The organism is Echinicola arenosa (genome assembly GCF_014841125.1).
Taxonomy (GTDB): Bacteria; Bacteroidota; Bacteroidia; order Cytophagales; family Cyclobacteriaceae; genus Echinicola; species Echinicola arenosa.
In genome coordinates this window covers 865,072-980,414 of sequence record NZ_JACYTQ010000001.1, presented here as the reverse complement: position 1 = coordinate 980,414, position 115,343 = coordinate 865,072, and the positions used below count along the sequence as shown (strand labels likewise).

At 39.6% G+C, this 115,343-nt stretch carries 68 protein-coding genes (2 of these 68 only partly in view); 55 read left to right on the top strand and 13 right to left on the bottom strand.

The genetic code is table 11. The features are described from left to right. Positions 1-88 carry the end of a hypothetical protein gene (locus tag IFO69_RS03670; protein ID WP_225443967.1) on the top strand. It extends 3,353 nt beyond the left edge of the window, so 88 of the gene's 3,441 nt are visible here — the last part of the coding sequence; the start codon falls outside the window, past its left edge; its stop codon occupies positions 86-88. A gap of 313 nt (positions 89-401) precedes the next feature. Here the strand turns inward: IFO69_RS03670 and IFO69_RS03665 are convergent, their stop codons facing one another. Beyond that, on the bottom strand, positions 402-857 hold the full coding sequence (locus IFO69_RS03665) for a DUF4488 domain-containing protein (RefSeq protein WP_225443966.1): 456 nt from the start codon (positions 855-857) through the stop codon (positions 402-404). Between the two features lie 663 nt (positions 858-1,520). Between IFO69_RS03665 and IFO69_RS03660 the strand changes: the two genes are divergently transcribed. The 6 genes from IFO69_RS03660 (at position 1,521) to IFO69_RS03635 (ending at position 7,570) form a co-directional block, all read left to right on the top strand. Beyond that, on the top strand, positions 1,521-2,657 hold the full coding sequence (locus IFO69_RS03660) for a glycoside hydrolase family 10 protein (protein ID WP_192008386.1): 1,137 nt from the start codon (positions 1,521-1,523) through the stop codon (positions 2,655-2,657). Between the two features lie 604 nt (positions 2,658-3,261). Next, complete coding sequence (locus tag IFO69_RS03655) at positions 3,262-3,966, top strand: SDR family oxidoreductase (RefSeq protein WP_192008384.1); 705 nt, start codon at positions 3,262-3,264, stop codon at positions 3,964-3,966. 11 nt (positions 3,967-3,977) lie between these two features. Beyond that, positions 3,978-5,963 carry a (E)-4-hydroxy-3-methylbut-2-enyl-diphosphate synthase gene (gene ispG / locus IFO69_RS03650; RefSeq protein WP_192008967.1) on the top strand — a complete coding sequence of 662 codons (1,986 nt, stop codon included), beginning with the start codon at positions 3,978-3,980 and terminating at the stop codon, positions 5,961-5,963. Between the two features lie 46 nt (positions 5,964-6,009). Next, on the top strand, positions 6,010-6,201 hold the full coding sequence (locus IFO69_RS03645; protein WP_192008382.1) for a DUF6728 family protein: 192 nt from the start codon (positions 6,010-6,012) through the stop codon (positions 6,199-6,201). A 59-nt stretch (positions 6,202-6,260) separates the two neighbouring features. Further along, entirely contained in the window at positions 6,261-6,611 is a 351-nt protein-coding gene (locus tag IFO69_RS03640) for an MmcQ/YjbR family DNA-binding protein (protein ID WP_192008380.1), read from the top strand. Then, positions 6,608-7,570, top strand: a complete 963-nt coding sequence (locus IFO69_RS03635) for an ABC transporter ATP-binding protein (RefSeq protein WP_192008378.1) — start codon at positions 6,608-6,610, stop codon at positions 7,568-7,570. The genes IFO69_RS03640 and IFO69_RS03635 overlap by 4 nt, the downstream gene beginning before the upstream one ends. Positions 7,571-7,663: 93 nt before the next feature. Here the strand turns inward: IFO69_RS03635 and IFO69_RS03630 are convergent, their stop codons facing one another. The 4 genes from IFO69_RS03630 to IFO69_RS03615 form a co-directional block, all read right to left on the bottom strand. Next, positions 7,664-8,182: an FKBP-type peptidyl-prolyl cis-trans isomerase gene (locus IFO69_RS03630; RefSeq protein ID WP_192008376.1), complete on the bottom strand. Its 519-nt coding sequence runs from the start codon at positions 8,180-8,182 to the stop codon at positions 7,664-7,666. A gap of 169 nt (positions 8,183-8,351) precedes the next feature. Further along, positions 8,352-11,126, bottom strand: a complete 2,775-nt coding sequence (leuS, locus tag IFO69_RS03625; protein ID WP_192008374.1) for a leucine--tRNA ligase — start codon at positions 11,124-11,126, stop codon at positions 8,352-8,354. Between the two features lie 247 nt (positions 11,127-11,373). Continuing rightward, complete coding sequence (locus IFO69_RS03620; RefSeq protein WP_449390406.1) at positions 11,374-12,300, bottom strand: hypothetical protein; 927 nt, start codon at positions 12,298-12,300, stop codon at positions 11,374-11,376. 300 nt (positions 12,301-12,600) lie between these two features. After that, positions 12,601-13,506 carry a mechanosensitive ion channel family protein gene (locus IFO69_RS03615; RefSeq protein ID WP_192008369.1) on the bottom strand — a complete coding sequence of 302 codons (906 nt, stop codon included), beginning with the start codon at positions 13,504-13,506 and terminating at the stop codon, positions 12,601-12,603. A 163-nt stretch (positions 13,507-13,669) separates the two neighbouring features. Here IFO69_RS03615 and IFO69_RS03610 point away from each other — a divergent pair, with 163 nt between their 5' ends. From IFO69_RS03610 to IFO69_RS03590, 5 genes are all read left to right on the top strand, one after another. Next, a complete protein-coding gene (locus IFO69_RS03610; protein WP_192008363.1) occupies positions 13,670-15,214 on the top strand; it encodes a bifunctional GNAT family N-acetyltransferase/carbon-nitrogen hydrolase family protein in 1,545 nt (514 codons plus the stop codon). A 2-nt stretch (positions 15,215-15,216) separates the two neighbouring features. Further along, positions 15,217-15,768: a KdsC family phosphatase gene (locus IFO69_RS03605; protein WP_192008361.1), complete on the top strand. Its 552-nt coding sequence runs from the start codon at positions 15,217-15,219 to the stop codon at positions 15,766-15,768. Between the two features lie 6 nt (positions 15,769-15,774). After that, on the top strand, positions 15,775-16,623 hold the full coding sequence (gene kdsA, locus IFO69_RS03600) for a 3-deoxy-8-phosphooctulonate synthase (protein WP_192008359.1): 849 nt from the start codon (positions 15,775-15,777) through the stop codon (positions 16,621-16,623). A 69-nt stretch (positions 16,624-16,692) separates the two neighbouring features. Continuing rightward, positions 16,693-18,345 carry a L,D-transpeptidase family protein gene (locus IFO69_RS03595; RefSeq protein WP_192008357.1) on the top strand — a complete coding sequence of 551 codons (1,653 nt, stop codon included), beginning with the start codon at positions 16,693-16,695 and terminating at the stop codon, positions 18,343-18,345. 80 nt (positions 18,346-18,425) lie between these two features. Beyond that, on the top strand, positions 18,426-20,036 hold the full coding sequence (locus IFO69_RS03590; RefSeq protein WP_192008355.1) for a L,D-transpeptidase family protein: 1,611 nt from the start codon (positions 18,426-18,428) through the stop codon (positions 20,034-20,036). A gap of 15 nt (positions 20,037-20,051) precedes the next feature. Here IFO69_RS03590 and IFO69_RS03585 read toward each other — a convergent pair whose 3' ends face one another. Further along, complete coding sequence (locus tag IFO69_RS03585) at positions 20,052-20,777, bottom strand: murein L,D-transpeptidase catalytic domain family protein (RefSeq protein ID WP_192008353.1); 726 nt, start codon at positions 20,775-20,777, stop codon at positions 20,052-20,054. 399 nt (positions 20,778-21,176) lie between these two features. Here IFO69_RS03585 and IFO69_RS03580 point away from each other — a divergent pair, with 399 nt between their 5' ends. The 15 genes from IFO69_RS03580 (at position 21,177) to IFO69_RS03510 (ending at position 44,579) form a co-directional block, all read left to right on the top strand. Continuing rightward, positions 21,177-21,587, top strand: a complete 411-nt coding sequence (locus tag IFO69_RS03580; protein WP_192008352.1) for a 6-pyruvoyl trahydropterin synthase family protein — start codon at positions 21,177-21,179, stop codon at positions 21,585-21,587. Further along, complete coding sequence (gene folE / locus IFO69_RS03575) at positions 21,547-22,245, top strand: GTP cyclohydrolase I FolE (protein WP_192008350.1); 699 nt, start codon at positions 21,547-21,549, stop codon at positions 22,243-22,245. The genes IFO69_RS03580 and folE overlap by 41 nt, the downstream gene beginning before the upstream one ends. Positions 22,246-22,484: 239 nt before the next feature. Beyond that, complete coding sequence (locus IFO69_RS03570) at positions 22,485-23,054, top strand: RNA polymerase sigma factor (protein ID WP_192008348.1); 570 nt, start codon at positions 22,485-22,487, stop codon at positions 23,052-23,054. Between the two features lie 343 nt (positions 23,055-23,397). Next, a complete protein-coding gene (locus IFO69_RS03565; RefSeq protein WP_192008346.1) occupies positions 23,398-24,477 on the top strand; it encodes a FecR family protein in 1,080 nt (359 codons plus the stop codon). Between the two features lie 250 nt (positions 24,478-24,727). Then, the gene (locus IFO69_RS03560; protein ID WP_192008344.1) at positions 24,728-28,129 is read left to right on the top strand and encodes a SusC/RagA family TonB-linked outer membrane protein; all 3,402 of its coding nucleotides are present in this window, start codon (positions 24,728-24,730) and stop codon (positions 28,127-28,129) included. A gap of 13 nt (positions 28,130-28,142) precedes the next feature. Continuing rightward, a complete protein-coding gene (locus IFO69_RS03555; RefSeq protein ID WP_192008342.1) occupies positions 28,143-29,975 on the top strand; it encodes a RagB/SusD family nutrient uptake outer membrane protein in 1,833 nt (610 codons plus the stop codon). Positions 29,976-30,014: 39 nt separating this feature from the next. After that, positions 30,015-30,977 (top strand): discoidin domain-containing protein, encoded by a 963-nt coding sequence (locus IFO69_RS03550; RefSeq protein WP_192008340.1) that lies wholly within the window; start codon positions 30,015-30,017, stop codon positions 30,975-30,977. 429 nt (positions 30,978-31,406) lie between these two features. Continuing rightward, positions 31,407-31,976, top strand: a complete 570-nt coding sequence (locus IFO69_RS03545; protein WP_192008338.1) for an RNA polymerase sigma factor — start codon at positions 31,407-31,409, stop codon at positions 31,974-31,976. 457 nt (positions 31,977-32,433) lie between these two features. After that, positions 32,434-33,396 (top strand): FecR family protein, encoded by a 963-nt coding sequence (locus tag IFO69_RS03540; RefSeq protein WP_192008336.1) that lies wholly within the window; start codon positions 32,434-32,436, stop codon positions 33,394-33,396. An 82-nt stretch (positions 33,397-33,478) separates the two neighbouring features. Next, on the top strand, positions 33,479-36,883 hold the full coding sequence (locus tag IFO69_RS03535) for a SusC/RagA family TonB-linked outer membrane protein (RefSeq protein ID WP_192008335.1): 3,405 nt from the start codon (positions 33,479-33,481) through the stop codon (positions 36,881-36,883). Between the two features lie 20 nt (positions 36,884-36,903). After that, the gene (locus IFO69_RS03530; RefSeq protein WP_192008334.1) at positions 36,904-38,724 is read left to right on the top strand and encodes a RagB/SusD family nutrient uptake outer membrane protein; all 1,821 of its coding nucleotides are present in this window, start codon (positions 36,904-36,906) and stop codon (positions 38,722-38,724) included. 12 nt (positions 38,725-38,736) lie between these two features. Beyond that, positions 38,737-39,789 (top strand): DUF5126 domain-containing protein, encoded by a 1,053-nt coding sequence (locus tag IFO69_RS03525; RefSeq protein WP_192008333.1) that lies wholly within the window; start codon positions 38,737-38,739, stop codon positions 39,787-39,789. Positions 39,790-39,853: 64 nt separating this feature from the next. Continuing rightward, positions 39,854-41,683 carry a DUF3472 domain-containing protein gene (locus IFO69_RS03520; protein ID WP_192008332.1) on the top strand — a complete coding sequence of 610 codons (1,830 nt, stop codon included), beginning with the start codon at positions 39,854-39,856 and terminating at the stop codon, positions 41,681-41,683. Between the two features lie 29 nt (positions 41,684-41,712). Next, positions 41,713-43,341, top strand: coding sequence for a discoidin domain-containing protein (locus tag IFO69_RS03515; RefSeq protein ID WP_192008330.1), 1,629 nt, complete (start codon positions 41,713-41,715; stop codon positions 43,339-43,341). Positions 43,342-43,475: 134 nt separating this feature from the next. Continuing rightward, on the top strand, positions 43,476-44,579 hold the full coding sequence (locus tag IFO69_RS03510; RefSeq protein ID WP_192008328.1) for an acyltransferase family protein: 1,104 nt from the start codon (positions 43,476-43,478) through the stop codon (positions 44,577-44,579). Between the two features lie 72 nt (positions 44,580-44,651). On the opposite strand, the gene IFO69_RS03505 is transcribed toward IFO69_RS03510, so the two are convergent. Then, entirely contained in the window at positions 44,652-46,571 is a 1,920-nt protein-coding gene (locus IFO69_RS03505; RefSeq protein ID WP_192008326.1) for a peptide-N-glycosidase F-related protein, read from the bottom strand. A gap of 82 nt (positions 46,572-46,653) precedes the next feature. Continuing rightward, positions 46,654-48,072 (bottom strand): sulfatase family protein, encoded by a 1,419-nt coding sequence (locus IFO69_RS03500; RefSeq protein ID WP_192008324.1) that lies wholly within the window; start codon positions 48,070-48,072, stop codon positions 46,654-46,656. Between the two features lie 325 nt (positions 48,073-48,397). On the opposite strand from IFO69_RS03500, the gene IFO69_RS03495 reads away from it, so the two are divergent. The 15 genes from IFO69_RS03495 (at position 48,398) to IFO69_RS03425 (ending at position 84,932) form a co-directional block, all read left to right on the top strand. Further along, on the top strand, positions 48,398-49,009 hold the full coding sequence (locus tag IFO69_RS03495; protein ID WP_192008321.1) for an RNA polymerase sigma factor: 612 nt from the start codon (positions 48,398-48,400) through the stop codon (positions 49,007-49,009). Positions 49,010-49,907: 898 nt separating this feature from the next. Further along, a complete protein-coding gene (locus tag IFO69_RS03490; RefSeq protein WP_192008319.1) occupies positions 49,908-50,936 on the top strand; it encodes a FecR family protein in 1,029 nt (342 codons plus the stop codon). Positions 50,937-51,106: 170 nt separating this feature from the next. Continuing rightward, positions 51,107-54,565 (top strand): TonB-dependent receptor, encoded by a 3,459-nt coding sequence (locus tag IFO69_RS03485; RefSeq protein WP_225443965.1) that lies wholly within the window; start codon positions 51,107-51,109, stop codon positions 54,563-54,565. A gap of 12 nt (positions 54,566-54,577) precedes the next feature. Beyond that, positions 54,578-56,359, top strand: a complete 1,782-nt coding sequence (locus tag IFO69_RS03480; RefSeq protein WP_192008315.1) for a RagB/SusD family nutrient uptake outer membrane protein — start codon at positions 54,578-54,580, stop codon at positions 56,357-56,359. 322 nt (positions 56,360-56,681) lie between these two features. Next, the gene (locus IFO69_RS03475) at positions 56,682-58,268 is read left to right on the top strand and encodes an outer membrane protein assembly factor BamB family protein (protein WP_192008313.1); all 1,587 of its coding nucleotides are present in this window, start codon (positions 56,682-56,684) and stop codon (positions 58,266-58,268) included. A 365-nt stretch (positions 58,269-58,633) separates the two neighbouring features. Further along, positions 58,634-61,750 (top strand): glycoside hydrolase family 2 TIM barrel-domain containing protein, encoded by a 3,117-nt coding sequence (locus IFO69_RS03470; protein ID WP_192008311.1) that lies wholly within the window; start codon positions 58,634-58,636, stop codon positions 61,748-61,750. Between the two features lie 10 nt (positions 61,751-61,760). Next, positions 61,761-63,065: a DUF3472 domain-containing protein gene (locus tag IFO69_RS03465; RefSeq protein ID WP_192008309.1), complete on the top strand. Its 1,305-nt coding sequence runs from the start codon at positions 61,761-61,763 to the stop codon at positions 63,063-63,065. A 204-nt stretch (positions 63,066-63,269) separates the two neighbouring features. Beyond that, positions 63,270-63,938, top strand: a complete 669-nt coding sequence (locus tag IFO69_RS03460; RefSeq protein ID WP_192008307.1) for an RNA polymerase sigma factor — start codon at positions 63,270-63,272, stop codon at positions 63,936-63,938. Positions 63,939-64,065: 127 nt separating this feature from the next. After that, a complete protein-coding gene (locus IFO69_RS03455; RefSeq protein WP_192008305.1) occupies positions 64,066-65,103 on the top strand; it encodes a FecR family protein in 1,038 nt (345 codons plus the stop codon). A gap of 99 nt (positions 65,104-65,202) precedes the next feature. Continuing rightward, positions 65,203-68,448, top strand: a complete 3,246-nt coding sequence (locus IFO69_RS03450; protein ID WP_225443964.1) for a SusC/RagA family TonB-linked outer membrane protein — start codon at positions 65,203-65,205, stop codon at positions 68,446-68,448. A gap of 18 nt (positions 68,449-68,466) precedes the next feature. Further along, positions 68,467-70,101, top strand: coding sequence for a RagB/SusD family nutrient uptake outer membrane protein (locus tag IFO69_RS03445; protein ID WP_192008303.1), 1,635 nt, complete (start codon positions 68,467-68,469; stop codon positions 70,099-70,101). Between the two features lie 588 nt (positions 70,102-70,689). Further along, a complete protein-coding gene (locus IFO69_RS03440) occupies positions 70,690-79,608 on the top strand; it encodes an Ig-like domain-containing protein (protein ID WP_192008301.1) in 8,919 nt (2,972 codons plus the stop codon). Positions 79,609-79,615: 7 nt separating this feature from the next. Further along, on the top strand, positions 79,616-80,584 hold the full coding sequence (locus IFO69_RS03435) for a PorP/SprF family type IX secretion system membrane protein (protein WP_192008299.1): 969 nt from the start codon (positions 79,616-79,618) through the stop codon (positions 80,582-80,584). Positions 80,585-80,593: 9 nt separating this feature from the next. Then, positions 80,594-82,570, top strand: coding sequence for an OmpA family protein (locus IFO69_RS21775; RefSeq protein ID WP_192008298.1), 1,977 nt, complete (start codon positions 80,594-80,596; stop codon positions 82,568-82,570). 52 nt (positions 82,571-82,622) lie between these two features. Continuing rightward, positions 82,623-84,932, top strand: coding sequence for an Ig-like domain-containing protein (locus tag IFO69_RS03425; protein ID WP_192008296.1), 2,310 nt, complete (start codon positions 82,623-82,625; stop codon positions 84,930-84,932). A gap of 26 nt (positions 84,933-84,958) precedes the next feature. On the opposite strand, the gene IFO69_RS03420 is transcribed toward IFO69_RS03425, so the two are convergent. Then, complete coding sequence (locus tag IFO69_RS03420) at positions 84,959-85,702, bottom strand: LytR/AlgR family response regulator transcription factor (protein WP_192008294.1); 744 nt, start codon at positions 85,700-85,702, stop codon at positions 84,959-84,961. Positions 85,703-86,258: 556 nt separating this feature from the next. Here IFO69_RS03420 and IFO69_RS03415 point away from each other — a divergent pair. Then, a complete protein-coding gene (locus IFO69_RS03415; RefSeq protein ID WP_192008292.1) occupies positions 86,259-87,854 on the top strand; it encodes a PAS domain-containing sensor histidine kinase in 1,596 nt (531 codons plus the stop codon). Between the two features lie 91 nt (positions 87,855-87,945). Continuing rightward, on the top strand, positions 87,946-88,818 hold the full coding sequence (locus IFO69_RS03410) for a 3-keto-disaccharide hydrolase (protein ID WP_192008290.1): 873 nt from the start codon (positions 87,946-87,948) through the stop codon (positions 88,816-88,818). A gap of 38 nt (positions 88,819-88,856) precedes the next feature. Here IFO69_RS03410 and IFO69_RS03405 read toward each other — a convergent pair whose 3' ends face one another. The 4 genes from IFO69_RS03405 to IFO69_RS03390 form a co-directional block, all read right to left on the bottom strand. Next, a complete protein-coding gene (locus IFO69_RS03405) occupies positions 88,857-89,108 on the bottom strand; it encodes a hypothetical protein (RefSeq protein WP_192008288.1) in 252 nt (83 codons plus the stop codon). Positions 89,109-89,374: 266 nt separating this feature from the next. Continuing rightward, a complete protein-coding gene (locus tag IFO69_RS03400; RefSeq protein ID WP_192008286.1) occupies positions 89,375-90,631 on the bottom strand; it encodes a DUF2264 domain-containing protein in 1,257 nt (418 codons plus the stop codon). A 91-nt stretch (positions 90,632-90,722) separates the two neighbouring features. After that, the gene (locus tag IFO69_RS03395) at positions 90,723-92,303 is read right to left on the bottom strand and encodes a beta-N-acetylhexosaminidase (RefSeq protein WP_192008284.1); all 1,581 of its coding nucleotides are present in this window, start codon (positions 92,301-92,303) and stop codon (positions 90,723-90,725) included. Between the two features lie 83 nt (positions 92,304-92,386). Continuing rightward, a complete protein-coding gene (locus IFO69_RS03390) occupies positions 92,387-93,622 on the bottom strand; it encodes a glycoside hydrolase family 88 protein (RefSeq protein WP_192008281.1) in 1,236 nt (411 codons plus the stop codon). A 256-nt stretch (positions 93,623-93,878) separates the two neighbouring features. On the opposite strand from IFO69_RS03390, the gene IFO69_RS03385 reads away from it, so the two are divergent. The 11 genes from IFO69_RS03385 to IFO69_RS03335 form a co-directional block, all read left to right on the top strand. Further along, positions 93,879-94,505: an RNA polymerase sigma factor gene (locus IFO69_RS03385; protein WP_192008279.1), complete on the top strand. Its 627-nt coding sequence runs from the start codon at positions 93,879-93,881 to the stop codon at positions 94,503-94,505. A gap of 423 nt (positions 94,506-94,928) precedes the next feature. Further along, positions 94,929-95,975: a FecR family protein gene (locus IFO69_RS03380; RefSeq protein ID WP_192008277.1), complete on the top strand. Its 1,047-nt coding sequence runs from the start codon at positions 94,929-94,931 to the stop codon at positions 95,973-95,975. Positions 95,976-96,027: 52 nt separating this feature from the next. Next, complete coding sequence (locus tag IFO69_RS03375) at positions 96,028-99,471, top strand: TonB-dependent receptor (RefSeq protein ID WP_192008274.1); 3,444 nt, start codon at positions 96,028-96,030, stop codon at positions 99,469-99,471. Between the two features lie 29 nt (positions 99,472-99,500). Then, complete coding sequence (locus IFO69_RS03370) at positions 99,501-101,126, top strand: RagB/SusD family nutrient uptake outer membrane protein (RefSeq protein WP_192008272.1); 1,626 nt, start codon at positions 99,501-99,503, stop codon at positions 101,124-101,126. A 62-nt stretch (positions 101,127-101,188) separates the two neighbouring features. Next, on the top strand, positions 101,189-104,686 hold the full coding sequence (locus IFO69_RS03365; RefSeq protein WP_192008270.1) for a polysaccharide lyase family 8 super-sandwich domain-containing protein: 3,498 nt from the start codon (positions 101,189-101,191) through the stop codon (positions 104,684-104,686). A 69-nt stretch (positions 104,687-104,755) separates the two neighbouring features. Further along, positions 104,756-106,711 (top strand): heparinase II/III domain-containing protein, encoded by a 1,956-nt coding sequence (locus tag IFO69_RS03360; RefSeq protein ID WP_192008266.1) that lies wholly within the window; start codon positions 104,756-104,758, stop codon positions 106,709-106,711. A 229-nt stretch (positions 106,712-106,940) separates the two neighbouring features. Next, positions 106,941-107,531, top strand: coding sequence for an RNA polymerase sigma-70 factor (locus IFO69_RS03355; protein WP_192008262.1), 591 nt, complete (start codon positions 106,941-106,943; stop codon positions 107,529-107,531). Positions 107,532-108,310: 779 nt separating this feature from the next. Next, the gene (locus tag IFO69_RS03350) at positions 108,311-109,312 is read left to right on the top strand and encodes a FecR family protein (RefSeq protein WP_192008260.1); all 1,002 of its coding nucleotides are present in this window, start codon (positions 108,311-108,313) and stop codon (positions 109,310-109,312) included. A gap of 101 nt (positions 109,313-109,413) precedes the next feature. Next, complete coding sequence (locus IFO69_RS03345) at positions 109,414-112,893, top strand: TonB-dependent receptor (RefSeq protein ID WP_192008259.1); 3,480 nt, start codon at positions 109,414-109,416, stop codon at positions 112,891-112,893. A 16-nt stretch (positions 112,894-112,909) separates the two neighbouring features. Beyond that, positions 112,910-114,673: a RagB/SusD family nutrient uptake outer membrane protein gene (locus tag IFO69_RS03340; RefSeq protein WP_192008257.1), complete on the top strand. Its 1,764-nt coding sequence runs from the start codon at positions 112,910-112,912 to the stop codon at positions 114,671-114,673. A 118-nt stretch (positions 114,674-114,791) separates the two neighbouring features. Next, positions 114,792-115,343, top strand: partial view of a sulfatase family protein gene (locus tag IFO69_RS03335; protein WP_192008256.1) — the 5' end (the start) only. The gene runs 990 nt beyond the window's last position; 552 of the gene's 1,542 nt are visible here — the first part of the coding sequence; the start codon lies at positions 114,792-114,794; the stop codon falls past the right edge of the window.

Here is a 115,343-nt window from a genome sequence, read left to right as displayed (position 1 = left end):
GTTGAACATGACTTATGAAGGTAGGGATTCTGAAGGATTGAACCGCTTGGTACATACCGGGAGAATGCAGGTTTCAGCTTTGTTTTGATGATGGTTAAAAGTTTTGAATTAAACTACGGTAAGTTTAAAATTGACCAAGTGAAAACAAGTTTCTAGCAATTGATAAATAGGGGGCAAAGAGGTGAAGTTGACGGTAAAAAAATTAAGTACTTTTTATATTATCGTTCACTTTAATTCGATTTGAGATGAGTATAGGGTTGGTTATCTGTTTATTATAAATTTTTGTTCATCTTTTTTATCTGTGTTTAACAATAAAGGTAAGAATATTCGAATCCAAATATTCTTGCAAGAAAACTTTAAGCCTGAATTATAAACTAAAGTGTGACGAGGTTTTGTTTTGGCTATAGTGTTGTTGTTTGTCCACGTTTATTGAGTGGCTTGTCTTTGTTTTGTAATGGGGAGGTTAAGGCTAGTCGACTCCATCTTTCAGCGACCCAGTTTTGGTTGTCAACTTGCCACTTGATAAGAATGTTGTTTTTATCAATCATCTCATAGCGTAAAGAACTGTTTTTGTCATTCATGTTAGGACTTAATATATGCTTGATGATATGTTCTGTCAAAGTACTGTCTGAAGTAATGTTATAAGTTCCATATTGTCCTATGGTAGTTTCTTGAGGAGTATTATCCTTTTCCCATGCTACGAAAGTATAATAGGTATTGTCAGGGTTATACACTTTGTAATTTCCTGATGTGACATTTATGATTTCACCAGTAAAACGGTTCATCATTCCAGTTTGTCTCCATATTCCAACAAGGGATTCAGAGGCTGGTACGTGAGTTTGCGCGACAAGAGGCATCGAAATTATTAAAGCAATTAATAAGATAAATGGTATTTTCATAAAGGTATTGGTTGTAAAAATTATTGATTATTGAGTTAAAATTGAATTTATAATGAAATTTAAGTCTCAAAAGATGTTACATCATTCACTTATGGAATAATACAAAATGTATATCCGCAATTGCACCAGTAAAGATTAAAAGCGAGTCGAAATGTTCGTTTTGATTAAAATATCAACTGCTTCGGTCTTCAGGCTTCAAACTTCTTACCACTTAAAGCAAAGGATTTAAGGTTACTGGCATCATTGCGGATAATCAGATAATACAATTGCTTTGAGCAAAAACAGTTTACTCAGGTGCAAAAAATCTTGAAGCTGAGCTGTCCGACCAATTAAAGTAAGTTAACGTAATCATTTCTAATATTGTTTTGGGATATACAATAAGTTTAGTTGGGGTATTTAGGGATGGTCAGTGTCTCTTTTCTCAAGGAGATTTGCTTAAACTGAAACCCAGTTTAATTCTGACAAGTTAATATGTGCTTGAAAACCATTAGTGAAAAAAATAGATAAAGATGGTTATTGATGGTAAAATATTTTAATTTTAATGTATACTGTACGATTTGGTTGATTTAACCAACTTTACCCATTTTGTAAAAAAAACAACCCTATTTCTAATTAGAACCTATGAAAAAAATACTACTGGTATTGATGACTTTGGGTGTCGCCATGAGTTGCTCCAGCCCAAAAGAGAAGACAGAAGCACAAGCAGAAGCTACAGCGCCTACCAAAATTCCGGTACATGCTTGGCTAGGAGGCTACAATGACAAGCCTGAGGCAGAGATCAAGGAAAAATTTCAAGAATTCAAAGACCATGGCATCGATGCCTTGATGTATAATGGTGGTCATGATCTGGCCAGTTATAAAAAGGTAGGAAAGATAGCCAAGGAAGTGGGCCTGGGCTTTCATGCATGGATCCCTACCATGGTGCAGCGCAAAACCGAAGAGATCGATGCGGACTGGTATGCAGTCAATGGTTTGGGAGAGTCTGCCTTGGAGAAGCCTGCCTATGTGCCTCACTATACCTTTTTGTGCCCTAGTAAGGATGGTACCTATAACTTCCTGGAAAACATGTACAGTCAAGTGGCAGATGTGGAAGAGGTGGATGCCATTCACTTGGATTATATCCGTTTTCCTGATGTGATCTTGGCGCGTGGCTTATGGGACAAATATGGTTTGACCATGGACAGAGAGTATCCTCAGTTTGATTATTGCTACTGTGATGAGTGTACAGGAGACTTTAAAGAAAAGACTGGTATAGATATCAAAGCTGCCGAAGATCCTTCTCAAGTGGAGGAGTGGAAGCAATTCAGGTATGATTTGATCAGCAGCATTGTGAACAGGCTCTCTGATATGGTGCATGAGCATGGCAAGGAAATCAATGCAGCGGTATTTCCTGGGCCTTCAGACGCCAAGAAAATGGTGCGTCAGGAATGGAATACTTGGAAGCTTGATGCGGTATTTCCGATGAACTATAATGATTTTTATTTAGAAGGAACCGATTGGATCGGATCCATTACCAAAGAAGAAGTGGATGCCGTTGAGGGTAAATTCCCAGTCTACAGTGGATTGTTTATTTGTCCAAATCCTGAGAAAAAAGCGGAGATTGCAGATCCGGAAGGACACGGCCTAATTCCTAGTGAAATGGGGGCTGCAATTAGAAATTCAATGGCCAGTGGTGCGAAAGGAATTTGCCTATTTACTCCAGGAAGAATGACCCCTGAACATTGGGTGGAGTTTGAAAAGGCGATATATAAGAAATAAAAACCATACTTTTCTAAAGATTTAAGCCCTTGCTCACAGCGAGGGCTTTTTTTTAATTTTTCTAAAAACTGTATTAGGTTTGGCTTCATAATTTCCTTGATGGAAGACCATGTATTTTTGGTTTTTAATGCGGACTTGTCCTGACAGACCCCAGGGCTTTCCCTTACTTCCCTTCCCATTATGCTTACTGTAGAATTACCATAGCTTTGATGGAAATCAGAATAATCTTCGGATCACTCAGGGATCACCTTCGGATCTCCTTCGGATCAAGCTCGGATACTACCGAGTGAAATCCGAAGATAATTTGGGTAAGTACCCTGTTTGATCAGTGGGTGTTGGAAGGAAAGGAGTGATTTGACTCTAGATAATTGCTAGGATGATAGAAGGCTGTGGTGTGTCTATGTCAGCAAAATCCGGGAGTTTCAGTTAGCTGAGAAAGCGTAAGGAAATGGAGAGATCTAGGCGAGAAAATCTAGAGGCTTTAGAAACAGAAACGAATGATCTAGATAATAGCGATTCTTTTAAAAAAATGTAACTTTGTGAACAGTAAATAGTTGTTATACTAACTATTGAGAAAGCAAATAAATTAAAAAAACACCATATTATGCCCCAAAGCATTTTAGTGACAGGAGGAACCAAAGGGATTGGCAGAGAGATTATTAGAAGATTTGCCCAAGAAGGTTTTGATATTTTTACCTGTTCCAGACACCAAAAGGATCTTGATCAGCTTCAGGATGATATGAAGAAAGAATTTCCTGATATTAACCTATATACCAAGCAGGCTGATCTATCCATAAAGGAGGAAGTTTTGTCTCTGGCCACAGCGGTAAGGGAAAAGTTTATTCCTGATGTGCTGATCAATAATACGGGGGTGTTTTTGCCTGGGGCTATCCATGATGAACCGGATGGTAATTTTGAATTAATGATGCAGACCAACCTGTATAGTGCCTACTACCTGACCCGGGAATTTACCGGTGCCATGATCGAACGGAAATCCGGGCATATTTTCTCTATGGGCTCTATTGCGGGCTTGACTGCTTATGCCAATGGCGGAAGCTATGCCATCTCCAAATGGGCCATGCTGGGGATGACAAAGTGCCTGCGCCAGGAGCTCTTGCCCTATGGGATCAAGGTCACTTCTGTAATGCCAGGAGCTACCCTTACTGCCAGTTGGGAAGGGGTGGATATCCCAGAGGAAAGGTTTATGAAAGCCAGTGATGTGGCGGAATCAGTTTGGGGGGCTTATAACCTTTCTCCCCAATCTGTTGTTGAAGAGATAGTGATAAGGCCTCAACTTGGGGACCTGTAAATATAGAAATGATGGAAGTCAAAGAGACCATAGCAAATACCAAGTATTGTAACAGCCTGACCAGTTACTCCAGAAGAAAGACGATTCCGGTAAAAATCGGCAATGTGTGGGTAGGAGGCGATAACCCGATCGTGGTTCAGTCGATGACCACCAAGGATACCATGGACACGGAAGGCTCGATAGCAGAGTGTATCCGCATGATCCAAAGTGGCTGTGAGCTGATCCGCATCACGGCGCCGAGTATCAAGGAAGCGGAGAACTTACGGAATATCAAGGATGGTTTGGCAAAGAAAGGTTACTATGTGCCTTTGGTGGCAGACATTCACTTTACGCCCAATGCAGCAGAAATTGCTGCTGGAATTGTGGAGAAAGTAAGGATCAATCCCGGCAATTATGCGGACAAAAAGAAGTTTGAGGTCATCGAATATACGGATGAGAGTTATCAGGAAGAATTAGAAAGAATCCGTGAACGCTTTTTGCCTTTGATAAAGATTTGTAAGGAGCATGGTACCGCCATGAGGATTGGTACTAATCACGGTTCTTTGTCTGATAGGATTATGAGCCGCTATGGGGATACACCGTTGGGTATGGTGGAATCTGCTTTGGAATTTCTGAGAATCTGTGAGGAGGAAAATTACCATGATATCGTTATTTCCATGAAGTCTTCCAATACTCAGGTGATGGTGCAGGCCTACCGTTTATTGGTACAAAAGCTGGATGAAGGTGGCTTTAAACCCTATCCTTTACACCTCGGTGTGACTGAAGCGGGAGATGGTGAAGATGGCCGGGTCAAATCAGCTGTGGGTATAGGGACCTTACTGGAAGACGGCTTGGGTGATACGGTGAGAGTTTCTTTGACTGAAGATCCGGAATTTGAGGCACCAGTAGCCAGGGCTTTGATCGATCGATATTCCAAAAGGCCTGGTCATGCGGATATCAAAGCAATAGAGGATTATCCACTTAACCCATTTGAATATAACAAAAGACATAGCTTAGAGGTCTATAATTTTGGTGGTGCCAATGTGCCAAGGGTGATCACAGACATTTCCAAAGTGGAAAATATCACCAAAAAGGAATTGAAGCATGTTGGGCACTTCTATTTGCCTGAGCTGGACAAATGGAAGATGAATGATCAGGGATGTGATTTTGTCTATTCAGGGAGCAACCCGATTTCCTTTATGTTGCCTAATGGCCTTAAGGAAATTGTGGATTGGAAGTTTTGGATGGAGTTATCGGACCAAAACAATAAGTTTCCAGCTTTCACTTTGGAAGAGTTTTTAGCGACAAAAAACTACCACTCAGAACTGAATATCCTAAAGTTAAAAGATGTAGAAGTAATGGAGGCCATCGGAGCTTTGGAAGGTAGAAAGGATGTGGTGATCATCTTGCATAGTGACAACAAGCACAATATGCCTGCTTTAAGAAGAGCTTATATCGCTTTGATCAATGCTGGTATCCAACTGCCCATCGTCACGGAAGCAGGATACATGGAGCAGGATGCAGACCAAACCATGCTTTATGCAGCGACAGACTTGGGAGGTTTATTGATTGATGGCTTGGGTGATGGTGTGATGTTGGGATTGGAGGAAAAGGAGCAAGAAGATAGAAAGGCCATGTTAGAGACGGTCAAACTTCATAATTCTGTCAGCTTTGGCGTCTTACAGGCAGCCAGGACCAGGATGTCTAAGACGGAATATATTTCCTGTCCTTCTTGTGGTAGAACCCTCTTTGACCTGCAAGAAACTACGGCCATGATCAGAAAGCGTACCGATCATTTGAAAGGGGTGAAGATTGGGATTATGGGTTGCATCGTCAATGGCCCTGGGGAAATGGCAGATGCCGATTATGGTTATGTGGGCTCTGGGAAAGGAAAAATAACCCTTTACAAAGGTAAAGAGGTGGTGAAGCGGTCTGTTCCTTCAGAAAATGCCGTAGACGAACTGATCAACATTATCCGTGAAGGTGGTCAGTGGATCGAACCAGAAGCGGTGGAGTAGTTGTTAGAAAGTAGAATCAGAGTACCAGACATTAGATTTGAACAGTATGGCCAATAATAAATTCAAGGAGTTCTTTCAATTGGGTGAGGTAGGAAATTACTTTATTCGGGTTTTTAAAAAACCGGATCCCAACCAGAAAAGCAATTATAATTTGCGCATGATGCATGGCATCAACAAAATATCCATCTTGGTGTTTTTGGCAGCATTGATTTTCTGGATTGTAAGAAGATTAATGTAAGAAACCTCAATTGATTGTTTTAGCAATAAAACATCCTTTCTACAACAATAGGCAACAATATGGACATTATTTTTTTTAGGGATTATTGTTTGAAAAAGCCAGGTGTGACCGAGGATACTCCCTTTGGACCCGATACGCTTGTCTTTAAAGTGGGAGGAAAACTTTTTGCTTTGATTGATATCGAAAAATTCGAAAGTGTCAACCTTAAATGTGACCCTGAAAGGGCGGTAGAGTTGAGAGAGAAATACAATGGGATCATTCCGGGATATCACATGAATAAAAAACATTGGAATACAGTGGCTTTTGGTGCAGATGTGGCCGATGCAGCTATCCTCGAGCTGGTGGATCATTCTTATGAGCTTGTTTTTGCGAGTCTTCCTAAAAAACTACAAACCGAAATTTCTTTATGAGTTTTCTTAAAGTCAGTGAGGTCACCAAGCAATATGATGAGGAGAATATTGCCTTGGAAAAATTCAGCTTGCAAATCAGCAAAGGTGGAGTCGTTTCCATGGTGGGAGAAAGTGGTTCTGGTAAAAGCTCATTGTTAAGGATCATCGCCGGGCTGGAAGTGCAAAACTCGGGCGTGGTGCATTTGGGAGACCAGAAGATCCTAAACCCTAAGCAAAAGCTGGTGCCCGGATATGATGAGATTCAGTTGATCCATCAGGAATATAAGTTGTATCCCAATTCAACCGTTGAAGAAAATATTGCCAGGCCTTTGCTGCTGTATGATAAATTGTATCAGAAAGAAAGGGTGGAGGAGCTGCTGACTCTTTTATCGCTTCAGGAGCATCGTGCAAAAAAGCCAAGACAGTTATCCGGCGGACAACAGCAGAAAGTGGCCATTGGAAGGGCTTTGAGTATTGAGCCAGAGGTGTTGCTGTTGGATGAACCCTTCAGTAGCTTGGATGCTATTCAGAAGCGTGAATTGATCGAGGAGTTGAAGCTGATCTTTGATGAGCTGGATGTGACGGTTGTCTTCGTTACACATGAGGTGGATGATGCACTTTTGATGAGTGAAGAGCTGTTGATTATCCAAAAGGGAAAGTTGGTGCAGCAAGGCAATGTTCGTGAGATTTTCAGAAAGCCCAAGAATGAATATGTGGCCAAGCTTTTCGGAAACCTGAATGAAATTCCTGGCGAGAAAAAGACTTTTATCCGGCCTTCAGATTTGGAAGTAAGAAAAAATGACGGTTATAAAGCTAAGGTCGATAAGCAGCAATACCTGCTTCATTATAATTTATTGACTGTTGAGCTTGAAGGTGAAATCCTGAAGTGGAAGGTTGAGGATACCTCACGGAAATATCAAGTGGGGGATGTGCTGCACTTGAGTTTTGATCCAAATTATTTGATTCGATTTGAAGAATAAGAAGTAGATATAAATTCAATTTTATAAAAAAAGCTGGACGAAGCATATGACTTGGCCCAGCTTTTTCTAGAGTCTAGCGTCTAATATCTAAATTCAATGTTGGAGTCCATGTTCGCCGTGAACGTGACCATGCGCGATTTCTTCCACGGTAGCCTCTCGGACTTCTTGCACTTCACCGTCAAAATGTAATTTAAAGTCCACTAAAGGATGATTAAAGTCCAATAAAAGATCATCCCCAAGATCCTTCAATACTTTAGCTTGCATGGGGTAACCCTCTTCATCTACCAAAGGTAAGAAATTACCTTCTTGGAGCATTTCAGGCTTGAAACCTCTTTCTTCGGTCAGCTGGGCCTTGGCAATATCCACGATCAATTCATCATCTGCGACGCCGTAGGCTTCATCCACTTCCAAAACAAAGCTAAAACTTTCCCCTTCTTTTTTGTTGGCCAAGTAAGCTTCAAATTTCTCTGGTAATCCACTGTTACCAAAAATGAAATAGAACGGGTCTTCTTGGTCCCGGATTTCTACACTAAAAGGAGCTGATTCTTCTTCCTCTTTACTCACTTTTAGTTCATAAGTGAGCCCTACTACTTTGTTGTTGGATATTTGCATGTGTTCAATTTTACTTTAAAAGCAAAGATATAAATTTGGATGAACTGTCAACGTGAATTGCCAATTAAGTGGATTACTGTTGCGTTTACGGTTATGAATGATTTTAGATAACAAAAAAGGTTTGCCCTAATTCAGGGCAAACCTTTTAGCATAATCTATTCGAAGGTATTTAAACCACAATATTGACGATCTTTCCTGGAACCACAATGACTTTCTTCGGTGTCTTGCCGTCCAGCCATTTGGAAACCGTATCATCAGTCAAAGCAGCTTTTTCAATTTCTTCTTTACTCAAGCTTAAAGAAAGTGATAGCTTGGCCCTCATTTTACCATTGATAGATACTGGATATTCATGGTTGTTTTCAGTAAGGAATTCCTCCTTGTATTGAGGGAAGGCTGCTTCCACAATGGAGCGGTCATTGCCCAAAAGCGACCAAAGTTCTTCAGCGATATGTGGTGCAAAAGGAGAGACAATGATGGCCAATGGCTCAAGGATTGCCCGTTTGTTACACTTCATGCCACTAAGCTCATTCACACAAATCATAAAACCTGACACAGAGGTGTTGAAAGAATAATTGTTCATGTCCTCTTCTACTTTCTTGATGGTCTTATGCAAGGCTTTTAACTCTTCTTTGCTTGGTTCTGCATCAGAAACGGCAAAGTTTCCATTTTTATCATGGTAGAGTCTCCAGAGTTTCTTCAAGAATTTGGATACGCCGTCAATGCCATTGGTGTTCCAAGGTTTAAACTGCTCCAAAGGTCCAAGGAACATTTCATAAAGCCTCAAGGTATCAGCGCCATATCGGTTGATGATGTCATCTGGATTGACCACGTTGTACTTGGACTTGGACATTTTTTCCACTTCCGCACCACAAATGTATTTTCCATCCTCCAGGATAAATTCAGCATCGCCCAGGTCTGGTCTCCAAGCTTTGAATTTGTCCAAGTCGAGCTGGTCATTATAAACGATATTGACATCTACGTGCATGGCAGCAGTGTCATGATCTTTTCTGAGTCCATGACTCACAAATTGGTTAGTTCCTTTTATCCTATAGACAAAATTGGATCTTCCTTGGATCATACCCTGGTTGATCATCTTCTTGAATGGCTCCACAATATTGATCAAGCCTTTGTCAAAAAGAAATTTGGTCCAGAAACGGCTGTAAAGCAAGTGGCCAGTGGCATGCTCTGCTCCTCCTATGTACAGATCCACTGCTTCCCAGTACTGCTGTGCTTCCTTACTTACAAATTCCGTGTTGTTTTGCGGATCCATGTATCTCAAGAAATACCATGAAGAACCGGCCCAGCCCGGCATGGTGCTCAACTCTAGCGGGAATTCACCATCAGCTGTCTTGTAAGTCCAGTTTTGGGCCCTGCCCAGTGGAGGGGCACCATCTTCAGTGGGGAGGTACTTGTCAACTTCCGGCAATACGATAGGAAGGTCCTTTTCTTCTACCAGGTATGGGATTTCATCTTTGAAATAAACCGGTAGAGGTTCTCCCCAGTATCTTTGTCTGGTGAAGATGGCATCGCGCATCCTGAATTGGATTTTGCCTTTACCGATTTTATTTTCCTCCAAAAATTCAATGGCTTTGTCCATGGCGTCCTGCATTACCAAGCCATTTAAGAAGCCTGAATTCATGGCTATGCCATCCCTTCCAGGGAAAGAGCCATTTTCCATGCTTCCTTCCAATACTTGACGGATTTCCAACCCAAAATGCTTGGCGAAATTGTAATCTCGCTCATCATGCGCCGGAACGGCCATGACAGCGCCGGTTCCATATCCAGCCAGCACATAGTCGGCTACCCAGACAGGGATTTCTTCTCCATTGAACGGGTTGATGGCATAACTTCCTGTGAAAGCACCTGAGATAGTTTTTACATCGCTCATGCGTTCTCTTTCAGAACGGTTTTTGGCAACCTGAATGTAGGCCTCTGCTTCTTCTCTTTGGTCTTCGGTGATCAGTTCGGCTGCCAACTCACTCTCAGGAGCCAGTGCCAAATAGGTTACCCCGTAGATGGTGTCAATTCTGGTGGTGAAAACCTTGATTTTTTTATCTTGTCCTTTCACTTGGAAGACCATTTCAGCCCCTTTGGACCTACCGATCCAATTTCGCTGCATCTCTTTGATGGGTTCGTTCCAGTCTACTTTGTCCAAGTCATTGAGCAATCGCTCTGCATAGGCAGTGATGCGCATGCTCCACTGCATCATTTTCTTTCTTTCTACTGGATGTCCACCTCTTTCAGAAAAACCATCCTTTACTTCATCATTGGAAAGTACAGTGCCCAAGGCAGCACACCAGTTTACGGTAGTCTCAGCCAGATAAGTCAATCGATATTGAAGCAATACTTGCTGCTGTTTCTTTTCAGAATAGCCTTTCCATTCTTCTGCAGTAAATATTTCCACATCCTCGTCACTTACAGCATCTACAGTTGGATTTCCTTCTGTTTCGAATATTTTGACCAGCTCACTGATGTCCTTGGCTTTGTCAGCGGTTTTGTCATAGTAGCTGTTGAACAGCTGCATGAAAATCCACTGCGTCCATTTATAATAACTGGGGTCAGAAGTCCTTACCTCTTTGTCCCAGTCAAAAGCAAAGCCAATGTTTTTTAGCTGCTCGGTGTATCTTTTGATGTTTTCCTCTGTGGTAATGGCTGGGTGTTGACCAGTTTGGATGGCGTATTGCTCAGCAGGTAAGCCAAAAGAGTCATAACCCATTGGGTGGAGGACATTGTATCCCTGAAGTCTTTTGAATCGTGTGACGATGTCCGAGGCAATATAGCCCAGTGGGTGTCCTACATGAAGCCCAGCACCTGATGGATAAGGGAACATGTCCAAGCTGTAGAATTTAGGTTTTTGTGGGTCAACTTTGGCATTGAAAATTTGGGAAGCTTCCCATCTTTCCTGCCATTTTTTTTCTATTTCTTGAAAATTATAATCAGCCATTTTTAGCAAAATTGTTACTTATAAAAGGATTGCTTGCAAAATTATAAAAATAAATGGGATATGCCTTTGTATTTGTGTAGTAAGTAGGGGACGATGATAGGCAGGAAGTGTTGAATATAAATTGAAGTTAAACAGGGAAAAGAAGTAAGTGGTACGAAATACCTTTTTAATGATGGCATGACTTCAGGTCATGCCATCATTAAATGTTGAAACTTAAGTTAAATATTTAAAATCAAAGGCCTATCCATTACCAGAATCTCCAGCCACGCTGCCTTGTACGGCCCCTTCTCAGCCAGTTTTCCCAGATATCTTCGGAGAAATAAATTTCTACTCCCACATTGAAAGTGAAGTAGCCATCAAATCGGTGTTCTAAACCACTTCCTCTTCTAATGCGGTGTTGGAAATTTCCATACTTGTCAAAGTAAATGCCATTACGGATTTTTTCTACATCAGGCATGCCGTTCTCATCCAGCCAATCTGGATTCCTTACAGCCAAGCGTAATCTTTCTGGCATAGGACCTTCTCCATACTCACCGTAACTTTCTAGAAGGTTGAGGTAAAAATCCTTGATATTGTAGGCACTGATATCGTCCATGTAATCAGAAAGCGTAAAGCGGTAGTTCCCTTCAATGAACAAATCAGTGTAAACGTTCAGTTTGTATTTCATACCTAGTCCCATAGGGAAGACCATCACGATGCCCGGATATTCTTTTCCCTCGAGCGCCAAAGGCCTTAAGCTGATCCATTCACCATCCAACTGTGCCTTGGGAGTGTTGGTACTTGCGCCTACTCCTGCAAAGATGTACCAGTTGAGGAAGTGACGGGTAATGTTGTTCAGCCTTACAGGTTTCCAATGGTATTCTGCTAAAAAGGCTGCTTCAATATTTCTGGCCCTGAAGTGTAGGTTCCGAGGTGATCTATAGCTCCTTGGGTCAGAAGGAGGGTCCTGCCCTGACATTTGAATGTACGAGCCTTCCAATCTAAGCCTTGTCTTGGTTCCGATGGTCCTGCGGACATTGATGGAAAAATTATAATCAGGCTGGATGCCTTCTTCATATTTCCAAAGGGAGTAGAGTTCTCCAAAATATTGGGAGACTCCTCCTCCCATTCCCACTGACCATGGCTCTTCAAATCTGAAACGATAGAAGCTTTGTGCCTTCAGGCTGCTGGACATAAGGAGCAGAATGAAAAAAAATAGTAATAATCGTTTCATTTCGTGTTGAATAATGAAAATTAACAAGTGTGTTTAAGTTGCTAGTTTTTAGGGTGATCCAACTTATAATTGTAAATAAACGATTATTATTTAAAATTTTCAAATTTAGTATTTAACGACTAATTTATTGATTTAAAGTGCGGTAAATTATGTGTAATGGGGGTTTTAGCGCAGTTCTGTTCTTTTAGTTATTACACAAAAACACCTTAAGTTCCTAAAGGTTATTAGGACTTGGGGTGTTCAAATCTTAAGGAGTGTTTTTTACGCGTCTTTTAGGTTTTCGAAGCCAGACTTTAAGTGCAAATCTCTTTGAGGGAATGGAATCTCGACATTTTCTTCGTTGAACCTTCTGAAGATTTCATAGTAGAGTTGGCTCTTCAGCACTTGAGGGCGGTTGATAAAGTCAGAAGTCCATACTCTTAAGATGAAATTGATACTATTGTCTCCATATTCAACAAACAATACATCAGGTGGAGGGGTTTTCAACACTCCTTCGTTTTTCTGTGCCACCTCCATAAGGATAGATTTTACCTTTTGAGGATCTTCTTTATAGGAAACACCTACTGGAAAGTTAAATCGGATATTTCTGTCATTATGGGACCAGTTGATCACGGGATTATCGATAAACTGGCTGTTTGGAACGATAACAGAAATGTTGTCATTGGTTACCACCATAGTGGACCTGGCTGAAATTTTAATAACATCTCCGTTGACATCGGCAACCTCAATGCGGTCTCCGACCTTGATGGGACGTTCGAAAAGAATGATCAGGCCACTAATAAAATTGTTGGTGATGTTTTGTAAACCGAAACCAATACCAACACCCAACGCACCGGCCAAAATACCTAATGCACTCAGGTCAATGCCGGTATTTTGAACAATAATTACAAAGCCACCGATCAATAACACGTAACGTATAATGGTTCCGACTGATTGTCTGGTGCCGAGATCCATGTGGTACCGAGTGAGCAGCTTGTTGACAATAAACTTCTTGATCCACTCGGTGACAATAATCAGTACAAAAATGGAAAATACAAGGGCTATGATCAGGCCAATGGTTAATTTAGACTCCCCTAGGGTAATAATGGTGTATTGGAGGAATTCATTTATTTTATCTAAAAAAGCTCCAACGCCATCTTCCTTAACATCTTGCAGAAGTTCTTCCATGTTTCTTCTAAATAGTTGACCGATAAATTCAATATATAACTTACAAATTAATAATATTTATATTGCCAAACCAGTTGGTGTTTGAATGATTTATTTACAATTGACCATAAATGTTATGAGCATTATGGCAGATATTTGTTGTGTCATAAGATAACTTTGAAGCATGAGCAAACAAAAGGAAGAGCTAGAACATAGACTCAAATTAAGGAATATTCATCTTTCTGATTACAATGACATTCGTGATATAATGATGTCTATTTATCAGACCCAAAGCATGGCTTATACCAAGCAGGAGTTTAAGAATCAAATCAATTCCTTTCCAGAAGGGCAGATATGTATTGAGGACAATGGAAAGGTGGTGGCAGTTGCTTTGAGTTTGGTAGTAGAATATGCCAAGTTCGGGGATAACCACACTTATGATGAAATTACCGGGTATGGGAAATTTGATACGCATGATTTGGAAAATGGCGATACCCTCTATGGAACGGATGTTTTTGTGGACAGGGAATACAGAGGGCTAAGGCTAGGGAGAAGGTTGTATGATGCACGTAAAGAGATTTGTGAAAACCTAAACCTTAGGTCCATTATTGCAGGGGGGAGAATTCCTGGCTATAATAAATACGCGGATCAGATGACGCCAAGAAAATATATAGAATTGGTGAAAAACAAGGAGATTTATGATCCGGTGCTATCATTTCAGCTGGCCAATGAATTTCATGTCCGTAAAGTAATTACAAAATACCTGCCTGAGGATAAGGATTCCCGCGCCTATGCAACCCTTCTGGAGTGGAACAATATTTATTATGAGAAAGAAGAAAAACTCATTGGAAATAGAAAATCCATAGTTAGGCTGGGACTAGTGCAATGGAAAATGAGGCGTTTCCGGGATGTGGATGACCTGATGCAGCAAGTGGAGTTTTTCGTTGATACAGTTTCGGGGTACAAGTCGGACTTTTGCCTGTTACCAGAATTCTTCAATGCGCCGCTTTTGGCTGACTTCAATGATATGGATGCCTCTGAGGCTATCCGGAACCTTGCCGATTATACAGAAGAAGTGGTGGTTCGCATGCAGGACCTGGCCTTATCATATAATGTGAACATTATCGCTGGTAGTATGCCGGAATATGATGGGAAGAAGCTAAGGAATGTGAGTTACCTGTGTCGCCGTGATGGAACTACGGACAAGCAATATAAACTCCACATTACTCCAGATGAGCAGGCTTATTGGGGTTTACAGGGAGGCAATGGAATTCGGGTGTTTGATACGGATGCGGGCCGAATAGGGATATTGATCTGTTTTGATGTGGAATTTCCAGAGCTGGGCCGAATATTGGCAGAACAGGAAATGGACATTTTGTTTATTCCTTTCTGGACTGATACTAAAAATGCCTACCTTCGTGTCAGTACCTGTGCCAAGGCCAGGGCAGTAGAAAACGAATGTTATGTGGCCATTACAGGTTCTGTAGGAAACTTGCCTCGGGTAGAGAATATGGATATTCAGCATTCTCAAGCGGCCATATATTCTCCTTCTGATTTTTCCTTTCCCCATGATGCTGTAGTTGCGGAAGCTTCATTGAATACAGAGACCACCATTGTAGCGGATGTGGACTTGGATTTACTTACAAAGCTCAGGAAGCAGGGAAGTGTGAGGAACTTGGCCCAAAGAAGGTTGGATCTTTATTCTATCCAGTGGAAGAAAAATAAATAGATATGGAAAATTACCTAAATGGGATTGACGATAAAATTTTAAAGAAAGCAGCAAAAATCAAACTACTGATCACGGATGTGGATGGTGTACTGACAGATGGAGGAGTGATTTATGATGATCATTACTTAGAGTTGAAAAAATTCAATGTAAAAGATGGTCTTATCGTGAAAGTCTTGCAAAAGCATGGAGTGATGGTAGGGGCGATCACTGGTAGGAATTCTCCCGTGGTCAGGAGCCGTTGTAAAGAGCTGGGCTTTGATTTTCATTATCACGGTATCAAAGACAAAGGAGTTCAATTGAGGGAAGTATTGGATGAATATGACCTTTCCTTGGAAGAATGCGCCTATATCGGTGATGATTTGATTGATTTGCCTATCCTTTGCAAGGTGGGCTTGTCGGTTGCTCCAATGGATGCTCTACCTTATGTAAAGGAAGAAGTGGATATGGTTTCTTCTCTTCCAGGAGGCAGAGGGGTTTTCAGGGAAGTGGGAGACTTGATCCTGAGCTCCAAAGGATTGCTAAAGAAGATTATTAAAGAATTGATAGAGAAATAACAAAAGATGAAAAAATATACCCAAGCAATGAAAATCACCGAAGATGTGGTTTTGGGGGAGAATAAACCCGTATTATTCTCTGGACCTTGTGCTGTGGAGAGTTTTGATATTTGCATGGAAATCGGCAGTACAGTGAAGGCTGAAGCGGAGAAAAATGGATTTTCTTATGTGTTTAAAGCCTCTTTTGACAAGGCCAATAGGACCTCTTCTGGATCATTTCGTGGAATTGGAATGGACAAGTCTTTGGAGGTGCTGCAGAGGGTAGGAAAGGAACTAGGCGTTCCATTGGTTACGGATATCCATGAAAGTTACCAAGCGGATGAAGTTGGAGCTGTGGTGGATGTTTTACAGATTCCTGCCTTTTTGTGTAGGCAAACTGATTTGTTACTAGCAGCAGGAAAGACAGGTAAAGCTGTCAAAGTGAAGAGAGGCCAGTTTATGGCTCCAGAAGACATGCAGTACGCTGTGAGTAAAGTCAGGTCAACAGGAAACGACAATGTATGCTTGACCGAAAGAGGTTTTACCCTGGGGTATCACAATTTGGTAGTGGATATGAGGGCTCTACCTACCATGAGGCAGTTTGCACCTGTTGTTTTTGATATCACCCATTCTGTACAGCAGCCTGGAGGGCAAGGAGGAAGTAGTGGAGGGCAAAGAGAGTTCGCTCCATTTTTGGCAAGGGCAGCGGCAGCCACAGGTGTGGATGGTTTTTTTATAGAAACACATCCTGAACCGGCCAAAGCCTTAAGTGATGGGCCTAATATGATCCCCTTAGATCGAATGGCAGATTTTCTGGCCATGCTTAAAGCATCTTGGAGCTTAGGACAAGAGTTTGCAGACTTGAAAATACAATAAATATAAAGCCGGTTAGTCCGGCTTTTTTTATGTTTTTATTTTTAAATTGATTGAAAGAAATCAATTTTTATGAAAAAGGTATTTTTGCCATTCTGCTTATCACTAATTATAGGACATGTTTTAGCTCAGTCAGCTTTGACATCAAGTGATGTATCTATTGAGATTAGGAATTTGTTAGAGGCCCATATTATAAATGGATCAAACCATAATGGTAAATTGAATTTGGTCCAATATGATCTGTTGTTGAAGTTTTATACCAATAGGGATTTTCAGGAGGCTTGGACTCAAAAGGGAAGGTTGTCTGAGAATGCCCAGAAATTGTTGGGGCAAATAGAAGAAGCCCGTTTTGATGGATTGACTCCAGAAGAGTACCACCTTTCCGAGATCAAAGATTTTATAAATGAGTTTTCTCTAAAAAATGAAAATGAGAGTTCATTGCACCTGGCTTATATTGATTTGATACTGTCAGATGCTTACTTGAAATTGGCTACTGATCTTTACAGGGGAAAAGTGTCACAGGAAGCTTTGAAGACAGATTGGGAAATTCAACCCAAAAGAATGAAGTTGAAATTTGAGGAAGAGTTGGAGTCGGCTTTGAAAAGTGGGAAACTAACAGAAAACCTTAAAGGGTTTTGGCCAGTGTTCAAAGTTTATCCTAGGATGCGTGAAAGTTTGAGGGCTTATCATAAGATGGAACAGAATGATGCTATTGATTGGAACAAGATTAGTGGAAATAAAGTACTTAAAGTGGGTGAGTACGGAAAGGTTGTTGCGGATGTTAGGAAAAGGCTTTGGTTTTGGAAGGATTTGAAAGAATATACACCTGAAGAAGTAGAGTTGTATGATTCTGCGATGATGGAGGGCGTTTTACACTTTCAAAAAAGGAACGGATTGACTGCCGATGGCGTAGTGGGTAAAGATACTTATGACGCTTTGAATGAAACTCCAGCTGCTTTGATAAAGAAAGTAGCGGTTAATCTTGAACGGATGAGATGGCTTCCAGATACAGTTATGGATAATCGATTTGTTGTGGTTAATATTGCCAATTTCCAGTTGGATCTGGTTCAGCAGAATGGCTTGGATACAATTTTTTCATCTCCTGTGATAGTGGGTAGGCAATATCATACTACACCGATTTTTAATGGAGAGATGTCCTATATCGTTTTAAGCCCCACCTGGACGGTTCCTTCTTCTATCATTAGAAATGAAATGATTCCAAAAATCAAAAAAGATCCTAATTACTTAAATAGGAACCATTTGAAGATTTTGACTTATTCCGGACAGGAAGTCAACCCCAGTGCAATAGATTGGTCGAAGACCTCTTCCAAGAGTTTTCCCTATATGATCAGGCAAAGCCCAGGCCCTCATAATTCCTTAGGCTTGGCCAAGTTTATATTTCCGAATAAGCATAATGTATACATCCATGATACTCCATCTAAATCCTTGTTTTCTAAAGATATCAGGGCATTTAGTCATGGCTGTATTCGGGTGCAGAATCCCGAAAGGTTGGCAGAAGTGATATTGGAAGATAACAAAGATTGGGGGCATAAAGAGATTGAAGCAGCGATGCATTCAGGTAGAGAAACTACAGTTATGCTGAAGGAAAAAATTCCAGTTGTATTGCTCTACTTGACATTTTGGACAGATGAAAGTGGTAATCCACATATTCGCAAGGATATCTATGAAAGGGACCGTCGAATATCCGAGGCCTTATTTGATTAATACTTAGTGAGGTCCAAGTTGTTGGAGATGATGGGATGGCACAGTCATTGCAATGTCCATTAGCAACCAATAATAATTTTATGGAAAGATATACTAAATGGATTTTTTTAGGTTTTTTGTTTGTAGCCGCCTGCCAATCCAAGGTGGATGAAAATACGCTAAAGGCGATTCAAGTAAAAGTTAAACGAGATGCTGTTTTAGATAGCATTTATTCATCTTTTGATTATAGGCCCATTTGGTTGGTGAGTGATGGGCTTACTGATAAAGGGGAGCAGTTTGTGGAGGCTTTGGAAGATGTAGAGTATGATGGGCTTCAGAAAACAGACTATTTTAATGAGGATATGCATGGACTTTTGGCGAAAATCCAAGAGGGTGGGAAACCCGAAGATATTGCCCGCCTCGAAATCTTAATGAGCAATAAATTTTTAAAACTCTCTAAGGATTTGCATATGGGCAAAGTGGATCCCTCCCAGTTTTCTGAAACTTGGAAAATTGACAGAAAAGAATCAGCAGCTTCATTAGAGGTACTTTTAAAAGAAATTGGACTAGGCAAAACAGGGTCAGTTGAAGATGTGTTGGAAGAGTTAAGGCCTAAAAATACTCTTTACGGGCAATTGAGGGATCGACTGAAATTGGTTTTACAAACGCAGCAAGAAAATCCGGAAAATATAGAGGCTATAGTTTATGAAGGGAAACTTGAAGTAGGAGACAGTGATGCTGTGATTACTCAAGTACGTGAACGACTAGCGTCTTTAGGGTATGAAGAAGTTTCCTCAGAAGAGCCAAGTCGGTATGATGAAAAGTTGGAGGATATTGTGAAGTGTTTCCAAGCGAGGCATGGATTGATGGATGACGGAGTGATGGGACAAGATTTTTGGCATGCCATAAACCTTAATAACCAGGACTTGACAGTCAAGCTGAAAGTGAATATGGAACGGTTGAGGTGGTTGCCGGACTTCAGCAAAGAAGATGGTCCCAAAGTATTGGTGAATATCCCTAATTTTTACATGGATTATGTGGAAGGAAAGGACACTGTTTTTACCACTAGAGCTGTGGTGGGAAAAGAATATCACCAAACTCCTGTATTTACAGCTAAAATGAGCTATTTAGTGTTTAGTCCAAACTGGACTTTACCGCAAGGGATTTTGTGGAATGAAGTAATCCCTGCGATTAAAAAGGATGAGAACTACCTAAAAGATCACGACATGATGGTGGTTGACCTTGATGGTAATGAGGTAGATAATCGAAAAATAAAATGGGGAAAGTTAAGGCAAGAGGACACTTTTCCATATTATATAAGACAAAGACCGAGTGATGAAAATGCCTTGGGAAGAGTGAAGTTTATGTTTCCAAACCCCTACAGTATCTATATTCATGATTCTCCAGCAAAAGCTTTATATGACCGGGATCAAAGAACATTTAGCCATGGATGCATAAGAATTGAAAAGCCAGCGGATTTCGCTGCAAAATTACTAGCCTCAGAAAAGGACTGGGGAACAGATTCTATAGCCGCTGCGATGGGAAGGGATGAAGAAAAGCAAGTAAACCTAAAGCAAACTCCAGCGGTTTGGATCCTGTATCTTACTGCATGGAATGGTAAGGGTGGTTTTCAGGTCAGAGAGGATATTTATGACAATGATATTAAATTGGCAAAATTGATGGGAGAACCAGTTAGTCGATATTATTTTTAAGATACCCCATCATCGCTATGTGGTAGCAAGTAGCTGACTGTTTTTATGATAGGCCCTATCAGGGGCATAGATAAACAGACAGCTGTTTTCTTTGATGGTGTCTATGATGTCTTTAAACACTGCCATGGGCAAAGCAGGGCAGCCTAGGCTTCTTCCTAACCTCCCTGTTTTTGTAATGAATTCTGGATTGGCATATTCTGCTCCATGAATGACAATGGCTCTTTTTCTGGCATTATCGTTGACTCCTTTTTCGATTCCGTCCAGCCTTAGGGAATAGCCATGTTTTCCACTATAAGTTTCGGCAGTTCGGTAAAAGCCCAAGCTGCTCATGTAACTGGAATTGGTATTGGAGAATTTTGTGGCCATTAGGTTGCCACTATTTCTTCCGTGTGACACAAAAGTATGGTGTAGTATATTTCCAGATACTGGATCAATTGTCCAAAGCCTTTTCATAGAAGAAGGAAGGCTAAAGTCTATAATGGTCAATGGTTTATCCTCTGGTATTTCACCAGCTTTGGCTAGCTTTAGATAACCTGAAACCCCTAATTGTAAAGCTTCTTCACTTAGCGTACTTTCTTTTTTATCACTTTGAAGGTGTACCTTTATTTTAGACAACAATACTTCCGCTGTATTTTCGGATGAGGAAATAGTGGGCAAGTTTTCAAGTTTGTATTCGGGTGTATAGGCAGAAAGGGCTGTACTAAGCACAAGGGCCAGAATAAGTCCGGTCTTTTTAAGCATAAATTGTTTTTTTCAATTATGTTGGTAATCGGGTGATGTAATGAATTGGAAACTAGTTGTTTGTAGTTTCTATTTGATAACGCAAAAATAAAGTAAACATTGTAAAAATGAACTGATTTCCCGTTTCATTTTGTTCTTGAATTCAAAATTCTCTAAATAATATGCAAAAAAAGCAGCCTTTAGGAGTATAATCAGCAAATGGAGTGCATATGAAATTTTATTTGGTTAATTTTGCGCTCCTTAAAAGATCAAAGCTATTGATAGTTAAGAGGTTGAATGTGGGGTGTTTACTAAGTTAGTAAATGGGTTAAACAATTCTTTGAAAAATATTGTTCTGATTTAGGAAGTGGAAAATGAATCACCCTATCAGATGAAATTCGTAAATGGTTAAAAGCTATAATGAGAGTATCGGTTTTCCGTAAAGAGCATTTTAATGCAGCACATCGTCTTTATAATCCAAAGTGGACAGAAGAAAGAAACAATGAAGTGTTTGGTAAGTGCAGCAACCCAAATTATCATGGGCATAATTATGAGCTCTTTGTAAAATTGGTAGGTCCTATTGATCCTGATACTGGCTATGTTTTTGATATGAAAGTATTGAGTGATCTGATAAAGGATAAGATATTAAAGAAGTTTGATCATAAAAATTTAAACCTAGATACCGATGAATTCAAACAACTTAACCCAACTGCAGAAAACATTGCTGTGGTTATTTGGAATATTTTAAGGAAAGAAATTGATAAGAAATACGATCTAACGGTTCGATTATATGAAACAGAAAGAAATTATGTTGAATACGACGGGGATTAATCTGGATAGATCCATTGATGAAATTGGGGATGAACATATTGGGACTTCCCACGAAACACCTTTGAGAGAAGATGCATTTGAAATGGATGATGAGCTTAAAATGGAGCTTATCGAAAAGCATTTTAAAGAAATCATGCATGTGCTTGGGTTGGACTTGACAGATGATAGCCTCAGTGGAACCCCTAGAAGGGTGGCCAAGATGTTCATCCAAGAAGTTTTCAGTGGCTTGGATCCAAAGAACAAACCTGATGTGAAACTTTTTGAAAATAAATACAAATACAGTGAGATGCTGGTAGAAAAGGACATTACGTTTTTTTCTCATTGTGAGCATCATTTTGTGCCAATTTATGGAAAAGCTCATGTGGCTTATATTTCTAATGGACATGTAATCGGACTTTCTAAGATTAACCGGATCGTCCAATATTTTGCCAAGCGCCCACAAGTACAAGAAAGGTTGACCATGCAGATCGGTAATGAACTGAAAGATATCTTGGGTACGGATGATGTAGCGGTGGTCATTGATGCACACCATATGTGTGTGTCTTCCCGTGGCGTGAAAGATGTGAACAGCAAAACGGTCACTTCCTTTTACAGTGGAAAGTTTGACAAAGATGATACGACCAGGAAAGAATTTATGCAGTATATCACAATGAAGTGATTGACCTATTTATTAAAATTGGTCTAATGAAATACACCGGTGTTAATTTACACCGGTTTTTTTTGATTTTTTTAATTAGGTTGACGAATTATTTTTTAGTTAACTAAAATGGCGTTGGAATTTTGTGGTATTCTGTATATATTCCAAATTATTGTCTGGATTGATAATGCTAAACCCATTTAGAAGTTTAGTGTTTATTGTTCCTGACTTTAATAGACCCAACCCAAAATTAGCCTTATATGTCTTTTATAGAACTCCTATATCAAGAAGAAGATGATGCCCATTTGTGGCAGCGAATGAAAAAAGGAGACAAAGAAGCTTTTGATAAAATATATGTTGAACATATTGACCATTTGGTAAGGTATGGACATAGCTTTACCCAAGATGCTTCCGTTATTGATGATAATATCCAAGAAGTTTTTTGTCGGATCTGGCAGAAAAGGTCCGAGCTGAAAGAAACAAGCAACATCAGGTACTACCTTCTTGCGTCATTTAGAAATGAATTGCTAAAGGATATCAGAAAGAAAAAGAAAAGTGTTTTGTTATGGGAGATTTTTTCAGAGTCCTCCGTGAGTTTCAACGCTTCTTTGGAAGCCACCATTATTCAGAAGGAATCCCAAGAGCAGTTACACAAGAAGTTGAACCATACTTTTGGAAAGCTGAGCTCCAGACAGAAGGAAATTGTCTATTTGAAATATTATAATGAATTGACCTTTGGTGAAATTGGTGAAATGATGGGATTGGAAAAGAAAGCTGTATATAATGCCGTGTCCAAGGCCATGATAATTTTAAGGAAAGAATTGCGTTGATTGTATTTTTTTATTTCTGTATTATATGGACCAAAATTATTTTTTTATGTATATCCGCAATTCTACTAGTAAAGATTAAAAGCGAGTAGAAACTACCCTTTTGATTAAAGTATTAACTGCTTTGGTCTTCAGACTTTGGTTCTACCTAGCCGTTAGGCAGGCTTCCGACCACTTGAGCAAAGGATGTATGGTTACTGGCATCATAGCGGATAACCAGATTGTTTTTTTAGAGAATTTAGAGTGTCCTATTTAACCTGAAATATTTTTTGAAATTTATTTTCTTGATTAAGGAGTAATTTGACCAGTCCCAGGATTTATGAGTAAAGATCAGTAGATATTTACTTTGAAGGACAAGAAAAAAACATATCAAGATTATCGGATTGAGGACTTTTTAACTGATGAATCATTTATCAGATGGGCAAAAGGGGCTGAAAGCGACATTGCTTGGGAAGCGATTTTTGAACAGTATCCTCACCTTATTCCTTTAGCCGAAGAAGCTAAAGACACTATTTCAGTGCTAAACTTTTCTGAAATTAAAGTCAACAAGCAAAGAACCTCAGACCTTCTTCAAAAGATCAACAAGCGAATAGAGAAGCAGGAAAATGGAGGTAAAGAAGCGAATATAGTGGCTTTGCATGGAAGGTATGAGCACTACAGGCCCCAAAGAAATAATGGATGGAAGTGGGTTGCTGCTATGATGACAGGTATAGGCTTATTTATCAGTTTTTTGTTTTTGCAGCGTGCCAATCAACCGTCTTCCACCATTCCCCAGATAGCATTCCTTACGAAGACTACACAAATGGGACAAAAACTGACGACCCGACTGAGTGACGGGACTATTGTGATGCTCAATGCGGGAAGTAGCATAAAATGCGAAGAGGTATTTAACGATACGGTGCGGTATGTGACCCTGGAAGGAGAGGCATTTTTTGATGTTGCCAAAGATAGCCGCCCATTCAGGGTCAAGGCAAACGGCACCCTTACAACTGCCCTAGGAACGTCCTTTAATATCAAGCAAAATGGTGACAAAGTCAGCATATCCTTGGTCACCGGTAAAGTGGGAGTGAACATGCAGAGCAAAGAGGGAATGGAGGAGTCTACACTTTTGATTCCAGGAGAACAGGTTGCAGTGGAAATAAAGGATGAAATCAGGTTTGTCAAAGGAAAATTTGATGTGTCTGAAGTGTTGGCTTGGAAAAGAGGAATCTTATCTTTTCGTCATGTAGGCAGTGAAGAAGTATGGGAAGAATTGGAGAAGTGGTACGGGGTGGAGGTGGTTTTAATAAACAAGCAGGTAGCCAATCAAGCCTGGGACTACACAGGTAGTTTTGACAATGAAAGTTTGGAGAATGTGCTAGGGAGCATTGGTTTTGTCAAGGACTTTGAATTTAAAATTGAAGATGATAAAGTGATTATTTACTAAACCCAAAATAAATACAATATGAAAAATATCAATAGCTCTTAAGAAGAATAGGAGGTGCCTCAAAAGTAATATGCCATCATAATTTAAAGCAGTTTTTTAATGCCTTTCAAAGCCAAATTGCTCTATATATAGGTGATGAAGGTGATTACTGATGAAGCACTTTCCCTTAATGTCAATACCAAGCATGGGGATGAATTGGTATTGATGAATTTGTTTTAAAACTTCTTAATTATTAAAACCTAGTAAAAATATGAAAAAACTATTACTTAAACTCGGTGGTACCCATGCTATTATACTTGTGGTGCTATTGTGTATAGGGAAGGTGGGCGAGTTGTATGCGGGAGAGGTAGGTGAGCACAAACAAAAGGATGAAAAAGAGGAGGCAATTCTGCTGAATGTATCATTTGAAAACCATAGTTTGGAAGCAGCTTTTGGTTTGATTGAAAAGTCGACTCCTGTCAAATTTTCCTATGACAGAGATGATTTGGATCCAGCGATTAGGCTTACCAAAACATTCAAGAACGAGCAGCTGAAGGGGGTGTTGGGCTATATCGCAAATCAATCCTCATTGGATTTTAAAAGAATCAATAATACAGTCAATGTTGTCAAGTCAAAGCGGGAAATCCCTGAGGTTAAAAAAGAGGAGATGGAGGAGAGGACTATTACTGGTACGGTCAAGGACAGCGAGGGAGTGACAATTCCCGGAGCCAATGTAACAGAAGTAGGTACAACCAATGGTGTTGCGACTAATGTAGATGGAGAGTTTTCATTACAGTTAATTACAGCTAGCCCAAAAATTCTAGTTTCTTTTGTTGGCTTTAAACCAGTAGAGGTGGAAATAGGGGCGTCCAGTCGATACGAGGTTGTACTTCAGGAAGATACCGAGTCGTTGGAAGAAGTGGTAGTAGTTGGTTTTGGAGAGCAGAAGAAGGTGAGTTTGGTGGGATCCCAATCAACTGTAAAAGCAGGGGAGCTTAAATTACCTAATAGAAGCTTGACCAATTCCCTTGGAGGCAGGTTAGCAGGTGTAGTTTCCGTGCAGAGAAGTGGAGAGCCAGGGTATGATGGAGCTGATATATTTATTCGTGGTATTGCTACATTTGGCTCAAGTCCACGAAGTCCTTTGTTAATAGTGGATGGTGTACCAGATAGGGGAATCAATAATATTAATCCGGAAGATATCGAGAGTTTTACAGTCCTAAAGGATGCTTCTGCTACTGCAGTATACGGAGCAAGAGGGGCCAATGGGGTGATCATCATCAACACGAAATCCGGCCAAGCCGGAAAACCACAAATTAATGTGGAAGTCAATCATGCTGTTACCCAATTTACCCAATTACCAGACTTTGTGGAAGCTGCAGATTTTATGCGCTTATACAATGAAGGTTTGGAAGTAAGGGGAAGAAGTCCACAATATTCTGAAGAGCAAATTCTAAAACATATTTCCGGTGAAGACCCTGACTTGTACCCTAATGTGAATTGGTATGATGAGCTGTTCAACAAATATGGATATAATAGAAGTGCCAATGTGAATGTTAGGGGAGGGTCCGAGTATGCCAATTACTATGTTTCTGCAGGATATTTCTCTGAAACGGGCATGCTGAAGAATGATGAGGTGCAGTCCTATAATTCCCAGTTAAAGGTAGATCGGTTCAACTTTCTGACAAATGTGGATGTAAAGGTGACCAAGACCACTAAACTGGAATTGGGGATTAGCGGGTTTATCATCAATGGCAATTATCCTGGAGTAGGAACCGGTGACCTGTTTGACCAAGCCACACAGACACCGCCCCATGTTATACCCCCAAGGTACTCCAATGGGCTATGGCCGCAAGGATCAGGGGGTGGAAACATCCCAAATCCATACAAAAACTTGACACAGTCGGGCTATGCTACGGAATATAGAAACACTATCCAGTCAAATATTCGCCTCAGACAGGAACTAGATGCCATTACAGAAGGGCTAAGTGCGAACACTATGTTTTCTTTTGATGCCTATGGGTGGAACAATCTGAACAGGACCAGAAGCGTACAGACCTATTTTGCCACCGGAAGAGATGAAAATGGAGAATTGATTACCCAGGTTGTTTCTCCGGGATCCGATGTGCTAGGCTTTGAAAATTCCCGAGGGGGAAACAGAAAATTCTATACGCAGACAGATCTTAATTACAACCGCTCATTTGGTAAACACGATGTTTCAGGCCTATTGCTGTATTATCAGTCAGACTATGTAAATGGCGATGCGGGTGATTTAATTGCCTCTATTCCTTTTAGACATAGAGGGGTTTCTGGAAGGGCAACCTATGGTTATGAAGATAGGTATTTTGTCGAGGCAAATTTTGGATACTCAGGTTCAGAAAACTTCTCGCCGAAGAAAAGATTTGGCTTTTTCCCTTCCTTTGGTACGGGATGGATGGTGTCCAATGAAGAATTTTTTCAGCCCATTAAAAACGTCATTAGTCATTTGAAATTCCGATATACCTATGGGTTGACCGGAAATAGTGATACCGGTTCAAGGTTCCTTTTCCAAACCAGGATAAATGATTTAGGAGATGGCTCAGGCTATACATTTGGTGTTCCGGGTAATACAAGAACCTGGGAAGGACTTGAAGAAGGCCAAGTAGGGTCAGATGTGACTTGGGAAACAGGTAAGCGTCATAATCTCGGGATTGAGATCAGTTCATTTGATGATGACCTGTCACTGATTGTGGAACTTTTTAAAGAACGTCGTACAGGGATTTTGTTGATACAGAATGATATTCCAGGAGCCTCTGGATTTACATCTAATATCCCGTATGGTAATATAGGGATCACAGAAAATAAGGGAATTGATGTCACGCTAAATTATAATAAATATTTCCCAACAAGTTCTCTTTTTGACTTTGTATCGTTCAGGGGAACATTTAATTATAACCAAAATAAAAACGTATTTGATGGCCTTCCCCCTTGGCAACATCCTTGGGAAAATAGGGTAGGACATCGCATAGACCAGCGATTTGGCTATGTAGCCTTGGGCTTATTTGAAGATGAGGAAGATATCCTGAATTCTCCCGAGCAGGCTGGAGATATCCGTCCCGGGGATATTAAATACCAAGATTTAAACGGCGATGGTATGATCAATAGTTATGACCAGAAAGCCATTGGATACGGTTCCATTCCTCAGATTTTGTATGGGCTAAATTTGGGAGTAGGGATTAAACGCTTTGAATTTGTGGTGTTTTTCCAGGGAGCTGGAAAATCTGATTTTATGTATTCGGGAGGAACAGGAACCACTCCTTTTTCAGAAGGCCCAACAAGGGGAAATCTATATAATAAAGTACTGGATCGGTGGACTCCGGAAAATCCTAACCCTAATGCCTTTTATCCCAGGTTATCCACTAGACAGGATGTAACTACCAACTATTATGGTAGCACATGGTGGCTGTACAGGTCAGATTATATTAGGCTGAAAAATGCAGAGGTAGCTTATAATTTCAGCATGGATGCCTTGGGGAAATTTGGCATGAAAAACCTAAGGGTTTATGTGAATGGAACCAACCTCTTGACCTTTTCCCCATGGAAAATATGGGATCCAGAACTTGGTGATGGCAGAGGAACGGCATACCCAAATACCACTGCCATTAACCTTGGTGTAAGAGCTAGTTTTCAATAAAACCTAGAGAAAAATGATGAACTTAAAAGATAAAAAATATAGATTAATTGCTTTGGCATTAATGGGGCAGTTACTTTTCTCTTCAAGTTGTAATGAGGACTTTTTAAATACTGTTCCTGATAATATCACTACACTAGAGGACGTGTTTACCAACAAAAACATGACTGAGGAATGGCTGGCAAGGATATACAACCCTATTCCCCAGATGTGGGATCAACCTTACGGTACGCCATGGAGTGGTCAGTCTGATGAAGTAAACTATGCATGGTCTCAACCAGCGATCAATTCAGGGGCGCTTACACCAGTAAATACCGACCCAAACCATTGGGACTGGTATTATCAAACCATTAGGTCAGCAGGTATTTTCCTCGAAAATATTGACATGAACCAAGAAATATTGGAGCAGCCGGGGGGACCACAGTTGATTTCCCAATACAAGGGAGAGGCCAGGTTCCTGAGGGCATATTTCTATTGGTTGATGATGAAGCAATATGGGCCAATAGTGATTATGGGGGAAAGTACATTGCCGCCGGAAGCGGATTTTCAAATCCCTCGAAGTACTTGGGATGAAAGTGTGGCGTATGTGCTCTCTGAGATGGATAAAGCCTATGAGTTGGTGCCTGAAAAGCATTTAAACCCTAATAATCCCAATCAGGAGGATTTACAGCAAACAGGTAGGATAACCAAGCCAATCATAAAAGCCGTACAATCCCAAATTTTGCTGTATCATGCCAGCCCTTTGTTTAATGGAAATACAAGTTTGGGCAATTTCAAAAACCAAGATGGGACTGTTTTATTTAACCAGACTTATGAAGAGGAAAGATGGAAAGATGCAGCAGATGCAGCGAAAGAAGTGATAGACATGGGATTATGGGATCTATATGAAGTAGACCATGAAGATCCTTTTATGAAGGGATATCTCTCTAGTAAAGAATTGATGTACGATGGTTGGGATACAGAGGGGATTTGGTTGAGACCGGACAATAATGTTAATGGTTCTTGGGAGAGACATTGTTCTCCAAGGAATGCCAATGGTCAAGCTTGGAATGGTATTGCGGTTACCCAAGAGATGGTGGACGATTTTAGAATGGCCAATGGGAAAAGTATAGATGATCCAACCAGCGGATATACTGAAACAGGTTTTACTTCAGAGGCGAGTGAATTATATGCGGCTGGCACTTATAACATGTATATCGGTAGAGAGCCTAGGTTCTATGTCAATGTAACATTTAATGGTGCTACTGTGCCTGTGGTGTCTGTGCCCGGGTCTGATTATGTGGAATTTTATTTTAGTGGCAATAGTGGTAAGCAAGGTGCCCCGCGGGATTGGCCAATTACAGGGTATACAGCAAGGAAGAACATTCACCCTAATACTGATTTCAGAAGCGGGACAAACTTTGCAAGGCCGGCCATGATGATCCGCCTGGGAGAGATCTACCTGAATTATATAGAGGCACTCAATGAATATTCTCCAGGCCACCCAGATATATTGATCTATCTCAATGAAATCAGAAACAGGGGGGGATTGGCAGAATATGAAGGAAATACTGATCAGGCTACTATGCGAAAGGAAATCCGCTTGGAGAGACAGATTGAATTGATGTATGAGGGGCATCGCTACTGGGATGTAAGAAGGTGGAAAATTGCAGATACTGAAGAAGACCACCAGGGAGGTGAGTTTCATGGGATGAATATTGAGGCAGGTGGTTATATGTCCGATCCGGCATTCCATCAAAGAGTGGTTGCCTTTACCCGGACAGACTGGAGAGATAAATTCTATTTTTATCCAATACCTCAAAGGGAAATCGACAGGAATAAAGTTTTGGTACAGTTTCCTGGTTACTAGTCGGTAGTTAGATTTCAAATTAAAAACGTAGTAAACAATATGAAAAAATATAATTTATTTCATTTGGGGATGGCTGGCTTGCTTGTAATGGCAACTTTGTCCTCTTGCGAAAATGATGAGCTTGAAATCAGTCCTTTTGCACAGATTTATATGCCTCAAGCCATTGATAAGCCTTCCCAGCATACTTTGGTAATGACAGATAGTGCGCAGGCCCTCGTCTTTGGGGCAGCCTACGGGTCCCCTGATGTGTTGGGTAAGGACATGGATATCCAGTTTGAATTGGCTCCAGAAATGGTGGCTGGGTTTAACCAAGAAAATGGAACGGATTACGAATTGATGCCTGAAGGAAGTTATGAGCTTTCTGGAGATCAGGCTTTTATTACTGCCGGCGAAATGCAATCCGAATCGCTGAAGCTGTGGGTAAATCCTGGTAAGGGGTTTGATTTTGAAACGAAATACCTGCTTCCTGTGACCATCAAATCAGTACAGAGTGATCTACCAGTCAATGAAGCATTAAGGACCACGTATTTTTTGGTGGACGCCAACCCACCTGTTTATGAGGCTTTTGATCGGTCGCAATGGAATGTTTATGATGTTTCTTCAGAAGAAGTTTCAGGAGAAGGCGAAAACAATGGACATGCCAAGCATGCTTTGGATGGGGATATAGAAACTTTCTGGCATACACAATGGCAGGGAGCATCCCCTGGTTTGCCTCATATAATAACTGTTGATATGGGTGAAAGTAAGTTGGTCAATGGTTTTTCATTTATCCAGAGACAGAATAGAGGGACAGGAAATGTCAATGAGTTGTTTATTGAATTAAGCGAGGATGGTGAGAATTGGACCCAGGTAGAGATATTCCCGGGAAACCTTCCTAATGACAATAATAACAATCCGGTATTTCTGACAAGTTCAAGCAATGCCAGGTACTTTAGGGTGACGATCACTAGTACCTATGGAAATACCAATTTTACCCATTTAGCAGAGATATACGGATTCTAATCGCTGTTTCATTCGAGTAAAGACAAGTTAAATCAGCTCCAAATTATTTTGGAGCTGATTTTCTTTTTTTAGGCAGCAGTGGAATCTACAGAATCTGAAGGGTTAAAGGGATTTTTGATTGTATAGTGATTGGATTGGTGCGGTGGTGCTTTTGGTTAAAAAAGATGTTCTCTGAAATAGTAGCAACAAACTACCGTATTGAGGATATAGATCAACCTACAGAAAGATAGGGTGGGTTTAAGAAAGAGTTGAATCAGATAACATCTTTGTGGAATGGCAAAGGTTTTTAGTTTTTATAAGGTATTGATATGAAGTTTTTTATGTGGAAAAGGAAATAAAATGAAAAAAATTAATAATGTTATGATTATTAATTTTTTATGTTAATATTGTGAGTGCTTCATAAAGCGAAAAAAACCATTCCATCCATTTATGATTGAAAGAAGCCTCGATATTGAACTTATTAATAGGATGCGGCAAGACGATACTGCCGCTTTTAGAGAGGTTTTTGAAAAGTATTGGGAGCAATTATTTGCGGCTACTTTGAAAAGGCTGGAATCTCAGCAGCTGTCAGAGGATATTGTTCAAGAGGTTTTTGCAGATATATGGAAAAGAAGAAAGACGCTGAAGATAAAGACCAACTTTCAGAGTTACTTACATACTGCGGTCAAGTACCATGTTTACAAAGCTATAGATCAGAGAAAATGGGATGGTAGTTTGGAAAGAATTCATCAGTCGCACCTTGGGTCAAGATCCAATGAAGTGGAATTTGATGAGTTATTTGATCAACTGGAAGTAGCCTTGGAAAAATTACCGGAGAGACAACAACTAATTTTTAAGATGAGCAGGTTTGAGGGGCTTAAATGTAAGGAAATTGCAGAGAAGCTTCAGTTGTCCCAGCAGACCGTTCATAACAACCTCCATAAATCGCTCAGCGTATTACGAGTGGAGTTAAAGGATTATGCTCCTTTGCTTTTTTTAATACTTGTTGCTGCCAATTGACTTTGTTAAGCTGCTAACTTGAACATTTGTAGGTAGATACAAAGCTTCTCTAATTGTTGTGGAAAGATTTTTCCAAATAGGAGCACTTTTTTAATAGCTTCAGACATAATTCCCCTTCTTCATATTTATCCCTTAGGTTTTCAGAGAATAAATAATCTTTTGAACTGTTATTGAATGATTCTGATATTAATTCAGCTGAAATTATGGCTAGTATCTGTTGGGTAATGTATTTGTTTTGTTAAATAAATGAATTTTAGTAATAAATATATTTTTTGAGTTAAATGTATGTTATTTTTTTAATAAACATAATATTAAAGGGGTTGTGTTAATTTTTTCGTAATTAACAACTAGCTGTTGAATGATTTTTGGAATTAAGATTAATGTTTTTTGAGTTTTTTTGATAATAAATTTTGAATACGAGAGGTAGTAAAATAAAGTTTTCATCACTTAGAGATATATGAATGATGAAAACCTAAATAAGAAGCGACTCAGACAGTTGGTCAACAAGCTTTTCAAAGCTCAGATAACCCAAGAAGAAAAACAGTTGCTGGATGACTGGTACTTATCCAAAGAGGAGGAAGATCCGATCGTCTACACAGATCTTTCTAAAGAGGAGTATAAAGAAAAGCTCTATCAAGCTACTTTGGATAAAATCAAAAAAGGAGATACCAAACGAAATGAGGGCTTTACTTTTTTGACTAAGTTGGCTGCATCTGTCAGTATCATATGTGTAGCCGCTACAGTATTGTTTTATTTTTTAACAAGTACTGAACATCAAGAATTTTTGACTTATAAAAGTGAGAAAGGAGAGAGGAAGAAAATTGAGCTTCAGGATGGGACACAGGTTTATCTTAACGGTAATAGTGTGTTGAAAGTGAACAAGGAGTTTGATGAGGCCCGACATGTCATGCTTGAAGGAGAGGCGTTTTTTAAAGTGAAAAGAAACGAATCACTGCCATTTCAGATAAAAACTCATCAGTTGACAACTACTGTCTTGGGTACTTCTTTCAATATCAATGCAAGGTCTGAGGCTAATGAATCCGTAGCGGTAAAGTCAGGTAAAGTAATGGTGGCCTCAAATAGGAAAGAAGAGGAGGTCATAATAGAAAAAGGTGAGCAAGCCATTTTTTATGAAAGTAATCTATCCAGCTCTCAAATAGAGAATGAGGACCTTGTGTTTGGGTGGCAATCCGAAAAACTGGTGTTTTTCAATGAAACCATAAACGGGGTGGCCAAAAAGTTGGAAGAATGGTATGGTGTGGAAGTGGAAGTATTCAGCAAAACTTCAAAAGAGTGTTTGATTACCGGGACTTACAAAAACCTGACCATTGATCAGCTTTTAGAGATTATCCAATATTCAACCAATATAAATTATACCATCAATGAGAAAAAAGTAATGATTATTAATGAAGGATGTTAATGGCAAAGCTGCTGGCACAGCCTTGCCTTAACTGGAGTAAAGCAATTAGAAAATCACTTAAACTCTTTACAACAATAAAATTATGAAAAAAAATCTACTTATCCTGCTTATGAGGGTAACCACAAGAATGCTATGTCTCGCTGCAATCATTGGCCTTACAATGGCCGTCAGCTTAGCGGGGAACCTAAGTGCTCAAAACCTTAAGGACACTTTTGTGAAGGTGGACAGCCGAGAGTATACCCTGCAGTCTTTGATCAGACTGATCGAAGAACAAACTGATTTTAATTTCTCTTATAAGGGGGATTTTGACCTGAGCTATCAAATCAGCGTAAATCAAAACAGCAATGATCTAAAGTCGATCCTGGGAGAGGTGAAAAACCAATCTCCTTATAATTACAAACAAATCAATAACTCCATTGGCTTAAGCTTAAAACAGGAGGGTGCTACACTTTCCAAAGTGCAAGATGAGCGAAAGATTCGTGGTGTGGTGATGGATAGAAGTGGAGTGACTATTCCAGGTGCAAACATCATAGAAGTCGGCACCACTAACGGTACAGCCACTGATATAAATGGCAACTTTGAAATTACCTTGACCACAACCAATCCTGTTGTTAAAGTTTCTTTTGTTGGATACCAATCTCTTGAGGTAAACATTGGAGCTTCCAGTGTTTATGAAATTGTTTTGGAAGAAGATCAAGAAGCTTTGGATGAAGTAGTCGTAGTTGGTTTTGGTGAGCAGAAGAAAGTTTCTGTGGTGGGGTCAGTGACCACCATTAAACCAAAAGAACTAAAAATACCCACTTCGAATCTTTCCCAGTCATTTGCGGGAAGACTTTCAGGAGTAGTGGCCGTACAGCGTTCGGGTGAACCGGGTAGAGATGCAGCCCAATTTTGGATCAGAGGTCTGGCCACTTTTGGAAACACCAATCCTTTGGTGTTTATGGACGGAATAGAGATTTCCATTGGAGATATGAACAGCATTGACCCCATGAATATTGAGAACTTCTCTATCCTTAAAGATGCCTCTGCGACGGCTATCTATGGTGCCCGAGGCGCCAATGGTGTGATTTTGATCGAAACCAAAAGAGGGGAGATTTTAGATAAGCCGCAGGTGAATATCATGATGGAAAACTCATTTATGAGCCCTACCAAATTGCCAGAGTTTGCGGATGCGGTGACTTTTATGGAGATGTACAATACCGCAAGAAGAAATCAAAACCCTTTTCAGCCGGCTAAATATACCGAAGAAAAAATACAAGGTACAAGGGACGGTTTGGATCCATATGTTTTTCCTAATGTGGACTGGATGGATGAATTATTTAAAGATTATTCCACGCGTCAGTATGCCAATGTGAATGTTCGTGGTGGAGGTAAGATGGCTAAATACTATATGGCGGTATCCTATTATAAAGACCAAGGGATTTTGCGTAAAACTGATGTCAATGATTTCAATAATAATATTGACCAGAATCGCTATAATTTTGTCAATAACATCACTGTCAACGTTTCTCCAACCACAGAATTGGAGCTGAACCTCAATGCAGATATCATTGACTACAATGGTCCGGCGGTAGATGCTTCTGGGATTTTTGGAAATGTGATGAATTCAAACCCTGTTCGTTTTCCTGTAACCTATCCAGCTCAAGAAGAAACGGGGTATATCTGGTTTGGAAATAAAACCGGTGGTTTTGTAAACAATGCATTTTATAACCCTTACGCTGATTTGGTAAAAGGGTATAGGGAAAGAAACAACTCAACTTTGCTTTCGACAGTCCGGATCAGACAAAACCTGGATGTGGTAACCAAAGGGCTTTCATTTGCTGGATTGGCTTCTTTTAAAAATTGGACTTCTTCACAAATCACTAGGTCGTACGAACCTTATTTCTATGAAATGACTGGGTATGAATTTGATGAAGCCACTGGTCAATATATTTATGATTTGGGGCTGATCGGACAAGGCGGGCGTGAAGCTTTGGCGCAGTCGGGCTCCAATAATGGGGACAGATCTCTTTTTTTCCAAGCTTCCTTAAACTACAATCGTTCTTTTGAGAAACATGATGTGGGAGGCCTTTTGGTGTATTTACAAAGGCAATATAATACCAATATTGTAGGAGGAAATTTAACAGCTTCTCTTCCAAGTAGAAACCAAGGAATCTCAGGGAGGGTAACTTATGCTTATGACGAAAGATACCTGCTAGAGGCCAACTTTGGTTATAATGGATCGGAAAACTTTATAGAAGGTAAACGCTTCGGTTTCTTTCCATCTGTAGCTTTTGGGTATGTGCTGAGCAATGAAGCGTTTTTTGCAGGCCTGACCAATACGTTTAGTTTGTTGAAAATAAGAGGTTCCTTTGGTATTTCAGGTAATGATCGTATTGGCGACGAGAGATTCCCTTATCTAAGTAATGTGAACTTGAGTGCTGGTGATGGGGCAGGATATACCTTTGGGGAGAACTTTAATAATTCGAGAAATGGAGTGGTTATCAATCGTTATGCCAATCCTAATATCACTTGGGAAGAAGGCAAGAAGCTTAACCTCGGAATGGACTTGGAACTTTTCAGTAAGTTGATGTTGAATGTAGATGTCTTCAAAGAGATCAGAAGCGGGATTTTTATGCAAAGAAATACCGTTCCTGGTACTATCGGGGTGGGTGATGCAAAGCCTTATGCCAATTTGGGTAAGGTTGAAAACAAAGGTATTGACCTTACTTTGGCTTATAATCAGTCTTTCGGTCAGGATCTGATGGTTTCGACAAGAGGTACCTTTACTTTTGCCAGAAACAAAATTCTTGAAATCGACGAACCTAATAGATTATATCCATACTTGTCCAGAGTGGGTCAGCCAATCAACCAATTGTGGGGATTGCAGGCAGAGAGGTTGTTTATTGACCAAGCTGAAATAGATGCCTCCTCCACCCAGACTTTTAGTGGACAGTATTACCCTGGAGATATCAAGTATACCGATGTATCTCAGGACTATGATGGTTTTGAGCAGATTGATGCGAATGACCGCGTGCCTATGGGGCATCCTACGGTGCCAGAAATTACCTATGGTTTTGGTGTAAATGTGATCTACAAGAAATTTGACTTTGGTGTTCTTTTCCAAGGTGTGGCCAACACTTCTTTCTTTATCAATAATATTCAGCCTTTTGCCCAAAACGAAAGAAATGTGCTGAAAGCGATAGCGGATGACTATTGGACTGAAGAAAACCAGAATTTCAATGCTTTCTATCCTCGACTTTCAGAATTTGATAATCCAAACAATACTCAAAATTCTTCTTGGTGGTTGCGTGATGGTGCTTTTGTCAGATTGAAAAATGCAGAAATAGGTTACCAATATAATCCAAAAGTTAGATTCTATTCCAATGGAGTGAATTTAATGACCTTTAGCAAGTTCAAATTATGGGATCCAGAGCAAGGTGGAGGAAATGGTTTGGGATATCCGCCACAGCGAGTGATCAATATTGGTGTTCAGATTAACCTTTAAAATTGCAAGAAATGATATCAATGAAAAATAAGATAAATAAAGTTGTTTTGGGGCTTTCCATGGCTGGCGCTTTGACAGTGAGTTCATGTAACTATTTGGATATTGTCCCTGATGATGTAAGTACCGTTGAAGATGCTTTTAAGCGTCCCAATGAAGCAATGAACTTCCTTTACTCTCTTTATGGATTTATGCCTGCTGAGAATGATATGTTCAGTGCAATTGCTTTGTGGGGTACTGATGAGATGGTGACTCCTTGGGATCGCTCTCATTATTATGCCAAAAGAATGATGAGAGGAGAGTTAAATGCGACAGATCCATTTTTTGACTATTGGACCCCTAGTGGGGAGATAGATATGTATGATGGGATCAGACAGTGCTATATTTTCCTTAATAACATTGACGATACCCCGGGCTTTACAGCTGCGGAGATTACCAGAATGAAAGGAGAGGCTACATTTTTGATCGCTTATTACCATTTCAATCTATTGAGGCAGTATGGGCCAATTGTTCTTATGGAAAATGAGGTACCATTTGATGCTCCTGAGGAAGTTTATTTCGCGGCAAGAAAACCATATGATGTTTGTGTGGATTTTATCGCTGGCAAATTTGATGAGGCGGTAGAGTTATTGCCAGATAATGTTGCTTCATCGAGTGAAGCAGGAAGGGTGACCAAGGTAATTGCCCAATCCATAAAAGCTAGAATGCTATTATATGCGGCCAGTCCTTTGTTCAATGGGAATTCGGAGTTTTACGATGGTTTCACTAACAAAGATGGAACGCCTTTGATGAATACCAGTTATTCGGAAGAGAAATGGTTGCGAGCTGCGGAAGAAATAAAAAAAGCAATAGACCAAGCTGAAGCTATGGGAATCAAGTTGTATGAACATACTGCAGTAGAAGGAGGGACAGGTGAGCAAGGTAAATACAACTACCGTTATTCGATGGTGGAGCCTTGGAATGAGGAATTGATTTGGGGTTACAGCATACCAGAGGGATATTACGGTTGGCAGCGTCACAGTATGCCTAGGGTAGCCGGTGCAGCTTATAATGGCCAAGCTCCTTCAATTTCTATGGTTGAAAAATACTACACCAAAAACGGTCTGCCAATAGATGTCGATCCGGAGTTTGATTATGAAGATCGCTATGATTTGGCAGATAGTACCATTGCACTGCACCGAAACAGAGAGCCTAGATTTTATGCTTCAATAGCCTTTGATAGAGGAACTTTTATGGCCAATGGAGATGAAGTGCCAATGTATCTCAGAGAAGGAGAACAACATGGCTGGAGCAGTGGACAAAATAATTATTCTCCAACTGGCTACTTGGTTCAAAAAGGTGTTCATCCTGAAACCATTATTACAGCAAGTCAAGATCAAATGGTTAACTACCCTTGGCCATTGGTAAGGTTGGGAGAACTTTATTTGGACTATGCAGAAGCTTTGAACGAGTATTACGGAGCGGCTAGACATACTGAAGTAATTGAATATTTGGATGAAATCCGAACCCGTTCGGGTGTGCCCACCATTGCTGAATCTTGGGCGTTAGTAGGTAAATCCAGTTTTAGTAAAGCGGAAATGCGGGAGATTATCAAGCAAGAAAGAAACATTGAACTCGCATTTGAGGGACACAGAGCTTGGGATGTGAGAAGATGGAAAGAAGGGGTAGAAGAATTTGATGTGGCCGCCCAAGGCTTGAATATTACTGCCAATTCTCCTGATGAGTTTTATAGGGTAGTCAATACAGAAAACAGGGTGTTTAATTCACCTTCTTATTATCTGTTTCCAATTAGAATTTCCGAGTTGGAGATCAACCAAAATTTAGTTCAAAATCCGGGATGGTAAAATTAAGCATTTATGAAAAAGAGAATGATTAAATATATATATGGGCTATTGCTTTTGGGCTTTGCCACGTCTTGTATGGAAGATGAGGAGGTAAAACTGCCTGATGGCCCAGGTAATATTCAAGCAGAAGCTGGATATGGAGAAGTGGTTTTTAGTTGGGATTTTCCACAAGATCCCAATGTAGTATTTGTGAAAGTGACCTATCAAAACTCTGCTGGGGAAAACAAACACCAAAAGTTTAGTCAGTATGCTGAAACGGCAGTAATTGCAGGGTTGGAAGAAAGAGCGTATGATTTTGAAATTAGCTTGGGTGATAAAAATGGGAACCTATCAGATTCGAAGATGGTCTCAGTTACTCCCAATAAGCCTCCTTACCTTTTTGTGGCGGAAACAGTGGAACTCATACCGGATTTTGGTAGTGTAAAAGTGCTTTGGGAAAATGTTACAGAAAGAGAAGTCGCCATCAATGTGAAATACACAGATGTAAATGGTCAGCCCAAAACGGAAGTTTTTAACTCCAGTGATGTTCAAGGTCAAGGGGAAATCACAGATGTGGCTGCTGTAGAACAAACTTTTGAAGTTTATGTAGCCAACCCAACAGGTTTGTTATCAGATTCAGAGATGATTTCTGTGGCACCATACGCTGAAGAAAAATTAGATAAAGCGAATTGGGAAGTGATTGATATTTCAGCAGAAGAGCAAGAAGGTCAGAAGTTTAATTTGTATGATGACGATATCAGTACATTTTGGCATTCTCCATGGTCTTGGTCCCAACCTAATTACCCACATTACTTTATAATTGATTTAAAGGAAGAGAAGGTAATCAGTAGAATAGGTCTAGTGAATAGACAGAATGACTCTAGAGGGATGACCAAGGTAAGTTTCTCAGGAAGCACGGATAATGAAAACTGGACGGAGCTAGGAGAGTTTGATTTTGAGCAAATAAATGATGAGCAGAAATTTAGATTAGTGTCCAATCCAACTTTGAGATATATTAAAGTGACGGCTTTAGAAGGGTCAAACTTCTTTACATTTCTTGCAGAAGTGTATTTGTATGGACAGTAAATAAATTATTTTATCAACCTGTAGGGCCAACATTTATTGGCCCTGCTTTTTTAACTAAATCTTCATGAAACGATTCAGCTATATATTTATTCCGATATTTGTTTTAATTTTTTGTGTTTCCTGTGCGGCAGAGGATGTCAGTCCAATTATTGATGAGCCTGACTCTACTGAAACTGAGACGGTATATGCTAATAGGCAATTGATTCCTGCTAATAAGTCGTATATGGAACCTTGGGATGGTCAAAACCCTGCGATGAGTTATAATCCTGATTCAGATCAGGACATAGTGGAGAATTGGACATCCGTTGACCATAATTTGGTAGGGTATTATGAAATGACCCCCGGGAAATATATTACGGGCATATCGTTAAAAATTGCTGAAGGGGGAGAGACTAATTTCCAATTGAAAATTACTTCACCCAACGATGAGGGTTTTCAGGAAATTTCCAATGCAGTAGTAAGTGGTTCCGGAAGTTTTCAGGAAACTTTATTTGATACCATCCAAATCAGTCAAAAAGGTTTTTATAGGTTTGAGTTAGACCCTATCTCTAAGACTGGTGCCCAAGTGGCAGAGGTGGATGACTTTATTTTTCTAACTGATCAAGGATCAGCTAGGTATGCCAAATGGTTGTCCTCTCCTTCAGTTCATTTGAGTTTTAAGCCAGGTGATCAAGTTGCTAGGGAGTATGATTGGTTGTATGGAGAAATTAATGTTCCCCAAAATGCTGATCCAATGTATACTTTTTACATGTGCCTGGGATTTTATAGAGGGTACTTTGGGATTCAAGTCAATAGTGCTTCAGAAAGAAGGGTGCTTTTTTCTGTTTGGGATAGCTCAGATGTGCCAGATGATCGGGAAGATGTAAATCCAGAGGATTTGGTGACCTTGGTTGACAAAGGTGAAGAAGTTTATGCAGGTGGTTTTGGCAATGAAGGAACGGGAGGGCAGTCTTATTGGAAATATCCTTGGGAGACAGCTGTTCCTGTGAAGTTTATAATGAATGTCAGAAGGAACAATAATAACACAGTGCTTTTGTCCGCTTGGTTCAAGGATGTGGAGGCTGAAGGCTGGAAATACATGGCCACATGGAGAGCTCCCAAAGAACAGCGTTATTTTGATGGATTCTATTCTTTTTTAGAAAATTTCGGAAACAGAAATGGACAGGAAGTTCGAATGGCTGAATATTACAACATTTGGGGCAAGGAAGTAGGTGGTAACTGGATCAACTTCAATAGGGCCAGTATGACACATACAGATGGTGTACCTGAGGGTAGAGATGATTATGCAGGAGGACTTTTACAAGGATCATCGAGTAAGTTTTATATGAGCTCAGGCGGTTATGCCCATGCTGATGAACAATCTGTAAGCTTTGCAAACATACAAACCAATACACCAGGTGCTGATCTTTCTGTTTTGACGGCTCGAGTAGATGAAGCACTGGACAATCAAGTAATTCCATTTGATAAGGGAAATTGGTCGGTAATTGATTTTTCTTCAGAAGAGACATCCGGTGAAGGGGCTGATAATGGGCGTGCAGCGGATGCCATCGATGAAAACCCAGCTACTTTTTGGCACAGTCAATGGGCTGGCGGTAATCCAGGGTATCCACATTATATCACGTTGGATTTAGGGGGGTCAAAAGAAGCCACTGGACTGATTATACAGAACCGATCCAAACAAAACGGAAGGCCAAAAACCATTAAAGTGGAAGTCAGTTCAGATAACTCCACATGGACTACTTTGGAAACGCTCAGTATACCATTAGATGGAGGTGCTGTTAATTTTGATACTCCTGCCACCTTCCAATACATCAAATTGACAATTACAGAAGGACATCACGATGGAACAGAAAGTGAATTCTTTGTGCATGTCGCGGAAATAGGACTTTACTAAACCAATTTTTAATACTAAAACTAACCACAATGAAAAAAAATCAAATTTTGTATTTTCTACTGTTCTTGGGACTCTATGGTTGTTCTATGGAGAATGTTGAGCCAGATCCTCCCGTGGTGGATGATGAAGAGGAGGAAGAAGAAGTAGTAGTTGATTTGGGCAATTATGTCTCGGATTATAACTATAATTTGAACGTTGTTTATTTTGTTCCTGCAGATATCGAGCCATTAGAAAATTATCACGAGCGGTTATCCGGGATCATGTTGTTTATGCAGGATTGGTTTCGGGATGAAATGACCGAATTGGGCTTTCCCGGCAAAACCTTTGGACTACTGAAGAGTGAAGTAGACCCTGACTATGTAAAAGTGATTGTGGTTCGAGGACAAGGGGGGCAAGATGATTATCCCTATCAGGGAGGGGGGAATGCAGCTGGAAATGAGATCAGGTCCTACTTTAATGCACATCCTGAAGAGGAGGCAGGGGCGCACACTTTGGTGTTTATGCCTAGCCGTACTGGTGAAAATGGTTGGGATGCTGGAGGTGTGCCTTTTTATGGACTTGGAAAGTGGTGCTATGCGCTGGATTACTTAAACTATGATATGAGATATTGGCAGGATGGTAGCAGGCAGGGTGATGAGCTATGGATAGGTGGAACCATTCATGAGTTGGGACATGGCCTGAATTTGCCCCACAACAAGCATAAAGCAACAGATGGCTGGACTTCCATGATGTCTTGGGGGAACCATGAGTTTAATGATACGCCTGATCAAGTGAAGTTGACTTTTGCCGATGCCTTGATTCTTAACAACAATCAAATCATGAACAAAGATGCAGGAAGCGATCACTACCAAGGTGATTTGGGTTTTAACCTGAAATCAATGCGGATTTACGCAGATGGAGAGAACTTATACCTGAAGAGTCGCTTTGAGTCTGATATCGATATCAATGGTGTGATTGTTTACAATGATCCCAAAACAAGCGACGGGGATGGAGATTACAATGCCATTACTTGGGGAACCAAAAATATCATTGATGGAGATAGTATTTCCCTTACCATGCCATTGGCTGGAATTGACCAGGATTTTAAACAATATCCGTTTGAGTTGCGCGTAAGATTCTGTCATGTAAATGGCAATTTTACGGTGCTGAAATATGCTTATGCCTATGAAGGAGGTCAGCCAAATATCGATGAGGAGCTTAAGGAGGTTAATGAAATTTCCAAGGAGAATTGGGCGGTAGTTGATGTCTCCTCGGAAGAGTTGGTCGGTGGCGGTACCAACAAGGGGGCAGCTTCCAATATGTTGGATGGGAAGGATGATACATTTTGGCATTCTCAGTGGTATCATGCTAATCCTCCTTACCCGCACCATTTCACCATAGACTTAACACAGAGCGAAACAGTTCATGGAATGGTGCTTGGTCAGCGGTTGGATAAGTATAATGGTAGGGTGAAAACCATCCATGTCAAAATCAGTGATGATGCCAATAGCTGGACAGATTTGGGTGAATTTTCAGTTGGTGATACTACTAAGGAAATGGTTGATTTTACTTTGTCTCAATCTTTCCGATATATTAAGGTCACGGTTACAGAAGGTCATGACAATGGAAGTGGTGAAAATGTATCCTTCACCCACTTGGCTGAGTTTGGTCTTTACTAACTGCTGTTTTTTATTAATGGGTAGGCTGCTTCGAAATTTCGAGGCAGCCTATTTTGCGTTGATATAGATTGAAAATGAGAAAGGAAATAATGCTAATGTTAGTAAATTAAAGGACACTAACCTTGTTTTCGAACATGCCCGAAATACCTAAAACCTCAAATGATCGACTATTGTCTCTCGATTTTTATCGAGGACTGACCATGTTTCTTTTGATTGCAGAATTTTCCCACCTATTTTCCTATCTGGTTTCTCCTGACTTGGAAGGGACTTTTATTTATGCATTGGGAGAACAGTTTCATCATGTGGAATGGGAAGGTTTGCATTTTTGGGATTTGATCCAACCCTTTTTTATGTTTATTGTAGGAGTGGCCATGCCCCTATCTTTTGCCAAAAGAATGGAGAATGGGGATTCCTACGCCCATCTTAGCAAGCATGCTTACTTGAGGGCCTTTTGGTTATTGATTTTGGGATGGGCCTTGTATTGTATCGGCCCTGGAAGGATAGTTTTTCGCTTTCAGAATGTATTGGCTCAATTGGGAGTTACTTATATTTTGGCTTTTTGGGTTCTTCGTAAATCTCCGGTGATTCAGATTGGTTTTTCTGTTTTGTTGATATTGATCAGTGAGTTGCTGTATAGATTTTTTCCTGTAGAGGGCTTTGATCAAGCTTTTGTTGCAGGGGAGAACTTTGGTGCTTGGTTCAATATATTGATTTCAGGTAAAGAAGATGGAGGTCACTGGGCCATGTTTAATGCCATCCCTACAGCGGCTCATACCATTTGGGGTGTTTGCGCTGGACAATTGCTACTCAGGAAAAGCTCAGATAAGCAAAAGCTCCAGGTGTTATTCTTGGCAGGGCTTTTGGCTTTGATAATTGGTTATGGAATTAGCCCATTAACTCCCATTATTAAGCGGATCTCAACAAGTAGTTTTGTGTTTGCTTCTGGAGGTTGGTCGTTGATTGCTTTGGTTATTTGTTATTGGTGGATAGATGTTCGTAAAAATCAGAGAGGCGTGTGGTTCTTTGCTATCGTCGGACTGAACCCCTTGTTTATTTACCTCTTTGCCCATGTGGGTGGGGCGAACCTGATCCGTGATATTTTACTTCCTTTTTCTAATGCTCTATTTGCATGGATTGGAGAGTTGGGGGCTGCTGTTGTGCTCAGTCTTTTGGTGCTTTTTGCGATGTGGTACATCTGCTTTTGGCTATATAAAAAGAAGATATTCTTCCGAATATAGACAAGGGAGATTATATATATGGATAGAACAAAAAACTCCGGGCTGGATTTAACCCGGAGTTTTTTGTTTCATTTATTCTTTGACGCGTACCCGTTTATTGTACACCACTTTTCCTTTGACATAGACGCGGAAGTAGTACCGGCTTTTGGGGTACCTGCTCAGGTCAAAGGTAAGTCTTCCTTCCTTGAAATCAAGGTAATGATGCTCTTCGACCACTTCTCCACTGGGATCTTTTATCAATCTGATAAAAACTTCTTCAGGGTTGTTGGAAAGGTAATCAAAATAGGTGAAGTCATTGGTTCGGGTAGGAAATACACCCAAGGAGATTTCGTCTTCTTTGATAGGGTCAGTGTTTTCTCCTACTGTAAAATTATAGGTAATGCTGCTGCCAAAGTCAGAATCGAAACTTTTGAGGATTTTGCCTTCTTGGTTGAGTAAGATGGCCTTTCCTCGCCCAGCCTTTGTTTTGTACCAAAACTCCAGGCCATCCCCTCCTTTATCAGTCAGTAGCAACCGATATGCTCCAGAAGGTAAGTGGAGCGAATCTTTATAAGTAGTGTCTGCAGTCAAAGTGCTTAGCGCTCTATCAAAAATGATATCCCCTTTAGCATCAATAATTTTATAAGCATTCTCTTCGGCTGCATGATTGGTTTCCAAATGGAAAATCAAGTTTGGTTCATGAACAGGAGTAAGGGAATAGCTAGAAGTCATTTGGTTGTCTTCAATGTATCCATCTCTTTTTCCATTAGGTTTGCTCAGTTCAAAATGGTATTGCAGTTTTCCCTCTTGTGGGATCAGTCCATCCATTCTGATAGTATCTGTTGCTCCCGGTTTTAAATTGCCTTTCCATTGAAATTTGATCGGTTTTTGACTTTCACCTCCATGAGCAATTTGCAGGCTATTTAAGGTGTTGGCTCCATTGTTTTTGACAATGATGGTGGGGCCAAAAGCAGCTGGGTTTTCTCGGCTGTGGATGGCTTTATTGGAAGGGATAATTACATCTTCAATAGAGACATCATTCTTTTCTACATAAGATTTGTACTGGATCACATAAGCAGAAATCAGTTCGTTGGCGCTTGGCTTGGGAGAGGCATAGTTTTCCATTTGCAGCTGAACCGTTCTAGAAGCTTGGCTGAATTCAAAATCATAAATGTCCGGCTGGATCAAATCACCAGGACACCAGTTCGCGCGATCAAAAATCCAAGTGCCTGCTTGGGGATAAAGTGGATTTTCTCCACATTGTTTCCAGATTTGTCTGCTGGCCATCACTTTCCCATCGAGAAGGAAGTCCCTAAACTTGTTACAAAATTCACCACAGCCATCTGGTCTATCCATACCATGGCCTGTTTGGATGACCCTAAACCGGCCTAGGGATGTTTCACTTTCTTTGGATACGGTAATAGGTTTTAAGGTCTGCTCAATTGGATTTTCTTCATCGCCGTATCTATACTGTCCTTGGTAGATTTTAGTGATAGATATAGGTTCCATGGCAGGCTGGCCTTTTATCATATCGAAGGCCACGGTTACTTTCCATCCACGATCATTATTGGGTTCGTAGCCGGTATGTTTATATTCAATCTCAACACTGTCCCTTAGCAGAAGGCTAAAGTCTGTCACATCAACTGCCCAGTCAAATTCCCAGTCTTCGCCAAAAGCACCACCGTAAGGTGTTAGCATACGTCCGATTTCATAATCCATCATTTCCCCATCTTTCCCCCCGATACGCTTTAAGGTAATGTGATCTACATAATCCCAGTCTGCACAACGCATATTGTCAGGACAGGCGAATTTGATTTTCATGATGATTTTTCGAATGGCTTCATCCTTATCAGGGAAAACAGCCCAATTAGTGTAGGCTTTTTCCCCTTTTGAAGGATCAGTAACCACAGTGATTTTATCATGGCTGATGATTTCCAAGGTATCTGTATTTGCCCCAAAAGTTCTGAAAGAAGTCATCAGAAGAAAGATGACGAGCAGATTGAGATGTTTCATATTAAATGTGATTTACAATATTTATAAATTAAAACCCTCTATACCGAAATATAGAGGGTCCAAATGAAGTGTAGGAAAAGCTTTATTGGTTCTTTAATTCGATCATTTGCTGATTCCAATCCTTATGAATTTTTAGCAATTCTTGAAGTTTATCTGGATGCTGCTTAGCAAGGTTGGTCGTTTCAGTTGAATCAGTAGCCATATTGACCAAGTACAATTTATCATCCTCACCAAATTCAAGTTCTTTTTCAGAATCCCAAGGATTACCATGAAGCTTCCAATCTCCCTTTCGCACCGCCCAAGAATTGGTGGTGCTTTCAGGGTCACCAGTGGCCCAGTGAAGCACATCATGTTGTGAGGGAGCGTTTTTATCTTTGATGATTGGCATCAAGCTCTTACCGTCTATCTCGCCTATATTTGGGATTTCAGTATTGGTCAGCTCAGCCAAGGTAGGCAACCAGTCTATGCTGTTGGCCATTTGGTTTCTGAGTTCGTTAGCCGGTACTGCTTTCGGGTAGCGGATCATGGCAGGTACGCGAATCCCTCCTTCAAGCATACAAAACTTGGCTCCATGGAAAGGGCCATTGTTACCACCGCCAAAGAAGGCTCTTTCTTCAGTGCTATGGCCATGGTCAGATTGGTAAACGATAATGGTATTGTCCAGTTGTCCTGTAGCTTCCAAATGATCCAACACTTCACCGATCATTTCATCAAAAGTGCTGATAAATGCTGCATATTCTTTTCTTGGGCTTGGCGTGTCTTTATAGTGGTCCAACCACTTTTTCTTACCCTGATAAGGGTAGTGAGGCATGTTAATGGCCCAATAAATAAAAAAGGGATCTTCTTTTTCTGGTGTTGTGAACTTCTTTACTTCATCCACCATGAGGTCTCCAAAGAATTCTCCTTGATAATAAACTTCTTCTTCGTCTCTGTAAAGGTCATGCATATTGGGGCCATCCCAAAAAAAGAAATGGGAGAAGTTGTCGATACACCCTCTTTGGTGGCCAAAGAAATAATCAAAACCTTGACCATTAGGTAGTTTTTCTGGACTGTGTCCCAAATGCCATTTGCCAATCAATGCGGTATTGTAGCCTCCTTCTTTGAATACCTCAGCCATGGTGATTTCTTCTGTCGGCAATCCAGATTTAAATTCTGGATCAGCATGAGGCGGGGCCACATTGCCAAACAAACGGGCATGGAAGTTGAATTTACCGGTCAATAGGCTGGCACGAGAAGGAGAGCAAACGGGGGCTGCTGCGTAAAATTGGGTAAATCTGGTTCCTTCACGGGCAATTCGGTTAAGATTGGGTGTTTCTAGGTCTTCAGAGCCAAAGGCATTGATGTCGAAGGTGCCTTGATCATCCGTAAAAATAACCAACACGTTAGGTTTACTTTTTGGCTTGGCTTGCTGAGCGCTTTGTTCATTGCTTTCTTGGCTTTGGCAGGAAAGAAGGGATATTGTTCCGGCAAGTCCTAGAAGGAAGTTTTTGAAATTTCTCATGGATATGAAGATAGGTTATGGCTTTGAAATTTAGTCAGCTTAAGGAAGCTTACTTAATTTTTTTGCTAATTTAAAATCAAATATATCAAATTTTGAAATAAGGTTGTGGCATGTCATTATATGAATTGTATCAATGGTTCTTAATTAATGTCTAAGGCATAAACCCTAAAAGTAGATTTAGGAAAGTATGTAATCTTTCATATCATTTTTTATTAATTTTATTTAGTTTCATTTTTTCTATTATTTGTTATTATTATATTTAAAGGTGATTCGGTTCTGGAAAATTTGTTCAGAATGTGTTTCGAAGCAAGAATATAATATATAAATGTTTAAAGCAGGGAAAGATATAGATAGAGACAAGGTGGAAGCCTTGAAAAAGGGTGATGAATTGGCTTATAACAGCCTATTTAGGAAATACGCCAAGAAAATCTATCACGTCTCCCGAAAAATGCGATTGAGTCATGAAGATGCTGAAGGCGTTGTTCAGGAAGTATTTATCAAAATTTGGAGAAATAGAGAAAATCTGGATCCTTCATTGTCATTCAATGCATACTTAATTACCATAACACGGTCTATCGTCATCAGGCAAATAGAAAGACAGGTGAAGCTTTCTGCTTACAAGGATCATTTGTTCATGACAACCGAGAAAGGACATAATCATACGGAAGACTATGTGATTTTTTCAGACTTGATGGATGAGTCATGTAAAGTGGTGGACAGTCTTCCTCCTCAACAAAAACAAGTCTTTATGATGAAGAATTTTGATCACCTAAGTCTTGATGAAATAGCTGATCAACTTCAGGTTTCTAAAAAGACTGTAAAGAATCATTTTTTCAGAGCTAACAAATCCCTTAAAGAAAAGCTTTTGGGTTCAAAAATAATTTCACTGGTTTTCCTTATTGTTAGCTGTTTGATAGTGAGTGTCAATTCTTTGTAAAAATATTTTCTGTATATCCGCTATCTCACCATTACATTTAACCCTTCAAAACATTCTCTCAAAAACAGCTCAGATCTCACAGAAATGATTGTCTAAACCTTTCTACTGCCCCTGCTAGGTCCATGGAATCTCCGTTGCGGGCGGACAGGCAGTGGGATTCAGGTTACTGGTGTGAAAATGGTCCATATTAATGAATGTAACATTTTTAACATTGACTCTTTAACCCGTATTTAACCCCTAGTTAAGCCGTGTTTATCCCGTGTTTATCCCGTGTTTATCCCGTGTTTCTCTTATCAGTGATTCAGGCTTGTCTACACCTTAAGTCCTGGGAAAACTTGGAAACACACCTTTCAATGTTTTGGTTATAAGAACCTTGGCAATCCTTCTATCCCTCATCGCGATAAGCCAATATTTTTCCAACTATTAAATAGCTGAATGGATGATTTGATTTTTCGAATTGTTGGGGGATCAGATAGCTCAGATAAGATTTTATTTCTTGCCACATATTTCGAGGAACACAAAGGTTGCTATCCTGCTTTGGTCAAATTGTAGCACCGGGCTTTAATAAATGCATACTGAAGAACAGCTACATTGTAAATGCTTGAGTTGATCCATTTAATAGGTTAAACAAGTGATTTACGTGTAAGGAAACATTTTAACAATAGGTATATCCGCAACTGTACCAGAAAAGATAAAAAGCGAATGGAAACGATCGTTTTGTTTGATTGAGATATCCTCTGCTTTAGGCTTCAGTTCTATCTGGCAGTTAGACAGGCTTCCGACCACTTAAGCAAAGGATTTATGGTTACTGGCATCATTGGGGATAATCAGAAAATATTTTAAGCGTACTGGGTCTTTTGTCTACTTCGCGTCTATATAGTATTACAAGGCGAGATAAATGGATAGGTATAAACAATTAAAAGACTTTTTGGAACACAAACTTTCTGAACAGGAATCGAAAGAGTTTGTGGAATGGTTTTTATCCGAAGGGGGGAGAGAAAAACTGTCTGCTGCCATAGATGACGCTTGGGATCAGCCTTATAAAAATGAAAATTATGTAGAGTTAGACATTGAAACATTACTAGAAAAGACTCATCATAAGAAAAATAATGAGGTAATACTAACTCATTCAAAGTCCCATAAGAAAGAAGTTAGGTTAATGGATAATAGGAAAAGATTGTTGGCTTGGAAAATTGCGGCTTCAATGGCCATTGTTTTTTTATTGTCACTTTTAACTTTTAATTTTTTTAAAAAGGTACCTAAAGAGGAAATAATTCAGGAGAAAGTTTTTGTAACGAAATCCAATCCATCTGGTATGAAGACAAAAATTAGGCTTCCTGATGGATCTATGGTGTTTTTAAATTCTGAGAGCAGCATCACCTATCCAAAAGACTTTATTAATGATCGGAAAATAACTTTAATTGGCGAAGCATTTTTTGAAGTGAAGAAGGATAGTTTGCATCCATTTGAGGTGAAAAGCCATAGGTTAATTACTCAAGCCTTAGGTACGTCATTCAACATTAAAGCTTTTGAGGATGAAAAAATTGAGGTGGCACTTTTAACTGGAAAAGTGAGTGTCAGTGATGAAGTGACAGATCAGGTTTTGTTTTTAGACCCTGGTGAAGGAGCGGTGGTAAAGGGAAATTCTCCTTCATTGAAAAAGCAAAAGATAGATATGAAATTTATTACCCAGTGGATGTATGGGGTTTTGGAGTTTAATAGGACTCCATTTCCTGAAATTATCAAAGAGCTGGAAAGATGGTATGGTGTGACCATAACTGTAAAGGGAGATGCGAGCGCTGTAAAAGGTTCAGGCAAGTTTAGGGATGGAGAATCCCTTGATAATGTGCTTGATGTATTGAGCTATTCGATGAGCTTTGACTTTGCTATTGATAAGGATAAAGTAACCATTAAAATAACCCATTAATGCCTATGTATTGAAATTGTATGAAAAGAACCGGAAAGTACGCCAATACTTTCCGGCAACACCGAATTTAGGTATCAACTGCCAACGGTCAATTGATAAGTTGATATTTTATAAAACCCAATGTTTCAATCAAAATCTAAAATATGAATAATTACTTACGAATTTTAATCATGTCAACAAAGTATGCTATTTGTGGCTGCATGATCATGATTTTAGCTATGTCTTCCTTGGCGGCCGTTTCGGCAAGTGCTCAGGCGAAAGATATAGAAGAAGTGATGATTGAGCTCAATACTTCTGAAACGTCGCTAAAGCGATTGTTTGACAAAATTGAGCAAAAGACCGCTTTCAGCTTCTTCTTTACAGATAAAGGAGTGGATTTGAAAATGAAAGTGCATGTAAGCAAAGCACAAGCCTCTGTGGAGGAATACCTTAGGGAAATATCACAGCAGTCGAATTTGAGGTTCAGACAGGTAAATGAAACCATTAGTGTAAGCAGGGTCCAAAAAGAGGGGACTTTGACCTTAGCAAATGAAGTTAGGGAAAAGGAGATTTCAGGAACGATTACCTCAGAAAATGAACCGGAGGGAATACCAGGGGTCAATGTATTACTAAAAGGAACCACTAGAGGGACAGTTACTGATATTGATGGAAAATACACGCTTAGTGTGCCAGAAGAAGGAGCTGTATTGGTTTTTTCTTCAATTGGATATATGTCTCAGGAGGTTGCTGTAGGAGCCAGAACCATAGTTAACGTGATTATGGAAGAAGAAGTGTCAGCCCTTAATGAAGTAGTAGTAGTAGGGTTTGGCTCAAAAGAACGGGAGGATGTAACCGGTGCGGTAACCACGGTAAAGATGGACAAAGTGTTAGGAGATCGTCCGGTAACTGATGCAGCCAAAGCTCTTCAAGGGTCTGTACCTGGGCTTCAAATTACATATGGTAGCGGCCAGCCGGGCTCTGGAACCTCAATCAGTATCAGGGGCTTTGAATCTATCAATCCTGGTTCTGGTCCTTTAGTTTTGGTGGATAATATTCCAATGAGCTTGGATGATGTAAATCCGAGGGATATCGAAAGTGTCAACGTATTGAAAGATGCATCAGCAGCTTCCATTTATGGCGCGGAAGCCGCCTTCGGGGTGATTTTGATTACCACAAAGTCTGGTGGAAAAAATCAACCCATGAAATTAGAATATTCCAATAATTTTGGTTTTACCAAACCAAGTACTTTGCCCCAAAAGGCCTCTCCTTTGGAATTTGTTTCTGCATTGAGAGATTGGGGACAGCAGACTTATTGGACTGGCCAAGATGTAGATACTTGGTTAGGCAACATTAATGAATATAATGCCAATCCAAGTGCTTATCCTGATGGTTATATCACAGATGATAGTGGGCTTCGGTATTATGTACGTGAAAATGACCTTTATGGGGAGTTTCTCGGTGCTAGCGGATTTGAACAAATCCATAATCTGTCCGTAACTGGAGGATCTGAAAAGACTACCTATAGGGCTTCACTGGGGTACAATGATGAAGATGGAATCATGGTCACTGACAAGGATAGCTATACCCGTTATAATGTAAACCTTAATCTAACCACGCAAATAACTCCAAAATTTAGTACGACCTTCAATTCTTTTTATAAGAATGGTCTTAGAACTGGACCGGTGAGTGGAAGCTGGAGTAGTATGTATTATAGCGCAATTAATTTTCATTCTGCAACACCTATAGGAATGGGCGAAATAGATGGAGAAAGTTTACCGTTTGCCACTCCGGCTAATTTGATAAAGTATTCTCCAATGCGTGAAAACTATGATGAGCTGGTCCGTTTCTTCGGCCGGGCTACTTTGAAGCCAATTAGGGGAATGGAATTGAACGCAGAATATACTTTTGAAAAGAAAAGAACAGAAGTACAGGATCCTTCCTATACCCCCACCATGATCAATCCTGCTACTTTGGCAATTTCTCCTTATCAGCCAAGCCAATCTTCTTATTTGACGAATTCTTGGAAGCGTAATTATCATGCAGTAAATCTCTATGGAAAATATAATAAGCAGCTGGGAGATCATGAGCTCAATTTTATGTTGGGGATGAATCAACAGGTTTCTGTAGCTGAATCTTTTAGTGCATCTCGTCAAATGTTGATATCTCCTGACAATCCCGGTCTGTCTACGTCTACTGGTGTTATTAATGTCAATGATGGTTATACAGACTATGGCATTATAGGGTTCTTTGGTAGGGTAGATTATTCCTTGAAAAACAGGTATTTATTGGAGATTAATGGACGTTACGATGGTTCTTCTAGATTCCCTGAAGGCGATCGATTCGGTTTTTTCCCTTCAGTAGCGGCGGCATGGAAAGTAAGCAGTGAGCCTTTTATGGCCGATATAGCACAGTCCATTACCAATTTGAAGCTAAGGGCTTCATGGGGAGAAATAGGAAACCAGGCTATTCAAGACACTTGGGGGAATTACCCTTATTTGCCTACCATGTCTACTTACAACGCAGGATGGATTGATGTGGACGCTGGAACAAGAGCAGTTAGCTTAAGTGCTCCTGACTTGGTGAGTGCGAGCTATACTTGGGAAAGAGTAAGAACGCTTAATCTTGGTGTTGATTTTGGTTTATTTGAAAATAAGTTGTACACAGCTTTTGATTGGTACAATAGGCAGACGTTAGATATGCTAGCGCCAGGCTCTCAATTACCAAATGTTTTGGGGGCAAATGCTCCTTTGCAGAATGTGGCAGATTTGAAGACCATAGGCTGGGAACTCGATATTAAATGGAGAGAAAGACAGGGTGACTTCGATTACAGTGTAGGGTTTAACTTGTATGATAATTCTACTGAAATTACCAAGTTCAAGAACGAAGCGGGACTCTTGAGTCAGTATTATGTCGGACAAATGGCAGGAGAGATTTGGGGTTTTACCACAGACGGTTATTATACAGTCGATGACTTTGTAGAGGGGTCATTAGATGGGAATCTGCTGAATGGACAGCTTAAAGAAGGTGTACCAGCGTACAATGGTGTGAACCAAAATCCTGGAGATATCAAATATGTTGATTTAGATGGAGATGGAGAAATCTTTACAGGTAATAGTACGCTTTCTGACCCTGGTGATCGTTCGATCATTGGTAACTCAAATAGACGATTTGAGTTTGGATTAAATGGATCTGTTTCTTATAAAAACTTTGACTTCTCTTTATTCATACGTGGAATTGGTAAGCGTGATGTATGGATTAGCAATCCAGTTGTATTCCCTTATACCTTTGAATTTACAACCATTTATAAACATCAATTGGATTATTGGACTCCTGAAAATACCAATGCTTTTTATCCAAGAAACTACCCTAATGGTGGAGGTAACTATGGTGGTAATTTAAGGACGCAAACAAAGTACCTTTCAAATGGTGCTTATCTAAGGGTCCAAAATATCACATTAGGCTATTCTCTTAATAAAGCTTTGTTGAGTAAGTTAAAGGTCAGTCGCTTAAGGATGTATGTGTCTGGGGAGAATCTATTCAACTTTGATCATTTGCCTGATGGTTTAAATGCTGAGCTGACCAATGTCAGTCAAGGAGGTAATTACCCTTTTATCAAAAAGGTATCTGTAGGACTTAATGTGACACTTTAAATCAGGAATTAAATGAAAATGATAAAAAATATAGCCCTAGGTCTTTCACTTATGGGGATGATGACAAGCTGCGTGGAGAGCACCTTGGACAAATCTCCAGAACTGGCCTTTTCAGAAGATAATGCTTTTGCCAATTTCCAAGTGACGCAGACTTATGCATTTGGGTTCTATACCATATTTCCTGGTTATGACCTGAGTGTTCCTAACAGCGAGTGGGATGGAGACCTTATGATGCATAATAATTCCAATCAAGGGTCAGCATGGATCTGGGGAAGACAAACTATTCCAACTACTTCGGGAATTTGGAATTTTTCCTTCGTAAGAAGGGTGAATATTATGCTGCAAAACTTAGATGCTTCAGATATGTCTGAGGCAGAAAAGAATCACTGGAGAGCCATCGGTTATTTCTTTAGAGCCTATGATTACTATGATAAAATTGCAGCGTATGGTGATGTGCCATGGATAGACAGGGTACTTACAGATGATGATGAGTTATTGTATGCACCTAGAACTCCTAGAGCAGAAGTGGCTCAGCAAATGCTGGATGACTTGCTCTTTGCCGAAGAGAATATTATGGAGCCCGGTACCAACGGCATACCTTCAAATTCTATCAGTAGTGATGTGATCAGGGCTTTTATTACTAGGTTTGGCTTATTTGAAGGGACATGGAGAAAATATCATGGCTTACAAGAAGCTGAAACTTTTCTTCGGGCAAGTGCGGATGCGGGGGCTGAATTAATCGCCAATAATCCTACCTTACATCCAAACTATAATGAGCTATTCAACAGTGCAGATTTGGCGGGAGTGCCTGGGATTTTGTTGTATAAGAGCTATGAGAATGGAGTTTTGACTCATGTGCTTACTTCTAGACATCGAAATTCAGCTGGTAATTGGGATATTACCAAAAGAGGGGCGGACTCATACTTGATGAAAGATGGGCAAACCCGGTGGAACAGTGATTTATTTGAAACGGATCAAGATCCTTATGCAGAGTTCCGAAACAGGGATTTAAGGATGCTTTACACCATTACTCCTCCTTTTAGAGTTAAGCCTGTATCAGGTAATCGTTTGGCTTGGGAGTATACTGATGATGAGCAAGATCGTGAGTATATTGACTTTATGGAAGGGATTACCGATGCTACTCAAAAGCAATTGCCAAGTAGGAACCATGCTGGTTATATATTAAGGGTTTCACCACATTTTAGAGATTTCAATGAAGGTGATCCTTACAATGTTTCCAGGACTGGTTACAAGTTGTTTAAGTATTATAACAGACTTCATGACATCCAGAACAATGACTTTAATGATGCTCCAATTTTCAGAATGGGAGAAGTTTTGGTCAACTACGCCGAAGCAAAATGGGAATTGGGTGAGTTTGATCAAACAGTGGCCGATGCTACCATTAACATGTTGAGAGAACGTGGCGAAGTGGCACCCATGACAGTTTCTGCTGTTGGGACTGATTTTGACCCGACGAGAGATCCAGAAGTAGATCCTATACTTTGGGAGATTAGAAGAGAAAGAGGAATTGAATTAATGGCAGAAGGTTTCAGATTCAATGATTTGAGAAGATGGAAAAAAATGGATTATACCAATGATCCAAAGTTGGGAAGATGGATTGTTGGAGCTGATGTGAACAACCGTATCCCAATTCAAGGTGGAGCTGATGAAGGCTATATCCAGTTTTTCCCTGGAACGCCACCAGCTTGGGAGGATTATCAATATCTATATCCGGTGCCATCTCAGGAAATCGCTTTGAATCCGAGTCTGGATCAAAACCCTGGATGGGAATAGATTTTAATAAATAAATAAGTTTTTAAACCCTTGATAAACCTGTGAATTCAGGGGAGTCAAGGGTTTGTTTTTTATCCGAATTATGAACTAGAATTCATTATGAGGATTGAAAATCCAAGATGATCAGACTATTTGGAGATTGAGGTATTTTATCGCTTTATTGAATTAGAAAATATCATCAAAACGGCTGATTTTGAAGTGGTTTCAGGCTGCAATAGGATTTCAATTGCCAATTTCGGGTTTAAGTATTATCATTTGGTTATGGGGAGTTTTGCTGAATAATAGATATTCATCTTTTAAAGTTTTTTAAAAAACTACTATCATGAATAAAGTTCATATTGCTATAGTCCTTCTTGTTTTCATGGGTTGTTACCAAAACCAATCAGTCAGTCCCAATTGGCCACAGCCTTCTGGCCCGAATGGAAATTGGGAGATAGAGACCGTTGATCAAGTTCCGGAAAGCTTTAGTGTGACTACCGGAGAAAATATCCTTTGGAAAACGACCTTGCCTGAGGGTGGGCAAAGTGGGATTGCGGTGTGGAATGATCGGATTTTTCTTACTGTGATGAAGCCAATTACCTCCATCAAGGAAAAAAGTGATTTGATGGGGGCTGATATTTTGGCTTTGTGTGTGGATGCAAAAGACGGTGGGGTTTTATGGCAAAGAAAATTGAGCGGTAGTGTGAAAAGTGAATATATGTATGGGTTTTCCGACTCCAGCACGCCAGGGCCCGTGACAGATGGGGAATATGTTTGGTTTTATAATGCCAGTGGTAACCTCAGCTGTTTTGATTTTGAAGGAAATAGGCAATGGGAAAGGAATTGGAAGCCTATTGAAGAGCTGGATGGTGTTCGTTTTCCTTTCAACAAACAGTTTGAGCCAATTGTCCACGGCGATGTAGTTTTGAATATGGAGCCTTATTGGGAGAAAGGTGGCGACTGTGTTTATGGTTGGAATTATATTTATGCCATTGATAAGCATACCGGAACCGTAAAATGGATTTCGGAGGATGGGCTTACACATTATAATACTCCTCAGTTCGGTGAAATGAAGGATGGTAGATATGCTGTTTTGATTGGGCGTGGTGGTCACCATGGGGTGCCAGAGCTACCGAAAGGTTACTCCTTAATTGATCTTGAAAATGGGAGTCAGATTTGGCAATATTCCACAAATGAAGGGATGGCTCTTTACCATGCTAATTGGGATGAAAATCGAGCCATTTGGTTTACTGAAAGTAAGAATGAAATCCATGTTTTAAATTCCCAGAAAGGAAATTTGGAAAAGAAAATATCTCTTGTGAATAATGTAGATGTTAGGTTGTGGAATTCAGAAAAGAAGCAATATGATTTGTTTGAGAATATTGACATGAATGAGAAGTTAAACCCTGTGGTTTTTCCAGCATGGTATTCCAATATTAAGGTGGGTGAAAAGCTTTTTTTTATGTGTTTTAAAAAAGGGAACTACAGGGATAATATTGGACCTGATTACTCTTTTGGAAAAGTGGATTTGGAAACTGGCAAGGTGGAGTATCTCCAAGTTCCTGTTCAGGTCAGTCATGAAGGAGGAACGAAAAATTATCTTTGGAACCAAGATTTGAAGACCCAAACCACCAATGTCAGAGGGCTTGATGTAGCTCATGATAAAAGATCCCAAAGGGATGGGTGGCATTGGAATTTTAATGGGAATCCTATTTGCGTTAACGATAAGGTATTTTTTACAACAATGTTGGGAGTTGTTTATTGCGTGCGCACAGATACAGAGTATTTTGATAAGAGTGCTTTGGTTAGTGTAAATGATCTTGGCCCCTTTGAGAAAACCTGGTCTGTCAACACGCCTTCGTTTGCGAATGGAAAGTTATACCATAGGACTTTAAAGGAGCTTATTTGTATAAAATCAGCTGATAAATAGCTTTAGAACTAGTATAGGTATTTGCTTTTATTATTTTATTTGTTTTATTAAATCAACTTAATCATTTATATTTGATAACTATTTGTAGTTAATTTAATTTTTATAAAAACTGTTTTACGTCCTGCTTTTTTACTGAATTAAATATTTTTAATTGAACGGACTCAAATAGATGTGAGTGGTAAACTTTTTAATTTTCATAAATAATCGTGATTTTATTTCAAATTATTTCATATTAAAGTATAATTAATTCGTTTTATTTCTTTTTTTTGTAAATAGTTAAGTTTCAAAAGAAAAATCCATTTGCTTGGTCAAGACAAAATGAAACTCTGACTACCTAAGATTCAATCACTAAAATTTTATACTTCATGAAGTCCTTTTTTACCACAGCTTTGTGCGTAATGGCGCTAGTGCATAACACTTTTGCACAGGAGAGAAAAGCTGACCCTATATTCGAAAATCCTAATGTTCAGGAGGAGAATAGGCTCCCCATGAGATCTTCTTATTTCCCTTTTGAAAATGAGCAATTAGCAGAGGCTAATGATAAGTCGGCATCTGAAAGGTTTTTAGATCTGAATGGAACGTGGAAGTTCTTTTGGACTGATCATTATGAAAAATTGCCTGAAGGTTTTGAGACAACTGGTTTTGATGATCGGGCTTGGGACGATTTTAAAGTACCAGCCAACTGGGAGTTCAATGGTTATGGTACTCCGATTTACGTAAACCATCCATTTGAATTTGCAGTCAAAAACCCTAATCCCCCATATATAGAGAACAAGGATAACCCTGCAGGTGTATACCGAAGAACTATTTCTTTACCGACTGGTTGGGAGAATGAACAGGTTTTTTTCCATTTGGGAGCGGTAAAGTCAGCTTTTAGACTTTATGTAAATGGTGAATATGTAGGCCTTGGTGAAGACAGTAAGCTGGAATCTGAATATGAACTTACAGATTATGTAAATCCAGGTGAAAACTTGATCACGATCGAAGTAAGAAGATGGCATGATGGTTCTTATTTGGAAGCCCAGGACTTTTGGAGGATTTCTGGTATAGAGCGCGATGTCTATTTGTACAGCAGGCCTAAGGTGCATTTCTATGATCTTTTTGTGAAGAGTCCTTTGGTGAATAACTATAGAGATGGAAAGCTAAATGTGACTGTTGATCTTTGGAATAGGACAGAGGAGCAGCAAGGTGAGAATACGGTAACGGCCAAGCTTTTTGATCCCCAAGGTAATTTGATTTTCGAAAAGTCTCAAAAGACAGTTGGTCTGAAAAGAGTGTTAGGAAAGACTGTTTTGAATTTTGCAACTGAAATCCCAAGTGTGTCAGCATGGTCTGCTGAAATTCCTACTCTGTATGAACTGGAATTGGTTTTGGCTGATGAGTCTGGAGATACCATGGAAGTGATTCGTCAAAATGTAGGTTTCAGGACCTATGAAATCGTAGGCAATCAGTTTTTGGTGAATGGAAAACCAGTATTGTTTAAAGGGGTGAACAGACATGAGTCTCATCCTGAGACGCACCACGTCATGACACGTGAGCAAATGGAAACAGATGTGCGCATCATGAAGGAGTTGAACATGAATGCGGTGAGACTTTCCCACTATCCAAATGACCCTTACTGGTATGAGCTATGTGATAAATATGGTTTTTATGTGATAGATGAGGCAAATATTGAGTCTCATGGAATGTACTATAGTCCGGAAAGATCTTTAGGTAATGCTCCAGAGTGGCTAAATGCTCATATGTTGAGAATCAAGAGAATGATTTTCAGAGATAAGAACCATCCATCCGTAGTAGCTTGGAGTATGGGGAATGAAGCTGGAAATGGTTACAATTTCTACAAAGCTTATGAGTGGATCAAGGCATATGATCCTTCCCGTCCGGTTCAGTATGAAAGATCTACTTTTGAATGGAACACGGACATTATCGTACCGCAATATCCGCATCCAAAAACAATGGAAAGGTATGCAGAGAGTAATCCTCCAAGACCTTATATTATGAGTGAATATGCCCATGCCATGGGAAATAGTATGGGGAATTTCAAGGAGTATTGGGAAGTGATTAAAAAGTATCCTATGCTCCAAGGTGGTTATATCTGGGACTGGGTGGACCAGGGTATTTATCTCCAAAAAGATGGTAAAACAGTATTTGGTTATGGTGGAGACTGGGGGCCAGAAGGAACTCCAAGTGACAACAACTTCTTGATCAATGGGGTGATCATGCCTGATAGAAGATGGAATCCTCATGCTTATGAAGTTAGAAGGGCTCATCAGGATGTCTCTTTTAAACTGACCAAAGAAGATAAACTGGAAATTTTTAATGAGTACTTCTTCCGTGATATCGCTAACTATGAATTTGAGGCTATTTTACTGAAAGATGGAATAGAAGTTAAAAGAGCAAAGGTGGGTTCTTTTGGCCTTGCTCCAAGACAGAAGTCAGTTGTGGAATTGCCTTTTGAGCTTGTAAGAGAAGAGGCTGCTGAGTATAGGCTTCAGATCGAAGGCAAAATTATTGAAGAGGAAGGAAGAATGTCTCCAGGTACCTTGTTGGCGGAAGCTGAGTTTGGGCTTACCGAACCTGTTTTGGCGACTTTTTCTCCAGAAACAGCTGAAGTAGAAGTGTCAGAAGAAGGAAATACATTAAGCATTAATAACAAACTGTTCTCCGTCACCTTTGATAAGGCAACAGGCCAGTTCCATGATTACAAAGTGAAAAATAAGGAACTGATCATTGATGGTCCTTCTTTGTCTTTGTTTAGGCCATTGGTAGACAATGACTTTGGTGGCGGTCGTGGTCAGAAGTTAGATTATTTGCATGGAAATGTAACTAAGCTGAAAAGTATCTCTCATAAAAAAGCAACTGACGGTGCCTATCAGGTGACGGTATTATATGATGTGCTAGGTGGAGACGCCTCATTTACGCAAGTATATAGTTTCTCCAATGATGGAGAGATCAAAGTGGATAATGATTTTAGAGCGATCAAGGGAGAACATGATTATCTTCTCAAGTTAGGAACGGATTTGAAATTGCCAGGTGAATTGGATCATTTCAAATGGTATGGAAGAGGTCCTTGGGAAAGTTATGTTGACCGTAAGTTCAGTGCTCAGGTGGGATTGTATGAAGGAAGTGTGATGGAACAATATCACCCTTACGTAAGACCACAAGAGTCTGGTAATAAGACTGACGTTCGCTGGGCCACAGTAAGAAAAGAAGGTAAAGAAGGTGTAAGGATTCTAGCTGTTGATCATTTACTAAATGTAAGTGCATTGCCTTATGGTATTGATCAGCTTTACCCAGGTAAAGAAAAGCAGAATATTCATAGTGGTGAGTTGGAGCCAAATGGATTTACAAATTTGCATGTGGACTTGATCCAAACAGGTGTGGCTGGCATAAATAGCTGGGGTTCCATTGCCTTGGAAGAGTATAGGGTTCCATTTGCTGATCATTCCTATAGCTACATCATTGCGCCTGTTCAAAAATAAACCTAAAAAAATGAGATTTAAAACTTTGTTGATATTGTCGTTATTTGCAGGCCTTCTGGCCTGCAATAATGACTCTTTAGAAGATTTAGAAAAGGAATATTTGTCCCAAGTGTCCATTCCAGTAGGAGGAAATACTTATGTAACATCAGGTAATGAAGGTGCCAAAGTCAGCAGGAAAGGTACTGTGGTAGACTGGACAAAAGAAGAGGCAGTGTTGAGTTTTTATTTCAAATTGCCTCAAGCAGAGAAGGCTCTGTTGCAACTGGTAGTAGATAGAAGAGAATCTTCCAGTGAGATAAAAGTATCAGTTGGAGAAATTGCTGAAGTAGTCAGTTTAGAGGCAGGAACTGAGTATACAGTGAGTGTAGGCTTGTTTGATTTGCCTGCAGGATATGTGCAAGTAGACGTTCAGGGAGTGTCAAAATCCGGAGAGTCCTATCCTTCACTTAAGTCACTTATGGTCCTTACTAAGAGTGCAGTGGACATTACCTATGTCAAGGACAATGAGAGTAATCGCTTTTATTGGGGCAGAAGAGGTCCTTCAGTGCATTTGAGCTATACCTTGCCCGAAGATAAAAACTTCAAATGGTTTTACAACGAAATCACCGTTCCTGAGGGAGAAGATCCGAATGGTTCATATTATATGGCCAATGGTTTTGGTGAAGGATATTTTGGGATACAGGCTAATTCAGATACAGAAAGAAGGGTACTGTTTTCAGTTTGGAGCCCATTTCATACCAATAATCCTGATGAGATACCTGAAGATCAGCGCATCAAATTGTTGAAAAAAGGGGAGGGAGTGAACACAGGAGAGTTTGGTAATGAAGGTTCTGGGGGACAGAGCTTTTTTCGCTACAATTGGATTACGGGAAACACCTATCGTTTTTTGAATTCCGTGGAGCCTGATGGCAATGGAAATACAGTTTACACAGCTTATTTTTATGCTCCTGAAGTAGGTGAATGGAAGTTGATAGCCAGCTTCTTAAGGCCTCAGACAGATACTTGGTATAAGCGTCCGCATTCATTTCTAGAGAATTTTATAGATAGAAATGGGTACATAGGTCGAAAGGCTTTTTATCATAATCAATGGGCTATGGACACAGAAGGAAACTGGGAAGAGTTGACGGAAGCGAAATTTACAGGAGATGATATTGCGCGAAGAGGATACAGGCTAGATTATGCGGGTGGAGAAGAAAGTGGTAAGTTCTTTTTAAGAAATGGAGGATACTTTAATGACTTCGTTGAGTTGAACAGTATGCATGACCGAAGTCCACAAGGAAAAGCTCCTGAGATTGATTTTGAGAACCTGGATTGATAAAAAATCAGATTATGAAAAGCCCCTGTCATCTAGCAGGGGCTTTTCTTTTGTCAAATCAAATTTTATATGAAAGTATTCAAAAGTTAAATCTATTGTTTTTTGATTTTTATATGTTATAATTTTGATAATGAATTGATTCGAAATGTTTTTTTATTACATTTAGCATTGATATTTGTTTTTAAGTAAGAAAGCGAAGCTGCAATGCCTTTATTAAATCGGCTCCAAGCAAATCAAGCTGATCAATTAGATCATCAAGTAAACATTGAAAGTAACTCTTCAGAAACAAGCCTTTGGCTCGAGTTTCTGAAAGGGAGTGATGCTGCCTTGGCAAAGATTTATAGGATGTATTCCAATAAACTATATTCTTACGGAAGACAGTTTACTTCCAATGAGGTATTGATTCAAGATGCCATTCAGGATGTTTTTTTTAAGCTAGTAGATAATAAGGATAAACTTGGAGTAGCCCAATCTGTTAAATTTTATCTTTTCTCGAGTTTTCGCAGGGTGTTGCTGCGGTCTTTGAAAAGAGAAAGAAGATATGTTGATGAAGAAGAGGAAGGTGCGGCTTTTAATTTTTTGGTTGATGAGGACCATATTTCTATAGATGCTTTATTGGATAAAAAGCAAAAAAAAATTATCCAGAATGCATGCAATGAGCTAACCGTAAGGCAAAGGGAAATACTTAATTTGAGATTTTTTGAGAACCTTAACTATGTTGAGATTGCTGAAATGCTTGGTTTGGCCAATGCCAAAACAGTAAGGACGATGCTTTATCGTGTTTTGAATAAGCTCTCAGAAAAATTGGCTCCTTACAAAAGCAGTCTTTTTACTTTTACATTAACTGCTTTGTTATACTTGCTATTTATTTAATAATTAGTAAACGAAGTTATTATATGCATTAAAAATAATTTTTTGTAAAAAAATATTTTCAATTAGTGGTTGTTTGATAAGGTGATGTCTCTTTAATAGCAGAAGACAGAAAATAACACTTTATCGAATGCAATTTAATCCCAGTACAGAAGAAGATTTTTTATTAAATGAGCACTTTGTGCAATGGGTGATGGATCCCAATGAGGAGTCTAATCGCTATTGGGCAAAATGGGCAAATGAGAATCCCGATAAAACTTTGATGATGAGGAGGTCCAAAGAGGTGATCTTATCTCTGCATCTGGAAACTTTTGAGATGGGAGAAACTGATAATGAGCGAATACTGGATAGCTTGCTGAAACATCACCAACAATCGAAAGAAGGCTTGGGTCGAAGAGGTGGTTTTCAGGTTTTTATGGAATTCCTTTTGGCAAACAGAGTGGCAGCAGTGATTGCGTTTTTTATCACTTTTTTAGGATCAATGACGTATTTACTACAGCCTTCTGTAGAACAAAAGGATTCAAAAGAAATTATATGGTTAAGTAAATCCAGTAAACCTGGCACCAAAATGTCATTCCATTTGCCCGATGGCTCCTTGGTAAAACTCAATGCCAATAGTACTATTGAATTCCCCGAGCATTTTTCAGATAGCACCCGAGAGGTGAGGCTGGCCGGTCAGGCTTTTTTTGATGTGGAACATGATGAAGCGGTTCCCTTTGTTGTGTCTGCGGGAGATCTCAAAGTAAAAGTCTTGGGTACATCGTTCGATGTGAACAGTCGTCCTGATAGAGTAGATCAAAAGGTTGCCCTGTTAAATGGGAGAGTGGAGGTTATAACTACAGATGGTATCCGAGAGAGCTTAAGTCCAATGGAAATGATCACCTATTCCAAGGCAAATAAAGAGATGGTAAAAGGAAACTTCGATGCGGAGGTGGTGACAGGCTGGAAAGATGGGGTTATCAAGTTTGAGAATACTGATTTTAAAGAGGTCTTTGAGATTCTGGAAGGTTGGTATGGCGTGGAAATTATACTTAGTGAAAGTGTAAAGTTTAAGGGAGGATTAAATGGCCGATATGAAAATGAGATGTTGGACAATGTCCTTAAAGGATTGGCCTATACAGAAGGCTTTGAATATAGAATAGATGATAAAAAAGTGACCATTTTCTAAATATAAACCCATGAAATTAAAACCCAAAATGTGTAAGCCTCTCCGGACAATGGTGCACCGGAATGTAAAATGTATACCAACCATAAAATTAAAAACGCTATGATGAGAAAATTACTTATGCGGTTGGGATTCGTGACAATGTGGACTTTATCCATGTTGGTTCTATGGTCCCCAGTAAGTGCAAAACAGTATGCCTATAATGGTTCGGCTGTTTGGCAAAATGATCTTGACAAGATGATTTTGTCAGTTGCTTTTGTAGAAGAACCATTTAAAAAGGTGGTAGAGGAAATTGAGAGAAAGACGGGTTTTCACTTTACTTATAATGATCAAATTGAAAGCAAGTTGGTGACGGTAGAGGCAAGAAAAGAAAGCCTTGAAAAAGTGCTTCAGAAGCTGGGTCAGGAATATGGTTTTAGATTTAAGCAGATCAACAAGACGGTACATGTAACGGCTCCTCAAGAGATAGAAACATCTACTCAGGTTTTCAAAGATATCACCGGAAAAGTAATTGACAGTACCGGAGAGCCTCTATTGGGTGTAAGTATCCTAGTGAAGGGGACTACTACAGGTACTGTGACTGATTTGGATGGCTCTTTTTCGCTTACTGGAATAGATGAAAATGCTGTGCTTCAGCTTTCCTTTATTGGATTTAAAAGTAAAGAAGTTTCCGTCAGCGGAATGAACCAGTTGGAAGTGGTACTTGAGGAAGATGCCCAGGGATTGGAGGAAGTTGTAGTGACAGGTTATACTACTCAGAAGAGAGAGAATCTAACAGGATCCATTGCAGTAGTAGATGGGGATAAATTAAAAGACATTACTTCTCCAAACGTAGGAAATATGCTCCAAGGTAAAATGGCCGGGGTAGACATTGTGACTTCCTCTGGTACTCCTGGAGCACTTCCGACTATAAGAATTAGAGGTAAAAACTCTATCCGCTCATCGGTAGATCCTATTTGGGTGGTTGATGGGGTCATTTGGCATGGAACGCCTAACTTGAACCCTTCAGATGTGGAAAGTATTTCAGTATTAAAGGATGCTGCTTCAGCCGCCCTTTATGGTTCTAGAGGAGCCAATGGTGTGGTTGTGGTGACCACTAAGTCCGCAAAAGGTGCAGATGTAAGTTCTTTCAACTTAAGTGCAAAAACTGGAGTTTCTTTGTTTAACACAGGTGGTTTTAAAATTTCCAATTCCCAGGAAATGTATGACCTGTGGGGACAGTTCCCTAACCAAAATGCTGTTCCAGACTATTATACCGAAGATTTATTGAATACGGATACTGACTGGTTGGATGTAGGGACTCAGGCCGGAACGGTGCAGGACTATAACCTTTCCTATTCAGGAACTTCCGGCAAAGCAAGAATATATACTACTGGTAATTACTTCAAAGAGGAAGGATCTGTAAAAGGGTACACCTATGAACGTCTTTCTGGAAGATTTAATGTGGACTATGATGTGTCTGAGAAGTTCACCTTCAAGCCAAAACTTGCAGCAACCTATACTACTACAGAAAATAGACAGCACAGTATCTATGATATGTACAGAAACCTGCCTTGGGACAATCCATATGATGAAGCAGGGAATGTAGTAAATCCTCAAAGTGGGGATGTGACCTGGTATGGTAGGGATAATAGAAATTACCTTTATGACCTACAATGGAATTATAGTGATGATGCCACCTTCAATATCCTGGCAAATATGGACTTCCAATATGATATCACCGATAACTTGTCATTTATCTCCACCAACAACATTACATACTATAATTCCGAAGGATTTAGCTATACCGACCCTCGTTCTAATGGCGGTTTGGCAGACAATGGTAGGATTTCCAATAGCATGGCGAAGAGAATCACGAGATTTACAAACCAAATGCTTTCCTACACCAAAAGCTTTGATGATCACTTTATCAATGCCTTGGTCGCTTATGAATACAGTGATTATGTATACAATGATCTTAGCGCTACAGGTAAGGGCATTGTGCCGGGTGCCACAATTATCAGCAGCACTTCAGAACCAACGACCATCGGAGGAACCAAAAATGATTATGCTTTTCAGTCTTATTTGCTAAACGCCAATTATGGTTTTAAGAGTAAATACAATGCACAGATTTCATTCAGAAGAGATGGTGCATCGAGGTTCGGGGAGAATAAAAAATATGGTAACTTTTTTGCCATCAGTGGTTCATGGAATATTCACCGAGAAAGCTTCTTCAGTAGCAAGGCTTTCAGTTATTTGAGATTGAAAGCTGCATATGGCGGAGTGGGAAATACTCCATCTTCTTTGTATCCTCAATATGAGCTTTATTCTTTGGATGCCCAGTATAATGGAGACCCTGCAGCAATCCCAACTACTTTAGGAAATGATAACTTGACTTGGGAAAAGACTTACGATAGCAATATTGGCGTTGAGTTTGGCTTATGGAACAGGCTGGATGGTGTACTTGAGGTTTACAATAAAAGCACAAGCGGCCTGTTACACTTTGTGCCATTGCCGAATATTTCAGGTTACGATGGATATTATGATAATATCGGAGGTGTAAGAAACAGCGGTATTGAATTTACATTAGGAGCCGATGTGTTACAGGCAGCTTCAGGCTTCAACTGGAGATTGGACTTTAATATTGGCAAGAACATCAATGAGATTACTGAGCTGTATGAAGGCAGAAGTCAAGTTTCTGGTCAAACTATTATTGAAGAAGGAGAGAATATTGATACTTGGTACATGAGGAAATGGGCTGGAGTAAATCCTGAGGATGGCACACCTCAGTGGGAAACAGTTGATCCTAGTACTGGAGAAGTAAGTATTACTGGTAGTTACTCTGCCGCAAGTTTACAAAAGGTAGGTACCAGCACTCCTGATTTCTTCGGAGGTCTAAGCTCATACATGCAGTTCAAAAACTTTTATTTAAATGCTACTATGGCTTACTCTCATGGGGCAAGGGTTTACCATAGCGCTAGGGAATTGTTTGATAGTGATGGAGCTTACCCTACTTATAATTTTATGCAGTTACAGGATGGGTGGTCAAGATGGACTCCGGAAAACCCTAATGCAACTCATCCACAACCTATTTATGGTGGTAACAATAATGCCCATAAGGCTTCCTCCAGGTATTTGGAAGATGCAAGCTTTATTAGAATGAGAAATGTGACTTTGGGATATACCATTCCTACCCATATTACCAATGCCTGGAAGATCAATGGTTTAAGTGCTTACATTTCTGCAGATAACCTGTTTACAATTACAGATTATTCAGGACTTGATCCTGAGGCGGCTGTTAATGGAGATAACTCTTCTCCCTATCCGCTTCCAAGAAGGCTATCTTTTGGTGTAAACCTTTCTTTCTAACCTCAAAAGCAAACAACAATGAAATATCTAAATAATAAATATTGGGTTGGATTAGTCATGTTGGTCCTTGCTGCCTGTGATATAGACAGGAGCCCATATGATTCCATTACCGCAGATGATTTGCAAAGTTCAGAATCCAGTGCACAGTCTGTGACACTGGGGACTTACAGTAGGATGAAGGATTGGAGTGATAACTGGCATAGGCTCTATGAATACCCCTCTGACAATCTGGCTCTAAGTGGTACTACTACGGATCCTCTTTTCTTCTCTTATAATTATCAAAGAATTCCCAACGGTTCTCGTGTGGCTGGTTTTTGGAGAAGTTCATACCAGATAATTGTTGGTGCCAATAAAACGATAGAGGCCCTCGAAGAAGGTGCTTCTGATGCTAATGACCAACTCTTGGCTGAAAATTATTACATCAGAGCGTTGATGCACTTTCAATTGGTGAATATTTTTGGGAGACCTTACGTGCAAGGCAGAGACAACCCTGGTGTACCCTTGAAGCTTGATGGAGATCATTTGAATCATCCTACCCGGTCAACTGTAGGGGAGGTTTATGATCAAGTAGAGGCTGATTTGATCAAATCCGCTTCTCTTTTCAAAGAGGATAAGTCCAATGTTTATGCAACCAAAGAGGCTGTTTGGGCCCTTTTGTCAAGGGTTTATCTTTATGAGGAAGAAAACGCCAAGGCGATCGAATATGCTGATATGGTGATTGATTCTGGTAAATTCAGTTTGTTGGCTACGGAAAAGTTGGCTGACTATACCAAGTTGGCCCCAGAGTCAAATTCCGAAACAATTTTTGCCATTAAGTTTATTCCTGATGCGGATTATGCATCCAATGGTTGGTATACAGTAGGTTCATTATATGCCAATATTCAAGGAACGGGCTGGGGCGAAATGTATGCATCAAGGCCATATTTAGAAATGGTTAGAGAATATCCTGAGGATGAGCGATACAAGTTTATCAAGCCTGTTGTGGTAGATGAGAGCATCACTTGGGCTTTGTATGTTGATAATGCTAATACGTATAAGTGGAAAGAGGTGACCCAATCAGGGGCAGATTATACCTATACAGAAAACGGTCAAGCCAAGATGCTGGAGAAAGTTTCTAATGGGCATGGAGGATATGACTATTTCGTAGAAACTTCAGAAGGAAGTAAAAAAGTCTTGATAGATAAAAAGCTTGATTTAAGAAATGGCTTTCCTAAATATTATGTATTGAAATGCTCTGGGCAAGAAGATCAAGTGCATCTTTGGTCTCCCGTAATATCAAGACTGGCAGAGATGTATTTGAACAGAGCAGAAGCTAACGCTAAACTGGGTAATGCCACACTGGCATTAGATGATGTTAATTTGATCAGAGAGCGTGCAGGCATACCTGAGGTTGGTCTATATACGATGGCAAACTTGGGTGATAAGTCGGTACTGGATGCGGTATTGGAAGAGCGACAACTCGAATTGGCTTTTGAAGGGCATAGAAAAATAGATGTATTTAGGAATGATAGAACGATGGATAGGGCTTATCCTGGGACTCATTTGGCTGGAAATAGTCCGGTTTCATCTGTGTCCCCTGATGACAATGCTGTGATTGAATACATTCCTGAAGCGCAACTGTTGGTTCATGAGGGCTTAACCCAAAATCCTTGATTTATAAAACATAGTATTTTATTTAAAGGTCACTTTCTTTTGAAGGTGGCCTTTTTGTTTGAATGGCATTTTTTATATCAATTTTCTAATCATTTTGTTCTTTGTGTTTTTGATTTTGCATTTTGTTATTTAATAAATGCTCCTCAAGTAAGAATCTAGGTTTTTTGCCCAATTTTAGTGTAGAATGACTAAAAATAACAGAAAATGTCACTATCCTAGCAAATATTGACACTGTTGTAGCATATAATTATTTTTAATAATAATTGATCTTTTTGTAGTTAATTTTGATTTCAGGTAGGTGGGGACAATAATATCCTCAATAGTAAACTATTGGAATGAAATAGGTGATTATCGGAGTTTTTTTGATGTTAAAATAGTTGGTAAGTATAATTATTTACAATAAAAAAGCGATCTCATAATTACTAATTGTTTTTAATAGTTATATGTTTTATTTGTATAGTTATATTTTAGTTGTTTTATGTCGCCCTGTTGTTTGAATAGCATACTTGTTGGTCATATCAGTTGGGCCAATGGGGAAATAGCAATATAAGCTTAGGATCAATACCAATTATTTAAAGATTTTGATGTATGGAATCAATTTTTACCAAATTTAAGTGGAGGGAACTTTCACTGGTTTTTACGGTTTTACTGGTGCTTCACTCTTTTATGTCTTATGGACAGAGCACAAAAACCTTGGCGAATGAAGTTACTTATTCCAGCCCAAATGTTCCTGCCAATTTAGCGGAAAGCTTAGGTCCCTCATCAGGCTACTCATTAGTGACCGTTGAAAATCCAGATAATGCCATAGTTGATGATGAGAATTTTGCACGTCTGCTAGCAAGCCCAGGCGTTTTACTGGGATTGGGTTCATATAATGGCGAGATAGAATTGAAGTTTCCTTCGACACTTGATGCCAATACGACCGTATATGTAAGGGCTGAGGGAAGCGATGATCTTTTTGGACTGCTTTTAGGAGGTAATTTAGGAGAACTTTTAGGGGATGTGCTAAGCTTAGTTGCCCTAGGGGAGCAGGCGTTTACCATTGTTGCGAGAGATGGTACGAATGATGTTTTTTCAAGAAGCACTACTGAGGGTTTTAATATATCCCGTGCTCGGATCATTACCGGTCCTGACGGTAATTATTACATCGCGCTCACCCCTGATGCTGATTTTGACAGGATCTACATTGAAAATGGTTCACTTTCCTTACTTGGTTTGGGCGATCAAGTGAACCTAGATATTTATAACGCTTTTAGCTATGATGGAGCGGCTATTTGTGGTAACCCCATAGGGACATCTTATGATGTCAGTGGGGTAAACTTGGATTTACTTAATTTGACCGGCTCTGTAGCTGATGACCTGCACTTTTCAATTGATGGTGATCCTTCTACATACACGTCTTTAAGCCCTGGAGTCTTGAGCTTGGCAGGTGTTTTAGAACAGCATTTTTATTTTGATGGACTGGGACAAGCTTCCGATGAGGTTAAGGTGACACTCAGTGGAGCTCCAGGTATTTTGGATGTAGATCTTTTAGATAATGTGGAGTTGGTAGCCTATAATGGAGATACGGAAGTTTCCAGACAGAACTTGGAGACATTGGGTGGGGAGCTTTTAGGTATTGCCCAGCTAGATCTTTTGGGACTGCTGGCTGACGGCAATCCAGTTACATTTACCATGGCTCCAGGAGCAGCTATTGATCGTTTTGAAATAGAGGTAAGTACCTTATTGAATTTGGGTACATCAGAAAGCTTGCGGGTACATGAGGTGATGCGAGTACCAGGAAGACCGATCATTGATGGCGTAGATAGTGAACAGAACATGTTGGTTTGTGCGGGTGAAGATGTGACTTTAAATGCAACAGTTGCTTCAGGTGATGTGGTAAAATGGTACGACGCACCTGTTGGCGGTACCTTGCAGCATACCGGTGCAAGTTTTAATTTAGGGGAAATTGGCTCTAAAGTAAGCTATTATGCAGCTGCTGAAAGACCAGGATGTCCTGAAGAATCCATTAGGGTTCCGGTAACAGTAGATATTAATCCAAATCCTTTAATAGCGCTTAATGGATCTGCAGTATATAATGTGGCCATTGGAGAAAGTGTAGTGCTCCCTCCTGCATCAGCGACAAATGAAGATGGAACCAGTGTACCGGTAACCTGGTCAGGTTTGGATGGGGCTCCTTTTTCAGCTCCAAATACTGCTGGGGTATTCGCTACTGGGGGAAAATATGTATACAGGGTATCGGCAAGTGGAACAGACTGTACCAATTTTGTGGATGTGGTGGTCAATGTATTTGATCCCGATGGATGTCCACTTGTGTTTAACAGGAGGTATGCAACGAGTGCTGAAGACTTTACAACGAGTAACCTTTTGGGTTTACAATTGGGAACGGTTAGCAACCCAACTTTAGCGGCGGGAAGTAGTCTGGATGATTACTCCCTTGTTTCGGAAACTGTGGGAACGAGCTTACTTGGTTTGACAGGGGAGACTTCCCAGACCATCCGGTGGAACACAATGATTCCAGCCGGAACTCCAGTGACCATTAAACTGGGACGTGAATATGGAGCTGCTGGTGTCTCAGGAGGAATTTATGTCCAGGCGTTAGATGGTGACCCGGTAGGTGGTGACAATCTAATTGGAGTAAGACAAGTTGCTGATGCAAACTTGGTTTCAGCAGTAAATGGCATCAATGAATTTGAATATACCTTTATCCCAACGGATATAAATGGCATTCCAGTGCCATATAATGGAGTGAAAGTTTCTTTAGCTTCCTTACTTAATGCGGTACAAAATGTAAGAGTATATGGAGCGTACTACCATGAAACGTCAGCGACCTTAGCCAGTTGTACTTTTGGAGTCCTTCATATCATGACCGGTTTTGAATCTATCATAGGCGGACTTGATGTGGCCACCGGTTTGACAGCGGTTACTAACCCAGAAGCTGCTGCTGACGGCGATGAAGATACTTTTGCTGCCATGAATAATTTAGTGGGTGCGAATGTAAGCAGTAAGCTGGATATTACTTTTACTGCCCCTGCCATTGCCGGTGATTCAGTATATATTAAAGTAGGAAGTGCAACAGGCCTTCTTGACCTGACACTTTTAGAAGGATACCAAATTCAACGTTATTTCGGGAATCAGGCAGTAGGTGATCCTTTGGATGCTGAGGCAGATATATTGACGCTCAATCTACTGGAAGGAGGAACGGAACAGGCGCTGACCTTTATCAATGATGTTCCATTTGATAGAATTAAAATCCTGTCAGGCGGTGTGGCTGATGCATTGAATGAGTTGAGGGTTTATGAGGTAGAGCTATTACCGCTTAGAACTATTTCGGGAGAACAGCATGATGATATTGCTGATGTAGATTACATAGAAATATGCCCAGGAGATATCATAGATGTCCCAAGTGCAACTTGTGATGCAGTGAAGTTCTATACGGATGAAACTGGTGGAACAGAAATCACTGTAGCAGATATTGCTGGTTGGGCTCCAAATACTGTTCAAACAGTTTATTTACAGATTGTAAGATTCGGATGTGAGGATGGTATTGAAAGGAGACCAATTGAAATCAGGGTCTTAGGGACTTCAGATGAACTTTTAGATGAAATCCTGATAAACGGCACCAATGTGGATACATTCTGCCCAGTAGATCCAGTTACTTTAGAAGCGGTTTTGATTTCAGGTGCTCCAGCTGGAGTAACGTATCAGTGGTATTCAGATAATGCAGGTACTCCAGAAATCATCACAGGTGAAACAGGAGCGAATATTTCTCTAGCTGGACTTACCGCAGGTAACTACACCTATTATGTGCAGCTTATAGCAGATGGGTTCTGTACAGCAGAACCAACTCCTGTCAGCTTTACCATCAATAGAAATGCAGATGATGGTGATATCAATTTGGATGATTTGATAACCCAATGTGTGGGGGCACCAGTGGTGTTAGGACCTACAAGCAGTATAGCAAATCCAGTCTTTAGCTGGTATTATGATGCTGCTAAAACCAATCCAATTACCGATGGAGATGTGAACGGAGCAATTACCTATAATATTGGCGCAGATGGAGGGCTGACTATTACTGGTTTGGCTGATGGTGCTGATATGTTTTATTATGTAACGGTGAGCGGTGATAATGTTTGTGAAAACATCACAGGGAAAGAAGTAAATGTTCAAGTTTCCAATAGCTTACCGGCCCCAACCTTTACTGACGCAGGTTTGAAACTTTGTGGTCCAGGAAATGATGCCGTGTTTGAAGTGACTAACTTCTCTGGAGGTTTGAGCTATACTCTATACGATGCAGAAGTAGGGGGAAGCATCGTTTCGGGTGTGACAGTTGTAGATAATATTATCACCATAAGCAATGTGACAGTGGATGAGACCTATTGGGTTGAAGTAAATGGTTCAGGGGGCTGTGTTGGTGTGGATCGGGCAATGGTTACGGTAACGATAAACAGAATTGCCGACGCAGATGATATTGATGCCTCAGGAGGAACGATTTGTGAGGGTGACGGCTTCACCTTGAGTGCGAGCAGTAGCACGGTAACCAACCCAGTGTTTACCTGGTACATAGATGCCGCTTTAACAACAGTTTTGTCAAATACTACTGTAACTCCATCCACTACTACAACCTATTATGTAACGGTAAGTGGAGATGGAGTTTGTGAGAATGAACCAGGAAATGCAGAAACCGTAACGGTAACTGTAAATAGAAATGCTACTGATATAGATATAGATGCTACTGGAGGAACTATCTGTGAAGGCGATAGCTATACCTTAAGTGCAACGAGCAGTACAGTGACGAACCCGGTGTTTACTTGGTATTCAGATGCTACATTGACAACTGTTTTGTCAAGTGCTACTGTTAGCCCATCTACTACAACCAGCTATTATGTAACGGTAAGTGGAGACGGGGTTTGTGAAAACCAGCCTGGAGATGCAAAAGAGATTGTAGTTACTGTCAATAGAAATGCGTTCGCTGATGATATCCTCCCTGTTGGAGGTACCATTTGTAACGGCGACAGTTTTACTTTAACAGCTACAAGTACTACAGTCACTAATCCAATATTTACTTGGTATTCGGATCTTGCATTGACTACTGAAGTCTTGGATCCTAATGTTAACCCAACAGCTACTACTACTTATTATGTGACTGTTCAGGGTGATGGAGTTTGTGAGAACAAACCAGGGGATGCGGCTACACTTACAGTGGTTGTAAATAGAAATGCAACGGCATTGGATATAAATGTAAATGATGCTACCATCTGCGAAGGGGATAGTTATTCTTTGAGCGCTACTAGCAGTACGGTAACCAACCCTATATTTACTTGGTATACTGATGCAGCACTGACCACACTGTTGGCTGATAATGAAGTTAGCCCAACCATGACAACTACTTATTACGTGACAGTTCAGGGAGACGGGGTTTGTGAGAACAAGCCAGGTGACGCAGATATGGTAACGGTGACAGTAAACAGGAATGCCACCGCAGCAGATATAGATGCGACAGGCGGAACCATCTGTGAGGGCGATAGCTTTACTTTGAGTGCAACAAGCAGTACTGTAACTGATCCTGTATTCACTTGGTATACTGACGCTGCATTGACAACAGTTGTTTCTAATCTGAATGTTAGCCCTACGACCACTACCACTTACTATGTGACGGTACAGGGCGATGGGGTTTGTGAGAACAAGGCAGGTAATGCAGATATGGTAACAGTGACCGTAAACAGGAATGCCACCGCAGCAGATATAGATGCGACAAGCGGAACCATCTGTGAGGGCGATAGCTTTGCCTTAAGTGCAGCAAGCAGTACTGTAACTGATCCTGTATTCACTTGGTATACTGACGCATCTTTGACCACTGTGTTGGCAGATGTAAACGTCAGCCCTACGACCACTACCACTTACTATGTAACCGTTCAAGGTGATGGAGTATGTGAGAACAAAGCTGGTGATGCGAAAGAAGTAATCGTAACCGTAAATAGGAATGCTACTGCAGCAGATATAGATGCGACAGGGGGAACCATCTGTGAGGGTGATAGCTTCACTTTGAGTGCTACAAGCAGCACGGTAACTAATCCAGTATTTACCTGGTATACAGATGCTGCTTTGACCACTGTGTTGACAGGTCCAGATGCTAGCCCTACGACTACTACCACTTATTATGTAACCGTTCAAGGTGATGGAGTATGTGAGAACAAAGCTGGTGATGCGAAAGAAGTAATCGTAACCGTAAACAGGAATGCCACCGCAGCAGATATAGATGCGACAGGCGGAACCATCTGTGAGGGCGATAGCTTTACTTTGAGTGCAACAAGCAGTACTGTAACTGATCCTGTATTCACTTGGTATACTGACGCTGCATTGACAACAGTTGTTTCTAATCCGAATGTTAGCCCTACGACCACTACCACTTACTATGTGACGGTACAGGGCGATGGGGTTTGTGAGAACAAGGCAGGTAATGCAGATATGGTAACGGTTACCGTAAACAGGAATGCCACCGCAGCAGATATAGATGCGACAAGCGGAACCATCTGTGAGGGCGATAGCTTTGCCTTAAGTGCAGCAAGCAGTACTGTAACTGATCCTGTATTCACTTGGTATACTGACGCATCTTTGACCACTGTGTTGGCAGATGTAAACGTCAGCCCTACGACCACTACCACTTACTATGTAACCGTTCAAGGTGATGGAGTATGTGAGAACAAAGCTGGTGATGCGAAAGAAGTAATCGTAACCGTAAATAGGAATGCTACTGCAGCAGATATAGATGCGACAGGGGGAACCATCTGTGAGGGTGATAGCTTCACTTTGAGTGCTACAAGCAGCACGGTAACTAATCCAGTATTTACTTGGTATACAGATGCTGCGTTGACTACTGTATTGTCAAATGCGACGGTAAGCCCAATTGCTACAACTACCTATTACGTAACGGTAAGTGGCGATGGGGTTTGTGAGAATAAGGCAGGTGATGCAGATATGGTAACGGTAACCGTAAACAGGAATGCTACTGCAGGAGATATAGATGCGACAGGGGGAACCATCTGTGAGGGCGATAGCTTTACTTTGAGTGCAACAAGCAGTACTGTAACTGATCCTGTATTCACTTGGTATACTGACGCTGCATTGACAACAGTTGTTTCTAATCCGAATGTTAGCCCTACGACCACTACCACTTACTATGTGACGGTACAGGGCGATGGGGTTTGTGAGAACAAGGCAGGTAATACAGATATGGTAACGGTTACCGTAAACAGGAATGCCACCGCAGCAGATATAGATGCGACAAGCGGAACCATCTGTGAAGGCGATAGCTTTACTTTGAGTGCAGCAAGCAGTACGGTTAGCGATCCAGTATTTACCTGGTATACTGATGCTGCCTTGACGACTGTATTGTCAAGTACAACAGTCAGTCCAACCGCGACAACAACCTATTATGTGACCGTAAGTGGAGACGGGGTTTGTGAGAACAAGCCAGGTGATGCTGAAATGGTAACGGTGACAGTCAATAGAACTGCAACTGCTGCCGATATAGATACCAATGATGCCACCATTTGTGAGGGTGATAGTTATACCTTGACTGCGACAAGCAGCACAATAACAAGCCCAGTATTTACCTGGTATACAGATGCAGCCTTGACGACTGTATTGTCAAGTACAACAGTCAGCCCGACTGCGACAACAACCTATTATTTGACCATAAGTGGAGACGGGGTATGTGAGAACAAGGCGGGTGATGCTGAAATGGTAACGGTAACCGTAAACAGGAATGCCTCTGCTGCAGATATAGATACTAATAATGCGACCATTTGCGAAGGTGATAGCTATAACTTGAGCGCAACGAGCAGCACGGTTAGTGATCCAGTATTTACCTGGTATGCAGATGCTGCCCTGACTACTGTGTTGTCAAGTGCGACAGTTAGTCCGAGCACGACAACTACCTATTACGTGACCGTAAGTGGCGATGGGGTTTGTGAGAACAAGGCAGGTGATGCAGATATGGTAACAGTGACCGTAAACAGGAATGCTACTGCTGCCGATATAGAATCGACAGGTGGTACTATCTGTGAGGGTGATAGTTTCACTTTAAGTGCCAGCAGTAGTACGGTAACGAGTCCGGTATTTACCTGGTATACTGATGCCGCCTTGACGACTGTATTGTCAAATGCGACTGTAAGCCCGACTGTTACAACAACCTATTATGTAACCGTAAGTGGAGACGGGGTATGTGAGAACAAGGCGGGTGATGCTGAAATGGTTACAGTAACAGTAAACAGCTTACCAGCTCCGACTACCAACTTGACTGAGCAGTCTTTCTGTTCTGCTATCGGTGGAACAATTGGAGATCTTCAAGTGAATGAAAGCGCTATAGTTTGGTATGATGCCCCAGTTGGTGGAAACAGCCTAAGCGAAGCTCTAGCATTGACACAGGGGATGACTTATTACGCGGCATTGACGAATCCTGGTACAGGTTGTGAAAGTATTCAGAGGTTGGCGATTACAGTTTCTAATTGTGCGAACCTTGAGGTTGTCAAGACCATGGATGTTACGTCAGTGATTGTTGGGGAAATGTTTGATTATACCATAGCCATTACAAACAATGGAGCTTCAACTGCTCAAAATGTAACGGTTACAGATGAAGTGCCAGTAGAATTACAAGTCTTAGCTGCTTCATCTGATGGCATAATATCAGGCAATACCGTTACATGGTCTATTTCAGAAATCGCATCAGGAGAAACAGTCCAGTTGACTCTAAGTGTAATGGCCATGACTGAAAGTGCTGGAGTAGTGAACAGCGTGGAAGTAGCCAGTGATAATTCAACTCCTGATGATGATGAAACAGATCCATTGCCAATCTTATCTGATGATGTGGATATGTCAATTGAGAAGACAGTTTCTTCATCAGCAATTGAAGTAGGAGGAGAGTTTGTTTATGCCTTGAAAATCACCAATAAAGGAGATATCCCTGCAAGGAACGTCACTGTTACGGATTTCCTTCCTCAGCAAGTGAGATACATTCAGTCAAATGCAGGAGGTGAGATTCAAGAGGCCTATGACGGCGCAACAAGACAAGTGACCTTTATTATTCCTGAAATGGAAGGTGGAGAAGAAATAGTGATCCAATTAACTGTTGAGGCTATTGATGGAGGTTTGGTAACTAATTCCGCCAATGTATCGACCCCTGATCAAGATGAAATACTTGATTTGGATAATACTGCCACAGTTTCACATAATCAATTTGAGATAACCATTCCTAATGTATTTACTCCAAATGGAGACGGTATGAATGATACTTGGCAAATTGAAGGTTTGGCTGAGCTTTATCCTGAGAATGACTTGATAGTGGTGAATAGATGGGGTGGCGAAGTGTATAAAGTCTCCAACTATAACAATGATTGGGATGGAGGTTCCTTGAATGAGGGGACTTACTACTACAAATTGAAAATAAGAGATCGCGAATCAGGAAGAGAAGTTCAGTTTACAGGATACGTAACCATTTTAAGATAACGAGACGATGAAAAGTTTAAAATACATTTTGATCGCGGCAGGGATTCTTTTTGGGTGCTATGATGTACAAGCCCAGCAAGCCCCGGTTTTTAGCCAATATATGTTTAACCCGTTGTTTATTAACCCAGCTTATGCTGGGTATAAGCAACAAATCTATCTCCAAAGCTACTACAGGAAACAGTGGAGTAACGTACCCGGAAGTCCTGAAACTTTTGCTATTTCAGGAGACGGGTTATTAACAGATACAAATGTTGGAGTTGGAGGGCATATCATGGTAGATAGGTTAGGAGCTCAAAAGACTACTGGAGGTTATGCAAATGCAGCTTACCACTTGAGAGTTTCTGGTGAAGGATACATCAGTTTTGGACTTGGGGCAGGTATGGTGAATACCAAGTTGGATGGATCTATGCTTAACCCAATGGATCCTTCCGATCCAAGTGTTTCTACAGGAGATGAACAAGTACTATACCCTGATTTGAGAGCTGGTTTGTTCTATTATAATCCCTATTTCTTTGCGGGGATATCAGCTGACAATATGTTCTCATCAAGTTTTAATTTTGATAACGGGGCAGTACTCGTCCAACCCAATTCCAATCTTTATTTGACTGCTGGAACTCTAATAGATGTTTCTTACAATGTGGCCCTAAAACCATCTATAATGTATGTAGATGATTTTGCCGGGCCTTCAAGGTTGGATCTAAACGCTTTCGTGCTTTTAAGTGAAAGATTGTGGCTTGGGGCATCCTACAGGACTTCTGTCAATTTTCAAGGAGAAGAATTCAGAGATAATGAAAAAAGGCCAGTTTCAATAGTTGGGCTGGTGGAGTTTTATGTCAATGATCAATTAAGAATTGGTTATGCATATGATCATAATGTATCTGGCTTTAGTACAAAGGCTTTTTCCACCCACGACTTTTCCGTTGGATTCCTCTTCCCTCCAAAAAGAGTGAAGTTAGTTTCTCCTAGATATTTTTAAAACAAACTTATGAAGAAAAGAAATACCTACTACTTGTTCCTCGCTTTGACCATGGGGATCGCCTCATGTTCTAGTTTGAAAAATAAGGACTTGGTAACTGCCAATCAACAGTATGATATGCTTAATTATGCCGTAGCTGCTGAACATTATAATGTAGCTTGGGAACATAATGAGTTGCCGGAGATAGCAAGAGGACTGGCTAATTCCTACTTGGAAATGAGGGATTTTGAGCTTGCAGAATCTTGGTATGCTAAACTTGATAGAAGTAACGAACTGGAGAATGAAGACCGGGTAAATTTTGCTAAAGTGTTGATTGCAAATTCAAAATTCGGAGAGGCGAGAGAACAATTGATTAAGTATTCCAGATCGGAAGAGCAGACCTTGACCAAGGAAGAAATTGATAATTTGTTATATACCGCAAGAAATGCAAAAGATCTATTGAATGATCCAAAGGATATTCAGGTAAGAAGTTTAACGGATATCAATACACCATTTGCTGATTTCGGAGGTGAAATCATTGGGGATCGGCTTACTTTTACAAGTGACAGGATGGAAAAAGATACTAAAAAGATGCATGTTGATCAATATAATGCATTGAGAAGTGATTTTTATGGATGGACCGGGAATGGCTATCTCCAAGTGTATGAGGCAAAGGGTGATTGGGATAATTTCAAGGTCGATTCTGTGTATGCTTTGGAAGGCTTTAGCAGTGCCCATCATAGTGGGCCAGTTTTTGAAAGTGAAGAATTTGTTTTTTGGGTACGCTCTGGCAAGCCTGGTAAAGAAATCAAAGATGAAAATGTGAACAAGAAGAACTATACACTTTACCCTCAGGTATTTTATAAAGTTAAACTGGATAGTTCATGGAGTGAGTTGAAAGACTTTTCATTTAATAACCCGTATGAGTATTCAGTAAGTGATCCATTCTGGGACAGTGACCGTAAACGCTTGTATTTTTCCTCTAATAAACCAGATGGCCTTGGTAAAGCGGATATCTACTATAGTAAGTACTTGGGAGACGATAAGTGGTCAGAGCCGATCAATTTAGGTGATAAGATCAATAGTACTGGAGATGAAAGGACTCCTTATATTAGTAAAGAAGGAGAACTTTATTTTTCATCAAACGGAAAAGGTGGATTGGGAGGTTTGGATGTTTTTAAAAGTGGACCCAAAGGTAATGACTGGACTAAGCCCGAAAATCAAGGGGCTCCAATTAACTCTACAAGAGATGATTTTGCATTTTTTATTAATTACGATATCCCTGATAGGGGAGTATTTTCGTCGGATCGATCAGGAGGAAAGGGCTTGGATGATATTTACGCCTTCATTTTAGATATCAATTCTAAGATTTTCCTGAAGGGTCTGGTGAAGGATAAAATCACAATGGAACCATTATCAAATGCAGTGGTTGAGCTTGTTGACAAGAGCACTGGTAGCAGTTTTACCTATGTTACAAATGAAGAAGGAGAGTATGATTTTGTTCTAAATGAGGAAACCGTATATGATGTAGAGGGGAGAAAAACGGATTATATCGCGGCAGAATTAAAAGATTTGAGTACAAAGGGTATAAGGTTGTTTGCCGACACAACGATTGTTAAGGATTTGTATTTGGATAAAATCGAAATCGGTAAAACCATTGAACTGGAGAATATTTACTATGATTTTGATAAGTGGGATATTAGGGAGGATGCGGCATTGGAGCTGGATAAGTTGGTGAAGATTTTGGAAGACAACCCGACCATGAAAATCGATCTTAACTCTCACACAGATAGTAGAGGCTCTGACGAATACAACCAAGTATTATCAGAAAAGAGAGCTCAGTCAGCGGTGGACTACATTATTTCCAGAGGTGTATCAAGGGTCAGGATAGAAGCAAAAGGTTATGGAGAGTCAAGGCTACTAAATGAATGTGATGATGGAGTTGAGTGCTCTGACGAGCAACATCAAGTAAACCGTAGAACGGAATTCACGATTGTAGATTATTAATTTTTAGTATCCACTAGCAGTGCTGCGGCATCGCTGACATTAATAAGGAGGGATGAAATTCGGTAAGCATTATATGAGTGCCCCTCAATTAAAATTAGTTAAAGGCCAAATCGCCTATAAGGCGGTTTTGGCTTTTTTTATGGTTTTCTATGGATTGAATAGTAATTGTACTGCTCAAATATATGCTTCAGGATATTCATCAAATGCGTATGTGGAGAATGCTGAAAATGCAGTAGAGAATATCAATGATTTTGCTAAAGTAAAGTCATATGGCGGTGCGGCATTTGGAGCGGGAAGTTATTCTGGCAATATAGAATTGGAATTTGATGAGTTTCCTGATGGAGAGACTAAAGTTCCCGCAGGTACAACTGTATATATTAAAATTGGTGGATTTGATGATATATTTAGTGCCTTGCTTGGAGGGGCTTTAGGAGAAGCATTAGCAAATTTGCTAGGGTCAGTAATTTTTGGAAATCACTTTTTAGAGATAGATGTAAAAGATGGTGCAAATACAGTTATGACAAAAAGTACTTTAACCAGTTCTATTGATGATGAGTTTAGAGTTTTACAAGGCAAAGATGGAAGTTATTATTTAGCTGTAACTCCTTTATCTGATTTTAATAGAATAAAGATCACAGATAAGACTGCTGCACTATTGTTTGGCTCTACTAATTTTTCTGAAATTTATTATGCATCTTATTATGAAGATGATCCATGCAGTTATAGTCCCGAGTTTGTTTCCTATGGTGGAGAAGGAATAAATTTGGATGCCTTGTCACTTGGAAGTGGTGGGGTGCAAAATGCCTCAAATGCAATAGACGATGATTTGTCCACAACTTCTTCAATTAGTCCGGGGCTTTTGAATGCCCTAGGAAGTATAAGTCAATACTTTTATTTTTCAGATGCTTCGGACCAATCGGATGAAGTCTTGGTTACATTAAGTGGTGATCCTTCCTTGATTAATTTGGAGCTACTCAGTAATGTGTCTTTTCTTGCTTACGAAGGTGACGAATTGGTGTATGAGCAGGATTTAGGTGCATTATCTAATGAGTTGTTAGGCTTGATTAAATTAGACCTGTTAGGCTTGTTGGGTGATGGTGAGCAGGTAACTTTTCCAGTCTCTCCCGGTCACTCATTTGACAGGTTTGAAATTAAAGTAAGCTCTTTGCTTGATGTAGATGTGGGAGAAGCCTTGAATATTCATGAAGTGGAAAGGACTATTGGGATGCCTTCCTTTGAGGTTTCGGGAAATGAATTTACTGTTTGTCAAGGAGATGATGTCATCCTTTTTCCGGATAGTCATAATGGATCGGTGTTGAAATGGTATGATGAGGTTGGAAACCTAATGGGGGAAGGGGAAAGTTTGACTTTGGAAAATGTATCCGTTGACCAAACATACTATGTTTCCTCAACGGATGAATGTGGAGGTGAGTCCTATGAATCAGCTAGAGCAGCCATTAATTTGATTGCCATGGAAACACCTGAAGAAAGTGATTTTAGCATTGTGCCAAGCCAAGCTGAATATGGAGAGGGCGAAATAGTTGTGTTGGAGCCTTTCTTGGAATATGATGCTGATTTGGAGAACCCGGAGTTTTATTGGACTTTAAGTCCTTTTGGAGAGGATAAAATAGAGGATGAGCAGACTGTGGATAAAGGGGATCATATTGTAACTTACAAGTCAATGCCTGAAGGTAAGCTACAAATTGAAGGACTTTGGGCTTCTGATGATGATCCAGTTTATCTTTTCTTGTACAACGAAGGTACTCCCTGTGGAGCAATGCACTCATCTGAAGCTGTATTCAAAGTTTTACCAATAGCCTGGGGGAATTTTGATGCCTCAATTACCAATGATGGTGTAGAGTTGGATTGGAGCATTTTTATGGATAAGCCATTGGATGAAATGATCATTCATCGTTCTGATCAAGGCTTAAAATGGGTAGATATAGGGGTTGTAAAGTCTAAGCTTTCAAAGGGAGAGTCTGGAAATTACAAATATGTTGATTTCAGGCCTGAACAAGGAGCTAATTACTATCGAATAGAAGCAGTATATGAAGATGGTAAAAGTGAGTTTTCTAAGACGGTGCGCGCAGATTTTTCAGGGCAACCAAAATTGATGTTTTCTATTTCGCCTAACCCTATCCAAAATGGAGCAAGACTGATGAACCTTTCAGGACAAAGGTTTTCTGATCTTATGATCAAAATTTATGATTATAATGGGATTTTACTCAGTGAAAATAAATTAGGTGAATTACTTCCTTATTCTTCCATCAATTTAGAAAGTGCCCAAAAACTGAGGTCAGGTTTATATTTTTACAGCATCGAAACCGAAAAAGAAACCTTGAGAATCAAGGTTATAAAGTAATTCTTGAGCCTATTAAAGTACAAAGACTAACGGGTTACTTGATTTAGCCTGGAAAGGATGTTTTGATAATAGTTTCTGCCTACTGGAATAACTTGTTCATTAATAATGATTTCCTTGGAGTTAAGTGCGTCTATTTTATCCAAATTGACAATATAAGCTTTATTGACTTTACAAAATAGGATCGAGGGAAGCTTGTTAAGAACGTCTTTTAGAACATTTCTTAAGGTATATACTGTGTTTTTTCCAGTGGAAATATGAGTGTATGAACCATCTGCCTTAATCCAATCGATTTCTTGAATTGCAACTTTTTTAAGGTAACCTTTATCCCTGATATATATAGAACCTTTGATTACCTTATCTTGAAATATAAGTTCAGAGACCCTGTCTGTATTTTTATTTTCAAAGTTGCTCATGGCAAGCGCCAATGTGGTTACCAAAGTGTCTTTTGTAAAAGGTTTTATAATGTACCCATCAGGAGAGATTTCTTTTACTTTTTCAATCGTTTCTTTATCTGATGAGCTCGTAAAGAATACTACTGGGATGCTAAATCTTTCTCTGATATTATGTGCAATATCAATACCATTGCTATTCCCACTTAGATGGATGTCCAAAAGGATTACCGAAGGAGATTTCTCGAACAAGACATCTTCTATTCTTTCGTCTGAATCAAGAATGGCACAAACTTCATAACCTTCGGCCTCTAATAAGTCTTTGGTATTGTCTGCGAGGTCAAGATTGTCCTCAACGATCAGCACTTGCTTTTTCATCATCAACTGAACTAGATAGTGTGTTAAAAATCACATCAATATTACAAAGGAAATAACAAAAAAATCAAGTTAATAAAAAACAAATGTATCTATTTGACGATTTTTCTTTAAGCAATAGTAAGGGGAAATCTTTTCGAAAAACAGGTATAAATGCCTGTTTTTCGTATATAAGAATAAATATTGTGGAAATCGTAATTCTATTGTGTATTTTTGTTATTTTAAAGAGGCAATCCGTAAGAGTAAATGTGAAAGCTGTAATCTATTCCAAAGTAAATTATGGGTGAATTGTCTGATTTTTAAAACAATGGTTTTAAAGTGTACATAGATTTAAATAAATTATAGTATTTGAATGCTTTCAAAAATTGATGGAAATCCATTTTGATGAAATATAAAACTTCCAAATAAGGAATGAAATGTACTTTGATTCAATATTAAGCTATTTAATGAAAGATAGTTAGATACAGATTTTCTGATTTTACGAAGGGATTTTTTTAAGTTTTATAGAATATATAAATATGGTCCTGGGAATAAGATTTTTGTAGATATGCAAGCAGGGATAATGAAAAGAGATAAAGCCGAAGAAATAAAGAGTGATAAAATTACAATTTCAGATATTGAAAGAGACTATTTGGCTGACCTTAATGAAGACAAAGCATATAGTGATTTGATAAGCTTGCTTCATGTTTATGTTCCTTTTAAAAATATGTTTTTTGCTATTTGGAATGAGAAGGAAGAAGAAAGCAAGGTTGTTGTTTCTGAATTGACTAAATCACTACATTCTCAAGTTAAAAGTTTATCTAAAGAAATTTTTAAGAAGTATTGGTCTCAACTTTCGGATGTAAAAGTGCTTCTTCTAAAATCCTCACAATTTTGTCTGACCAATTATACTGATATTGGAGGTGAAATCATTTTAGTTCCTGTGAGAATAGGAGAGGAAATGGGGGTGTTGGCATTATTAGATTTGCAGCCAATGATGTTGAATGACGATTTTGAGAATAACCTTTTATCGATTGCGACTTCTTTTGGCATGGTCACTAAAATGTCTGCGCTATCAAAAATACAAGTTGAAAACTCCAGTGAAAAACAACAAGCTGAAATTTGCAGTACAGCAATAAAGTACACTTCTGAAGTTATCTCAATACATAATTTGAGCGGATATCCACGATATATTTCTCCTTCTATTAAAAATTTGCTCGGTTACAAAGTGGAAGATTTGATGGATAGAAATTTATATGATAAATACCGGAATAGTATAACTGATTTGAGGGAGGAAAAGTCTGGAAATGTCATGAAGTTTCGGTTTTGTTGCAAGACAAAAGACCAAAAAGAGGTGTGGATAGATAGCACGCTTGATAAAATAACCGATGACGAGGGAAATCTCAGTGGTTATATGGTTGTTTCTAGAGATATAACGACGGATATTCTTTCAGAAAAGCGGTATGAGCAAGCACTTTTTAAAGAGAAGGAATTGAACAAAATCAAATCCCAGTTTATTTCCATTACATCTCATGAGTTCAAGACCCCTTTAGCCACCATTAAATCCAGTATTGAAATTTGTGGAATTGAGATGGAAAGGCAACTGAACAAGCATCCATCCGAGGAAAAGTTTAGAAAACATTTTAATCGTGTCAACAGTGAAGTAGACAGGATGAATTCGTTACTTATTAACCTTCTTAATCTTGAGAAAATTAATCAAGGAGTGATAGAGGTGAACCTCAAGCCAAAGAAAGTAAACCAGTATTTAACAAATGTACTTGAGGATTGGTTAGAGCAAAGATCCATTAAACTTGAATCAAGTTTGGAAAACGATTTCACAACTAAATTAGATGCCAACTTGATGAAGCAAGTGCTTTCCAATTTAATAGAGAATGCCCTGAAATATGGGAGTAGGGAAATTTCTCCAATTGTAAAAGCCTATAAGAAGTTAGGTAAGCTAGTGATTCAAGTTCAGGACTTTGGAGAAGGCATTTCAGAAGATGATCAAGAGCATCTTTTTAAACCGTTTTTTAGGGCTTCAAATTCAAGTAAATATGAAAAAGGGTCAGGCTTAGGACTGATGATCACCAAAAAATTTGTTGAGCTCCAGAAAGGAGAGGTGTATTTCCATTCAGAAGTAGGTACCGGTACCAGTTTTTTTATTGAATTTAATATTTGAAAAATTCCAGCTCATTTATTTCTTTTTTTAGGCCATGTATTTCTGTAATTTAATGGCTGTTTTAAGTATTATAAGCATATTAAAAATAATTATGAAAAAAATAGTCCTTCCAGTTTTGGTTGCTGGTTTACTAATGTCTTGCTCTAAATCCCATCAAAGTGGGGGCACTGAAACTACAGGGATAAGTTCTGAAAAAATAGGAAGTGAGTGGAAAACGCTCTTTAATGGAGAAGACATGGAAAATTGGAAAATTAAAATTTCCAAACATGATTTGAATGATAATTATGCTAATACTTTCAGGGTAGAAGATGGACTCCTAAAAGTCAGGTATGATGGCTATGATGACTTCAATAGACAATATGGGCATATTTTTTACGATCAATCTTTCTCCACTTATTTGTTACATCTGGAATATCGGTTTGTGGGAGAGCAGGCACCGAATGGTGAAGGCTGGGCCTTGAGAAATAGTGGAGCAATGCTACATGGCCAAGATCCTGAAACCATGCAAAAGGATCAGGATTTCCCGATTTCTATAGAAGGGCAGCTTTTAGGCGGGGATGGTGAACATGATCGGACAACTAGTAACCTATGTACACCTGGAACTAATGTGGTGATGGATGGAGAATTGTTTACTCCACACTGTGTAAGTTCCAGCTCTCAAACTTATCACGGTGAGCAGTGGGTGTCTGCAGATTTTCTTGTTTTGGCTGATTCTATTGTACAGCATATTGTTGAAGGAGATACTGTATTGACTTATTATTCCCCTCAAATTGGAGGTGGAAATGTTAAGGATTTTGATCCCTCAGTTAAGCAAGATGGGAAAATGCTTACAGAAGGATATATTTCCCTTCAGAGTGAGAGCCATCCAATAGATTTTAGAAAAGTGGAGATTTTTGATCTGGCACCATATATGGATAGTCAAAAGGAACTTAAGGAAGTTTTAGAGATTCTGAGAAAAAGATAGAAAAGATCTTCGGATATAAATAAAGGCATGGACTGATTTCAGTCCATGCCTTTATTTTTGTCTTTTTGATTCTTAGGTTTTTTGTAGAAGAACCACCAGAATATTCCAAGAACAATTATGACCAAGGGCAAAACGACATAAATTATAATGTCAGCAGTTGAGTTAAGGTTGATTGGTTCATCAGATCTGGGTGTTCCAGTCGGGATCTGGGCAAATAAAGGTTGGGATAAAATCAGGATTAGCCCGATTAAAGTAGAAAAAGTAATGGCCGTTTTGTCTGTGTACTTCATTATCAATTCTTTTAGTGTAAGCTGTTTTACTAATTTAATGTGTAATGGATTGATAATTAAATGATTGGGTGTTTTTTTCTTTACGGAAGAGCCTAGGAGAGGTGAATGCTAGGGTTAAAGAGGGGAAACAAGTGGATGTCCAAAACTTTTAAAGTCAGCAATGTGGATTGCGATATTTATAGAATATTTATTGAAGAACTATAAGCAGGGAGAGGAGAGAGTGAAAGTAAAAGGTGGTAATTTTTTGCCACCTTTTGCTGTATAATTTAGAAAGAAATAGCGTGATCAGCTTTGATGCTAATGCCAGACCAAGCTTTTTTGGCTGTCCAGTCTTCATTTGGAGCTGTCCAGAATTCATGATCAGCAGGAAGCCCAAGTGGTAAAAAGCCTAATGTACATAGATAAAGACTACCAGTGGAAATATAGGAATCTCCCATTTCTGGTTGGTGGCCACAAAAGCCAATGGTTAACCAACCGTCTTTATCGAATGTTCCCTCTGCTTCAAATTGTCTTTCAAGTATGGCACTCATGGCACTACGAACTTGAGCTGGAGAAATACCTTCTGGAAGGGTATTTAGTAAGGCGGTTTCTGCCAAAGGCTGGAATGCACCAATTCGGTAAGTAATGGAACGACCTACAGGAGGGTAAGTACCTTCTGGTGAAATTAACCTTTCTTGCTGCTCTGCAAATCTGGACATTCTTTTTCCTACCGTTTCATAAAGCTTTTCATAACTCTTACGTTTGGAGGCGGCAATTTTCAACACTTGAAGCATCATTGGTTGGATGACATATCCATTGTAATAGTCCATGTGAAAGTTCTGACCATCACCATACCAACCATCTCCCACATACCACTCATCATGTTTTTTGACAGCAAAGTCAATTCGCATAAAATCACCTCCTTCTCCCACATACAGAAGAAAAGCATCTAACATGGCACCAAATAAAAGCCAGTTATTGTAATAAGGAGGGATTGCCTCTTTTTGATTTTTAATTTCTTGGACAAAACGTTTTTTTACTTCCGTGTCAAGTGGATCCCACAAAGCTTCCGGGGCACGCATGATTCCATGAACCAAGAAAGCACCATCCACCAAAGGCTGTGAGCCTTTCGTCCAGTTTAAGTAGTCTGGTGAATTTGGGTCCACACTATGAGCAATACTCTTGAGGGCTTTTTCTTTTAAGTCCAAGCGCATCTTTCCTTCGGCATCATTACTGTCAGGAAGCGCAAGCCAAGGGGCTACACCCGCTAAAGTTCTGCCCAAGGCTTCAAGGTGAGTGACATTTTCTCTGCCTCTATAAGCGTTGGGAGGTGTTTCTACAGGCATGTTTTGCCTTAATTTGCCTTGACTCATTTGAGCAAGGACTGGGTTTGAGATTTTATAAAGTAGCTCTGCCCAGTAAGCTCTGGTATTTGGATTCTTCGCTTTTATGGATTCTTTTGATTCTTCTGCAGAAAGGGAATTGGGAAGTACTCCCAATGCTCCCACCGCAGGAATGTATTTGACGAATGATCGGCGGTTCATTTTAGATAGATTTACTTGTAATTATATTAATCATGCCTAATTTAGTGCGCATGGTCTAATCTTCAAATAATTCTAGGAGTTAATACAAAGATTATTTGATAATTGGTTCCGGGTGTCTGTGTGGTTCGAAAGGATCAAAGAAATATAAACTCGCTTTCTCGTATAGATCAAAATGTTTTTTGATCCTTACTTCGAAATCTTTAAAGTTTTTTTGCTCTGTCTCAGTCCAAGCTGTTTCCGCCAATGCTGCGATCCTTGGAAAGATGAGGTAGTCCAATCGATCAGTGTTAGTGACTGTTTCAGTCCATAAGTTAGCTTGCACACCAAGGATTAACTTCTCTTTTCCAGAAGGAATATCAAATGCGTTTGTTTCAAAGGAATAAACTCTTTCAAGTGGGTTGAAATTTCCTCCCCATTTTCTTCCGTATTGATCACTCTCTTGTTGGACAAAGTCAAAGTAAAATGGGATACGGGGGCAGATCACAGTCGGGATATCATTCTCTAGGAGTGTGGCAAATTGCTGAGGTTTATCATGTCGCCACCATAGTAAAATACTGTTTTCGGTAGGAAGACCTGTTTCAGCCATTTCATCCCAAGCCAAGATTTTATTATTGAGCATAAATAAAGAATCTGCCATTCTTTTCATAAAGTAGTCTTCAACTTCTTTGAGGCTCAAGAGGTTGTTGGTATGCATCAATTGGTTTACTTCTGGCAGTGAGCTCCATTGTTGGTTGCCGAAACTTACTTCGTCACCGCCCAAGTGAACCATTTGGCTGGGAAAAAGAGCATTTACTTCTTTTAATATATCGGTAAGGTATTGATAGGTTTCTTCTTTTCCTGGATTAAAAGTGAATTCGGGGTACTTCTCTGACCCTCCGCCACTGAACTCTGGGTAAGCCTTGTTGGCAGCAGTGGCATGTCCAGGCATATCTATTTCAGGAATGACCTCGATATTTCTCTCATTGGCATATCGAACAATTTCTTTGATCTGCTCTTGAGTGTAGAATTGGGCAGGTGCATAAGGGGTTGTGTTGTTTCCTATTCCTCCGACCAATGCTAGTTTTGGGTATTTTAGAATTTCGATCCTCCAACCTTGAGCATCGGTGAGGTGCCAGTGAAATTTGTTTAATTTATAATATGCCATCCAGTCCAACAGTGATTTTACCTTTTCTGTCCCAAAGAAATGTCTGGATTCATCAAGCATAAAACCTCTCCATTGATACATAGGTGCATCTTTGATTTCCCAGGCAGGGATGAGTATTTCTTTGGGTGAAAGCTTGGATTGATCTACTAGCTGAATCAATGAAATGATACCGTAAAACAACCCTTCTTCGTTAGAAGACGATATTTTGATCTCGGAATCCGAGACCAAAAGCTGATAGCTTTCATCAATTTCAGTGTCTAGTTTAAGTAGAATACTTTTGTCTTTTTGGGGTTTAGAAGCAGTGAGTGCTAATGGAAGTTGATGTTTTCTTAGCAGTTCTTTTTGTAAGTAATGCGCTTCCTCTTTTAATAATGTTGAAGAATAGAAAATGGGTGTGCTTTCTGTTAGATGAAAAAAGCCATCTCCTGGGGAGGAGGTAGTTGGGGCAGGAATGATAGGAGCTGTAGCTTGAGCAAACAATAACTGAGAGGTCAGGTAAAGCAAAAAGGTTATTAGATGGAATTTCATAATTTAATTTTTTGATTTTAGGAAATAAAAAAGCTGACAAATATAGGGTGTTTATTTGTCAGCTTTTTTTAGAGATTGGTTAATTAATCATTCAGGAACCAATCTTGGTATCTTTTCAAAGCTTCTACATAATAGTAGTCTGCATAAGTCAAAGGTACATCAACCTCAGAGTTGTGAGGCAGGGATCCAACACTGTGTTCTAGAAGAAAACCTCCGTTTTCTTTAGCCTTGGCTTGGTATTTTTCAGAAGAGAGACTGATCAACATTTTTTCTGCGGCAGCTTTATACTCATTAGCCTTGGCACTATCCTTAGTGTAACCTACCAACTCTAACAAGGCGGAGGCATTGATGGCAGCTGCAGAGGCATCTCTGTAAGTAGTGTCGGAAGCTGGAGCGTTAAAATCCCAATAAGGAACCATATCTTCTGGCATATTAGGATTGTTCAATATGAATTCAGCTATTTTCTCAGCTTGATCAAGGTATTTCTCTTCTTTTGTAGCTCTGTACATGACAGTAAACCCGTATAAGCCCCAAGATTGACCTCTGGCCCATGCCGAATCATCAGCTTTTCCCTGGTGCGTTTTTCTTGCAACAACCTCACCCGTTTCTGGGTCATAGTCAACCACATGGAAAGAGCTGAAATCATTTCTGAAGTGATTGTTTATGGTGGTGTCAGCATGTGAAATGTTGATGTTATAGTATTTATCATCTCCACTTGCCTCACTTGCCCAAAAAAGGAATTCCAAGTTCATCATGTTGTCAATGATAACTGGGTAATGCCATTTTCCGTGGTCCCAAGATTTGATTACACCGGTTTCTGGGTGGAATCTTGTAGCCAATGATTCAGCACCTTCTAGCATTACCTCTTTATAATGTTCATTGCCCGTAATTCTGTAGGCATTTCCAAAACTGCAGTAAAGCATAAATCCCAGATCATGAGTGCCTTTATTGGTTTTTTCCTTTTCTAGGATTTCAAGTTTTTGTTCGGCCAATTTTAGCATGGAAGAATCCCCGGACATTTCGAATAAATAAAGCAGGGTGCCTGGGTAAAATCCTGATGTCCACCAACCTGTACCTGATGTGATGAACTTGTCTTCAGCCTTTTCATAGGTTCTGGGCAATTTATCTTCAGGAATCAAAGTACTCATGTATTCATACTGTTGGACAGACAAGTCTACATTCTTTTGAATAAATTCCTTGGTAATCTTTTGTGAAGATAAAACTTCATTTTCCTCATGGCTGTCTGTTTTACTACCACAAGAACTGAAAACAGTCGAAAGCCCTAAAAAGGACAGGGCTAAGGTGTGCTTGATGTTCATTATATTAAGTATAGTTAATTGTTTGTCGTCGAATGAATCGATAATATTCTTGAAAAATTATCGTATTACAAACTTAAAGAGTTTAATTTTTTACAAAAGACCACTTCAAATACTGATTTTTTTAATTAAATTGATTGAAATTCACTTTTGCTATTGGATTTAGATTGCCCTGAAGTAGATTGAGTGTTTATTTAGAATCTTTTGTTTGTTTATTTTTGGGTTTTAGATAAGAAAGATATTGAAAAAAAATATTCCAATGAGTCTGAATAAGGAAAAACAAATTGTATTTCAAAATGAAAAGGCATGGCAGGCTTTTCTAGAGGGAGATGATGAAGCTCTTGCCCAGATTTATTCAGATAACATTGACAGGCTATATAATTATGGTAGGCAGTTTACAGTAAATAAACCTTTGATAAAGGATGCTATTCAAGATGTGTTTTTTCAGCTTATTGATGATAGAAAAAATCTAAACTTGGCCAGATCAGTCAAGGCTTATCTTTTTTCTTGTCTTAGAAGGAGATTATTGGAATCGATAAAAAGTGACCGAAAAATTATTGATGTTGATGAAGAATTGGTGAAAAATGAAGCTTTTTTTATTACTGTTGATCCAAATTCTTATTTTATTGATTCGAAATTATCATTGGACCAAAAGAAGCTTTTGGAGCAATTTTGCAATGAGTTACCCATTAGGCAACGGGAAATTATTATGATGAGGTTTTTTGAAAATATGCCCTATGACGAAATTGCTGAGGTAATGGGACTAGCCAACGCCAAGACGGTAAGAACCATGATGTATAGGGGCTTGAATAGGCTTTCAGACTCGCTCAATCCTTATAAATCCCAACTTTTACAGACTTTGATACTGATGGATTTTTTGAGCTGATCAATTCGGCGTCTTGTTCCAATTTATTTCCGAGCTATCTACTCTCCATATTATTAAACCGGGATAAACAGTGCTGACTCAGGTTTTTACTCTCTTAATTCTATTTATGTTATTATTCAGCAATAGGTTGGATTCATAGTTTATCTATTGAATTGTATTGGTTTTTTGTTTCTGAAACAAGGTGAGGCTTCTATAAATTTAGTCTAATACCGGCCCCAGCATTGGAGTGAAGTAGGTAGTTCTGTTGAATATTATATAGTCAAGAGACTATATTTCTCTTATGAATTCAGGGCTTTTTTTGCGGCAAATGATCATAAGAAACACTTTTCTCGAAATATTTTAAAAAAAGTCAATTTAGAAAGTGGTCGTTTTAGCAGGTTTTACCTCTGTTACTAAAAGAGAGAACTTAAGGATTTGTAAAATATGGCTTTCAAAGATGATGTTTTTAAGGAATTACTGAGAGATGAATATTTTATTCAGTGGCTCATTGCTCCTGATCACGATTCGAATCAATATTGGAATAATTGGTTAGCCGCAAATCCTGATAAGGCGCATGTGCTTAAAGAAATAAAAGCAGTTGTTAATGCAATTGAACCTAAGAAGAATCATTACCTCAACAAGGAAGAGAAGGATGAAGTGCTTGGACAGGTAATGAAATATGCAGCCGAAAAAAGCAAGTTAAAGAAGATTCAAAATGAAAAAGAAATAGGAAATCGCGTTTGGAAAGGTAAGGTGCTGATGGCAGCTTGTTTTGTGATTTTAGCCCTGCTTACCGCCAATTATTTTGGGGTATTTAATAATGCAATAGAGAAAGAGGTTCAGACTGTAGGGAAATTGATCACTAAACAAACTCCTAAAGGAACCAAGTCAAGTTTTTACTTACCTGATGGAACTTTGGTGAAGCTTAATGCATCCAGCAAGCTGGAATTTCCAGCTACTTTTTCAGATACGCTTAGAGAAGTCAAACTGATTGGTCAGGGATTTTTTGAAGTTACCAGAAATGAAGAAGCTCCTTTTATTGTGAAAACCGAAAATTTGAATGTCCAAGTTTTAGGGACTTCATTCGACATATTGAGCTACCCAAATTCGGATCGGTTTGAAGTGGCAGTGGCCTCAGGTCGTGTAGAAGTTGGCTCACGCCAGGGTTATTTGGAAATCTTAACCAAACATGAGATGACAAAACTCAATCCTACAACAGGTAAGCTTACGAAGTCGACTTTTGATCCTTCCTTCCAAATAGGATGGAAAGATGGTATTCTCTCCTTTAATGATCTCTCCTTTGATAAAGTATTTGACCAGCTTGAAATCTGGTATGGTGTGGATATCCAAGTCTCTGATGGGATTGATCTTCGAAAAAAATATACTGGTAAATATGATAATGAAAATCTGGAAAATGTACTTATCGGAATGTCCTCTATTCAGGGATTTAGCTTTGAGATAAAAGGAAAAAGAGTAAAAATATTTAGCTAAATAAATTTTATAAAACCCAAAATCTAATCATTTAAACACTAACCCATTAATTATGAAAAAACACCTATACCTTAGTTTTAAGAATGTAGGGATATTTATGATGGCTTTTCTGATAAGCTGTGGTAATATTCTTGCTCAACAATATGCCTATGTTGGTCTCGACCGACAGCAAGAATTAGGAAATGTAAAGGTTTCCATGAGAATGAAGGATGCTAGCATCGTGGAAGTTTTGAAGGAAATAGAATCTACCACTGTATTCCATATCGCATTCATGGAAGAGCAGCTTTCTAAGGAAAGAAATGTTTCGATTTCAGCCAATAAGAAATCACTTTTAAAAGTTCTGGAAGAGCTTTCAAGGGATTATAATCTGAAGTTTACCCAAGTAAATAATACCATTCATGTTGCTCCCAAGCAGATGCATGATTCATACGTGGATAAAGTAGAGCGCGATGTTTCAGGAATTGTACTTGATGAGGGTGGAATGCCTATTCCTGGTGTCAATGTTATTGTAAAGGGGACTAAGAGGGTTACGGTAACTGATATAGATGGGCTATTTTCCTTTAATAATATCTCGGAAAAATCAGTGCTGGTTTTTTCTTTCATAGGATTTGAGCAAAAAGAAATAAGTATTGAAGGTAAGGAAAATCTTCAAGTGACCTTATTTGAGGATATGTCTGATTTACAGGAAGTCGTGGTAGTTGGTTATGGTACACAGAAAAAAGCAAACCTTACCGGGGCAGTTTCGACAGTGGACTCAAAAGCGTTAGAAGACAGGCCTGTATCCAATGTGGCCACAGCTTTGCAAGGAACTACTCCAGGTCTTAATATTACCAGGACTGGAGGACAGCCAGGTAATCAAAATATAGGGATTCAGGTGAGAGGAGTAACTTCTGCGAATGGTTCCGTTAACCCTCTTTTGATGGTTGATGGTGTTCCTGCTCCGCTTTTTACCCTTCAGACTATCAATCCTAATGATATCGAATCGGTAACGGTATTAAAGGATGCTGCCGCCGCAGCCATCTATGGTGCTCAAGCTGCTGGTGGGGTGATTTTATTAAAGACAAAGTCCGGAAAGAATGGCAAGACCATTTTTGAATATTCAAACCAAATAGGGACCGAGTGGGCGCTGAATGTACCAGAAAGACTCACTCTTTTAGACGAAGCGCTTTATTCCAACCTTGCCAGAGCAAATGCTGGGGTTGGACCGGAATACAATGATCAAGCATTACAATACATTAGAGATGGTGTTGAATTTGTACCTAGCGAAACTAACTCTGATAGATGGGTAACATATAACCAACAAAGTATCAGAGATCAGGTTTTGAGAAAAACCACTCCTATGCAAACGCATAACCTTAGCGCAAGGGGAGGAACAGAAAAGTTGGACTATTTGGTCTCTTTGGGATATTACAATAAACAGGGTGTTTTCAAGCTTGGACCAGATAGTTTTGAACGATATAACGCGAGGTTCAATCTTGGAGCGCAATTGACCAAGCATTTATCACTGGATTCCAGAATCTCCTATGCGAATCATAGTACGGAGGCTCCTTCCACGGGTGCCAGTGGCTATGGTTTGTTACAGCAAGTGTATCAAGCGAGACAACGATTCCCAATCTTTATGCCTGATGGGCGTCTATTTGGCGGGGCAGGTACCTCAGGGAATAATACATATGCGATTCTTTCCCAAGGAGGATATGACAATACTGGCAGAAATGATTTTGACGGGGTATTTACAGCTACGCTTAAAGACGTTGTGAAAGGTTTAACTCTAAGGTCTATATATGGTCGACAATATAGAAGAGCTGATCGGGAAAGATTTGCAAGAACCGTTCAGCTTTGGGATAGGGGTGGTGATAGTCCTGCTTACATCTTAAACAATCCTAACGCATATGAGCTGACTAAGGACAATACGATTAATACCAGTTTTCAGTTTTTGATCGATTATGATTTGACTTTAGCGGAAAAGCATCAATTTCATGCCTTGGCCGGGTATCAATGGGAAGATTACAGGTGGACGCGGCTGTATTCAAGAGCAAATAGCTTGATCAGTAATGATTTGCCTTCATTAAATCTTGGGGATGACAATACTAAAGTAACTAACGAAAGTATCAATACTTATGCGAACCAATCTGTTTTTGGAAGGGTAAACTATAGTTATGACGAACGTTTCCTTTTTGAAGGAACCATTAGAATGGATGAAAGTTCTCGATTGGCCCCGGATTTAAGGACCAAGGTTTTTCCTGCAGCATCTGTAGGTTGGAACATGCATAGAGAGGAGTTTTTTGGAAATATCCTGCCATTTTTCTCAGAGTTTAAATTAAGAGGTTCTTGGGGACAACTCGGGAGCGCATTAGGGGGAAACATCATAGGCTATTATGATTATTTAAGTCTTTTGGCTAGAGGTTCAAATTTAGTAATGGGAGCCGATGAAACTAGGACCACTTATTTCTATGAAAGTAGTGTACCTTCATCCAGTTTGAGTTGGGAAACGATTGAGACATGGAATGGAGGTTTGGATTTGGGGTTAATAGAGAACAAACTTCAAATGAGTTTTGATTATTATGTGAAGCAAAACAAAAATATGTTGACCCCGCTTCAACTACCGGCTACTTTCGGTGTAGGTACCCCGATGATTAATAATGGTGTATTGAAATCATGGGGATGGGAGCTAGAAGTGAAGTATAGAGATCGAGTGAGTGAAGATTTTAGTTATAATGTTGGCTTTAACCTCAGTGATAACCAAAATGAGCTGATAGAATATGCAGGTAGAAATGTGGTTAGTGCCGGGAATAATGGGATTGTTGAAGGTTACCCACTTAACACAATATGGGGCTATGCAACGGCTCCTGGTTATTTCAGTTCACAGGATCAAGTAGATGCCGCTCCTTTTCAGGATAACAGAACAGGTCCTGGTGATTTACAATACATCAATCAAGATGGCAATGATCGGATCACTGTAGGGAACGGCACAACAGACGACCCTGGAGATTTAGTCCTTTTGGGAACCAACCAACAACGTATGCTTTTTGGCTTGAATGCTTCAGCGCAGTGGAAGAATTTTGATTTGTCTATATTCTTTCAAGGAGTAGGAAAGAGAAACTTCATGCCTACTCGGGATATGATTATGCCATTGAGCCAATCATGGTTTATGCCCATGAAACATCACCAAGATTATTGGACGGAAGAAAATCCTGATGCTGCTTTTCCAAGGCCTTATTTGAATGGTCATCATAATTATGTTCCATCGGACCGATGGGTGCTTGACGGAAGCTATATCAGGTTGAAGAACTTTCAGTTAGGATACTCACTTCCCGTTGAATTGATCAATAAAATCAATGTAAATAGAGCAAGGATCTTTATTACAGGCCAAGATGTATTGACATTTACTAAAATGGGAGTATTCAATGGTGTATTTGATCCTGAGAATTCCAACAATGTGCGTGCCGACTATCCCTTCTTTGGTACAGTGGCTATGGGGATAAATCTTTCTTTTTAATTGATGGCTTTAATTAAATCCAAAAAATCATGAAATATCAAAATAAAAATATTTTAGCAGGTCTACTGGCGTTGATTATTAGTTTCAGTAGCTGTGATGTGGACCGATTTCCGGAAACGGCTTTGAGTGATCCCTCCTTTTGGAGAAATGAAAATGACCTGCAGTTAGCGGCAAATTATTTATATACCTTCTTGCCTACTTTGCCAGTTACAACGGATGTATGGTCAGATGATGCCTTTGGAACTGCTCCCAATTCAATAAGCGATGGGACAAGGATTGCTCCTGCGACCGATGGAAATTATAATACTCCTTACAGGCTTATTCGTGCAGCTAATAACATCATAGAAAAAGCACCCCGGTCTTTGGAGAATGGTTTAGCGCCAGAGATAGTTGACCGTTATGTTTCCGAAGCCAAATTCTTTAGGGCTTGGGGATATTTTAATTTGGTAAAACGATACGGCGATGTGCCTTTGATTCTAGCGTCTTTGTCAGAAGATGATGAAAGATTGTTTGCTCCCGCAAATGACAGGGAGGAAGTATTAGAAGCTGTATACGCTGATTTAGATGCTGCTGCTTCATTTTTGCCTGCTCCATCTGAAATGAGTGGAGATGAATTTGGTAGAATATCGAGTACTGCTGCTTTGGGTTTTAAGTCCAGAGTAGCGCTATTCGAAGGGACAAGAGCAAAATACCATGGCTATGGAGACCCTCAGAAGCACTTGTCTTTGGCCTCGGAGGCAGCTGAAGCTTGTATAGAATCAGGAGAACACGGATTATTTGGTGATTATTTTGATCTGTATCAATATGAAGGAGAAGGGCCGGATAATCCTGAGAATATATTGGTGAAACAATATGGTGTAAGTGTTACTGAATCAATTTTGAGCCATGTGACACAGCGTAATTTAGAAACGGGTGCAGCTAACCCTACCAAAGCCTTGGCTGATGCCTATTTGATGAGTGATGGTTTGCCAATAGAGAAATCCCCATTATATGATGAGCCTGAAAGTATCATGGATGTTTTTGAGAATAGGGATCCAAGAATGCTGGCGACATTTTATAAGGAAGGAGATGAATATACTGGTACTATGCCTGTATTTAATGTGCCTAGTTTATCATTCCAGCGTACCGGTTTTGCCAACCGTAGGTATGCTAATTTAACTGATTGGCAAAATTCAAGATCCTATATTGATTATACTATCATTAGGTATGCAGAGGTATTGCTGAATTTTGCAGAAGCCACATATGAAATCAATGGTTCCATCTCTGATCAAGAACTTAACAGCAGTATCAACTTATTGCGAAACAGAGCAGGCGTAGCTCCACTCAGTAACGCATTTGCTTCAGCCAATAGCTTAGATTTGCTGGAAGAAATCAGAAGAGAAAGACGCGTTGAATTGGCCTTGGAAGGGTATCGTTATTGGGACCTTATCCGATGGAAAACTGCAGAGGACGTGCTTCCTCAAGCGATATTAGGGAATTACTATTTTGAAGATGAGTTTGGTACAGATGTAACCCCTAATGTCAATGAGGATAACATCATAGTCCTTCAGACTGAAGAGAATAGGTCTTTTGATCCTGATCGTGATTATCTATGGCCACTGCCCATTAATGAATTAGGTTTGAATCCTGCTTTAGAGCAAAATCCTAATTGGTGATTCTTTTTTTGGGATCTTGGTAAATACAAGATCCCTTTTTTTATCTCTTAACCCTAAGTGACATGCCATTAAAAAAAATCACCCTTCTAATAATTACTGTTATTTGGGTGCAATGGGGAGCTACTGCACAAACTGAATTTGAAATCATCATGGGCAGAATTTATGATGGATTTCAAAGTTCCCCTAGTACAAGCACATTGGATAGTCAGGTGGCTTCATTGCAGGCAAGTGTTAATGCTGATGGAAGTTGGCCTGATGTTGTTTATGATGATCATTCTCAAACTGATTGGTCTCCAGGGAATCACATCAGGAGGATAAGCACCTTTGCCAAAGCATATTCCAGAGCAGAGAGTGACTATTACGGAGATGCTTCTCTGAAGCAGGATATTGAGAATGCCATGAACTATTGGCTTTCATTGAATCCGGCGCCCTATAGTTCCAATTGGTTTTTTGTCAGTATCAGCATTCCAAAAGATATAGGTAATACGCTCATTGCTTTAAGGAATGCTCCGGTTGGAATAGACAGTTTGCTAGAGGCTCAAATGCTTGATTGGATGGTCAAGGGAGTATCGATGACAGTGTCTCCAGGCAAGGATGGTTCTAATTTGACAGATATTGGACAGCATTATATTATGCGAGCATGTCTTACAGAAGATAGTGCTCTGCTTCAGCATGCTGTTTCAGAAACTGGAAATTCTATAAAAATCAGCACTGGAGAAGGTATCAAGCAAGACCATTCTTATATGGCTCATGGACCTCAGCTTTATACTTATGCCTATGGTCGTGAATATGTTTCGGGAATTAGGAATATAGCCGTTAACATCACCGGAACTTCATATGCTTATCCAGCTTCTAAGGTTGCCATCTTTTCTGATTTTGTTAGAAATGGATTCATCAAAGCTTCCAGAGGAATTTATACTGATTTTAATGTTTTTGGTAGGAGTATCACTCGTCCAGGAGTTGGTAGAGCTGATGTTAACTTGATAGAACAGGTTAGGGATTTTGATTTGCCTCAATACAATGCTTCTTATGATACAGTAATTAGTAGGATGAGGCAACAGGAAGGTCCAGATTATGGTGTCTCACCGGAACATATTCATTACTGGAAAACAGATTATACCGTACATCACCGTCCAGGTTTTATGGTAGGTTTGCGGAATGTTTCCACCAGAACCGTGAAATCAGAAATGGGAAATGGTGAAAATATAAAAGGTTATTATCTCACGGATGGAGCTACTTATATTGCCACAGAAGGTGATGAATATTTTGGGATATATCCTGTTTGGGACTGGAATAAAATTCCAGGAACCACTGTGCCTGCTATTACAACCTTTCCACTTAGAGCCTCCTGGGGAGCCAATCCCGGGAAATCCAGCTTTGTTGGAGGTATTTCTGCTGGGGCTTATGGGACGAGTGTTTATGATATGAATGATTATGGCACGACAGCTAAAAAAGCTTGGTTTTTCTTTGATGATGAGGTGGTCTGTCTTGGGACAAATATCAGTTCTACAGCTCAGGAAACTATCAACACTACAGTAAACCAGACGTTGCTTGATGGTAACGTAATGGTTTCAAATGGGGGTGCCGGTTTTATATTAAGTGAAGGTAATCATGATTTTTCCAATAACCTGGATTGGGCTTGGCATGATAATGTGGGCTATGTGTTTCCAAATAGTGGCAATCTCTATCTGAGCAATCAACCACAAACGGGAAGTTGGAACAGCATTAATCAAAATCAATCCTCAGAAACAGTGAATGAGGAGGTGTTCAAGCTTTGGTTTGACCATGGTGCGGAGCCTTCTGATGTTGAATATACTTATGTTCTATTGCCAGGGAAAACAGCCAGTGAAACCGAAAATTATGATCTGGACAATTTAGAATTTATTTCCAATAATGATTCTGCCCAAGTGGTAAAGCATATCGCTTTGGATATGGTACAAGCTGTATTTTATCAAGCTGGAGCATATCAATTTGGAGATTTTAAAATCAATGTTAGCAAACCATCGGTGATTTTATTGAAAAATGTTAGCAGTTCGTCAATTGATGTCTATGCTGCAGATCCAAGTCAGGGCTTTACGGGTACTTTTCGGGTAGGTATAGAGACTCCATCATTAGGAAACATGAAAATGATTGATTTGGCTTTCCCTGAAGGAGAGAATGCAGGAAGCACTATCGAAGGAGTTGTTGATTTAAATGCACCAGATTTTGAAGAATTAATAGAGCCCGTTGTATTGGTTGCGATAGAGGATGCTTATGTAAGGGACGGGAATTACGCAGATACCAACTTTCACTCAGGCAATTTGGTGGTAAAAAAGGATGGTGTTGGATATGCTCGAGAGAGTTACATTAAGTTTAATCTGGCAAGCCTTCCCACTCAATTGGACAGTGTGCACCTCAAGCTTTGGCTAAATAATGCCAATACAACAATTACTAATACAAGCTGGGAATTTTATAAGGTAATTGATGATAGCTGGCAGGAAAAAGAAATCACTTGGAATTCAAAACCAGATGTGAATAGTTTATTGGGAGAGGTGAATGGGGTTTCGGCAGGAAGATTTATAGAATTGGATGTGACGGCCGCAGTTTTAGAGCAGTTGCAGTCGGATGGAGTGTTTTCACTGAAAATCATCAGTACCTATCAAGGCAGTACAACAGATGCCCAGTTTGCATCTAGGGAAAATACCACTATGGAGTATCGTCCAAGTCTGATGATTTATAAAAAAGCGATCATTGAAGGTGAAAGTGGTAGTACAGCAGCCTTAGGAGATGCTTTCGTTCAAGAGACGGATGGTAGCGGTGATGCAAGTAATAAAAACTATGGTGCAGCTGGTTTTTTAGCGGTTCAAAAAGGAGGTTATGAAAGAGAAGCATTTTTGAAATTCTCAATGGCAGATATTGAAGGAGAGGTGCTTGAAGCGAAATTAAATCTATACAGTTTGTCAGCAGCCAGTGGGACAAGTTGGGAGTTGTACAGCTTGGAAGATCATTCTTGGCAAGAGGGGGCTGGTAATTGGCAGGGAAATGGGACATTCGGACTGACATGGAATAATGCTCCCAATGCCAATGGACCACTAGTGACTGTGCCTGGAAGTTCTCAATCTGGATATGTTAGTTTTGATATTTCAGGATTTATTCAGCAATTAGATCCCAATCAAGATACTGTATCATTTAAATTGGTTTCCACCATCCCAGGAGTATATACCGCTTTTTCTTCCAAAGAAAGTAATGATGTAGGACAGCATCCAGTCTTAGAGTATATTCTTGAGCCTGAAGAAGCATCTAGTCCAAATGGAATTGGTGAAAATCCTCGGGAAAAAGCGATCAAAAACAAGGTGTTGCTTTTCCCAAACCCAATTGAGGGAATGGGGACTGTTCATTCAGAAAAGATGATCAGGTCAATCATGATAAGGGATAAGAGCGGAAAAGTAGTGATGCAGAAGGAGCAGTTGAATGACTACTCTTTTGAGGTGGATTTAACGGGAGTTAAGAATGGGATGTATTATATTATTATCCAGGGAGACGACTTTGTGGAGGTAAAAAAAGCCGTCAAAAGGCATTAATTTTAATAGGATTTCGGGGCTTTTTTCTCTTAGGAAACAGCCCTGAAATTTTGGAAAAGTAAGGTAATTATGATAAAACGCATTTTTGTAATTCAGAAATTAACACAAACATATCTGATAGCAGCATTACTCATGATGCCATTTTTGGTAGTCGCTCAGGAGAAACGGGATTTATTGCAAAAAGATCTTAAACAGGCAGACATTGACGCTTGGGTTGGTGTTCCTGAGAAAATTTTCCCTGATAAAGCCTCTTTAAAGAATAGCTTTGAAGTACTGCCTGAAGATGTTCTGTGTAAGATCCAAGTGGATGCTCGAAAGGCCATGGAATATGAATGGCCAAGTATACCTGTTTCTGCTTATTTGGATTTTGTAAGAAATGGAGATAGAACCAGGATGCAATCCTTTCAGAATAGTAGGATCTCAGCTTTGAAAAGCTTGGTTTTGGCTGAGCTTTCAGAACAAGAAGGGAATTATCTGGATCCCATAGCTGATGGTGTTTGGGCAATTTGTGAGCAATCTACTTGGGTGCTTTCTGCTCACCTTAACGCTCAGAAAGATAGGTCTGGTGTTCCTGATGTCTCAGAACCTGTTATTGACCTAGGAGCAGGGGAGGTGGCCAATTTGCTGGCATGGATCCATTTTTATTTTAGAAGCGAATTAGAAAATATATCTCCGCTACTGGTACAACGAATAGAAACCGAGCTTGATGAAAGGATCATATCTCCTTATCTAGCCAGAAATGATTTTTGGTGGATGGGATTTGACGGATCCTTTGTGAATAATTGGAATCCTTGGTGTAACTATAATGTCTTATTGACAACCTTTCTGGTTGTGGATGATCAAAGGGTTAAGCAGGAAGTATATAAGAAGAGCATTCGGTCAGTGGATCAGTTTATTAACTATTATAAGTCAGATGGTGCCTGTGAGGAGGGACCCGCTTATTGGGATCATGCTGCAGGGAAAATGCTGGAATACCTTGAGTTAATCCAAAAAATATCTAATAATGAAATATATCTTGGAGATCATCAATTGATACAAAAAATGGGTAATTATATCCGTAAAACACATATTCAAGATGAATATTTCGTGAATTTTGCAGATGCTTCAGCCAGCTTGAAAGCCCATCCAGGTATTATCTACAGATATGGTAAATATATTTCGGATGACTACCTAAAAGGGTTTGCCGCTGACATTGCTCTAAAGGGTAGTTTCTCAGTCTCTCCTTTTAGTGGAAGTATGGATAGAATGTTACATAACTTGTGTCAATATGAAGAGCTTTTGGCCCAAACTCCGTATGCAGGTCAAGAATCCTCTTTTTTATATCCAGAAACTGAAATTATTGGGGGAAGGTCTACCGGAGGTTTCTTTTTTGCGGCAAAAGGGGGGCATAATAATGAGAGTCATAATCACAATGATGTAGGGTCTTTCATTCTTTATTTTGATGGGAGACCTGTTTTGATTGACATAGGTGTGGAGATATATTCTGCAAAAACCTTTAGTGGTAATAGGTATGAGATATGGACCATGCAGTCAGACTTTCATAATCTTCCCAAAATCAATGGGTTTTCCCAAAAGGCAGGAAAGATATACAAGGGAGATAATGTTGACTTTGATATCAGTGGGAGGAAGCTGAAATTTAACTTAGATATCAGTAAGGCTTATCCCACAGAAGCCAAATGTGAATTTTGGAATAGAAGCTATGAATTTGATAGGAAGAGTGCAAAATTGGAGATACGAGAACAGTTTGAACTAAAAGAGTTTGAGGCAAGGAGCGAATTGCACTTTATGTGCTTTGAAAAACCAGTACTGGTGACAGGTGGAGTAGTTAAAATTGGAGAGAAAGACGGAAAGTCTGTTCTTTTGAAATACCCGAGCAACGATTTATCCTTTGAAGTAGAGGAATGGGAGATGGAGGATTCGCGCCTTCAGAAAGCATGGACAAAAAAAGAAGTTTTTAGATTGGTTTTAAAGCAAGAAGAGGAAAAAATAAGGGATGAGTGGCAAATTTTAGTGGTGATTGAATAAAAAAATAACCTAATTTTGGCCTAGGTCAGAAGTGCAAAAAAATATAAGTAAAGTATAGTAAATGCATAAAAGGTAGGGAATGCATTATTGATTAGCTAGAGCAAGTTAAATTTCTAATAATTTAGTTTCGAAAGATAATCCATTATGATGCTAGGTAAATCGAAATAAAATGTTTCCGTAATGTTTTATTTAGAATAAATAATTTATAAGTTTAGGGCTCCTGTACAAAATGAGAGCCCTACTAAACTATACTGATCTTGAGTTGATTACCCTGTTAAGGCAAGGTGAATTAACGGCTTTTGATGAGCTGTATTACCGCTATGTGCCAAAAGTTTTGGGTTTTGCGAAAACCTTTATTTTGGATAAAGACGAAGCGGAAGAAGCAGTCCAAGAAGTCTTTATTAAAATTTGGGAAAAAAGAGATACGTTAAAAAGTGAGTTGAATTTTAAAAGTTATCTCTTTGTAGCGGTAAAAAACCAAGTTTATAATAAACTCAGAAATGCCAAAAAATTTGTTCGGGTTGAAGATCTGGAGATAGATGTGGCTTCTACTGAGATGCATGTCGATGATGAATTGGCTTATCATGAATTAGAACAGGCAACTTTTGGTTTGTTGGATCAATTGCCTCAAATTCAGAAGAAGGTCTTTACATTAAACAAGTTGGAAGGCTTGAGCCATAAAGAAATAGCGGCTATGTTGAATATTTCCGTTAGGACGGTGGAACATCATGTGTACCTAGCGAGTAAACAATTACGGGCCAGTATTTTGCAACATGCTTCCATCGTCAGTGTTTTTGTGGTTTTTATGTTGAATAGCTAAGAAATCGTTTCATTCCCCGCCCCAAAAAAAATAGTACTATTCATCATTTTTGTGCGTATTTGCTGATAACTGAGCAAGGTCATGAAAGCACAGCGTCTCATTCAATCAAAATTCCATTTGCAAGTTAAAAGTGAACTAATAGTGCCTGTCCGAATTATCAGGATAAAAAAGATGAACACGGATTTGCAATGGTTGGATAATCATATTTTTAGTTCACTTGTGTTTGGGTAAAATGAAATATTGTAAAGAAAGCTTAGTGCTACCAAAGTAATCTTGTCTTCTCGACTTTTTCGTTTGATCCATGATTTTTAATTAATGATATAACTTCGTTTGAAAAGGGAATATGTATATCCACAATTCTACCAGTAAAGATTAAAAGCGAGTAGAAACTACCCTTTTGATTTAAGTATCAAGGGCTTCGGTCTTCAGGCATCAGTTCTACCTAGCCGTTAGGCAGGCTTCCGACCACTTGAGCAAAGGATGTATGGTTACTGGCATCAAAGCGGATAATCAGAAAAGGGAATGTAGTTCCCGGTACCTAAGCATGTTGTTTACATAAAAAAGTTAAAAATTATAAAAATATTTTATCGAAATTAAAATCTGTTATTTTCATTTTTTTAAGGTTTAAATTCTGTCATTGTGCATTTATATACTTGTTTTTAATCAATTGTTTTATTTTTGTGGAATTCAACTTTTTGGTGTTAATAAAAAATTAAAGTTTCATTAAGTAGTTCGCCCTTCCCAAGTGTATTACCCCCAGAAGACCACATAAAACGAAAGTGAATAAAGATAAACTCATAAGATTTTTAAACAACAAAGCTTCAGTAGGAGAAAAGCAGGAAGTGAGCCAATGGCTGGAAAAGCCTAAAGCTCAGCAAAAGCTGGATGCCTTAATGGAGAAAACTTGGGAGGAATCGGAAATCTCCGATAGTAAAGAGGATAAAGAGAGAATTTTAGACAATATCCATAAAAAGATTAGAAAGGAGAATGAGAGGCCATTGCAAAATAAAGGAAAGAAGCTATGGTGGCCTTCCCTAAAGATAGCAGCTTCCGTGTTGCTGATAGGGCTTATTACTTTTGCAGTATATCGTCAGGTCTATCACTTGGATGTGCCTGAAGTGAAAGAAGAGCTGATAGTCTACACCAGAGAGGCTAAAAGTGGTCAAAAACTTAAACTGAGATTACCAGATCAAACCTTTGTTATTCTAAATGCCAATTCATCATTGAGTTATTCCTCTGAGTTTGGTAAAGAGATTAGAGAAGTAAGCCTTAAAGGAGAAGCTTTTTTTGAAGTGGCATCTGATAAGGAGCATCCTTTCAAAGTAAGGACAGAGAACTTAGTGACCACAGCTTTAGGTACTGCATTTAATACTTCCTCAAGGGATGGTGATGTCAAAGTGGCTTTGACGGAAGGAAAAGTGAAGGTGGAGCAGTTGGGGCCGTCCAATGGGGATAATGAGGTTTTACTTGTTCCTGGTCAAATGGCCAGCTTTACTTCTGAAGAAAATTATATGCTTCAGGTGGAGACTTTTGAGCCTTTGAAAGTGACGGCCTGGAAAGAGGGAAGGATTAGGTTTCAAAGCAAAAAGCTAAAGGATGTAATCGAAAATTTGGAGCAATGGTATTCAATAGATATTGAGTTGGGTAAGGGCGTGAAAGCCAGTAGGAAAGTTTCAGGCTTGTTTGATAACGAGAGCTTGGAAAACATCCTTAATGGATTGTCTTTTTCCTTAGGTATCAAATACGAAATAAAAGAAAATAAAGTAATCATTAACACATAATAATTGCCTATGATACAAAAAACAGGACAGTCATCCATCGCCAAATAGATTGACTGCCCTGAGAGTTTCAAGTGACTAACCTTAAAACATTTAACTAAATTATGAAAAGAAAATTACTAGACCTAATAATAATGGTGTCTAAAAATCTGCTATACGGCATAATTATACAATGCTTATTTCTTTCGACTTTGATGGCGAAGGAGGGGAATGCACAGATAAAGCCACTTGATAAGGCTTTTGTGAAAGTTGAAAAGCGCGACTGGACCGTGAAGGCACTATTTGAAGAGATGGAACGCAAAACGGATTACGTTTTTGTTTATCCTGACGATGTAGTTGATAATAAACCCATGGTGAGTATTGGTAATGAAGAACTTTCAGTAGAGATGGTTCTTACAGAAATCGCCAAAACCACCGGACTAAAATTTAAGCAAGTCAATAACAGCGTTTATGTTGGAAGACAACGTGATATTATTAAAGCTGTTGAAGCTAATATCGTGGCAGTAGAAGTAAGCGGTGTTATAACTGATAAAGATGGCAACCCACTTCCGGGAGTTGCTATTGTAGAAAAAGGTACTACTAATGGTACTGTGACAGATTTGGATGGACAATATTCCATTAATGTTCAAGAAGGTGGTGAACTTGTCTTTTCCTTTGTTGGGTTCAAGACGAGGACAGTTCAAGTTGGAAGTAATAGCCAAATTAATATTATACTTGAAGAAGATTTAGGTGATCTGGACGAAGTGGTTGTGGTAGGTTATGGTACCCAAAAGAAGAGTACCCTTACTGGTTCCGTGACGGATTTGAAAGCGGATAAACTTGCGAAAAATCCAACAACCAACGTTAAAGGACTTTTAGTAGGGCAAGTTCCAGGTCTAGTTACAAACCAAAACCCTGGGCTTCCAGGTGCGGATAATGTCAGCATCAGCATTAGAGGATTTGGTGCTCCTTTGGTTATTGTAGATGGAGTAGAATCTTACTTGGATCGTCTTGATCCAAATGATATAGAAAGTATTTCGGTCTTGAAGGATGCCTCTGCAGCGATTTATGGCGCGCGTGCAGGTAATGGCGTTATTTTGGTAACTACAAAAAGAGGTACTTCAGGAAAACCTAAGATTTCATATCACGGGTACTTTGCAACTCAGAAAAGATTAACTTTTCCTGAGCAGGTTGATGCTGGAAGCTTTATCAAATTAGGAAGAGATGCTGTTTTCAATACACAATTTGATCCCGCAAATCCTGACGCAGATATTTCCTATGGAACATTGTTTACTGAAGAAAATCTAGAAAAATATACAGCTCCTGGTGCACCAAGCTATGATTGGGCAAACGCAACTGTGAAAAAAGGAGGTTCTCCTTTGCAGAATCATAATTTAAGCCTTAGGGGTGGAAGTGAAGATGTGAAGTATTATTTCAGTATAGGTATGCAAGACCAATCTGGTATCTTCAATGGAGATTATGACTATAGTAAATTTTCCATCACCAGTAATACTGATATCAAGCTTTCAGAAGGATTGGACCTTAAGTTGAATGTAAGCCACATTAATGAGCAGCAGGATTATGCTGCATCTGCTATTGGCGATATATGGAATGATTTAAGGACAGCTCAGCCTATTTATCCGACTTCTTTACCTGATCCAACTAAAAATCCATATTCTGGATTTAATGCTCGTTCTCCGGTAACTAGAATTCAAAAAGATGTCGTTGGCTATGAGAATACCAATAAAAAGACAACCGCTGGTGCCGTTGAGCTAAGCTATAATTTGCCTTTCTTTAAAGACTTGACATTAGGAGCTAGAACGAATTTTAGGTTCAGAACTGGTGTAAGAGAAGAATTGACCAAGTTTTATCAAGTTTATTCCTACAATCCTGACGATATCACAGATACTTATGATGGGTATCAACTTGAAGGTTCAGCAGGCATTAATTCGTATACTAAGGAAATATTCGGGCCTAGCGATCCAAGAAGTAGATTTCTTTATAGAGGGTATGCAAGATATGATAAAGACATATCTAAGCATAATATCTCGTTTTTGGCTTTTGGAGAAAGAGAGGACAATGTATATAATAGATTGCAAGTTACTAGAAGAGATTTACTCTCTCCTGATATCCCTGAAGTGAGCGGGGCCAATGAATTGACCACAACAGCAGGTACAGGACGTGATGTGGAATACACCCGTATTAGTTTTGCAGGAAGATTGAATTATTCCTTTGATGAAAAATACCTTTTTGAAGCAACCTTGAGAGCAGATGCCAGCTCTAAGTTTGGACCTAAAGTAAGATGGGGTTACTTCCCGTCTGTTTCTGCAGGGTGGAATATTGCTAGGGAAGACTTTATGAAAAATGCAGAGGTGTTTGATCAATTGAAGTTGAGACTTTCCTATAGTCAGACTGGAGTTGATAATAATTTAGGAAACACTTCTTTTGAGTATTTATCTGGTTTTGAGGAAAGAACAGGTAATATTTATCTTCTTGATGGACAGCAAGTGCCTCAAATCCAAACGAGTGGTTTACCAAATGCGTTGGTTACTTGGGAAGAAACAACATTGTATAATGCGGGGGTTGACTATACTTTATTTGGTGGACGTGTATTTGGTAGCTTTGATGGGTTTTACAGATATCGTGATGGTCTCCTAAGGCTACCTTTGGAGTCATTACCGGGTACTTTTGGAGCAGCTCTTCCTCAGGTTAATCTTGATGCAAGAAGTAATAGAGGTTTTGACGCGTCTTTAGGTGTGAAAGGTGCAGTTGGAGATTTCCAATATAATGTAGTGGCAGGTGTTGGATATACTAGAGAGAAATATGAAAAGTACCAAGAAGATATCAACGAGACAGATCCTGTACAGGTTAAATTTAATAAAAGAACAGGTCGATGGGTAAACCAAGTGTTTGGGTATAAATCTGATGGACTTTTTAACTCTCAAGCAGAAGTTGATGAATATTTGGATACTTATACTTTTGAAGATATCAATGGAACACCAAAACCTGGTGACATTCGATATGTTGATATCACAGGTGATGGAGTGATCAATAGAGAAGATAGGTATGAAATTGGATATGGGAATGATCCTCAATTGACTTATAGTCTAAGCCCAAGCTTTACCTATAAGAATTTCAATTTATCCATGCTATGGCAAGGAGGATCTCAATTTAATGTGTTTATAAGTGGAGCGTATAGAGGACCATTCAATAATGAGCAGGTTCCATTGAAATTGCATGAAGAGTATTCTTGGACCCAAGATCCTGCGAATCCTGGAGTAGGATCCAATCCAAATGCTCAATTGCCTGCATTTAATAGAGATGGTACAAGAACATGGAATGATCTTCAGTCAGATTTCTGGATGAAGGATGGTACTTATATGAGATTGAAAACGGCTACATTGTCCTATAGCTTGAGTAAGGAAGTTCTGTCTAGAATAGGTTTGGATAGAGTCACTGTTTATGTGTCAGGCGACAATATAGTTTCTTTCAATAAATTGGGGATTTTCAAGGGGAATCTTGACCCTGAAGAAGCTTCGCAACCAAATGCCTTCAATTTGCCTTTGTTAAGGACGATGTCTTTTGGTGTTCAAGTAGCATTGTAATTTAAAGTAGACAGCAATGAAAAACATAAGAAATATATTATTACCACTTTGTATCTTCATGCTATTTTCATGTGAAGATGAGTTGACTAAGGTTCCGGATTTTATTTCGGAGGATAATGTGTTTGAATCAGAACCTTTGACTGAAGCCTATTTGGCTAATGTTTATCAGGATATAAGATTCTTTAATTGGGGAGGACAAGCTGGATTAAATATAGGTATGATACCTGCGATTGGCGGCGAACATATTTGTTTTGCTGATTGGCAAGACCCTAATACCACCTACCAAAGGACATATTCAGCAGCAGCTGGTGATGGACCAGTTGGATATTATCCATGGAACAATATTAGAGATGTAAATTACATGATTGAAAATATTGTAGAAAGCACTTCATTTAACCAGGATTATATCAATGCCAAAGCAGCTGAAGCTAAGTATCTAAGAGCTTATATGTATTTTGAAATGGTAAAACGTTATGGTGGAGTACCTTTGATTACCAAAGTTCAAGATGTGAATGACCCTGAGGAGGAACTTTATCCTAGCAGAAATACGGAGCAAGAAGTGTATGATTTCATTATTTCTGAACTGGATTCAGCAATTCCATATTTGAGTGCTGAGCCTATTGGGGGGCAAGGTCGTGCTGACAAATGGGCAGCATTGTCTCTTCAAAGCCGAGCAGCATTATATGCAGCAAGTATAGCCAATTTTGGACAGGTTCAAATTGAAGGAGTTGTTGGAATTCCTAATTCCTTAGCTCAGAGCTATTACCAAAAGAGTTATGACGCTTCTAAGGAAATCATTGAATCTGGAAATTTTGTCCTCTATAATGAGTACAGTGATAAGGTAGAGAATTATATCAACTTGTTTATAGATGATAATAATAGTGAGGTGATTTTTGCTCAGGTGTTTGAGCCAATTATCAAGGGGACAAGTTTCGATAACCTTGCTTTTCCTGCAGAATTTAGAGCGGGTTGGGGCTGCAATTTCCCAGTATTGTATGATATGGTTGAGTTGTTTGATTTCCAAGACGGAACCTTAGGAACGTCAATTAGTAGAGATGAATTTAACGCCAATAACAAGTGGGATATAGATGAATTCTTTGGAAACAGAGATCCTCGTTTTAGGGCATCTGTATTCTATCCGGAAACAACCTTTAAAGGAGGTTTGATTTATTTCCATAGTAGCACCCTTTATACCAACGGCCAAGGCCAAAAGGTAGAAGTTAGTTCAGGTAATCTTGACAGAAATGGCGAGGTTTGGCCTGCTTCTGCACATGCCAGAAACGTAAGAAATACAGCTTTACTCAGAAGAAAAAATGTAAACGAGAACCTCGACCTGCCTATTAGCGGTGATTCAGGACAGGATTTTGCGATTTTCAGATTAGGAGAGATCTATTTGAATTTGGCAGAAGCTGCTTACTACCTTAATCAAATGAATGAGTCCCTTGACGCAGTTAACATGATTAGAGAAAGAGCAGGAATGCCTCTTTATGATCAGATTTCTGAGGAAAACTTGAGAAAAGAAAGACAGGTTGAATTGTGCTTTGAAACACATAGATATTGGGATCTAGTGAGATGGAGAACAGCTCCTGACTATTTGGATAATGTTAGGATGAAAGGTTTGGTGTTTAAGTATGATCTTGACGAAGACAGATATATCATCACATTAAAAAATGCAGAACCAGTAACTAGGGAGTTTGGTCCAGAGAGATTCTACTTTCCCATCGATCAAGGGATCATAGCTGATAATCCAAATTGGGTTCAGAATCCAGGCTACGAATAAATATAAATGATTTTTGAGATGAAAGGGCCAGTAATTTTACTGGCCTTTTTTATCTGCGGTAATAACAAAATAGTACGCCTGCACTATTTTAGCAATTTAAACATTGTAATTCGAAGAGATGAAAAGAATGTATGTAATAGGGCTACTTATCCTTTTTTTGGGTTTTTCTTGTAGCCAAAAACAAGTAGCCAAAAAAACAGGAAAGGCTCAAAAAGGAAAACCCAATGTACTTTTGATTTATACCGATGATGTAGGGTATGGGGATATCGCTACTTATGGAGGAAAAATACCTACTCCCAATATTGATAAATTAGCAGAACAGGGCTTGCTGTTTACGAATGCCTATGCGTCGGCAGCTACTTGTACTCCGTCCAGGTATTCCTTGCTTACCGGGGAGTATGCCTGGAGAGCAAAGGGGCGTGGCGTAGCACCTGGAGATGCTTCAGCTTTAATTAAACCGGGTGTAGAGACATTGCCTTTGGTGATGCAAAAAGGTGGATATAGAACAGCGGCTATTGGAAAATGGCATTTGGGGCTAGGAGGAGAAGATGGTCCTGACTGGAATGGAACGTTGAGCCCTGGTCCTCTGGAGATTGGATTTGACTATTCCTTTATCATTCCGGCGACTGGAGATCGGGTGCCTACGGTATTTGTCGAAGATCACCATGTG

What these genes read in the sequence shown, in the direction of transcription:
- IFO69_RS03665 (WP_225443966.1), bottom strand. Translation starts at nt 857, where the DNA reads ATGCCTCTTGTCGCGCAAACTCACGTACCAGCCTCTGAATCCCTTGTT.
- IFO69_RS03660 (WP_192008386.1), top strand. Translation starts at nt 1,521, where the DNA reads ATGAAAAAAATACTACTGGTATTGATGACTTTGGGTGTCGCCATGAGT.
- IFO69_RS03655 (WP_192008384.1), top strand. Translation starts at nt 3,262, where the DNA reads ATGCCCCAAAGCATTTTAGTGACAGGAGGAACCAAAGGGATTGGCAGA.
- ispG (WP_192008967.1), top strand. Translation starts at nt 3,978, where the DNA reads ATGGAAGTCAAAGAGACCATAGCAAATACCAAGTATTGTAACAGCCTG.
- IFO69_RS03645 (WP_192008382.1), top strand. Translation starts at nt 6,010, where the DNA reads ATGGCCAATAATAAATTCAAGGAGTTCTTTCAATTGGGTGAGGTAGGA.
- IFO69_RS03640 (WP_192008380.1), top strand. Translation starts at nt 6,261, where the DNA reads ATGGACATTATTTTTTTTAGGGATTATTGTTTGAAAAAGCCAGGTGTG.
- IFO69_RS03635 (WP_192008378.1), top strand. Translation starts at nt 6,608, where the DNA reads ATGAGTTTTCTTAAAGTCAGTGAGGTCACCAAGCAATATGATGAGGAG.
- IFO69_RS03630 (WP_192008376.1), bottom strand. Translation starts at nt 8,182, where the DNA reads ATGCAAATATCCAACAACAAAGTAGTAGGGCTCACTTATGAACTAAAA.
- leuS (WP_192008374.1), bottom strand. Translation starts at nt 11,126, where the DNA reads ATGGCTGATTATAATTTTCAAGAAATAGAAAAAAAATGGCAGGAAAGA.
- IFO69_RS03620 (WP_449390406.1), bottom strand. Translation starts at nt 12,300, where the DNA reads ATGTCCAGCAGCCTGAAGGCACAAAGCTTCTATCGTTTCAGATTTGAA.
- IFO69_RS03615 (WP_192008369.1), bottom strand. Translation starts at nt 13,506, where the DNA reads ATGGAAGAACTTCTGCAAGATGTTAAGGAAGATGGCGTTGGAGCTTTT.
- IFO69_RS03610 (WP_192008363.1), top strand. Translation starts at nt 13,670, where the DNA reads ATGAGCAAACAAAAGGAAGAGCTAGAACATAGACTCAAATTAAGGAAT.
- IFO69_RS03605 (WP_192008361.1), top strand. Translation starts at nt 15,217, where the DNA reads ATGGAAAATTACCTAAATGGGATTGACGATAAAATTTTAAAGAAAGCA.
- kdsA (WP_192008359.1), top strand. Translation starts at nt 15,775, where the DNA reads ATGAAAAAATATACCCAAGCAATGAAAATCACCGAAGATGTGGTTTTG.
- IFO69_RS03595 (WP_192008357.1), top strand. Translation starts at nt 16,693, where the DNA reads ATGAAAAAGGTATTTTTGCCATTCTGCTTATCACTAATTATAGGACAT.
- IFO69_RS03590 (WP_192008355.1), top strand. Translation starts at nt 18,426, where the DNA reads ATGGAAAGATATACTAAATGGATTTTTTTAGGTTTTTTGTTTGTAGCC.
- IFO69_RS03585 (WP_192008353.1), bottom strand. Translation starts at nt 20,777, where the DNA reads ATGCTTAAAAAGACCGGACTTATTCTGGCCCTTGTGCTTAGTACAGCC.
- IFO69_RS03580 (WP_192008352.1), top strand. Translation starts at nt 21,177, where the DNA reads ATGAGAGTATCGGTTTTCCGTAAAGAGCATTTTAATGCAGCACATCGT.
- folE (WP_192008350.1), top strand. Translation starts at nt 21,547, where the DNA reads ATGAAACAGAAAGAAATTATGTTGAATACGACGGGGATTAATCTGGAT.
- IFO69_RS03570 (WP_192008348.1), top strand. Translation starts at nt 22,485, where the DNA reads ATGTCTTTTATAGAACTCCTATATCAAGAAGAAGATGATGCCCATTTG.
- IFO69_RS03560 (WP_192008344.1), top strand. Translation starts at nt 24,728, where the DNA reads ATGAAAAAACTATTACTTAAACTCGGTGGTACCCATGCTATTATACTT.
- IFO69_RS03555 (WP_192008342.1), top strand. Translation starts at nt 28,143, where the DNA reads ATGATGAACTTAAAAGATAAAAAATATAGATTAATTGCTTTGGCATTA.
- IFO69_RS03550 (WP_192008340.1), top strand. Translation starts at nt 30,015, where the DNA reads ATGAAAAAATATAATTTATTTCATTTGGGGATGGCTGGCTTGCTTGTA.
- IFO69_RS03545 (WP_192008338.1), top strand. Translation starts at nt 31,407, where the DNA reads ATGATTGAAAGAAGCCTCGATATTGAACTTATTAATAGGATGCGGCAA.
- IFO69_RS03540 (WP_192008336.1), top strand. Translation starts at nt 32,434, where the DNA reads ATGAATGATGAAAACCTAAATAAGAAGCGACTCAGACAGTTGGTCAAC.
- IFO69_RS03535 (WP_192008335.1), top strand. Translation starts at nt 33,479, where the DNA reads ATGAAAAAAAATCTACTTATCCTGCTTATGAGGGTAACCACAAGAATG.
- IFO69_RS03530 (WP_192008334.1), top strand. Translation starts at nt 36,904, where the DNA reads ATGAAAAATAAGATAAATAAAGTTGTTTTGGGGCTTTCCATGGCTGGC.
- IFO69_RS03525 (WP_192008333.1), top strand. Translation starts at nt 38,737, where the DNA reads ATGAAAAAGAGAATGATTAAATATATATATGGGCTATTGCTTTTGGGC.
- IFO69_RS03520 (WP_192008332.1), top strand. Translation starts at nt 39,854, where the DNA reads ATGAAACGATTCAGCTATATATTTATTCCGATATTTGTTTTAATTTTT.
- IFO69_RS03515 (WP_192008330.1), top strand. Translation starts at nt 41,713, where the DNA reads ATGAAAAAAAATCAAATTTTGTATTTTCTACTGTTCTTGGGACTCTAT.
- IFO69_RS03510 (WP_192008328.1), top strand. Translation starts at nt 43,476, where the DNA reads ATGCCCGAAATACCTAAAACCTCAAATGATCGACTATTGTCTCTCGAT.
- IFO69_RS03505 (WP_192008326.1), bottom strand. Translation starts at nt 46,571, where the DNA reads ATGAAACATCTCAATCTGCTCGTCATCTTTCTTCTGATGACTTCTTTC.
- IFO69_RS03500 (WP_192008324.1), bottom strand. Translation starts at nt 48,072, where the DNA reads ATGAGAAATTTCAAAAACTTCCTTCTAGGACTTGCCGGAACAATATCC.
- IFO69_RS03495 (WP_192008321.1), top strand. Translation starts at nt 48,398, where the DNA reads ATGTTTAAAGCAGGGAAAGATATAGATAGAGACAAGGTGGAAGCCTTG.
- IFO69_RS03490 (WP_192008319.1), top strand. Translation starts at nt 49,908, where the DNA reads ATGGATAGGTATAAACAATTAAAAGACTTTTTGGAACACAAACTTTCT.
- IFO69_RS03485 (WP_225443965.1), top strand. Translation starts at nt 51,107, where the DNA reads ATGTCAACAAAGTATGCTATTTGTGGCTGCATGATCATGATTTTAGCT.
- IFO69_RS03480 (WP_192008315.1), top strand. Translation starts at nt 54,578, where the DNA reads ATGAAAATGATAAAAAATATAGCCCTAGGTCTTTCACTTATGGGGATG.
- IFO69_RS03475 (WP_192008313.1), top strand. Translation starts at nt 56,682, where the DNA reads ATGAATAAAGTTCATATTGCTATAGTCCTTCTTGTTTTCATGGGTTGT.
- IFO69_RS03470 (WP_192008311.1), top strand. Translation starts at nt 58,634, where the DNA reads ATGAAGTCCTTTTTTACCACAGCTTTGTGCGTAATGGCGCTAGTGCAT.
- IFO69_RS03465 (WP_192008309.1), top strand. Translation starts at nt 61,761, where the DNA reads ATGAGATTTAAAACTTTGTTGATATTGTCGTTATTTGCAGGCCTTCTG.
- IFO69_RS03460 (WP_192008307.1), top strand. Translation starts at nt 63,270, where the DNA reads ATGCCTTTATTAAATCGGCTCCAAGCAAATCAAGCTGATCAATTAGAT.
- IFO69_RS03455 (WP_192008305.1), top strand. Translation starts at nt 64,066, where the DNA reads ATGCAATTTAATCCCAGTACAGAAGAAGATTTTTTATTAAATGAGCAC.
- IFO69_RS03450 (WP_225443964.1), top strand. Translation starts at nt 65,203, where the DNA reads ATGATGAGAAAATTACTTATGCGGTTGGGATTCGTGACAATGTGGACT.
- IFO69_RS03445 (WP_192008303.1), top strand. Translation starts at nt 68,467, where the DNA reads ATGAAATATCTAAATAATAAATATTGGGTTGGATTAGTCATGTTGGTC.
- IFO69_RS03440 (WP_192008301.1), top strand. Translation starts at nt 70,690, where the DNA reads ATGGAATCAATTTTTACCAAATTTAAGTGGAGGGAACTTTCACTGGTT.
- IFO69_RS03435 (WP_192008299.1), top strand. Translation starts at nt 79,616, where the DNA reads ATGAAAAGTTTAAAATACATTTTGATCGCGGCAGGGATTCTTTTTGGG.
- IFO69_RS21775 (WP_192008298.1), top strand. Translation starts at nt 80,594, where the DNA reads ATGAAGAAAAGAAATACCTACTACTTGTTCCTCGCTTTGACCATGGGG.
- IFO69_RS03425 (WP_192008296.1), top strand. Translation starts at nt 82,623, where the DNA reads ATGAAATTCGGTAAGCATTATATGAGTGCCCCTCAATTAAAATTAGTT.
- IFO69_RS03420 (WP_192008294.1), bottom strand. Translation starts at nt 85,702, where the DNA reads ATGATGAAAAAGCAAGTGCTGATCGTTGAGGACAATCTTGACCTCGCA.
- IFO69_RS03415 (WP_192008292.1), top strand. Translation starts at nt 86,259, where the DNA reads ATGAAAAGAGATAAAGCCGAAGAAATAAAGAGTGATAAAATTACAATT.
- IFO69_RS03410 (WP_192008290.1), top strand. Translation starts at nt 87,946, where the DNA reads ATGAAAAAAATAGTCCTTCCAGTTTTGGTTGCTGGTTTACTAATGTCT.
- IFO69_RS03405 (WP_192008288.1), bottom strand. Translation starts at nt 89,108, where the DNA reads ATGAAGTACACAGACAAAACGGCCATTACTTTTTCTACTTTAATCGGG.
- IFO69_RS03400 (WP_192008286.1), bottom strand. Translation starts at nt 90,631, where the DNA reads ATGAACCGCCGATCATTCGTCAAATACATTCCTGCGGTGGGAGCATTG.
- IFO69_RS03395 (WP_192008284.1), bottom strand. Translation starts at nt 92,303, where the DNA reads ATGAAATTCCATCTAATAACCTTTTTGCTTTACCTGACCTCTCAGTTA.
- IFO69_RS03390 (WP_192008281.1), bottom strand. Translation starts at nt 93,622, where the DNA reads ATGAACATCAAGCACACCTTAGCCCTGTCCTTTTTAGGGCTTTCGACT.
- IFO69_RS03385 (WP_192008279.1), top strand. Translation starts at nt 93,879, where the DNA reads ATGAGTCTGAATAAGGAAAAACAAATTGTATTTCAAAATGAAAAGGCA.
- IFO69_RS03380 (WP_192008277.1), top strand. Translation starts at nt 94,929, where the DNA reads ATGGCTTTCAAAGATGATGTTTTTAAGGAATTACTGAGAGATGAATAT.
- IFO69_RS03375 (WP_192008274.1), top strand. Translation starts at nt 96,028, where the DNA reads ATGAAAAAACACCTATACCTTAGTTTTAAGAATGTAGGGATATTTATG.
- IFO69_RS03370 (WP_192008272.1), top strand. Translation starts at nt 99,501, where the DNA reads ATGAAATATCAAAATAAAAATATTTTAGCAGGTCTACTGGCGTTGATT.
- IFO69_RS03365 (WP_192008270.1), top strand. Translation starts at nt 101,189, where the DNA reads ATGCCATTAAAAAAAATCACCCTTCTAATAATTACTGTTATTTGGGTG.
- IFO69_RS03360 (WP_192008266.1), top strand. Translation starts at nt 104,756, where the DNA reads ATGATAAAACGCATTTTTGTAATTCAGAAATTAACACAAACATATCTG.
- IFO69_RS03355 (WP_192008262.1), top strand. Translation starts at nt 106,941, where the DNA reads ATGAGAGCCCTACTAAACTATACTGATCTTGAGTTGATTACCCTGTTA.
- IFO69_RS03345 (WP_192008259.1), top strand. Translation starts at nt 109,414, where the DNA reads ATGAAAAGAAAATTACTAGACCTAATAATAATGGTGTCTAAAAATCTG.
- IFO69_RS03340 (WP_192008257.1), top strand. Translation starts at nt 112,910, where the DNA reads ATGAAAAACATAAGAAATATATTATTACCACTTTGTATCTTCATGCTA.